The sequence below is a fragment of the Tateyamaria sp. Alg231-49 genome, from assembly GCF_900143535.1.
Taxonomy (GTDB): Bacteria; Pseudomonadota; Alphaproteobacteria; order Rhodobacterales; family Rhodobacteraceae; genus Tateyamaria.
Window position 1 is genome coordinate 55,136 of record NZ_FRFA01000008.1, and the last position, 111,587, is coordinate 166,722.

The 111,587-nt window shown below is 56.8% G+C and carries 117 protein-coding genes and 2 tRNA genes (2 of these 119 running past the window's edge); 51 read left to right on the forward strand and 68 right to left on the reverse strand.

Annotated features, from left to right (window positions below; genetic code table 11):
* The 6 genes from DHN60_RS13675 to DHN60_RS13700 form a co-directional block, all read left to right on the forward strand.
* On the forward strand, nt 1-323 hold the 3' portion of the coding sequence (locus DHN60_RS13675) for a TrgA family protein (protein WP_108837884.1). Its footprint begins 124 nt before the window's first position; only the last 323 of its 447 coding nucleotides appear in the window; the start codon falls outside the window, past its left edge; the stop codon is at nt 321-323.
* Between the two features lie 4 nt (nt 324-327).
* Nucleotides 328-1,443: an NUDIX domain-containing protein gene (locus DHN60_RS13680; protein ID WP_108837885.1), complete on the forward strand. Its 1,116-nt coding sequence runs from the start codon at nt 328-330 to the stop codon at nt 1,441-1,443.
* Between the two features lie 59 nt (nt 1,444-1,502).
* Nucleotides 1,503-2,537 (forward strand): cysteine synthase A, encoded by a 1,035-nt coding sequence (locus DHN60_RS13685; protein WP_108837886.1) that lies wholly within the window; start codon nt 1,503-1,505, stop codon nt 2,535-2,537.
* Nucleotides 2,534-4,954 carry a DUF3772 domain-containing protein gene (locus DHN60_RS13690; protein ID WP_234423640.1) on the forward strand — a complete coding sequence of 807 codons (2,421 nt, stop codon included), beginning with the start codon at nt 2,534-2,536 and terminating at the stop codon, nt 4,952-4,954. Before DHN60_RS13685 ends, DHN60_RS13690 begins: the two co-directional genes overlap by 4 nt.
* Complete coding sequence (locus tag DHN60_RS13695; RefSeq protein WP_108837887.1) at nt 4,951-5,670, forward strand: alanyl-tRNA editing protein; 720 nt, start codon at nt 4,951-4,953, stop codon at nt 5,668-5,670. Before DHN60_RS13690 ends, DHN60_RS13695 begins: the two co-directional genes overlap by 4 nt.
* 227 nt (nt 5,671-5,897) lie before the next feature.
* A tRNA-Ser gene (locus tag DHN60_RS13700) sits at nt 5,898-5,987 on the forward strand.
* 16 nt (nt 5,988-6,003) lie between these two features.
* Here the strand turns inward: DHN60_RS13700 and DHN60_RS13705 are convergent.
* Nucleotides 6,004-7,017, reverse strand: a complete 1,014-nt coding sequence (locus DHN60_RS13705; RefSeq protein WP_108837888.1) for a succinylglutamate desuccinylase/aspartoacylase family protein — start codon at nt 7,015-7,017, stop codon at nt 6,004-6,006.
* Between the two features lie 447 nt (nt 7,018-7,464).
* Here DHN60_RS13705 and DHN60_RS13710 point away from each other — a divergent pair, with 447 nt between their 5' ends.
* On the forward strand, nt 7,465-9,774 hold the full coding sequence (locus DHN60_RS13710; protein ID WP_108837889.1) for a DUF3604 domain-containing protein: 2,310 nt from the start codon (nt 7,465-7,467) through the stop codon (nt 9,772-9,774).
* Between the two features lie 103 nt (nt 9,775-9,877).
* A complete protein-coding gene (locus DHN60_RS13715; RefSeq protein ID WP_234423646.1) occupies nt 9,878-11,596 on the forward strand; it encodes an AMP-binding protein in 1,719 nt (572 codons plus the stop codon).
* A 647-nt stretch (nt 11,597-12,243) separates the two neighbouring features.
* Here the strand turns inward: DHN60_RS13715 and DHN60_RS13720 are convergent.
* The 5 genes from DHN60_RS13720 to DHN60_RS13740 all read right to left on the reverse strand — a co-directional run bounded on the left by DHN60_RS13720 (nt 12,244) and on the right by DHN60_RS13740 (nt 15,482).
* A complete protein-coding gene (locus tag DHN60_RS13720) occupies nt 12,244-12,609 on the reverse strand; it encodes a response regulator (protein WP_108837890.1) in 366 nt (121 codons plus the stop codon).
* Nucleotides 12,606-12,884 (reverse strand): STAS domain-containing protein, encoded by a 279-nt coding sequence (locus DHN60_RS13725; RefSeq protein ID WP_108837891.1) that lies wholly within the window; start codon nt 12,882-12,884, stop codon nt 12,606-12,608. The genes DHN60_RS13720 and DHN60_RS13725 overlap by 4 nt, the downstream gene beginning before the upstream one ends.
* Nucleotides 12,885-13,085: 201 nt before the next feature.
* On the reverse strand, nt 13,086-14,165 hold the full coding sequence (locus tag DHN60_RS13730; protein WP_108837892.1) for a methyltetrahydrofolate cobalamin methyltransferase: 1,080 nt from the start codon (nt 14,163-14,165) through the stop codon (nt 13,086-13,088).
* 69 nt (nt 14,166-14,234) lie between these two features.
* The gene (locus tag DHN60_RS13735; protein ID WP_108837893.1) at nt 14,235-15,161 is read right to left on the reverse strand and encodes a 5,10-methylenetetrahydrofolate reductase; all 927 of its coding nucleotides are present in this window, start codon (nt 15,159-15,161) and stop codon (nt 14,235-14,237) included.
* Nucleotides 15,162-15,185: 24 nt separating this feature from the next.
* Nucleotides 15,186-15,482: a virulence factor gene (locus DHN60_RS13740; protein ID WP_108837894.1), complete on the reverse strand. Its 297-nt coding sequence runs from the start codon at nt 15,480-15,482 to the stop codon at nt 15,186-15,188.
* A gap of 259 nt (nt 15,483-15,741) precedes the next feature.
* Between DHN60_RS13740 and DHN60_RS13745 the strand changes: the two genes are divergently transcribed.
* Both DHN60_RS13745 and DHN60_RS13750 read left to right on the forward strand, forming a co-directional pair.
* Nucleotides 15,742-16,866, forward strand: a complete 1,125-nt coding sequence (locus tag DHN60_RS13745) for a Ppx/GppA phosphatase family protein (RefSeq protein WP_108837895.1) — start codon at nt 15,742-15,744, stop codon at nt 16,864-16,866.
* Nucleotides 16,867-16,919: 53 nt separating this feature from the next.
* On the forward strand, nt 16,920-17,648 hold the full coding sequence (locus tag DHN60_RS13750) for an RlmE family RNA methyltransferase (protein ID WP_108837896.1): 729 nt from the start codon (nt 16,920-16,922) through the stop codon (nt 17,646-17,648).
* On the opposite strand, the gene DHN60_RS13755 is transcribed toward DHN60_RS13750, so the two are convergent.
* On the reverse strand, nt 17,626-17,823 hold the full coding sequence (locus DHN60_RS13755; protein WP_108837897.1) for a hypothetical protein: 198 nt from the start codon (nt 17,821-17,823) through the stop codon (nt 17,626-17,628). The genes DHN60_RS13750 and DHN60_RS13755 overlap by 23 nt on opposite strands.
* Before the next feature lie 68 nt (nt 17,824-17,891).
* Nucleotides 17,892-18,896, reverse strand: a complete 1,005-nt coding sequence (locus DHN60_RS13760) for a GlxA family transcriptional regulator (RefSeq protein WP_108837898.1) — start codon at nt 18,894-18,896, stop codon at nt 17,892-17,894.
* A gap of 189 nt (nt 18,897-19,085) precedes the next feature.
* Between DHN60_RS13760 and DHN60_RS13765 the strand changes: the two genes are divergently transcribed.
* A complete protein-coding gene (locus DHN60_RS13765) occupies nt 19,086-20,459 on the forward strand; it encodes a class II 3-deoxy-7-phosphoheptulonate synthase (protein ID WP_108837899.1) in 1,374 nt (457 codons plus the stop codon).
* A 73-nt stretch (nt 20,460-20,532) separates the two neighbouring features.
* Here the strand turns inward: DHN60_RS13765 and DHN60_RS13770 are convergent, their stop codons facing one another.
* Nucleotides 20,533-21,231 (reverse strand): PAS domain-containing protein, encoded by a 699-nt coding sequence (locus DHN60_RS13770; RefSeq protein ID WP_108837900.1) that lies wholly within the window; start codon nt 21,229-21,231, stop codon nt 20,533-20,535.
* Between the two features lie 184 nt (nt 21,232-21,415).
* Between DHN60_RS13770 and DHN60_RS13775 the strand changes: the two genes are divergently transcribed.
* The 12 genes from DHN60_RS13775 (at nt 21,416) to phoB (ending at nt 32,435) form a co-directional block, all read left to right on the forward strand.
* Nucleotides 21,416-22,357, forward strand: a complete 942-nt coding sequence (locus DHN60_RS13775; RefSeq protein ID WP_234423641.1) for a YicC/YloC family endoribonuclease — start codon at nt 21,416-21,418, stop codon at nt 22,355-22,357.
* A 4-nt stretch (nt 22,358-22,361) separates the two neighbouring features.
* Complete coding sequence (gene gmk, locus DHN60_RS13780; protein WP_108837901.1) at nt 22,362-23,015, forward strand: guanylate kinase; 654 nt, start codon at nt 22,362-22,364, stop codon at nt 23,013-23,015.
* Entirely contained in the window at nt 23,012-23,539 is a 528-nt protein-coding gene (locus tag DHN60_RS13785) for a gamma carbonic anhydrase family protein (protein WP_108837902.1), read from the forward strand. The genes gmk and DHN60_RS13785 overlap by 4 nt, the downstream gene beginning before the upstream one ends.
* The gene (locus DHN60_RS13790; protein WP_108837903.1) at nt 23,539-23,862 is read left to right on the forward strand and encodes a hypothetical protein; all 324 of its coding nucleotides are present in this window, start codon (nt 23,539-23,541) and stop codon (nt 23,860-23,862) included. The genes DHN60_RS13785 and DHN60_RS13790 overlap by 1 nt, the downstream gene beginning before the upstream one ends.
* Entirely contained in the window at nt 23,859-25,046 is a 1,188-nt protein-coding gene (locus tag DHN60_RS13795; protein WP_108837904.1) for a PLP-dependent aspartate aminotransferase family protein, read from the forward strand. The genes DHN60_RS13790 and DHN60_RS13795 overlap by 4 nt, the downstream gene beginning before the upstream one ends.
* 12 nt (nt 25,047-25,058) lie before the next feature.
* On the forward strand, nt 25,059-26,117 hold the full coding sequence (locus tag DHN60_RS13800; RefSeq protein WP_108837905.1) for a cell wall metabolism sensor histidine kinase WalK: 1,059 nt from the start codon (nt 25,059-25,061) through the stop codon (nt 26,115-26,117).
* A gap of 135 nt (nt 26,118-26,252) precedes the next feature.
* Complete coding sequence (locus DHN60_RS13805; protein WP_108838055.1) at nt 26,253-27,293, forward strand: substrate-binding domain-containing protein; 1,041 nt, start codon at nt 26,253-26,255, stop codon at nt 27,291-27,293.
* Nucleotides 27,294-27,408: 115 nt separating this feature from the next.
* Entirely contained in the window at nt 27,409-28,881 is a 1,473-nt protein-coding gene (pstC, locus tag DHN60_RS13810) for a phosphate ABC transporter permease subunit PstC (protein WP_108837906.1), read from the forward strand.
* Nucleotides 28,881-30,212: a phosphate ABC transporter permease PstA gene (gene pstA / locus DHN60_RS13815; protein WP_108837907.1), complete on the forward strand. Its 1,332-nt coding sequence runs from the start codon at nt 28,881-28,883 to the stop codon at nt 30,210-30,212. The genes pstC and pstA overlap by 1 nt, the downstream gene beginning before the upstream one ends.
* Before the next feature lie 10 nt (nt 30,213-30,222).
* On the forward strand, nt 30,223-31,020 hold the full coding sequence (gene pstB / locus DHN60_RS13820) for a phosphate ABC transporter ATP-binding protein PstB (RefSeq protein ID WP_108837908.1): 798 nt from the start codon (nt 30,223-30,225) through the stop codon (nt 31,018-31,020).
* 10 nt (nt 31,021-31,030) lie between these two features.
* Nucleotides 31,031-31,732: a phosphate signaling complex protein PhoU gene (gene phoU / locus DHN60_RS13825; protein ID WP_108837909.1), complete on the forward strand. Its 702-nt coding sequence runs from the start codon at nt 31,031-31,033 to the stop codon at nt 31,730-31,732.
* 13 nt (nt 31,733-31,745) lie between these two features.
* Nucleotides 31,746-32,435, forward strand: a complete 690-nt coding sequence (gene phoB / locus DHN60_RS13830; RefSeq protein WP_108837910.1) for a phosphate regulon transcriptional regulator PhoB — start codon at nt 31,746-31,748, stop codon at nt 32,433-32,435.
* Nucleotides 32,436-32,536: 101 nt separating this feature from the next.
* On the opposite strand, the gene DHN60_RS13835 is transcribed toward phoB, so the two are convergent.
* The gene (locus tag DHN60_RS13835; RefSeq protein ID WP_159089213.1) at nt 32,537-32,719 is read right to left on the reverse strand and encodes a hypothetical protein; all 183 of its coding nucleotides are present in this window, start codon (nt 32,717-32,719) and stop codon (nt 32,537-32,539) included.
* 455 nt (nt 32,720-33,174) lie between these two features.
* On the opposite strand from DHN60_RS13835, the gene DHN60_RS13840 reads away from it, so the two are divergent.
* Nucleotides 33,175-33,729 (forward strand): 6-phospho-3-hexuloisomerase, encoded by a 555-nt coding sequence (locus DHN60_RS13840; protein ID WP_108838056.1) that lies wholly within the window; start codon nt 33,175-33,177, stop codon nt 33,727-33,729.
* Between the two features lie 34 nt (nt 33,730-33,763).
* Here the strand turns inward: DHN60_RS13840 and kynU are convergent, their stop codons facing one another.
* Together kynU and DHN60_RS13850 are read right to left on the reverse strand one after the other, a co-directional pair.
* The gene (gene kynU, locus DHN60_RS13845) at nt 33,764-34,957 is read right to left on the reverse strand and encodes a kynureninase (protein ID WP_108837912.1); all 1,194 of its coding nucleotides are present in this window, start codon (nt 34,955-34,957) and stop codon (nt 33,764-33,766) included.
* 2 nt (nt 34,958-34,959) lie between these two features.
* A complete protein-coding gene (locus tag DHN60_RS13850; RefSeq protein WP_108837913.1) occupies nt 34,960-35,799 on the reverse strand; it encodes a tryptophan 2,3-dioxygenase in 840 nt (279 codons plus the stop codon).
* A 128-nt stretch (nt 35,800-35,927) separates the two neighbouring features.
* On the opposite strand from DHN60_RS13850, the gene DHN60_RS13855 reads away from it, so the two are divergent.
* Complete coding sequence (locus DHN60_RS13855) at nt 35,928-36,692, forward strand: SDR family oxidoreductase (protein WP_108837914.1); 765 nt, start codon at nt 35,928-35,930, stop codon at nt 36,690-36,692.
* Nucleotides 36,693-36,768: 76 nt separating this feature from the next.
* Here the strand turns inward: DHN60_RS13855 and DHN60_RS13860 are convergent, their stop codons facing one another.
* The 6 genes from DHN60_RS13860 to DHN60_RS13885 form a co-directional block, all read right to left on the reverse strand.
* Nucleotides 36,769-37,638 (reverse strand): acyl-CoA thioesterase II, encoded by an 870-nt coding sequence (locus DHN60_RS13860; RefSeq protein ID WP_108837915.1) that lies wholly within the window; start codon nt 37,636-37,638, stop codon nt 36,769-36,771.
* Nucleotides 37,639-37,668: 30 nt separating this feature from the next.
* The gene (locus DHN60_RS13865) at nt 37,669-38,886 is read right to left on the reverse strand and encodes a serine hydrolase (RefSeq protein WP_234423642.1); all 1,218 of its coding nucleotides are present in this window, start codon (nt 38,884-38,886) and stop codon (nt 37,669-37,671) included.
* Nucleotides 38,883-39,905 (reverse strand): phosphotransferase family protein, encoded by a 1,023-nt coding sequence (locus DHN60_RS13870; protein WP_108837916.1) that lies wholly within the window; start codon nt 39,903-39,905, stop codon nt 38,883-38,885. Before DHN60_RS13870 ends, DHN60_RS13865 begins: the two co-directional genes overlap by 4 nt.
* Nucleotides 39,898-40,881, reverse strand: coding sequence for a nitronate monooxygenase family protein (locus DHN60_RS13875; protein WP_108837917.1), 984 nt, complete (start codon nt 40,879-40,881; stop codon nt 39,898-39,900). Before DHN60_RS13875 ends, DHN60_RS13870 begins: the two co-directional genes overlap by 8 nt.
* Before the next feature lie 88 nt (nt 40,882-40,969).
* A complete protein-coding gene (locus DHN60_RS13880) occupies nt 40,970-42,166 on the reverse strand; it encodes an acetyl-CoA C-acyltransferase (protein WP_108837918.1) in 1,197 nt (398 codons plus the stop codon).
* 135 nt (nt 42,167-42,301) lie between these two features.
* Complete coding sequence (locus DHN60_RS13885; protein ID WP_108837919.1) at nt 42,302-43,126, reverse strand: SDR family NAD(P)-dependent oxidoreductase; 825 nt, start codon at nt 43,124-43,126, stop codon at nt 42,302-42,304.
* 228 nt (nt 43,127-43,354) lie between these two features.
* Here DHN60_RS13885 and DHN60_RS13890 point away from each other — a divergent pair, with 228 nt between their 5' ends.
* From DHN60_RS13890 to DHN60_RS13905, 4 genes are all read left to right on the forward strand, one after another.
* Complete coding sequence (locus DHN60_RS13890) at nt 43,355-43,822, forward strand: MaoC family dehydratase (RefSeq protein WP_108837920.1); 468 nt, start codon at nt 43,355-43,357, stop codon at nt 43,820-43,822.
* A gap of 68 nt (nt 43,823-43,890) precedes the next feature.
* Nucleotides 43,891-44,334 carry a type II 3-dehydroquinate dehydratase gene (gene aroQ, locus DHN60_RS13895; RefSeq protein ID WP_108837921.1) on the forward strand — a complete coding sequence of 148 codons (444 nt, stop codon included), beginning with the start codon at nt 43,891-43,893 and terminating at the stop codon, nt 44,332-44,334.
* A 17-nt stretch (nt 44,335-44,351) separates the two neighbouring features.
* Complete coding sequence (locus DHN60_RS13900; protein WP_108838058.1) at nt 44,352-45,080, forward strand: LuxR family transcriptional regulator; 729 nt, start codon at nt 44,352-44,354, stop codon at nt 45,078-45,080.
* 3 nt (nt 45,081-45,083) lie between these two features.
* Nucleotides 45,084-45,704 carry a histidine phosphatase family protein gene (locus DHN60_RS13905; protein WP_108837922.1) on the forward strand — a complete coding sequence of 207 codons (621 nt, stop codon included), beginning with the start codon at nt 45,084-45,086 and terminating at the stop codon, nt 45,702-45,704.
* Between the two features lie 406 nt (nt 45,705-46,110).
* Here the strand turns inward: DHN60_RS13905 and pip are convergent, their stop codons facing one another.
* The 4 genes from pip to rpsB all read right to left on the reverse strand — a co-directional run bounded on the left by pip (nt 46,111) and on the right by rpsB (nt 49,817).
* Nucleotides 46,111-47,067 (reverse strand): prolyl aminopeptidase, encoded by a 957-nt coding sequence (pip, locus tag DHN60_RS13910; protein ID WP_108837923.1) that lies wholly within the window; start codon nt 47,065-47,067, stop codon nt 46,111-46,113.
* Entirely contained in the window at nt 47,034-47,915 is an 882-nt protein-coding gene (locus tag DHN60_RS13915; protein WP_159089214.1) for a sulfotransferase domain-containing protein, read from the reverse strand. The genes pip and DHN60_RS13915 overlap by 34 nt, the downstream gene beginning before the upstream one ends.
* Before the next feature lie 108 nt (nt 47,916-48,023).
* Nucleotides 48,024-48,899 (reverse strand): translation elongation factor Ts, encoded by an 876-nt coding sequence (gene tsf, locus DHN60_RS13920; RefSeq protein ID WP_108837925.1) that lies wholly within the window; start codon nt 48,897-48,899, stop codon nt 48,024-48,026.
* A gap of 81 nt (nt 48,900-48,980) precedes the next feature.
* Nucleotides 48,981-49,817 (reverse strand): 30S ribosomal protein S2, encoded by an 837-nt coding sequence (gene rpsB / locus DHN60_RS13925; RefSeq protein ID WP_108838059.1) that lies wholly within the window; start codon nt 49,815-49,817, stop codon nt 48,981-48,983.
* A gap of 421 nt (nt 49,818-50,238) precedes the next feature.
* Between rpsB and DHN60_RS13930 the strand changes: the two genes are divergently transcribed.
* A complete protein-coding gene (locus tag DHN60_RS13930; RefSeq protein ID WP_159089215.1) occupies nt 50,239-50,898 on the forward strand; it encodes a VPLPA-CTERM sorting domain-containing protein in 660 nt (219 codons plus the stop codon).
* Nucleotides 50,899-51,103: 205 nt separating this feature from the next.
* Here the strand turns inward: DHN60_RS13930 and DHN60_RS13935 are convergent, their stop codons facing one another.
* From DHN60_RS13935 to DHN60_RS13945, 3 genes are all read right to left on the reverse strand, one after another.
* The gene (locus DHN60_RS13935; RefSeq protein WP_199913677.1) at nt 51,104-51,886 is read right to left on the reverse strand and encodes a 1-acyl-sn-glycerol-3-phosphate acyltransferase; all 783 of its coding nucleotides are present in this window, start codon (nt 51,884-51,886) and stop codon (nt 51,104-51,106) included.
* A gap of 35 nt (nt 51,887-51,921) precedes the next feature.
* Nucleotides 51,922-52,686, reverse strand: a complete 765-nt coding sequence (locus DHN60_RS13940) for a GNAT family N-acetyltransferase (protein ID WP_108837928.1) — start codon at nt 52,684-52,686, stop codon at nt 51,922-51,924.
* A gap of 93 nt (nt 52,687-52,779) precedes the next feature.
* Nucleotides 52,780-52,962 (reverse strand): DUF3553 domain-containing protein, encoded by a 183-nt coding sequence (locus DHN60_RS13945; protein ID WP_108837929.1) that lies wholly within the window; start codon nt 52,960-52,962, stop codon nt 52,780-52,782.
* Between the two features lie 26 nt (nt 52,963-52,988).
* On the opposite strand from DHN60_RS13945, the gene DHN60_RS13950 reads away from it, so the two are divergent.
* Nucleotides 52,989-53,582: a histidine phosphotransferase family protein gene (locus DHN60_RS13950; RefSeq protein WP_108837930.1), complete on the forward strand. Its 594-nt coding sequence runs from the start codon at nt 52,989-52,991 to the stop codon at nt 53,580-53,582.
* A gap of 66 nt (nt 53,583-53,648) precedes the next feature.
* Here the strand turns inward: DHN60_RS13950 and DHN60_RS13955 are convergent, their stop codons facing one another.
* From DHN60_RS13955 to DHN60_RS14005, 11 genes are all read right to left on the reverse strand, one after another.
* Entirely contained in the window at nt 53,649-54,914 is a 1,266-nt protein-coding gene (locus DHN60_RS13955) for a glutamate-5-semialdehyde dehydrogenase (protein WP_108837931.1), read from the reverse strand.
* A 74-nt stretch (nt 54,915-54,988) separates the two neighbouring features.
* Nucleotides 54,989-56,095, reverse strand: coding sequence for a glutamate 5-kinase (gene proB, locus DHN60_RS13960; protein WP_108837932.1), 1,107 nt, complete (start codon nt 56,093-56,095; stop codon nt 54,989-54,991).
* Nucleotides 56,083-57,117 (reverse strand): GTPase ObgE, encoded by a 1,035-nt coding sequence (gene obgE / locus DHN60_RS13965; protein WP_108837933.1) that lies wholly within the window; start codon nt 57,115-57,117, stop codon nt 56,083-56,085. Before obgE ends, proB begins: the two co-directional genes overlap by 13 nt.
* A 115-nt stretch (nt 57,118-57,232) precedes the next feature.
* Nucleotides 57,233-57,769 carry a GNAT family N-acetyltransferase gene (locus DHN60_RS13970; protein ID WP_108837934.1) on the reverse strand — a complete coding sequence of 179 codons (537 nt, stop codon included), beginning with the start codon at nt 57,767-57,769 and terminating at the stop codon, nt 57,233-57,235.
* Nucleotides 57,770-57,771: 2 nt separating this feature from the next.
* Nucleotides 57,772-58,374, reverse strand: coding sequence for a LysE family translocator (locus DHN60_RS13975; protein WP_108837935.1), 603 nt, complete (start codon nt 58,372-58,374; stop codon nt 57,772-57,774).
* Nucleotides 58,371-58,916 carry a GNAT family N-acetyltransferase gene (locus tag DHN60_RS13980; protein WP_108837936.1) on the reverse strand — a complete coding sequence of 182 codons (546 nt, stop codon included), beginning with the start codon at nt 58,914-58,916 and terminating at the stop codon, nt 58,371-58,373. The genes DHN60_RS13975 and DHN60_RS13980 overlap by 4 nt, the downstream gene beginning before the upstream one ends.
* Entirely contained in the window at nt 58,913-59,413 is a 501-nt protein-coding gene (locus DHN60_RS13985) for a GNAT family N-acetyltransferase (protein ID WP_108837937.1), read from the reverse strand. The genes DHN60_RS13980 and DHN60_RS13985 overlap by 4 nt, the downstream gene beginning before the upstream one ends.
* Before the next feature lie 98 nt (nt 59,414-59,511).
* Entirely contained in the window at nt 59,512-59,781 is a 270-nt protein-coding gene (gene rpmA / locus DHN60_RS13990) for a 50S ribosomal protein L27 (RefSeq protein ID WP_108837938.1), read from the reverse strand.
* Between the two features lie 12 nt (nt 59,782-59,793).
* A complete protein-coding gene (locus DHN60_RS13995) occupies nt 59,794-60,480 on the reverse strand; it encodes a 50S ribosomal protein L21 (protein ID WP_108837939.1) in 687 nt (228 codons plus the stop codon).
* Between the two features lie 193 nt (nt 60,481-60,673).
* The gene (locus DHN60_RS14000) at nt 60,674-61,450 is read right to left on the reverse strand and encodes a DUF2059 domain-containing protein (protein WP_108837940.1); all 777 of its coding nucleotides are present in this window, start codon (nt 61,448-61,450) and stop codon (nt 60,674-60,676) included.
* Nucleotides 61,450-62,277 (reverse strand): DUF2059 domain-containing protein, encoded by an 828-nt coding sequence (locus DHN60_RS14005; protein WP_108837941.1) that lies wholly within the window; start codon nt 62,275-62,277, stop codon nt 61,450-61,452. Before DHN60_RS14005 ends, DHN60_RS14000 begins: the two co-directional genes overlap by 1 nt.
* Nucleotides 62,278-62,449: 172 nt before the next feature.
* Here DHN60_RS14005 and DHN60_RS14010 point away from each other — a divergent pair.
* From DHN60_RS14010 to DHN60_RS14020, 3 genes are all read left to right on the forward strand, one after another.
* Nucleotides 62,450-62,539 (forward strand) — tRNA-Ser (locus DHN60_RS14010).
* 466 nt (nt 62,540-63,005) lie between these two features.
* On the forward strand, nt 63,006-64,013 hold the full coding sequence (locus tag DHN60_RS22670) for an HNH endonuclease (RefSeq protein ID WP_108837942.1): 1,008 nt from the start codon (nt 63,006-63,008) through the stop codon (nt 64,011-64,013).
* Between the two features lie 215 nt (nt 64,014-64,228).
* Entirely contained in the window at nt 64,229-65,275 is a 1,047-nt protein-coding gene (locus DHN60_RS14020; protein WP_108837943.1) for a hypothetical protein, read from the forward strand.
* Between the two features lie 438 nt (nt 65,276-65,713).
* On the opposite strand, the gene DHN60_RS14025 is transcribed toward DHN60_RS14020, so the two are convergent.
* The gene (locus DHN60_RS14025) at nt 65,714-67,639 is read right to left on the reverse strand and encodes a DUF3604 domain-containing protein (protein ID WP_108837944.1); all 1,926 of its coding nucleotides are present in this window, start codon (nt 67,637-67,639) and stop codon (nt 65,714-65,716) included.
* A 124-nt stretch (nt 67,640-67,763) separates the two neighbouring features.
* On the opposite strand from DHN60_RS14025, the gene DHN60_RS14030 reads away from it, so the two are divergent.
* Nucleotides 67,764-68,498, forward strand: coding sequence for a Crp/Fnr family transcriptional regulator (locus tag DHN60_RS14030; protein WP_108837945.1), 735 nt, complete (start codon nt 67,764-67,766; stop codon nt 68,496-68,498).
* 329 nt (nt 68,499-68,827) lie between these two features.
* Here DHN60_RS14030 and DHN60_RS14035 read toward each other — a convergent pair whose 3' ends face one another.
* From DHN60_RS14035 to DHN60_RS14120, 18 genes are all read right to left on the reverse strand, one after another.
* Nucleotides 68,828-69,541 carry a DUF5677 domain-containing protein gene (locus DHN60_RS14035; protein ID WP_108837946.1) on the reverse strand — a complete coding sequence of 238 codons (714 nt, stop codon included), beginning with the start codon at nt 69,539-69,541 and terminating at the stop codon, nt 68,828-68,830.
* Between the two features lie 213 nt (nt 69,542-69,754).
* Nucleotides 69,755-70,075, reverse strand: coding sequence for a hypothetical protein (locus tag DHN60_RS22315; protein WP_159089216.1), 321 nt, complete (start codon nt 70,073-70,075; stop codon nt 69,755-69,757).
* A 499-nt stretch (nt 70,076-70,574) separates the two neighbouring features.
* Nucleotides 70,575-70,925, reverse strand: coding sequence for a hypothetical protein (locus DHN60_RS14045; RefSeq protein ID WP_108837948.1), 351 nt, complete (start codon nt 70,923-70,925; stop codon nt 70,575-70,577).
* 1 nt (nt 70,926) lies between these two features.
* Nucleotides 70,927-71,331, reverse strand: a complete 405-nt coding sequence (locus DHN60_RS14050; protein WP_108837949.1) for a hypothetical protein — start codon at nt 71,329-71,331, stop codon at nt 70,927-70,929.
* The gene (locus DHN60_RS14055; protein ID WP_108837950.1) at nt 71,331-71,525 is read right to left on the reverse strand and encodes a hypothetical protein; all 195 of its coding nucleotides are present in this window, start codon (nt 71,523-71,525) and stop codon (nt 71,331-71,333) included. Before DHN60_RS14055 ends, DHN60_RS14050 begins: the two co-directional genes overlap by 1 nt.
* Entirely contained in the window at nt 71,522-71,767 is a 246-nt protein-coding gene (locus tag DHN60_RS14060; protein ID WP_159089217.1) for a hypothetical protein, read from the reverse strand. Before DHN60_RS14060 ends, DHN60_RS14055 begins: the two co-directional genes overlap by 4 nt.
* Nucleotides 71,768-71,811: 44 nt before the next feature.
* Nucleotides 71,812-71,991: a hypothetical protein gene (locus tag DHN60_RS22675; RefSeq protein WP_108837952.1), complete on the reverse strand. Its 180-nt coding sequence runs from the start codon at nt 71,989-71,991 to the stop codon at nt 71,812-71,814.
* The gene (locus DHN60_RS14070; RefSeq protein ID WP_108837953.1) at nt 71,988-72,626 is read right to left on the reverse strand and encodes a hypothetical protein; all 639 of its coding nucleotides are present in this window, start codon (nt 72,624-72,626) and stop codon (nt 71,988-71,990) included. The genes DHN60_RS22675 and DHN60_RS14070 overlap by 4 nt, the downstream gene beginning before the upstream one ends.
* Nucleotides 72,623-73,312 (reverse strand): hypothetical protein, encoded by a 690-nt coding sequence (locus DHN60_RS14075; RefSeq protein ID WP_159089218.1) that lies wholly within the window; start codon nt 73,310-73,312, stop codon nt 72,623-72,625. Before DHN60_RS14075 ends, DHN60_RS14070 begins: the two co-directional genes overlap by 4 nt.
* 2 nt (nt 73,313-73,314) lie before the next feature.
* Nucleotides 73,315-73,578, reverse strand: coding sequence for a hypothetical protein (locus DHN60_RS14080; RefSeq protein ID WP_159089219.1), 264 nt, complete (start codon nt 73,576-73,578; stop codon nt 73,315-73,317).
* Nucleotides 73,575-74,327 (reverse strand): hypothetical protein, encoded by a 753-nt coding sequence (locus DHN60_RS14085; protein WP_108837956.1) that lies wholly within the window; start codon nt 74,325-74,327, stop codon nt 73,575-73,577. Before DHN60_RS14085 ends, DHN60_RS14080 begins: the two co-directional genes overlap by 4 nt.
* Before the next feature lie 140 nt (nt 74,328-74,467).
* Nucleotides 74,468-74,746 carry a hypothetical protein gene (locus DHN60_RS14090; RefSeq protein WP_159089220.1) on the reverse strand — a complete coding sequence of 93 codons (279 nt, stop codon included), beginning with the start codon at nt 74,744-74,746 and terminating at the stop codon, nt 74,468-74,470.
* Between the two features lie 5 nt (nt 74,747-74,751).
* Nucleotides 74,752-75,267, reverse strand: a complete 516-nt coding sequence (locus DHN60_RS14095) for a hypothetical protein (RefSeq protein WP_159089221.1) — start codon at nt 75,265-75,267, stop codon at nt 74,752-74,754.
* A 265-nt stretch (nt 75,268-75,532) separates the two neighbouring features.
* Nucleotides 75,533-75,718, reverse strand: coding sequence for a hypothetical protein (locus DHN60_RS14100; RefSeq protein ID WP_234423643.1), 186 nt, complete (start codon nt 75,716-75,718; stop codon nt 75,533-75,535).
* A 362-nt stretch (nt 75,719-76,080) separates the two neighbouring features.
* Nucleotides 76,081-77,493: an AAA family ATPase gene (locus DHN60_RS14105; protein ID WP_108837960.1), complete on the reverse strand. Its 1,413-nt coding sequence runs from the start codon at nt 77,491-77,493 to the stop codon at nt 76,081-76,083.
* Nucleotides 77,490-78,095: a hypothetical protein gene (locus tag DHN60_RS14110; RefSeq protein ID WP_108837961.1), complete on the reverse strand. Its 606-nt coding sequence runs from the start codon at nt 78,093-78,095 to the stop codon at nt 77,490-77,492. The genes DHN60_RS14105 and DHN60_RS14110 overlap by 4 nt, the downstream gene beginning before the upstream one ends.
* Nucleotides 78,096-78,218: 123 nt before the next feature.
* Complete coding sequence (locus DHN60_RS14115; RefSeq protein ID WP_159089222.1) at nt 78,219-78,452, reverse strand: AlpA family transcriptional regulator; 234 nt, start codon at nt 78,450-78,452, stop codon at nt 78,219-78,221.
* Between the two features lie 132 nt (nt 78,453-78,584).
* Entirely contained in the window at nt 78,585-79,763 is a 1,179-nt protein-coding gene (locus tag DHN60_RS14120) for a tyrosine-type recombinase/integrase (protein WP_108837963.1), read from the reverse strand.
* 301 nt (nt 79,764-80,064) lie between these two features.
* Between DHN60_RS14120 and DHN60_RS14125 the strand changes: the two genes are divergently transcribed.
* The 3 genes from DHN60_RS14125 to DHN60_RS14135 all read left to right on the forward strand — a co-directional run bounded on the left by DHN60_RS14125 (nt 80,065) and on the right by DHN60_RS14135 (nt 85,079).
* Complete coding sequence (locus DHN60_RS14125; protein ID WP_108837964.1) at nt 80,065-81,333, forward strand: DUF6538 domain-containing protein; 1,269 nt, start codon at nt 80,065-80,067, stop codon at nt 81,331-81,333.
* 740 nt (nt 81,334-82,073) lie between these two features.
* On the forward strand, nt 82,074-84,158 hold the full coding sequence (locus tag DHN60_RS14130; protein WP_108837965.1) for a DUF3363 domain-containing protein: 2,085 nt from the start codon (nt 82,074-82,076) through the stop codon (nt 84,156-84,158).
* A gap of 171 nt (nt 84,159-84,329) precedes the next feature.
* Entirely contained in the window at nt 84,330-85,079 is a 750-nt protein-coding gene (locus DHN60_RS14135) for an META domain-containing protein (protein WP_159089223.1), read from the forward strand.
* 39 nt (nt 85,080-85,118) lie between these two features.
* Here the strand turns inward: DHN60_RS14135 and DHN60_RS14140 are convergent, their stop codons facing one another.
* From DHN60_RS14140 to DHN60_RS14150, 3 genes are read right to left on the reverse strand one after another with little or no spacing between them, the layout of a single operon-like run.
* Nucleotides 85,119-85,697 carry an alpha/beta-hydrolase family protein gene (locus tag DHN60_RS14140; protein ID WP_108837967.1) on the reverse strand — a complete coding sequence of 193 codons (579 nt, stop codon included), beginning with the start codon at nt 85,695-85,697 and terminating at the stop codon, nt 85,119-85,121.
* On the reverse strand, nt 85,694-87,037 hold the full coding sequence (locus DHN60_RS14145; RefSeq protein WP_108837968.1) for a serine hydrolase: 1,344 nt from the start codon (nt 87,035-87,037) through the stop codon (nt 85,694-85,696). Before DHN60_RS14145 ends, DHN60_RS14140 begins: the two co-directional genes overlap by 4 nt.
* Complete coding sequence (locus DHN60_RS14150) at nt 87,018-88,361, reverse strand: alginate export family protein (protein WP_108837969.1); 1,344 nt, start codon at nt 88,359-88,361, stop codon at nt 87,018-87,020. Before DHN60_RS14150 ends, DHN60_RS14145 begins: the two co-directional genes overlap by 20 nt.
* A gap of 273 nt (nt 88,362-88,634) precedes the next feature.
* Between DHN60_RS14150 and DHN60_RS14155 the strand changes: the two genes are divergently transcribed.
* Nucleotides 88,635-89,117 (forward strand): hypothetical protein, encoded by a 483-nt coding sequence (locus DHN60_RS14155; protein ID WP_159089224.1) that lies wholly within the window; start codon nt 88,635-88,637, stop codon nt 89,115-89,117.
* A 408-nt stretch (nt 89,118-89,525) separates the two neighbouring features.
* Here DHN60_RS14155 and DHN60_RS14160 read toward each other — a convergent pair whose 3' ends face one another.
* A complete protein-coding gene (locus tag DHN60_RS14160) occupies nt 89,526-90,449 on the reverse strand; it encodes a LysR family transcriptional regulator (RefSeq protein ID WP_108837971.1) in 924 nt (307 codons plus the stop codon).
* Between the two features lie 102 nt (nt 90,450-90,551).
* On the opposite strand from DHN60_RS14160, the gene DHN60_RS14165 reads away from it, so the two are divergent.
* Nucleotides 90,552-91,538 (forward strand): sterol desaturase family protein, encoded by a 987-nt coding sequence (locus DHN60_RS14165; RefSeq protein WP_108837972.1) that lies wholly within the window; start codon nt 90,552-90,554, stop codon nt 91,536-91,538.
* 461 nt (nt 91,539-91,999) lie between these two features.
* Here the strand turns inward: DHN60_RS14165 and DHN60_RS14170 are convergent, their stop codons facing one another.
* The 5 genes from DHN60_RS14170 to DHN60_RS14190 all read right to left on the reverse strand — a co-directional run bounded on the left by DHN60_RS14170 (nt 92,000) and on the right by DHN60_RS14190 (nt 96,962).
* Nucleotides 92,000-92,683, reverse strand: coding sequence for a DsbA family protein (locus DHN60_RS14170; protein ID WP_108837973.1), 684 nt, complete (start codon nt 92,681-92,683; stop codon nt 92,000-92,002).
* A gap of 122 nt (nt 92,684-92,805) precedes the next feature.
* Nucleotides 92,806-93,183: a rhodanese-like domain-containing protein gene (locus tag DHN60_RS14175; protein WP_108837974.1), complete on the reverse strand. Its 378-nt coding sequence runs from the start codon at nt 93,181-93,183 to the stop codon at nt 92,806-92,808.
* 317 nt (nt 93,184-93,500) lie between these two features.
* On the reverse strand, nt 93,501-94,310 hold the full coding sequence (locus DHN60_RS14180) for a hypothetical protein (protein WP_159089225.1): 810 nt from the start codon (nt 94,308-94,310) through the stop codon (nt 93,501-93,503).
* A 134-nt stretch (nt 94,311-94,444) separates the two neighbouring features.
* Nucleotides 94,445-95,005 carry a hypothetical protein gene (locus DHN60_RS14185; RefSeq protein WP_108837976.1) on the reverse strand — a complete coding sequence of 187 codons (561 nt, stop codon included), beginning with the start codon at nt 95,003-95,005 and terminating at the stop codon, nt 94,445-94,447.
* 313 nt (nt 95,006-95,318) lie between these two features.
* Nucleotides 95,319-96,962, reverse strand: a complete 1,644-nt coding sequence (locus tag DHN60_RS14190) for a sulfatase-like hydrolase/transferase (RefSeq protein WP_108837977.1) — start codon at nt 96,960-96,962, stop codon at nt 95,319-95,321.
* Nucleotides 96,963-97,278: 316 nt separating this feature from the next.
* Between DHN60_RS14190 and DHN60_RS14200 the strand changes: the two genes are divergently transcribed.
* Nucleotides 97,279-98,676, forward strand: a complete 1,398-nt coding sequence (locus DHN60_RS14200) for a tetratricopeptide repeat protein (protein ID WP_159089226.1) — start codon at nt 97,279-97,281, stop codon at nt 98,674-98,676.
* 131 nt (nt 98,677-98,807) lie between these two features.
* Here the strand turns inward: DHN60_RS14200 and DHN60_RS14205 are convergent, their stop codons facing one another.
* The 3 genes from DHN60_RS14205 to DHN60_RS22320 form a co-directional block, all read right to left on the reverse strand.
* Nucleotides 98,808-99,830 carry a D-cysteine desulfhydrase family protein gene (locus tag DHN60_RS14205; protein WP_108837980.1) on the reverse strand — a complete coding sequence of 341 codons (1,023 nt, stop codon included), beginning with the start codon at nt 99,828-99,830 and terminating at the stop codon, nt 98,808-98,810.
* Between the two features lie 382 nt (nt 99,831-100,212).
* A complete protein-coding gene (locus tag DHN60_RS14210; RefSeq protein WP_108837981.1) occupies nt 100,213-100,710 on the reverse strand; it encodes a lactoylglutathione lyase family protein in 498 nt (165 codons plus the stop codon).
* 357 nt (nt 100,711-101,067) lie between these two features.
* Entirely contained in the window at nt 101,068-101,223 is a 156-nt protein-coding gene (locus DHN60_RS22320; protein WP_159089227.1) for a hypothetical protein, read from the reverse strand.
* Nucleotides 101,224-101,700: 477 nt separating this feature from the next.
* On the opposite strand from DHN60_RS22320, the gene DHN60_RS14215 reads away from it, so the two are divergent.
* The 5 genes from DHN60_RS14215 (at nt 101,701) to DHN60_RS14235 (ending at nt 106,759) form a co-directional block, all read left to right on the forward strand.
* Nucleotides 101,701-102,666: an isopenicillin N synthase family oxygenase gene (locus DHN60_RS14215; RefSeq protein ID WP_108837982.1), complete on the forward strand. Its 966-nt coding sequence runs from the start codon at nt 101,701-101,703 to the stop codon at nt 102,664-102,666.
* Between the two features lie 218 nt (nt 102,667-102,884).
* Nucleotides 102,885-103,322, forward strand: coding sequence for an ion channel (locus DHN60_RS14220; protein WP_108837983.1), 438 nt, complete (start codon nt 102,885-102,887; stop codon nt 103,320-103,322).
* 118 nt (nt 103,323-103,440) lie between these two features.
* Entirely contained in the window at nt 103,441-104,091 is a 651-nt protein-coding gene (locus DHN60_RS14225; protein WP_108837984.1) for a hypothetical protein, read from the forward strand.
* Nucleotides 104,092-104,093: 2 nt separating this feature from the next.
* Nucleotides 104,094-105,095 (forward strand): hypothetical protein, encoded by a 1,002-nt coding sequence (locus DHN60_RS14230; protein WP_108837985.1) that lies wholly within the window; start codon nt 104,094-104,096, stop codon nt 105,093-105,095.
* Nucleotides 105,092-106,759, forward strand: a complete 1,668-nt coding sequence (locus DHN60_RS14235) for a peroxidase (protein WP_108837986.1) — start codon at nt 105,092-105,094, stop codon at nt 106,757-106,759. The genes DHN60_RS14230 and DHN60_RS14235 overlap by 4 nt, the downstream gene beginning before the upstream one ends.
* A gap of 32 nt (nt 106,760-106,791) precedes the next feature.
* Here the strand turns inward: DHN60_RS14235 and DHN60_RS14240 are convergent, their stop codons facing one another.
* Nucleotides 106,792-107,880, reverse strand: a complete 1,089-nt coding sequence (locus DHN60_RS14240; protein WP_108837987.1) for a PQQ-dependent sugar dehydrogenase — start codon at nt 107,878-107,880, stop codon at nt 106,792-106,794.
* A 176-nt stretch (nt 107,881-108,056) separates the two neighbouring features.
* Here DHN60_RS14240 and DHN60_RS14245 point away from each other — a divergent pair, with 176 nt between their 5' ends.
* The 5 genes from DHN60_RS14245 to DHN60_RS14265 form a co-directional block, all read left to right on the forward strand.
* Nucleotides 108,057-109,256, forward strand: a complete 1,200-nt coding sequence (locus DHN60_RS14245) for an ABC transporter substrate-binding protein (protein ID WP_108837988.1) — start codon at nt 108,057-108,059, stop codon at nt 109,254-109,256.
* 95 nt (nt 109,257-109,351) lie between these two features.
* On the forward strand, nt 109,352-110,134 hold the full coding sequence (locus DHN60_RS14250) for an ABC transporter ATP-binding protein (RefSeq protein ID WP_108837989.1): 783 nt from the start codon (nt 109,352-109,354) through the stop codon (nt 110,132-110,134).
* A gap of 93 nt (nt 110,135-110,227) precedes the next feature.
* Nucleotides 110,228-110,941 carry an ABC transporter ATP-binding protein gene (locus DHN60_RS14255; protein ID WP_108837990.1) on the forward strand — a complete coding sequence of 238 codons (714 nt, stop codon included), beginning with the start codon at nt 110,228-110,230 and terminating at the stop codon, nt 110,939-110,941.
* 2 nt (nt 110,942-110,943) lie between these two features.
* Nucleotides 110,944-111,219 (forward strand): hypothetical protein, encoded by a 276-nt coding sequence (locus tag DHN60_RS14260; RefSeq protein ID WP_108837991.1) that lies wholly within the window; start codon nt 110,944-110,946, stop codon nt 111,217-111,219.
* A protein-coding gene (locus DHN60_RS14265) for a branched-chain amino acid ABC transporter permease (RefSeq protein WP_108837992.1) crosses the window boundary here: on the forward strand, nt 111,219-111,587 show its beginning. The gene runs 642 nt beyond the window's last position; the window shows 369 of its 1,011 coding nt (coding positions 1-369); it begins with the start codon at nt 111,219-111,221; the stop codon falls past the right edge of the window. Before DHN60_RS14260 ends, DHN60_RS14265 begins: the two co-directional genes overlap by 1 nt.

Below are 111,587 nucleotides of genomic sequence, written 5' to 3' on the forward strand. Positions count from 1 at the left end.
TCAACGTCGCAGTAGGCCTCATCGTGGGTTGGACAGTCCTCGGGAGTCGCGCGGGGCGTGGAACCGTTTCGGCAATCAATGTGGGCCTGACCGCGCCCGTGGTGTTAGTGTTCTGGTGTCTCTTCATCCAGTCATGCAACGAAATGATCCGTATTGCGATGAAGAACCGGTATGACAACGCTTTCGAAGCCCTTGTCGATATTTTCGAAATAGGAGCGGATTGGGCGATTGAGATGACGACAATCCCCATCTGGTCCACGCTTTTGATCGGCGGGATGATCGTCGGGCTGATGACCGAATACGCTTGGCGGACCTGGCGATAGGCCCATGAAAACCCTGTTCTTTTACGGCACGATGCGCCATCTGCCGCTCTTGGAGTGCGTATTAGGACGCGGGTCTGAACATCTGGACTATGCCGAAGGAGTGTTGCCCGACCACACCGTATTGGCAGCGCAAGACGGCCCGTTCCCCGTGCTGATCAAATCGGACGGAGACGGGGTGCACGGCCTCAAAGTCACGGGACTGACAGAGCCGGACATCGCGCGCCTTAATTTTTATGAGGCAGGGTTTGATTACGACATAAAAGACTGCGCGCTGGCCGACGGCAGCCGCGCCGATGTCTATATGCCAACCCCGGATGTGCGTGCCACAGACACCCCTTGGGACTTTGACGCCTGGGCGCAGCAGTGGGCCGCTATGAGTGTCGCCGCGGCCGAGGAAGTCATGGACGGGTTTGGCACCTTGTCCCCGGAGGTGATCGCCGCGCGGTTTCCGCAGATTCGAAAACGAGCGTGGAGCCGTGTTTTGGCCCAGTCCGGGTGCCATGGGGCAGGGGTGCTGAACGGCCGCGTCGATATGATCAAACGGTGGCGTGCCTATACTGGTTTCTTTGGTTTCGACGAATTGAGACTGCAACATGAGACATTTGACGGTGAAATGTCTGACGTGCTTGACCGCTCAGTGTTTATCTCGAGCGACGCGGCACTGGTGTTGCCATACGACCCGGTGCGGGATCGCGTTCTGCTGGTCGAACAGGTGCGCATGGGCCCGATAGGGCGCCATGACCCTGTGGCATGGCAGATGGAACCGGTCGCGGGGCTCATTGATCCCGGTGAAATGCCCCGCGAAACCGCCCGGCGCGAGGCACGCGAAGAGGCCGGGTTGGAGTTGCAGCACCTGGAAGACGTGGGGGGCTATTATGCATCCCCGGGTGCCACGACCGAGTATTTTTACATGTTCGTAGGCTTGTGTGATTTGCCCAGTACAGAGCCTCGGATCGGCGGCGAGGCGGACGAGGGCGAAAACATCCGCGCCCACGTTATGCCGTTTCAGTCGCTGTTGGACATGGCCGAAGATGGGCGTACAGGCAATGTCCCGCTGACCCTGCTTGCCTACTGGCTGGCGCGGCATCGCGACCGCCTGCGTGCGCACGCTGCGGGTTGAGGTCACTGGGCGCGCCCGCTACACAATTAAAGCAACACCACCCGAAAGGATCGCCGCCCATGCGCTTTGCCCCTGATCTGGCCGCCGCCGTTGGAAACACCCCTCTAATCAAACTGCGCAAGGCCAGCGAATTGACCGGCTGCACCATTCTGGGCAAGGCCGAATTCATGAACCCGGGCCAGTCGGTCAAAGACCGTGCTGCGCTGTCGATTATCAAAAATGCTGTCGCAAGCGGAGAGCTGCGCCCCGGAGGGACCATCGTCGAAGGCACGGCGGGCAACACCGGGATTGGCTTGGCCGTGGTCGGGGCCTCAATGGGGTTCAAGACGGTGATCGTTATCCCTGAAACTCAAAGTCAGGAAAAGAAGGATATGTTGCGCCTTGCGGGTGCGGAACTGATCCAGGTGCCAGCAGCACCCTATCGCAACCCGAATAATTTTGTGCGTTATTCCGGACGTTTGGCGGCCGAACTTGCCAAAACAGAACCAAATGGAGCGATCTGGGCAAACCAGTTTGACAATGTGGCCAACAAGCAAGCGCACATCGACAGCACGGCACCCGAAGTATGGGAACAAACAGACGGAAAAGTCGACGGTTTCATCTGTGCCTGCGGGTCGGGTGGTACGCTTGCGGGCGTTGCCGAGGTGCTCCAACCAAAGGGTGTAAAAATCGGACTGGCCGATCCGGACGGTGCGGGCTTGTATAGCTACTACACCACCGGAGAGATCGCGATGCAGGGTGGTTCAATCGCCGAAGGGATTGGGCAGGTGCGCATCACCAAGAACCTTGAAGGGTTCAAACCAGATTTCTGTTACAATGTTTCGGACGCCGAAGCGCTGCCAATCGTGTTTGATCTACTGCAACACGAAGGGTTGGTCATGGGAGCATCAACAGGGGTGAACGTGGCAGGTGCAATGCGTCTTGCACGGGATCTGGGACCCGGACACACCATTGTGACGATCCTGTGTGACTATGGCACACGTTATCAGTCGAAACTGTTCAACCCCGAATTCCTTAAGGAAAAGGGACTGCCCGTGCCGGACTGGCTGGATCGTGCACCTGCCAGCATCCCCGGTGTGTTTGAGGACGTATGATGACACGGAGCGCGGTGCGCGCAGCGGTTGCTGCGTTCGCTTTTCTGATTTGGGTCGGCATCGGCGCTGCACAAGACACGGCGCCAGATTACGCCGCTTGGCAGTCCGTTGCCGAGCGCGCAGAAGAAGCTGTTGAGAACGCCGAAGCTTCAAATCCGGTGTTGGAGACTCTACGCGCTGAAATCGTGGAGTGGCGCCAAGAGTTCCAAGGCCAGCTAAACAGCAATGACAGCCGCATCGCCACTTTGCAGGAACAGGTCGAAGCGTTGGGTCCAGCCCCGGAAGAGGGCGAGACCGAGGCCGAAGAGATCGCGAACCGGCGCGCAGAACTGAACGCCCAAATTGAACGGCTCACCACGCCGCGTCGCATCGCCGAAGAAGCGTTTAGTCGCACCAATGGAATAATTTCTGAAATCGACCAGATTATCCGTGACCGTCAGGCCAACGCCCTGCTGGATGCAGGCCCATGGCCGATCAATCCGGCACACTGGGCAGATGCCATTCGCCAGCTGCGCCACAGCGCACTTGCGGCGGTGGCGGGCGCGCAGCAGTCATGGGGCACCCCATCACGGCGGGAACAAGCCCGCGATAACCTGCCACTCGTGCTCTTTTTGGTAACGCTTGGAGCCATTCTTCTGGCTCGGGCACGTCGTTGGTCGGAATGGCTGGCACAGCGGTTGCTGCGCGATGACAACCGCGCAACCGCGCAAATCGCGGATTTTGTCGTCTCCCTTGGCCAGATCGTTCTGCCGATGTTGGGCTTGTGGGCGATTGTACGTGGTGCAGGTGCGACGGGCTTATTTGCGGCGCGGGGCCAATCGCTACTGGATACATTAGAGGCCGTTGGCTTTGTACTCTTCTTCACGCTTTGGCTGGTGGGCCGGGTGTTTCCGCGTGACGATGTACATCGCAGCGGGCCGGGCGGTCTGACGCCCAGACGGCGCGCCGAGGCAAGGCTTTATGTGCTGGCAATGGGCGGAATGCTCGCGTTTTACGTCCTGCTTTTGGAGCTGTCACAGTTCGATCGCTATAGCCGAGCGACTGATGCCGTCCTGCACTACCCACTGACTTTAGTGGCAAGCCTGCTGTTGATGCGGATGGGCTGGATCATGCGTCAAGCGCGCCGCAACATCGGCGAAGAAGATATCGCCGCAGATCGAGATTTGTACCTGCGGTTTGTCGTGTGGCTTGGACAGGTCCTGATTGTTGTAGGGGTTGTCGCCCCGGCCTTGGCAACTTTTGGATATGGAAACGCGGCCGAGTACCTGATCTATCCCACCATCGTGACATTGTACCTCTTCGGAACAGTCCGCCTGTTGCAGGTTCTTGTCTATGACATTTACAGGGCCGTCACCGGAAAAGATAGCATCGATGACAGCCTGATCCCGACACTCAGCAGCTTTGTCCTTGTGCTTGCCGCCTTGCTTGTTTTGCCGCTGATCTGGGGCGCTCGGGTGACGGACATGTCCGAAATGTGGACGAGGGTGCGTGGCGGACTGACCGTTGGCGGCATAACCATTTCCCCAGCCAGCTTTTTCACTTTGATCATCGTCTTTGGCTTGGGCTACGCGATCACAAGAGCGACGCAAAATGCGCTTAAGGTGGCCGTGCTGCCCAAGACTCGGATTGATCCGGGCGGACAAGTCGCGATTGTCTCGGGGCTGGGATATGTTGGGATATTCCTTGCCGGTCTTGTGGCCATCACTTCTGCTGGTATGGACCTGTCAAACCTCGCGATTGTGGCTGGTGCCCTTTCCGTCGGCATCGGCTTTGGTTTGCAGACCATCGTCAGCAACTTTGTTTCTGGGATCATCCTGCTGATCGAACGCCCTATCTCCGAAGGCGACTGGATCGAAGTGGGGGGACAGATGGGTTATGTCCGCTCGATTTCGGTGCGTTCAACCCGGATTGAAACCTTTGACCGCACCGATGTGATTGTCCCGAATGCTGATCTGATTTCGGGAACAGTGACCAACTTTACGCGCGGCAACACCGTGGGCCGCGTTATCATACCTGTGGGTGTGGCCTACGGCACAGATACCCGCCGTGTCGAAGCCATCTTGCGCGAAATCGCCGAAGCACACCCAATGGCACTGATGAACCCGCCCCCCGCGATTGTCTTTGCAGGGTTCGGGGCGGACAGTCTTGATTTCGAAATCCGTATGATCCTGCGAGACGTGAACTGGATGCTCGTCGTGAAGAGCGAGGTCAATCACCAGATTGCAGCGCGGTTTACCGAAGAAGGGATCGAAATTCCCTTTGCTCAAAGGGACGTATGGCTGCGCAACCCAGAGGCGTTGCAACCGGACACCAAGAGTACGCCCTCTGAGCCTGCCGCTCAGGAACCGCCAGCGGCCACTCCAGTGCCCGAGATTGACCCAGATGTTGACGCTGACGGCGATGGAGAAGGGAGATGACGAAACCCCTTTTTCGTGAAGACGCCTATCTGCGACGTGCCGAGGCCGAGGTGCTGGCGCATACGTCCGAAGGTGGCATCGTGCTGGATCAAAGCATTTTTTACCCAACCGGTGGCGGCCAACCGGGCGACAATGGGGTGCTGCACTGGGATGACGAGAGCATGGCAATAGCCACGGCAATCAAGGGTGAGGGCGAGACCATCATCCTTGTACCCGCCGAACCGCGCGCATTGCCCCAAGTTGGCTCAGTGGTCGAGCAAGCAGTCGACTGGAAGCGTCGTTATGGACACATGCGGATGCACACCGCACTTCATCTGTTGTCGGTTGTGGTCCCGTTCGGGGTCACAGGTGGTTCAATCGGGGCAGAGCGCAGCCGACTGGATTTCGATATGGCAGACGCACCAGAAGACCGCGCCGCCCTTGAGGCGACGCTGAATGCGCATGTTCGCGCCGACATGAACATCAGCGAGGAATGGATCACCTCTGCCGAGCTCGACGCCAATCCCGGTATGGTCAAAACACTGTCGGTGCAGCCCCCACGCGGCGCCGGACAAATCCGGCTGGTACGCATCGGCGACAGCACCGACACCATCGACCTGCAACCGTGCGGCGGCACACACGTCGCCAGCACAGGCGAAATCGGCACGCTGCGCATCGGCAAGATCGAAAAGAAAGGGCGGATGAACCGCCGGATCTATCTGCATCTGGACAGCTAATCGTAAGGGCAGGGTGCCGACCTTGAGATGATCTTGGCATGCCCTGAAGTGCTCAGGAACGCGGAGCTGTGCACGGGATGTCCTATGAAGACAATGAGATCGGGCGCATCTCGCGGGTATGACCTTTTTCAATGCTGCTATCTGCAATGAACAAAAAAGCGCGACGCAAATATTCTTTCACCAACCCGCTTGCGTTCGGGTGGCAGAATTGGGTAGACCGCCCGCACGGACAGGTGGCCGAGTGGTCGAAGGCGCACGCCTGGAAAGTGTGTAGGCGGGAGACCGTCTCCAGGGTTCGAATCCCTGTCTGTCCGCCACCCCCACCAACTGGTGTCAGGCTAACTGGCAATCCGCATCATCCGCGATCTGATAAAGTGCGTCGCCACGGGCCACCTGCGCCATGGCCCGCATTGCCAAGACGATCCCGCCAAAGGGAGAAATGACCCGATCGGGAAGGCGGCCCGGTGTCTCCGGGTAGTGGATCAGCGCGATCGTCTCGCCATTTTTGACAGCATCACCAATGCCCTTGCAAGGTTCAAACACGCCTGCGTCATATGCGTAAACTGAACCCTGAACATGCAGCGCGCGCGTGCCCTGTGGCGCGTCGGGAGAATATCCGGGCAGCATGCCAAGGGTACTTAGAATGCGCCGCAGGCCACGTTGCGTCAGCGCAAGAATTTCCGGAGTCAGTGTATTGCCACCGCCAAGCTCGGCCATAACATTGATGACCCCTTTGCGATTGGCCGCCCCCATCGCAGTTCTTGCCGTGCTCCCTTTGCCACCACCGTCCTTAAAAACCCATGTGTATGGCAGATCAAATGCCTCTGTGAGTGTCTTTAACCCTGCCCATTCCTCTGGCGTGTGGCCCGGCCCCCGCAAAACGGTTGCCGGATATAACAGTGATGATCCGCCAGAGTGCAAATCAACGGCATAATCGGCGAGAGGCAGGATCACATTTTCATGGAAATGCGCAATCATTTCTGAGGGCGTGCCTCTAGGATCACCGGGGTAAAGGCGGTTCATGTTGCCATCATCGATCGGGGACAACCGGCGACCGGCCTGCGCTGCGGGAAAGTTTAGCATTGGAAGCAAGATTAACCGCCCAACGACATCTTGTGCTGATAGATCATTGGCAAGCTGGGAAACAGAAATCTGGCCTTCGTATTCATCGCCGTGCACCCCGGCAGAGATCACCAAGGTGGGGCCGTCCCCATTGCGGATCACCGTTATCGGTACGGGCAGCCACCCATAGGCCGAACGGTCAACGGAGTGTGGCACGCGCAAATAGCCCGACTGTTTGCCTTCGGCCTCAAAATCAACTTCTGATATGATCTGTGTTGTTGTCATGGGTTATCTCGTGGACAGTATGTCCCGATTGATCGCTCCTGACCAGATTGAGCAGCTGTTCTGTACATCAGTTTGGACTTTGTCGAGTTTGGTTATCTGTAAGAGCCCGTTCTCGCGCCCGGTTTGCTCGGTCTGGGTGTCGGCAGTGCTAAAGACATGCAAAGAGCACGATTTGCAAACACGCTCACCTTGGATCCTGATATCGCATTTCAATGCCAATCTGCGTCGACGATTGATGTGTAACTTTACACATACGTCTTGAACCGGTTCGATGATGCCACAGGCACGGTTAATCCTTCGATAGAAATATGACCCATGAACCTTGTGTAACGGATCAGATGTGTCAAAAAATCATGGTAATGCGAACCAGCATATAACTCACTATGCTTGGAACGATCCCGGGGCGCCTTGTGCTGCGCTCCGGACAACTCTTGGAAAGGAACTTCCATGCCAAATCACGAAACACCACGGCCATGGGAGAATACAGATTCAGGCGTTATCTTGCACGCCGTCGCACCCCAAGACCTCGGAACGGCAAAGATTACACCGACAGGACGGTTTGATGCAGGTAGCTATGCCAGTTTTGATTTGGTCTACACTGCGGGTCCTTACGGGATCGATGACTCTGGCAGCCTGCGTGTGTGCTTTCGGTTCGCTTCGGATCAATCCAATCCTCAGTTCGAGGATCCAAAAGGGGCGAACTTCTGCACAGTAGAAGCATCCAACGGCGCAGTTTTGCAACTGCGCTGGGACCCCAAGGGGAACGTCCGGCCATGGGACAAAACGTTGTGGATCAAAGTGGTCAAAGGATACTTGGCAGAAGGCGACACAATCACGATCAGATTTGGTGTGACCGACGACGGCGGTCCGGGCATGCGATTGCAGACGTTTTGCGAAGACACCTTTGAATTCCGCGTGCTTAGCGACCCCATCGCAACCTTTAACTTCCAACCGCTGCCTGAGCAGCCCATGATTGAAATCGGCCCAGGCGTGCCCGAGCGTTTTCTGGCGGTGCTACCGACCAAACGCAGGCCCGGAGAAACCTTTTCACTCAAGGTCAAAGGTGAGGATCGTTGGGGAAACCCCTCTGATCGCTGTGACAATGTACTCAAGGTGATCGCAGAAGGCGACATTGCGGGCCTGCCTGACACGATCACGTTGACTCCGGGCGCACGTGCTTTCGTGTTTGACGGCCTGAGTGTGCCCATGACGGGCCGCGTTTCGATCTCTCTGCAAGATGAGAGTGGGACAACAGTTGCGCGTTCCAACCCCTTGATGATCGAAGACACTGAACTGGTTCAGTTCTGGGGTGACCTTCACGGCCAATCCGAAGAAACAATCGGTACCGGAAGCGCAGAACAATATTTCACTTTTTCCCGTGATCTCGCCTTCGTTGATGCCTGCGGACATCAGGGAAATGATTTTCAGATCACCGATGCCTTTTGGGGCGAACTCAACCGCATTACGGCGACGTTTGATGTGCCCGGCACGTTCCTGGCGCTGCCCGGTTATGAGTGGTCGGGGAATACGGCATTGGGTGGAGATAGAAACGTATATTTTCCGAACGAAAACAGGATTATACGTCGCTCATCTCATGCTTTGATTGAAGGTGGCGACGCCGCAGGGACTGATGCATTGACGGCCGGCAAACTCTTTGAGGATCTGGCGGAAGCCGGTGAGTGGGATGTCGTGACGTATGCCCATTGCGGCGGGCGGTATGCCGACATCGAGGTGGCCCATGATGGCCGCTTTGAACGATCTGTCGAGGTTCATTCGTCTTGGGGGACGTTTGAATGGCTTTTGTATGATGCGTTTCGGTTAGGATACCGTGTTGGCGTTGTCGCCAACTCTGACGGACACAAGGGGCGTCCGGGGGCAAGTTATCCGGGGGCTGGCAAGTTTGGCGCCATTGGTGGACTGACTTGCTTTGAAATGGAAAACCTGACGCGCGAGAACCTGCTGGATTGCATGAGGAGCCGCCGACACTACGGCACGACAGGTGGCGTAAATGGTCGGATGATCATTGATCTGAGTGCAAAATTCGACGCCGCAGCGACCGTGTATTCAGATGATCCAAACCTTTTTGAGAACGCAAAAGGCACCCAAGCCACGACAGCCAAAATGGGCGACATTGTTCATCTGCCCAACGGTGAAATGCACCTGTCCGGATCGGTAGAGACCACGTCTGCGATTGAACGTATCGAGGTGTTCAATGGTGAGCGGCTGATACATACGGTTCGACCGTTTTCGCCATCTGAACTTGGGAGCCGCATTCGAGTTCTTTGGGAAGGCGCAGAGTACCGGGGGCGTTTTCGTCAGGTGATTTGGGATGGCACAGCGCAGATCACGGGCAATCAGGTGCTTGCGGCCCAACCTGTGAATTTTCTCAACCACGACAAGACTTTAGAACGTGACGGCAACACTTTGTCATGGGAGGCGCTGACAACGGGCAATTTCGGCGGCGTTGATATCCAGCTTGCAGATGCTCGCTCGGGCCAGTTGGCCATAAATACTCCGCTGGTCGAGTTTGAAATACCGATTGGCGACATCGGCCAAGACGATCTTTTGTTCGACGAAACTGGGCGGTTGCCACGGTTTATCAGGGTATTCCGATTGCCCGATACCTTGACCTGCACATCACACCGCTTTTCTGTGGCCGTCGACCTGTCCGCAACCGGTGACAATCCGATCTATATTCGACTGACGCAAGAGGACGGAACGCGGGCATGGACAAGTCCGATTTACGTGTATCGCTGATCCGTCGGGCCGGTCCAAACGCAAGACGTGATTGCAAACGTGAAATGGAGAGCATGCCTTGAGTATCGAAAACACATCTTCAGACCGGGTAGGGGCGCAGGCTCTGACAGGAGAACAAGCCCAGCATGGTGCATCGCTGACACCACGTGATGGACGCTCTCACGTTGTAGGACCGACAGCTCCGGGATTGTTGCCAATCACCATCCCACAGATGATGCAAAATACAGTTGCGGAGTACGGTGAAAACCTTGCCGTTGTGTCCTCTCACCAAGGCATCCGGCGCAGCTATAACGAACTGGACCGTGACGTTCTGAAACTGGCCGCAGGCTTTTTGTCTCTTGGTCTGGAAAAAGGGGATCGCGTGAGTATCTGGGCGCCCAATTGCTATGAATGGATTCTGACCCAACTGGCAACGGCGCGCATTGGCGTAATTCTGGTCAACATAAACCCAGCCTACCGGACGGCCGAAGTGCAATACGCGCTCAACAAATCGGGGTGCAAAGCCTTGGTTGCCGCCGAGCACTTCAAGACGTCGCACTACATCGACATGATACGTGCGCTTGCACCAGAGTTGGACAGGTCTGACCCAGCCGCGTTGCAGTCAGAAAAGCTGCCTTACCTGCGACAGGTGATCGCAATCACACCGAACGCCATGAACGGGGTTTTGCGCTTTAGCGATGTACAAAAGGCGGGGACGCCCGATCATGAGCGGCGGGTTGACGACATCGCAAACACATTGTCCTGCGATGATGCGATCAACATTCAATTCACGTCCGGAACCACCGGTGCTCCGAAAGGGGCCACGTTGACGCATTTCAACATCGTTAACAACGCCCGCTTTGTCACCGATCGGATCGCCCTTGGACCGACAGACAAGCTGTGTATTCCTGTGCCACTTTACCATTGTTTTGGGATGGTCATGGGGGTGCTTGGCGCGCTCTCAAAAGGCGCCGCGATACTGCTACCGAATGACGGCTTTGACACCGCCTTGACGCTGGATTGCCTCGAACACGAGAAATGCGCCGCCCTCTACGGGGTGCCGACTATGTTTGTCACAATGCTCGAGTCCCTGAAGGATAGGCCACGCCCCCTTACATCGCTGCGCACCGGCATCATGGCTGGTGCGCCATGCCCGGTCGAAGTCATGCAACGCGTGGGTTCAGAAATGAACATGACCGAGGTGACAATCTGTTACGGCATGACCGAAACGTCGCCTGTGTCCTTTCAAAGTTTTGTAGACGACCCACTTCAACTGCGCTGTGAAACTGTTGGGCGGGTTCATCCGCATCTGGAGGTGAAAATCGTCGACGAGACCGGCGCAATTGTTCCCATAGGGGCGCAGGGCGAGTTGTGTACGCGGGGCTATTCCGTCATGAAAGGGTATTGGGAAGACGAGGTTCAGACCGCTGATTGCATCCAAGATGGGTGGATGCAAACCGGAGACCTTGCGACACTTGACGAGAACGGGTTTTGCCGGATCACGGGACGCGTCAAGGATATGATCATTCGGGGCGGCGAAAACATTTATCCCCGTGAAATCGAAGAGTTTCTGTTCACGCATCCCAAAGTGAGTCAGGCACAGATCTTTGGCATTCCTGACGAAAAGTTTGGTGAAATCGTGTGCGCATGGGTGGTGCAGACGCCAGGGACAGAACTGAGCCCCGAAGACGTTCTGGACTATTGCGAGGGGCAGATTGCGCGGCACAAAGTACCGTCACACGTCAGGGTCGTCTCGGAAATCCCGATGACGGTCACAGGGAAGCCGCAAAAATTTATCATGCGAGACAAGATGTTGGACATGCTCGCGCCCTCCAACTTGTAAGGTCGTTGAATGCCTTTTGACCCACGCAGCGGTTGATCAGCCCGCCGCAATCGCCCTCAGCGATCGCCACCTCTTCTGCTGTCCCTGATCGCAGCTTCACAGTCCTTTTGATCGTTTGGCTCGCAAGAGACGGTCGACGATCCAACACGTATATACATCTTTTCGAATGTCCGATTTCCGCGTTGGATTGTCTTAATTGTCGCGGGCACAGATTTGCCGTTATAGCTGAATGTCGTTTCTTGTTCAGCGATAACTTTCGCCGTGGCCAAAGTCGGCAAACAGATCAGAAGTACAGCAAACACTCTCATTTTTAGGACTCCAGTTTCGCATCTATCGAAGACTTGGGGGACGAATAACTTACTCTGATAGATGTTGCGACAACGCATAAAAATCAAGGCTCTTAGGTGCGGCCCGCGATGTTTCGGTGATAAGATGCACGCTAGCGTAAGCTCCAGTGCGCTATCCGTGGCATCATCCCAGACAGAATGCCAAACCGCGCGAAACACCACGTTGATAATTTCTCCGTCTGCTCAGCCGTCTTCCAGGTGCTGTAGGCCGTCCTGCGCCGCCTCTAGCAGCTCATCGCATTCGACGAAAAACGACACGCGGATGTCTTCCATCGGATCGGGTGTGCTCATCCTGCGGTCCTAGCCAGCAACCATTTGCAACGCTTTAACTAACTTGACCGGGTCAAAGGGTTTGACGATCCAACCGGTGGCACCGGCCTTACGAGCTCTTTGTTTCAACTCTGGTGCTGCTTCGGTTGTCAGCACAAGGATCGGGGTGGACCGATAGGCATCGAAATCACGTACAGCACCGATAAAGTCGAAACCGTCCAAGCGAGGCATGTTGATGTCGGTAATAATGACGTCTGGTTTGATTCCAGAAAGCACCTCGGTCCCGTGCACTCCGTTATCGGCTGTGTGAACCGTAAACCCAGCGGGTTCTAAGGCAAAGCGGATCATGTCTCGCATTGTACTGCTATCATCTACGACGAGGACTTCGAGGCTCATGGCGCACCTTCCGATAGGTGTTCTGGCGCAAGGCCCATCATCGCCAACTGACGACCGGCGCGGTCACTGATCGCTGAAATCTCCAACGTGCCGCCCTGCGCATGTTGTGCCCGGGCAGCCGCGATTATCAGCTGGGCGGCGAGCGCGCCCATATGCGTCACATTGCTGGCATCAAGATGCACTTGCCCCCCGCTACAGGCTCGCGTCAGCCGGGGAGCAAACGCACTGAGTTCTTTTGCATCAAGGCGCGATGGCAACAGAATCTGTTCAGTCATTGCGCACCCAGGCAGATATCAACGGGTTGTCGTGTCATGATGGACCTCGGGGCTGCTCAACTCGAGGTTTGTGTAACGAACGCTCTCTTAAGACGGCGTTACCGGGCACGACATCCGGCGCTAAAAACAACCAAGCTACGCCCAACAAAAAAACCCGCGCCGGGTAAGGGCGCGGGTTTCAATGTCGTCATAGGGCTGGTGTCAGGCCCGGCGACGTCCACCGGTGCGTCCCGCGCGCCCACGGCCCTCTTGTCCGGCCTTGGGTGCAACCCGGTTGAACTTGATCCAGTTGCCACCGCCTTCGTCGTTATTGGTCAGGAAGTTGGCGGCCCGGATCGCCTCCATTTCCTTGCCAGCGCGGGGCAGGGTGGACCCAAGTCCAAACATCTGCACAAACGCTTCATCATCCATGCCTTCGGGCAGCACGATACCTGCGGCGGCGACTTCGGCGCGTTTTTCGGCGATCTTTGTTGGCCCGACGGGCAGGGCGACAGGGTTCATGATCGCAGACGTCATGCCAGCGCCCATGGCCATTGGCAAAAACGCATTGTTAACCCCATGGCGATTGGGCAACCCAAAGGAGATATTGGAGGCCCCGCAGGTCGTATTTACACCCAGTTCTTCGCGCAAACGGCGCACCAGAGTGAACACTTGCAATCCAGCTGTGCCCATAGCGCCGATCGGCATGACCAGCGGGTCCACAACAATATCATGAGCTGGAATACCGAAATCTGCAGCCCGCTCCACAATCTTCTTAGCCACAGCAAAGCGCACGTCGGGATCTTCGGAAATGCCCGTGTCGTCGTTGGAAATGGCAACCACCGGGACGTTGTATTTCTTGACCAGCGGCAGAACGAGCTCGAGGCGTTCTTCCTCACCGGTCACAGAGTTCAAAAGGGGGCGCCCTTCAGCAGCCGCAAGGCCATTTTCGAGCGCACCGGGCACGGAACTATCGATGCAGAGAGGGCAATCCGTCACCGCCTGCACGCACTCCACCAGCTGCCTCATCAGCGTCGGCTCGACAAAGTTGTTGTCGGCATAACGTGGATCTTCGGCCATCTTGTTGGAGAACACAGCACCCGAATTGATATCAAGGATCGTGGCACCAGCGGCCACTTGCGCGCGCGCATCCGCCTCGACACGGGAAAAATCACCGCGTTCCAACTCTTCATTCAGGACTTTGCGGCCTGTGGGGTTGATGCGCTCGCCAATGACGCTGAATGGCTGGTCAAAGCCTATTATGGCTGTCTTGGTCTTGGATTCGACAATGGTGCGTACCATGCGGGTCTTGTGTCCTTTTGTAGGCGTCGACCGGAACGATCGCGTTAATGGTCGACCGGGGCGGTCGAGTTATTGGTTGGCGGGGACAGCCGAGCGGCCCCCGTTTTGAATCGCCCAATTGGCATTGGTCTTGATCCCACCAAGGGGGAAGAAATGCACTTGAGCGATGTTGAAGTCGGGATTTGCAGCCTTGTGGGCGGCCAGCTGCGAGATCACATCAGTGGGCTCGAACGGCATCAGCAGTTTGGTGACGTCCTTGGCGCGGCGTTGCAAGACGCGCAACGAGGGGCCAACACCACAGGCGATTGCGAACTTGATCATGGTTTGCAACTTGGCAGGGCCTGCAATGCCGATATGGACGGGCAGGTCGATGCCTGCGGCTTTAAGGCTGTCTGCCCACGCGATGATGGGGCCTGCTTCAAAGGCGAATTGTGTGGCCAAGGCCATTTGTGCGTCCGTGGTTTCAGAGAATTTCTGTTTCCAATGAAGCGCTTCTTCGACGTTCTTCATGTTACCATCAGGATCGATGTCTTTATTCCCCTCAGGATGACCCGCCACATGCAACCGCTTGAATCCAGCGGCATCAAAAGCCCCGGACTCCAAGAGCTGCATCGAAGAATGGAAATCACCGTATGGTTTGTCGACACCACCGGCGAGCAACAGCGCCTGATCCACATTCGCCTCGCCTTGATAGCGTGCGACCCAATCCTTCAGGGTGGCGGCATCCTTGATGATACGCGCGGGAAAGTGCGGCATGACAGGAAAGCCATCGGCGTTCAGCCGTTTGGCAGTCGCCACCATGTCTTCGATCGGGGTGCCTTCGATATGGGCGATGTAGACGCGGGTGCCTTTGGGCAGAATGGCACGGAAATCTGCGACCTTTTCGGCAGTGCGCGGCATGACCTCGATGGAATAGCCTTGCAGGAACGTCTCCACCTCGGGGCTTAGCGTCCCCGCAACGGGCCCATCGTCTTTTTTGAAGTTCAACAATGCCATTTGTCCGTCTCCTACATGCGGGCCTCAGGCCCAACCCTCATTGTCGATCAGCGCTTTAATGCGAGCGGTGTCGTATTCTGTTTCCAGACGGAAAGCTTCGGCCTCGGCCAATTCGCCGGGATCGCCGTCCATGGGGTAGGGATCAGCCTTGCGCCATTCAGCCAGATAGGCATCGGCATCCTTGGCGTTCACCTTCATTGCAGCGCGATCTATCGCCTGCTCAAAACGTTCGGCCAATTGCCGTTTGGAACCGCGACGCCCCTTGCCGACAATGACTTGCGCCGGGATATCGCGCCAATAGACGATTGTGACATCAGGCATCTGATTCCTCCGTTCCAGTTGACCCGTGATAGGGCACAGCGCGGGCCGGGCGCGGCTCATTTTCGACAAATGCGGCGGCTGTTGCGACTTGGCAGGCCTGCATAGCTCAGCCGCCCCCTGTCTAGGCGTAAATATGCACCCCGGTAAACTTCGGATGTCTCATGTTCTTCATGAAGCAAGTGAGGTCCACCGTAAGCCACTTGCGTGATTGCAATCCGCGACCTATCGTTGGGATAACTCGATTTGAAAGGCGCGAAAGATGGCGCCAAAGCGTCCCGAAGGTGCGGGCGCGATAGACCACCGGCCCTCCGATCAGAGGGCCAAGCCCGTGCCGTGTGCCCCTGGATCGCCTGAGCTTTATGCCGCGCTTGATCTGGGCACGAACAGTTGTCGCATGTTGATTGCCGAGCCGCGAGGCGCGGGCTTTCATGTTGTCGACAGCTTTTCTAAATCCGTACAGCTGGGCTTGGGGCTTGAACGCTCAGGCAAACTGTCGCGTGGATCGATGGCACGCACCGTACAGGCGCTGCGCATTTGCCAGCAAAAGCTGAAGCGTCACAATGTGAACCGCATGCGTCTGGTGGCAACAGAAGCCTGTCGGCGAGCGTTTAATGCGACTGAGTTCATTGATCGTGTGCACCGCGAAACCGGACTGCGTCTGGACATCATCGAGCCCGAGGAAGAGGCACGTCTGGCAGTGGTGTCCTGCGCCCCACTGGTCAGTCCAAAGACCGAAAATCTCTTGGTGGTGGACATCGGAGGCGGATCAACCGAACTGGTCTGGATCGACCTATCCAAAGTGCCAAGGCCGGACCGCCCGCAAGCGATCATGCGCCTTCATTCGGGGTTCAAAAAGGCGATCAGCGACGTGCCCGAAGCCCGCGTGGTTGATTGGATCAGTGTACCACTGGGCGTTGCCACGTTGCGCGAGCAATTCAACGATGTGGATGATGATGCAGCACGTTTCGCGCTGATGAGCTGGTTTTTCGAGGAAAACCTGTCGAGCTTCTCTCCGTACCACGCGACCGAACCGACCGAACGCTTCCAGATCGTTGGCACCTCGGGCACAGTTACGACCGTTGCAGCCTCGCATCTGGGGTTGAAGCGCTATGACCGCGCAAAGGTGGACGGGTTGCGCATGTCCACAGAACAGATCGATACCGTCATCAGGTCCTACCTGCAGATGGGCCCGGGCGGGCGCCGGGCGGACCCGCGTATTGGTTCAGACCGGCACGCGTTGATCATGTCGGGGGCAGCGATATTGCAGGCGCTGATGCGCTGCTGGCCCACGGACCGCCTGTCGGTGGCCGACAGGGGCCTGCGCGAGGGGTTGCTTTATGCGCAAATGAGCGCGGATGGCGTGCTGGACGATCAGTCGGCTTGATGTGGGTGCGGGCGCACTGTATCGGCTGAGGCCAGCAAACAAAGGTGAGTGACGTGGCCAAGACCCCCACAGGAAAAAACACATCCGGGCGCGGGCAGCGTGATCTGAAGGTCAAGGTCAAGTCAGCCCGCGGTCGCAAGCTGTCCTCAACCCGCTGGTTGCAGCGTCAGTTGAACGACCCCTACGTCAAACGGGCGCAGGCCGAAGGCTATCGCGGGCGCGCGGCCTACAAGATTCTCGAACTGGATGACAAATTTCGCTTTCTCGTTCCCGGTGCGCGGATTGTCGATCTGGGCTGTGCTCCGGGTGGGTGGTGTCAGGTTGCTGTGAAACGCTGCAACGTGCTTGGTGAAAAGTCTGGCAAATCCCAAGGCACTATTCTGGGCATCGATTTACAGGAAATGGAACCGATTGCAGGTTGTGAACTCTACCAGCTCGATTTCATGGAAGACGACGCCGACCTCAAGGTCAAAGAGTGGCTTGGTGGTAAGGCGGATGTGGTGCTGTCAGACATGGCGGCCTCGTCCTCTGGACACAAACAAACTGACCATTTGCGTATCATCGCCCTGTGCGAAGCGGCAGCTTACTTTGCTTTTGATGTTCTGGAAGAAGGCGGGACATTTGTGGCCAAGACCCTCGCAGGGGGCGCCGAGGGCAGCCTGCAACAACTGCTCAAGCGCCGGTTCACCAAGGTCGCCAATGTAAAACCACCGGCCTCACGCGCGGACAGTTCAGAAAAATTTGTCGTAGCGACGGGATTTAAGGGCGCGTTGGACGAATAGCCGCGTCAGAAAACGAGCGCAGAGCGATCTGCTGGACGCGCTCAAGCTCATCTGGTTCGAGACGTCTGGTGCGCAACTCTTGGGCGTCGGACGCGCGATCAAGCGCCACATCGCGCTGACGCATCAACTCGAACAGGCGCATGTGGCGCGGATTTTCTGGATCTGACGACAACATGGCCTTTGCCTAACCGCCTATTTGGGCGGGCAAAGGGACTTAATGTGGTGAATTTCGGACGCTTCGCCTTAGATCGACAGACGCGCTGCGTGCGTGCCGCGTTCACGGTATGGCGTGGTGTCATAGTGAGCACGGTAGCACTTGGAGAAATGTGAGGGTGAGGCAAACCCGCAGGCCAGCGCCACATTGATCACGCTCATATCGGTTTGCATCAGCAGGTTACGGGCTTTTTGCAACCGTAGTTCCATGTAGTACCGCTTGGGTGAGCGGTTCAGATATCGCCGGAACAGACGTTCAAGCTGGCGCGTGGACATCCCTACATCATTTGCCAGAATCGAAGGGCTGATCGGTTCCTCGATGTTTTGCTCCATGATCTGGATGACTTGGCTCAGCTTAGGATGACGCACACCGATGCGGGTGGGTACAGACAAACGCTGCGTGTCCTGATCCGTGCGGATCGACGAATAGATCAGTTGATCGGCAACTGCATTGGCCAGTTGTTCGTCATTGTCATCCGCGATCAGCTTCAACATCAGATCAATAGAAGACGTCCCGCCAGCGGTCGTTAACCGTTTGTCATCAACCACAAAGACAGATTTGGTCAACTCAACCTCTGGGAATTCCTCGGTGAAACTATCCTGGTTTTCCCAGTGAATCGTCGCGCGCTTGCCATCAAGCAAACCCGCCTTGGCCAGCGAATAGGCGGCGGTGCAAAGCCCGGCCACAGCGGGCCCTTTGCGCGCTTCACGGCGCAACCACCCCAATAGACGTTTGGTTGTCGCCGCTTGGACGTCAATGCCGCCGCAGATCATGATCGTGTCATCCCGGCCAACCTCGTCCAGATCCCCGTCCAGCTTGAAACCGGTGCCCGCCGAGCAATAGGCCACATCACCGCCTTCGCCGACGATACGCCAAGTATACCGTTCTTTTTCCGCCATTCGGTTGGCAATACGCAGACTTTCCAGCGCAGCAGAGAAACACAGCAAGGTGAAGTTGTTCAGCAGCACGAACACAAACCGCTTGGGCTGATCCCCTTGGGGATGGGTCCGGGTGGCGTGGCGCGTGATCGACATCGCGGCGGCTTCCTAAGCTGGCGGGGGTATCAGGTCGACCGGGCCCGCTCGTTATTGGTGACGCGCACCTTGAGCATGGGCCAAACCCTAGGTCAAGTGGTCGCAATTATGATATGGTCACGTGCGCGCACCTTTTGTATAGGGGGGATCGCTGGCGTTAACGCCAACATTTTTTTGCGGAGAGAGACGATGAGCAATTGGACAAAATCTGACTGGCGCACACTGCCCCGGATACAGATGCCCGATTATACCGACGCTGCGGCCCTGAACGCGGTTGAGGCGCAGCTTTCCAAGTATCCACCGCTTGTTTTTGCAGGCGAAGCACGCAGGCTGACCAAACACCTGGCTGATGCCGGGCGCGGGGATGCGTTCCTGCTCCAAGGGGGCGATTGCGCAGAAGCCTTTGATCAGTTCAGCGCAGACGGCATCCGCGACACGTTCAAGGTGATGCTGCAAATGTCGATGGTGCTGACCTATGGCGCCAAGGTGCCGGTGATCAAACTGGGCCGCATGGCCGGTCAATTTGCCAAGCCACGCTCGGCCCCGACCGAAACAATCGATGGCGTGGAACTGCCCAGCTACCGCGGTGACATCATCAACGGTCTGGACTTCACCCCCGAGGCACGCATTCCTGATCCAAAGAAGATGTTGCAGGCCTACACACAGGCAGCGGCCACGCTGAATTTGCTGCGGGCCTTCTCGACTGGTGGCTATGCAGACATGAACATGGTGCATTCGTGGACCCTTGGGTTTGCGGAAGGCGCTGAGGCCGAAAAGTACCGTGAGATTGCCACGCGCATTCAGGATACCATCGATTTCATGGCGGCCGCTGGAATCGACGCGGACACCACGCACGAATTTTCATCGGTGGAATTCTACACCAGCCACGAGTCGCTGTTGTTAGAATACGAAGAGGCGCTGACCCGCGTTGACTCAACCTCTGGCAAGTGGCTGGCCGGGTCCGGGCACATGATCTGGATCGGGGACCGTACCCGTCAACCTGACGGAGCACATGTGCATTTCGCAAGCGGCGTCCAGAACCCGATTGGCCTCAAATGCGGCCCAACGATGACGTCCGAAGACCTCAAGGCGCTGATGGCAAAACTGAACCCGAACAATGAAGAGGGACGTTTGACCCTGATCGCACGCTTTGGGGCAGGAGCCGTCGGTGAAAACCTGCCGCGCCTGATCAATACAGTGCGGGAAGAAGGCGCAAACGTCACTTGGGTCTGCGATCCGATGCACGGCAACACGATCAAGTCCTCGACAGGGTACAAGACGCGGCCCTTCGAGTCGGTCTTGCGCGAAGTGCGCGAATTCTTTGGGGTGCACGCATCCGAAGGGACGATCCCAGGCGGTGTTCATTTTGAGATGACAGGGCAGGACGTGACCGAATGCACGGGCGGTGTGCGTGCAGTGACGGATGAGGACCTGTCTGATCGTTATCACACAGCCTGCGATCCGCGCCTGAACGCCTCGCAATCACTGGAACTGGCGTTCTTGGTCGCCGAAGAACTCTCGAACCTGCGCCGTGCGCGGGGCGGGGCACGCGCAGCCAGCTAAACCTCAATCAAAGATGAAAAAAGCGCGAGAGGTCATCACCTCTCGCGCTTTTTTTTCTTGCTCAGTCTGCTGGTCAGTTGTCTGATTTTACCACACGCAGATACGGCACGTCCGCTCGGGGCGTATGAGACTTGAAGGCACGCGCAGGCTCAGCGAACCCATCAGCGGGCTGAGGTGCTTCGGTCACGTTGGGCGCAGGCGCTTGTGCTACCGGTAATGTGGAGGGTGCGGTAATCGACCGAATCTTGGCCCCAACCACATCAAAGCGGCGCGGGGTGTGCCCGATTTCGCCCTGCGCTACGAGGCAGCCCAGAATGCGGCTGACATCGCCCAGATCGCTTTTGAGTGGCAGCAACAGTAAACGGCCTTCCAACTGAGGTTTGGTCACGCTGGTCTCTGCGTTCAGGCGCATCTCGCACACCGCTGGGCGCTGACATACGTCTTCAAGCAAATCGTTGATCTGACGTCGGCAGGGCGGCGTGATCAGCGAAGTAAGCGGCATCCCGCGCACTTCCATTCCCATCAGGTCGCTTAAGTGGCTACCTGCGATACGGATACGGGCCATTCCGGGCGCAATGCGCTCCAAAACGAACGTATACTCCAGTGCGGATTCGATACCCCGAGGATCAATCTCGGACCGTTTCGGCATAAGGCGTGCACCACGCAAACCTTCCCAATAGGCCTCAACCTGGGAAATAGCGGAATATCCAACTTCTGCGCGAAATTCTGTCATAACGGCGATATTGTGCGGGCTGTAATCTGATTTGTCCATCTTCTGAGTGTCGCAGTCTAATTCAAGGGTGAAGCATGCTGTGTTCATGTCCGTGTTGATACCAATATGTATCAAATTCGCGTCGAACGTAGGTCAAAACATAACAACTGGTTAATCTGCCCCGCGCCACAAAGCAGCAGGCTTTGGCTTGCCCCCTCTGGACACAGACCCTAAACGCTTGGGTATGACCAAGGTATCGCCCGGCGCCGATGGGGGCGCAAAAACACAAAAACATGTCATCCGTTCCATGACCGGATTTGCTGCAGCAAACGGCGCACTTGAACCGTTCCGCTGGTCTTGGGATGTCCGATCTGTAAACGGCAAGGGGTTGGACGTGCGCCTGCGGGTCCCCGACTGGATCGACGGGCTTGAAGCGGCGTTGCGCCCCTTGGTTCTGGCCCGTGCGGCACGGGGTAACGTGACATTGTCCTTGCGCCTGTCGCGTGATGATGCGGTCGCATCCGTGACCCTGAACACCACCCAAATGAAAGCCACCGTGCAATCCCTGCTTGATATCGAGGCCGAGGCGATGGAGCAGGGGCTGTCCCTTGCTCCGTCACGCGCCAGCGATATTGCGGTGATGCGCGGTGTTTTGGAGCAAAGCGTGGGCCAGGACGATCCGGCCCCATTGCGCGCCGCGCTTGTGGCCGAGTTGCCCGAGATTTTGGAGGCATTCGATGCCATGCGCCAAAGCGAAGGGAGTGCTTTGCGCGCTGTATTGGTCGCTCAATTAGACGAGGTGGCGACGCTGACGAAAGAGGCCGCAACATTGGCCGAGGCACGCAAGGACGAGGTCGCGACCACATTGAAAGAGAACCTCGCCCGCGTTCTGGACAATACCGACGGGGCCGATCCGGACCGCGTCGCTCAGGAATTGGCACTGCTTGCCGTCAAGGCCGATGTCACCGAAGAGATCGATCGTCTCTACACCCATGTAGGCGCGGCCCGTGTCTTGCTGGATGAGGGTGGCAGCGTGGGCCGCAAACTCGACTTTCTGATGCAAGAGTTCAATCGCGAGGCCAACACCTTGTGTTCCAAGGCGCAAAACGCAGACCTCACACGCGTCGGATTGGCGCTTAAGGCGCTGATCGACCAGATGCGCGAGCAAGTACAGAACGTGGAATAGCCCTATGACGACCGACCAGACGAAACGCCGTGGGCTGCTGATCATCCTGTCTTCGCCATCGGGAGCCGGGAAAAGCACCTTGGCGCACCGCTTGCGCGCCTGGGACAATGACATTGTTTTCTCGGTGTCCTCCACCACTCGGGACGCGCGCCCGGGTGAAGAGGATGGGGAGCATTACCATTTTGTGTCGGTCGATGATTTTAAAGCATCGGTAAAGCGATCCGAGATGCTCGAACACGCTCACGTATTCGGCAATTTTTATGGCTCCCCCAAAGGCCCGGTGTCCGAGGCGATTGAGCAAGGGCGCGACGTGCTCTTTGACATCGATTGGCAGGGTGCACAGCAAATCCGCAACTCAGACCTTGGCATGCACACGCTGTCGATCTTTTTGCTGCCCCCCTCCATCACCGAATTGCACCGCCGTCTGGTGGCACGCAATCAAGACAGCGAAGACGTCATCGAAAAGCGCATGCGCAAAAGCTGGGATGAAATCAGCCGGTGGGATTCCTATGATTTCGTGCTGGTCAACGACACCCTCGATCACACCGAAGCGCAGCTGAAAACGATCATTCAGGCGACGCGCCTTCGCCGATTGCAGCAACCTGACCTGACGGATCACGTGCGCGACCTGCAAACCCAGTTTGAGGAGCTAAAATGACCCTTTATGCCCTTGGTACAGACAGTCCCGAAATCCATGAGGATACGTGGGTCGCGCCTGATGCGAACGTCATTGGAAAAGTGGTTTTAGAACGCGCTGCAAGCATCTGGTTTGGCTGCACAATTCGCGCCGATCACGAAGAGATTCGGATTGGTGAAGGCTCTAACGTTCAGGAAAACTGTGTCATGCATATCGACGCAGGCTTTCCGCTTACAATCGGTGCGGGTTGCACAATCGGGCACAAGGTCATGCTGCACGGCTGTACGATCGGAGATAACACGCTGATCGGAATGGGTGCGACCGTTTTGAACGGCGCGCGCATCGGCAAGAACTGCCTGATCGGGGCAGGGGCGCTGATCACCGAAGGCAAGGAAATTCCTGATGGCTCTTTGGTTATGGGGATGCCGGGCAAGGTCGTCCGGGAACTCGACGAAGCGGCCATTCAAGGCCTGCGCGCCTCGGCGTTACATTATCAGGACAACATGCGCCGCTTTCGCGACACCATGACAGAGGTTACGGGCTAATGCCGCATTGCGAATTGCACTACTCCGATGATCTGGACATCGACGTGCCCGCAATTCTGGCAAAGGTCGAGGCAATCATTCTGGCCCATGACTCCGAAGCGGGCGATACCAAGGGGCGGGCCTATCCCGCAGCCCAGTTCCACCACACAAACTTCAAGGCCACGCTGTCGCTGCTGTCAAAACCGCACCGCGACGCGCAGTTCGTGGCCGCCCTGCAGCGCGATGTGGTCGCCGCCATTTCCAAATTTCTGCCACGCCCCTGCTGGATGAGCATCGACATCACCTTTAGCACGCCAAACTACCACACGGAGTTTCTGGAATGACCAAGAACGACCGCGGGTCTCTTATTCGTCCCGTACCGCTGCCAGAAAGTGCGTCACGCCCTGTGGCCACGCCACTGTCGCCCTCTGTGGTTTATGCTTCGGACACGCCGGACATGTTGGATGCACAGTACGAAGGGGATCTGCACGGTTACACATATAGTCGCGAGGGCCATCCAAACGCAGATGTGGTCGCGCGCACCATCGATGCGATGGAAGGGGCACCGCATATGGGCGTCGTCGTGTCCTCCGGGATGGCGGCTGTCTCTGCGGTTCTTTTGGGGCTGACCAAAGCCGAAGATCACGTGATCGGGGGCAATCAGCTTTATGGCCGGTCTTTGCGGATGATGGCCGAGGATTTGCCGCGCCTCGGGATTGCCACCTCAATGGTCGATCCCGGTGACGTCGAAGCGGTGCGCGCTGCCATCCGTCCCGAAACAAAGATGATCCTCGTTGAGGTTGTGTCGAACCCAACGTTGCGTGTGGCCGACATCCTCGGCTTGTCGGCGCTGGCCAAGGAAACCGGCATTCTGCTCGTGGTGGACAATACCTTTACAACGCCGCGCAGTTTTAAGGCATACGACCACGGTGCCGACATCGTCATCCATTCCGTGACCAAGCTGTTGGCGGGACATTCGGACGTTATGCTTGGCTATGTCTCAGCCAGGGACAAGGCGCTCAATGACCGATTGCGGGTGTTCGCCGTGACCGCGGGCATGTCGCCCAGCCCCTTTGATTGCTGGCTAGCAGAGCGGGGCATGCTGTCTTTTGAATTGCGCTTTGATCGGGCACAGTCCACAGCCGCAAAACTGGCCAAACACCTTGGCACCCTCGAAGGCGTCAAGCGCGTGATTTACCCTGCACGGCGGGACCACCCCGATCACTTACGGGCCGAGGCACTGCTTAAGGGTCAGTACTGCAACATGGTCAGCTTTGAGATCGAAGGCACGCGGGCGGCAGCCAATGCGCTGGCACGTGGCGCTGAGGGCCTTAGCTTTGCCCCCACGCTTGGGGATGTGGGCACCACGCTGTCGCACCCCGCGTCTTCCTCGCACCGCGCACTGACAGCGGAAAAACGGGCAGAACTCGGCATGTCCGAAGGGTTCTTTCGCGTTTCTGTTGGTCTTGAAGACCCGGACGCCCTGTGTGACGTGTTTACAAGCGCCGTACAGGCCGCAACGACGTAGACGAGGTGCGAGATGGGCGATGACATCCTTGACGCCCTGTTGGCCGCGTTTCCGCTGCCCAGCCTTGCGATCGACAGCACCGAACGGATCATTGCAGCCAACACCGAGGCCCTGACCCTAATTGGTCAACAGGCCAAGGGGCGCAACTACGTCACCATCCTGCGCCAGCCCGCGCTGCTCGACGCCATCGAGGCAACGTTGACGGATCGCACGCCACGCACGACCAGATACCTCAGCAACGATGGTGCACAGGACACCACCCTTCGGGTCAGTTGCAGGCCCGTGCGCGATGTTGGGCAGGACGGGGCAGGGGCCGTGCTGCTCTCGTTTGAAGACGTCAGCCATGTCGAGCAAGCCGGCCAGATGCGGCGCGACTTTGTGGCGAATGTCAGCCACGAACTGCGTACGCCGCTGACAGCGCTCATGGGGTTTATCGAAACCTTGCGCGGCCCCGCGCGCGATGATGCAGCGGCATCGACACGGTTTCTGAACATTATGCAGGATGAGGCAGAGCGGATGAACCGGCTGGTCGGCGACCTGATGTCTCTTAACAGGGTGGAAGGCGACGAACGGGTGCGGCCAACGCAAAGCGTGGTCCTCAATGATGTGCTTGAATCGACCCTGCGCACCTTACGTCCGCTGGCAAGCGAGGCGGGCGTGACCTTTGACATCCAAATGCCAGACACGCCCGTGCACATGATTGGGGACAGTGATCAACTGAAACAGGTTTTCACCAACCTGACCGAAAACGCGATCAAGTATGGCGGATCCGGGGGGCGGATCACCGTTAAGATGACCACAAGCCCACGTGAAGCTGCCCTGCGCGCGCCCGGAGCGCGGGTGCAGGTCATCGACTATGGCCCGGGGATCGATCCTGTGCACCTTCCGCGCCTGACTGAACGGTTCTATCGCGCAGACGATCACCGCAGCCGCGCCCTTGGTGGAACGGGTCTGGGGCTTGCCATCGTCAAGCATATCATCAACCGCCACCGCGGCAGATTACGCGTCGAAAGCGAACTTGGTGAGGGGGCGACCTTTACCGTCATCTTGCCGGTTCAGGAAAATGTTTGAGTGACGTCAGGGTAATTTTGGCTCTGTCATAAAACTGTTACGCAAGTGTCACAAAAGCATTGCGCGGGGTCCATAGACGGGCCGCAAGATTCCCATGGGGGGGATCACCAACAAATGTTCAAACAGGAGACATTCATGTCCTTTGTGAAACTTGCAGCTTCCGCGCTGACACTCTCGGCGATGGCCGCAACAACGGCTACGGCACGTGATCAGGTTCAGGTTGCCGGATCTTCCACGGTCCTGCCTTACGCGTCGATCGTCGCCGAAGCTTTTGGCGAAAACTTCGACTTCCCAACTCCAGTTGTTGAATCCGGCGGCTCAAGCTCAGGCCTCAAGCGGTTCTGCGAAGGTGTTGGCGAAAACACGATCGACATCGCGAATGCATCCCGCAAAATCCGCGAAAAAGAAATCAAAGCCTGCGCAGAAGCCGGTGTGACCGACATCATCGAAGTGCGCATTGGCTATGACGGCATCGTGTTCGCGAGCCAAATCAACGGCCCGGCCTACACCGCTTTCCAACCTGCTGACATTTTCAATGCTCTTGGTGCCAAGGTTCTTGTGGACGGTGCCATCGTCGACAACCCTCATCAACAGTGGGCCGACTTTAACAGCGACCTGCCAGCGTCAGACATCGTCGCCTTCATCCCCGGCACCAAGCACGGCACGCGCGAAGTGTTCGAAGACAAAGTGCTGCTGGAAGGCTGTGAAGCCACTGGCGCAATGGAAGCGATGATCACATCCGGCATGTCCGAAGATGACGCAGAAGATGCCTGCATCGACGTCCGTCAGGACGGTGGTTCAGTCGACATCGACGGTGACTACACAGAAACACTGGCCCGCATCGACGCCAACCCTAACGGCATCGGCGTGTTCGGTCTGGCATTCTACGAAAACAACACAGACAAGCTGAAAGTGGCGACAATGGGCGGTGTTGCACCTTCCACTGAAACCATCTCTACCGGTGAATATCCTGTGTCGCGCCCACTGTTCTTCTACGTAAAGAAAGCGCACATCGGCGTGATCCCCGGTCTCAAAGAGTTCGCTTCATTCTTCGTTGCCGACGAGCTTGCCGGACCTGACGGCCCACTGGCGGCCTACGGTCTTGTTGCTGACCCAGAGCTGTCGGCGACCCAAGCGACAGTTGCTGCCGAAACACCAATGGGCGGCGGCAGCTAAGCCAACCTGACCGTAACAGAAACGGGGGCGGCGTTTTGCGCCGCCCCCTATCACAACAAACACCCCGCCCATCTGCCGGGCACTCTGCCACCTGACTACGACGATTGGAGCCGACATGCCGTTTACATGGCTCGTCTTGATCATTCTCGCCATTGCTGCCGTTGGCTTTGTCACAGGGCGCAGCCGCGCACTACAAAGCGCAGGCGGTGACAGCCGTGATCTCCATTCCCTGCCAATCTACTACGGATCTCACGTTGCGATGTGGGCCGTCGTGCCAGCGGCGGCCGTTCTGATCGTCTGGCTTTTGGCGCAGCCATTTTTTGTCAATTCCCGGGTTCTGGCGACATTGCCCGACGGTGTCGTAACTGAGGGCAGTTCCATCGGCCTTGTGATGAGCGATGTGCGCCGCGTGGCGGGCGGTCTGGACGTCGCTGTGGCCCAAGGGGCAATGACACGTGACGAGGCCGCAGCGATCAGCAGTAAAACAACTGATGTGCGTGAAAGCCTTGGCCAAGTCGGCGTCGCCCTTGGATCAGACGTCAGCGCCGAGGTGTTGGGCGGCGCGCAGCTTTACCGTACTCTGAACGCGACCGGGTCTTTGATTATGACGGTCGTTGTGCTGGTTATCGCCCTGGGTGGCGCAGGATGGGCCGTATCCCGTTCCGACGCGAATTTCAGGGCACGCAACACAGTGGAACGCGGAATTTTGGCGTTGTTGATTTGCGCCGCTTCAATCGCGGTCCTGACAACCATCGGCATCCTGTTTGCTTTGCTGTTTAATACGATCGAGTTCTTCCGACTGTATCCGGCTGCCGACTTTTTCTTTGGCACGAAATGGGCGCCCAGTTTTTCTGGAAGGGGCGGGGCGTCTGACCTTGGGGTGCTGCCGCTTTTGTGGGGCACGTTCTATATCTCCATCATTGCGCTGCTGGTGGCCGTGCCCATCGGCCTGTTCTCAGCCATTTATCTCTCTGAATATGCAAGCCCGCGCGTGCGTGGCATCGCCAAGCCACTGATCGAAATCCTCGCCGGCATCCCGACAATTGTTTACGGGCTGTTTGCTCTGCTCACTGTTGGTCCACTTTTGGTGTCGATGTTCGGCAAGGACACTGTCGGCTGGATGCAGGGCGGCACGGCGGTGATGACGGCGGGCCTTGTGATGGGGATTATGCTGATCCCTTTTGTGTCTTCGCTGTCTGACGACATCATCAACGCGGTGCCCCAAGCCATGCGCGATGGGTCTTATGGGCTCGGTGCCACACAATCCGAGACGATCCGTCAGGTGATCTTACCCGCGGCCCTGCCGGGCATCGTGGGTGCGATCCTGCTGGCGGCCAGCCGCGCCATTGGCGAGACGATGATCGTTGTGCTGGGGGCAGGGGCCGCGGCCCGCCTGTCGCTGAACCCGTTTGAAGCGATGACAACCATCACCGCCAAGATCGTGAGCCAGCTGACTGGCGACGCCGACTTTGCCTCTCCAGAGGCGCTGGTGGCCTTCGCGCTTGGCATGACCCTCTTTGTCCTGACGCTCGGGCTCAACGTCTTTGCCCTTTATATCGTGCGCAAATACCGGGAGCAGTACGACTGATGACTGACGCAAGTATGACACCCGCCCCAGCCAAGCCCAAGAGATCGAGCCTGTCCGTTCTGGATGCACGCACCCGCAAGCGCAACGCTGCCGAAACGCGGTTTCGGATGTACGGTGTTGCGGCCATTGCCGTGGGCCTGCTGTTTCTGGTGTTCTTGTTCGCCTCGATCCTGCGCTCGGGCATTCCCGCCTTTACACAGACGGTGATGGATATCGAATTCGTGCTCACCCAAGAGCAGTTCGAAGAAGCCGAGAGCAAGATGCTCAAGACGGGCGAGTATCAAAAGATTTTTGTGAATGCGCTGCAAAGCCAACTTGAAGAAAGCGGGCTTGAAGTCGCCTTTGACAACAAGGCCATCGAACGGATCGTGGGCAAGCCGGGTGGTACAATCCGCAGCTATTTCCTTGAAAACCCGGATCGAGTCGGCACGCCGGTTTCCTTCGAACTGGCCGCATCGTCTCGCGTGGACGGCTATTTCAACGGCCGCGTGACGCGGGAAAATATCGTGGACAGCCGGTTTCTGATGGCCTCTGACCTTGATCTGGTGGATGCGCTGGAAGAAGCCGGGATCATCCACGGCGCCTTCAACTGGAACTTTATCACTGGCACGGATTCTGGCGTGGACAACCCCGGCGGTGCCGGCCTTGGCGCGTCAGTGATCGGGTCCTTCTTTATGATGCTGGTGGTGCTGTTCCTGTCGCTGCCCATTGGGGTTGCGGCATCGATATACCTTGAGGAATTTGCACCCAAGAACCGCTGGACTGACCTTATAGAGGTGAACATTTCCAACCTCGCGGCGGTGCCTTCTATCGTGTTTGGTATCCTTGGTCTGGCCGTCTTTATCCAGTTCGCGGGCTTGCCTCAGTCCGCACCACTGGTCGGTGGCCTTGTGCTGACACTAATGACGCTGCCCACAATCATCATCTCAACACGCGCCTCGCTGGCCGCTGTGCCGCCATCGATCCGCGATGCGGCTTTGGGGGTAGGGGCCTCCAAGATGCAATCGGTGTTCCACCATGTGCTGCCCTTGGCGATGCCGGGTATCCTGACCGGGACAATCATCGGACTTGCACAGGCGCTCGGTGAAACGGCCCCGCTGCTGCTGATTGGCATGGTCGGCTTTGTGGCGCGCGAATACCCCGAAGGGTTCCTGTCGGGCTTTACCGACGCCAACTCGGCCATGCCCGCCCAAATTTACACTTGGGCGAGCCGCGCGGATCCCGGATTTTACGAGAAAGCATGGGGCGGTATCATCATCCTCCTGCTATTCCTGATTACGATGAATGCAATTGCCGTGATCTTGCGACGCCGTTTTGAACGCCGCTGGTAGGGGCAAAGACATGAACGACATGAGAATTGTGGAGAGAGACGTGGACACAAACGAGGTCAAAATCGCGGCCAGGGACGTACAGGTCTTTTACGGCGACAACCACGCGATCAAGGATGTCAGCGTCGACATCGACGACAAGACTGTCACGGCCTTCATTGGTCCGTCTGGTTGCGGAAAATCAACTTTTCTGCGTTGTATCAATCGGATGAACGACACAATTGATGTGTGTCGAGTCAAGGGCGACATTCGGATCGACTCCGAAGACATCTATGATCCCAAGGTCGACCCGGTACAGTTGCGCGCCAAAGTGGGCATGGTGTTTCAAAAGCCGAACCCGTTCCCCAAATCCATCTACGACAACGTCGCCTATGGCCCTCGCATTCACGGCCTTGCCAGGTCCAAGGCTGATCTGGACGACATCGTTGAAAAGTCGCTGCGTCGCGGAGCAATCTGGGATGAGGTCAAAGACCGCCTGCATGCCCCCGGCACAGGTTTGTCTGGCGGGCAACAGCAACGCCTGTGCATCGCGCGGGCTGTCGCCACAGAACCCGAAGTTCTGCTGATGGACGAACCTTGCTCGGCTCTTGACCCAATCGCCACTGCGCAAGTCGAGGAATTGATTGACGAATTGCGCAAGAACTACTCGGTCGTCATCGTCACGCACTCGATGCAGCAGGCCGCGCGGGTCAGCCAAAAGACAGCGTTCTTCCATCTCGGCCATCTGGTCGAATACGGCGAGACCGGTACCATTTTTACCAATCCCGTCGATCCACGCACTGAAAGCTACATCACTGGCCGCATCGGCTAAGGAGTTCCAAATGAACGATCAACATATCGCATCGGCCTTTGACCGCGATCTTGAAGCGATTCAGGCCCAGATCATGAAAATGGGCGGGCTTGTCGAAAACGCTATTCTGGAGGCTGCGATCAGCCTTGAAACCCGCGACGAAGAGCGCGCAGAGGCCGTGCGCCGGGCCGACAAGGCTATCGACGCCCTCGAGGAAGGTATTAATGAAGAAGCAGCTCGCGTGATCGCACTGCGCGCGCCCACTGCGATTGATTTGCGTCTTGTGCTGTCAGTCATCAAGGTGAGCGCCAACCTTGAACGCATTGGGGATTATGCAAAAAACCTCGCCAAGCGCACCAGCGTCTTGTCGCAACTCGCACCGGTTGACGACAGCGCAAGCGCCTTGCGTCGCATGGCCAAAGAGGTTGAGCGGATGCTCAAGGACGCACTGGACGCCTATGTGTCCCGCGACGCTGAATTGGCGCAAGACGTGATCGACCGCGACATCGACGTGGACCAGATGTATAACGCGCTATTCCGCGAATTCCTCACCTTCATGATGGAAGACCCGCGCAACATCACCGCATGCATGCACCTGCATTTCATTGCGAAGAATATCGAACGCATGGGCGATCACGTGACCTCGATCGCCGAACAGGTTGTCTACCTCGTTACCGGAGCGATCCCTGACGAAGCGCGCAGCAAGGGCGACAAGACGTCCTTGCGGGCCTAAGGAGACTTAGCACATGTCCGCTGCTCAACCCCGTGTCCTGATCGTAGAGGATGAACCGGCACAGCGCGAAGTGCTGGCCTATAACCTAGAGGCCGAAGGCTTTGCCGTAAGCCAAGCACAAAACGGGGAAGAGGCGCTGTTGCTGATCGACGAGGACGCACCAGACATCATTGTTTTGGACTGGATGATGCCAAACCTGTCCGGCATCGAAATCTGCCGCCGCATCAAAATCAAGCCTGAGACGCGCTCTATACCCGTCATCATGCTCTCGGCACGTGCAGAAGAGGTGGACAGGGTACGGGGGCTGGAAACAGGCGCAGATGACTATGTGGTCAAACCCTATTCAGTCCTCGAGTTGATGGCTCGTGTGCGCAGCCAGCTGCGCCGAGTCCGCCCGTCTACTATGGGCCAAAGACTTGAATTTGATGACATAATTTTGGATGCAGAAACCCACAAGGTCACGCGCGGGCCGGATGAGTTAAAGCTTGGCCCAACCGAATTCCGCTTGCTCAGCACGTTCATGGAAAAACCGGGCCGGGTCTGGAGCCGCGAACAATTGCTGGACCGGGTATGGGGCCGCGACATTTACGTCGACACGAGGACAGTCGATGTGCATATCGGCCGACTGCGAAAAGCGTTGACACAACATGGTGGCGGCAATCCCGTGCGGACGGTGCGTGGTGCCGGGTATGCATTGGGGTAGGGCGCGCCACAGACACATTCACCTTGCCACATAATACACTGTTATAATTACATTTTGCCTTCATGATATCCATCATCAAGGTGGTGACAGCCTATTCCGCCTTACCTAAGGTTCATAACAAACGCCGCCTGTCCAGGTGCCATCACTGTCGCTTGAGCAATGAGTAAGGCGCAGCATGCTGTTTGTTCGTCGCGCATGTTGAAAACCGCCAAGCGCTGCGTTGATGCAGGTTCGATGAGAAAACCCGACACGGTAACCGAACTGGGAACCATAGAGTCAGCCATGGCAAACATCAGTTAAGAATTGGCAACGATATCAAAAGGTACCGCAGGACATGTAATCCACGGATGCTTCCGTGGCATAAGCCTGTGCAGCACCCAAGCAAAACGCAGCGATGTTTGAAGAAGCCAATACGGCATGCTCAAACTTGTCCCAAGGGGCAGAGATGTTGTGTGCGCTTTCGCTTAAGCTCTGTGCCAGCACCCGCTAATTGACTGTCCGCTATGGTGCGCGACCCATTTCAAAAACTCACATAATGTGGATTATAAGTTTTAAGGATACACTCTGGCAGGGCGTCAGGACACCAAAGCGTCTCTCTGCGCGTCAACGCGCATTGAACGCCCTATCGCTATCCACAACAGCGTTCACAGCGGCGCATCCTCAAGCAAAGGTTTGCGTGCAAAATCTGCTAAGACACGGTTGAGTGTTTCAGCAAGCACCACAACAACAGGAAACCAAAATGAATGAGCGACTGTCCTTCGCCCTGAAGAATGTTGAAACCGTGCTTGGCTCTGTGGACCGGGCTTCCGTGGACGCAGCATGTCGCATGATTGCAGCCGCCAGTACGATTGGCGTCTATGGGTGCGGTCGCGAAGGATATCAGATGCGCGGGCTTGCCATGCGTCTGTTTCACCTCGGTCTCAACGTTGGCTATGTTGGCGAAACAACGATGCCTGCTCTTACGCACGGCGGACTTTTGATTGTCTCGTCTGGTCCGGGTGGTTTGGCGACGGTGAATGCCCACATCAAGACAGCCAAATCAGCAGGCGCATCCGTTGTTCTGCTCACCGCACAAAGCGACACGTCAGGTGCGCATGAAGTTGACCTTGTTCTCACGTTGCAAGCGCAAACCATGGCAAATGACGGCCAAACAGCAGAAGATGACATTCTGCCCATGGGGTCAGCTTACGAGGGCGCGTTGTTCTTTTTGTGTGAATGGATCGTTGCAGACACAAAATCGATCCTGGGCACTTCAGCCGAAGCGACCAGAGCGCGCCACACGAATATGGAATAGTGTGCCGCGCCCTGCCCGCCAGTTTGTATTGTTCTCACGTGACGCGCGACTTCACCTGATACTTTGGCTCGCGCCAGACTTCGGTGTTGATCACCTCTTCGACAATCTCCGCGGCCCGGATGATCTCGGCCTCTTCCAGATAAAGCGGCGTAAAGCCAAATCGCATGATGTTGGGCGCGCGAAAATCTCCGATCACGCCACGTTCAATCAACGCCTGCATCGCGGGATAGCCGTGCTCAAAGGCGAAGGACACCTGAGAGCCGCGAATGTTTGCATCGCGCGGTGAGGCAAGGCTCAGCGTCGGGCAGCGCGCCTCGACCTCTGCAATGAACGTTTCTGACAGTGCGACGGTTGCGGCGCGCAAGTCGGCCATATCAACCCCCTCCCACACTTTCAGCGCCTCTTGCAGAATCGACAGTTGCACCACCGACGGTGTGCCCACCCGCAGCCGTTCGGTTGACATAGCAGGTCGATAGGCCTGCTCCATCGCAAATGGCGCGGCATGGCCCAACCAGCCGGAAAGAGCCGGCTCGAGGCCAAGCGTGATGTCAGGACGCGCATAGATGAACGCAGGCGCGCCCGGCCCGCCATTGAGGTATTTGTAGGTACAGCCGACAGCGAATTCCGCGTTGCAGCCAGCAACATCCACCGGCACCGCACCTGCACTATGCGCCAGATCCCAAATCATCACGGCTCCAGCGGCATGCGCGGCAGCGGTGATCGCGTCCATGTCGTGCATGCGACCCGTCCGGTAGTCGACTTGCGTCAACATCACCACGGCCACCTCGTCCGAGATTGCCTCCAACACGTCCTCGGGCGCAGGTGTTTGGAGCTCATAACCCTTGTCGATGGTTTTGATCAGCCCTTCGGCCATGTAAAGATCGCTGGGAAAGTTGCCGCTGTCAGACAGGATTACACGCCGGTCAGGGCGCATTTTGAGAGCGGCGGCAAGCGCCTGATAGACTTTGATCGAAAGTGTATCACCTGTGGCAACCGACCCCTCCGGCGCGCCGATCAGCCCGGCAATCGTGTCTCCAACTTCGCTTGGCAACGCCATCCAACCTGCGGTGTTCCACGCCTTGATCAACTGGCCGCCCCACTCGTCTCTTATGACCGAACTGGCCCGTTCAACGGCCCCTTTGGGCAGAACCCCCAATGAGTTTCCGTCAAGGTAGATGACCCCCTCAGGGATATCGAACATCTCTTTTCTTGGCAGCGATACGCCCATTTTCACAACTCTCCTCTTAAGTGCCACAGTTCGGGGAACAGTTCGACTTCGAGCATACGGCGCAAGTAGGACACACCCGATGTGCCCCCTGTCCCGCGCTTGAACCCGATGATCCGTTCCACTGTGGTCACGTGGTTGAACCGCCAGCGGCGGAAGTAATCCTCAAGATCCACCAGCTTTTCCCCCAATTCATACAAGGTCCAATACGTGTCCACGTTTTCATAGACCAGCTTCCATTTGGCCTGAATGTCTGGGTTCGCTGTGTGCGGCGTGTCGAGCTGTATGGGCGGCCCCCCTGCCCCCGGACCGTCAATTGTCACGAACAGATGCCGCACAACCTCGTCATAAAGGCTGGGCCGCGCCAGTTCCGCCGCCAGAAGGTCATGATAGGCAGGCACATGGGCATGCGGTTTGAGCATGTTGGGGTTACGATTGCCAAGGATATATTCGATCATCCGGTACTGATGCGACTGAAAGCCTGAAGACGGTCCCAAAGCTTCGCGAAAGGTTGTGTAATCCGCCGGCGTCATTGTGCGCAGCACATCCCATGCGCTGTTGAGTTGTTCAAAGATGCGCGACACCCGTGCCAGCATTTTGAACATGTGGCTCATGTCACCAGAAATCAGAGCGTCCCGCGCTGCGCCCATTTCGTGAATGGCCAGTTTCATCCACAACTCTGATGTCTGGTGCTGGATGATGAACAGTAGTTCATCATGAGCGGTGCTGATCGGGTGTTGTTTTTCTAGCAATCCGTCAAGTTGCAGGTAATCCCCATAGGACATCGCGTCTTTGAAGTGCATTTTGGCACCATCGCGTTCAGGATCGTAAGCTTGATCAGTCATGATTGTCCTCTTGTTTACGGGCATACCGGGACACGGCACGAGGGTACTGAAAGGTTTGAATGACCACATACCCGTTGCCCGCACCTTTTGCGACGATAGACTGCGCCTGCACAATTCGGGGAACGGGCATGGAGTTGAGAGACAAGACAATCGTGGTGACGGGTGCTGCCAACGGCATAGGACGCGCCTTGTGCACCACCTTTGCCGCGCAAGGCGCCAAGGCCATCGTGTGTGTCGACAGGGATGCAAGTGCATTGGCCTCAGTAACAAATGAAATCAATGGCTTTTCATTCACAGTCGATGTTTCGCATGAAGATGAAATTGCCAGTATGATCGAAGACGTCGAAGACCGGATTGGCCCCATTGATCTGTTTTGCTCAAATGCAGGCGTGTATGCACCCGGCGGGGCCGAGGCTGCGGATGACGACTGGCAGCGGTTGTGGGACGTCAATGTGATGGCCCATGTCTGGGCCGCGCGGCATGTGGTGCCCCGTATGGTGGCGCGAGGTGGTGGGTATTTGTTGAACACGGCCTCTGCAGCCGGCTTGCTGAACCAGATTGGGGCGGCGCCTTATGGGGTCACCAAACACGCCGCCGTCGGTCTGGCCGAATGGTTGGCCATGACCCACGGGGATGACGGGATTAAGGTGTCGGTACTGTGCCCTCAGGCGGTGCGTACAGCAATGATCGAAGGGTTCGAGGATGGCGTCGCTGCAATTGACGGGCTGTTGGAACCAAACCAGATCGCTGACGCCTGCGTCGAGGCCATCCGCGCCGAGACATTTCTGGTGCTGCCCCACCCCGGCGTGTTGGATTACATGCGCCACAAGGCAGCGGACTATGACCGATGGATCGGCGGGATGCGCAAGCTGAACCGCGTTTATTCGAACTAGGAGTTGGCTGGGGCTCTGCCCCAGACCCCGGGATTTTTTTAATCAGAGAAGATGGGGTGCGGTTGAAAAGGCGCGCTTAACTTTTGGCTTTGATGGGGCGGATCAGCCCCTCTTGGGCAACGGATGCGATCAGCGTTCCATCTCGGTTGTAGATCATGCCCCGATTAAAGCCACGCCCGCCTCCAGACCATGGACTTTCCATGGTGTAGAGGTGCCAGTCAGAAAACTGCGCTGGCCCATGAAACCAGATCGCGTGATCAAGGCTTGCCGACATCACCTGCCCGGTGAACCAAGTCTGCCCATGCGGTCGCAGGGATGAACCAAGCAAGTTCATGTCCGAAGCATAGGCCAGAAGGCAGTGCTGCAATGCAGGGCTGATCCCTTTTGCAGCGGCCATCCGGAACCACAGGTGGTTCACGTCATCTGCAGGTTCGGGTGTGAAAAAGTCGCGCGGTGCCACTTCGCGGATATCGATGGGGCGCGGGCGTAGGAACTCGGCGTGGTACTTTTCCGGTATACGATCCGCAACAGTGGCCCGCAGGGTTTCGCGGTCCGCCAGTTCTTCGGGTCCTTCGACCTGCGGCATGGCGTGCTGATGGCTCCATCCTTCTTCGCCGACCTGGAACGAGGCGGACATGTTCAGGATCTGCCGCCCCTTCTGGATCGCAACGACACGGCGGGTGGTGAAACTGCCCCCGTCCCGTGCGCGGTCGACTTGATAGATCACGGGGGTCTTGGGATCGCCCGGTCGAATGAAATAGGCGTGGAGCGAATGGCACAGCCGTTCTTCGACCGTTTGATAGGCCGCAGCCAGTGCCTGCCCGATCACCTGACCGCCAAAGATGCGCGTGGGCGTCTCGCCCCCCTGCCCGGTGCCGCGAAACAGATCAACCTCAAGCGGTTCAACTTGCAGCAGGTTTAGCAGTGTCTCGTGGGCTTCGCTCATCTAGATTTCTCCATCACTGGGCCCTGCCTGTCACATCAGCGCTCCATGCACCAGCGCCTTCAACTCGGCCCGCGCAGGCGTGGCCGAGGACGGGCTGAGCTGGGTAAACAGCACTGTCGTGAGGGCATGCACCGGATCGATCCAGAAAAAAGTTGAGGCCATGCCGCCCCAACTGAAATCACCCACCGAACCGGGCACTCCACTGCGTGCCGCATCCAGCACCACGGCACCGCCGATACCAAATCCAACACCCCGCATAAGCTGCTCAGCAAAACTGGACGGCCCAAAGCTCGCGATGTCGCCCGGCAGGTGGTTCTGCATCATGAATGCGGCCGTTGCACGCGACACAATCCCCTGCCCGCCCTTCCGCATCGCTTCGGCAAAGCGGGCATAGTCATCGATGGTGCCAACGAGCCCGCCGCCGCCGCTCAGGCAGGTCGGGTTCAAAAATGGTGAGTTATCTGCATCATCCACAAGGCGCAAACTCTCATCCCCCGTCACAGCGGAATTCAGGTCCATCGCGTCACCTGCCAGCGGAGTGTAAAGCGATGCAAACCGGTCTTGCTGACTTTTCGCGACGGCAAAACCAGTCTCGGCCATGCCCAGCGGGTCAAATATCCGGGTTTGAAAAACCTCGGCCAGCGACTGACCGGTGACCACTTCAATCACGCGCCCAATCACATCGATCCCGACCGAGTATTCCCAACGCGCGCCCGGCGCGAAGGCCAACGGCAACTGAGCCAGCTGCTCACAGGTCTGTGCAAGCGTGCCTGCGCGCGGTGCAAAGGTCAGGTCGCGCGCTGCCATCTGCTGCGGCACAAGGCCCGGATTGAACGCATAGCTGAGGCCTGACCGGTGGGTCAGAATCTGGTGCAATGTTGGTGTCGGGCATGGTTCTGTTTGACCAAGATCAGACGCATGCGGGATCAGCGCGTGCGGGTCGGAAAACTCTGGCAAAAACCGCGACACTGGCGCGTCCAGATGCAACCGCCCTTCCTCAACCAAGGTCATAAGGGCGAGCGACGTTATGGGTTTGGTCATCGAATAGATGCGTGCGACCGTATCGCGGGCAAAAGGCAACCCGTCCTCAACATCGCGCACTCCACGGGCATCAAAGAACACCTCCTGCCCCTCTTGCAGGATCAACACCGACATGCCGGCAAAACGGCGCGCCGCGATGTAGGTGTCCGCCCAATCGCGAATGCGCTCGAGCCGTACAGCATCCAAAGTCATCCGCGTTTCGCTCATTTCAGCGCCTTTAATCCGTTTTCGGCAAAGACCGGGACCAGCGCGCCCAGCTGACGCCCCTTGGCTGGGTTGGAGGCATTGCCATCCAGCGCGCGGCGCAACACGCCTTGAATGATCGACGCCATGCGGAAAAAGCAAAAGCCAAGGTAGTACCCAAAATCGTCTATCGGCGGCAGGTTGCGCCGCTCGCAATAGGCCGCCACGAATTCCGCATCCGTCGGCAGACCCAAAGCGGCGCGATCCACGCCCATCAGGCCCCTTCCTTGCAGACCGGGCGGCAGTTGCCATTGCATGATGACAGACGCGAGGTCTGCAAAGGGATGCCCGATCGTGCTCAATTCCCAGTCCAGCACCGCCAGACAGCGCGTACCATCCGCCTCAAATATCATGTTGTCGATGCGGTAATCGCCATGCACCAGCGTGCGCTGACCATCATCAGCAGGCATTTCGGCCGCAAGACGCGCCATCAACCTGTCCATGTCCGGCAGTTCTTGCGTTTGCGTCGCCACATATTGCTTGGACCAGCGCGCCACCTGCCTCTCAAGATAGTTTCCGGGAGGCCCGTAATCCGACAGACCCACAGCGTCGATATCCACGTCGTGCAGCGCCGCAAGCACCCGGTTCATGTCGTCGATCACGGCTCCACGCTCAGCCTCAGTGGCGCCGTCCATCAAAGGCTCGTCAAAGTTCCGCCCGGCCACGTGATCCATCACGTAAAAATCTGATCCAATGACGCTGGCGTCTTCACACAGCACATGCACATCGGCCACAGGTACCGCGCTGCCCTTCAGCGCACGTTGTACGCGAAATTCGCGGTCCACCGCATGGGCTGATTTCAGCAGTTGTCCGGGCGGCTTTCGCCGCAGCACATAATTGCCCGCGTGAGTTTTCAACAGAAAGGTCGGATTGGACTGACCGCTTTCGAACTTGATCGCTTCAATCGGCGCGTCAAAACCGGGCAAGTGATCGCGCAGATAGGTGCTGACAGCATTTGTATCGAGTGTCTGCGTATCAGCCATTTGTTCCCCCCGCCAACCGTGCCTGTGCCGCCGCGTATTCTGCCGCCATCCGGTCCACAATTGCACCAGCCGGGCCGACAGACTTGATTGCACCGATCCCCTGACCCGAGCCCCAGATCGTCTTCCACGCCTTGGGTTTGGACGATCCATCTGCGAAATTCATCGCGCTCGCATCCGCCTCTGGCAGGTTATCCGGGTCCATGCCCGCATTCTTAACAGATCCGCGCAAGTAGTTGCCCCAAACCCCTGTAAACAGGGAGGAATAGACTATGTCTTCTGCCCCACTCTCCACGATCATTCGCTTGTAATCACTCTGTGCGTTGGCCTCATCCGTGGCGATAAAGGGAGATCCGACATAGCCAAAATCGGCCCCCATGGCGCGCGCGGCCAAAAGCGCGTCCCCTGTTGCAATGGCACCTGACAGGGCCAGGGGACCGTCAAACCACGTCCGAATTTCTGAGATCAAGGCGAAGGGCGATTGTTGACCCGCATGCCCCCCCGCACCAGCCGCCACAGCGACCAACCCGTCGGCGCCCTTGGCGATGGCCTTGCGCGCAAAGGTGTTGTTGATCACATCGTGCAACACGACGCCTCCGCAGGAATGTGCAGCTTCGTTCACCTCGACACGCGCGCCCAGCGAGGTGATCCAAATCGGCACCTTGTGGCGCGCGCAAATCTCCAGATCACGCTCAAGGCGTGTATTTGACCGATGCACAATCTGATTGACGGCAAAAGGTGCCGCGGGGCGATTCGGATTGTCCTGATTGTGTCGGTCCAGCGCCTCGCTGATCTGGGTTAACCATGCCTCGAGCAATGGCGGCTCACCCTTACCCTCGCGCGCATTTAGCGCTGGGAACGATCCGACAATTCCGGCCTTGCACTGGGCAATCACCAGTTCTGGGACGGAAATGATAAACAAGGGCGCCGCAATCATTGGAATGCGAAGCCCCTGCAATGCGGCAGGCAATGTGCTCATGACCTTCCTCCCCGACGGAACCATCCCGATTTCTCTGTTTCCAAGAAATCCCGACCGGCGTCTCCGGACTTTGCAAACCCGACCATGCTCACAGCACCTCGAACAGGCCAGCCGCGCCCATGCCCCCGCCGACGCACATGGTGCAGACGACATATCGCACACCGCGCCGTTTGCCTTCGATCAGGGCATGCCCGACCATCCGGGCACCAGACATGCCGTATGGGTGACCAATGGAGATCGCGCCACCATTGACGTTAAGCAACTCGTCCGGGATGCCAAGGCGATCACGGCTGTAGATCACCTGTACCGCAAAGGCCTCGTTCAGCTCCCACAAACCGATATCGTCCATCCCCAGCCCATGGGCCGCCAATAGCGGTGGAACGGCAAAGACCGGACCAATGCCCATCTCATCCGGCTCGCATCCTGCGGCCCACGCGCCGACGCAGCGGCCCAAAGGTTCAAGGCCCTTCTTTTCGGCCAGCGACGCCTCCATCACCACTGCAGCGGATGCTCCATCGCTGAGCTGCGAGGCATTCCCTGCGGTGATAAAACCGCCTTCCTTGATGTGAATCCCATCCTTGAACACAGGTTTGAGGCCAGCGACCGTCTCATAGGCCGTACCGGGCCGGTTGCCTTCGTCCTTGTCCAGCGTCACCTCATGTTCGGATATGGCGCCTGTCTCACGATCCTGAAATTTCATAGTGGTGGTCAGCGGGACAATCTCGTCGTCGAACTTGCGGGCGTCCTGCGCCGCTGCCGTTCGGGCCTGAGATTGCACAGCATACCGATCCTGTGCTTCGCGGCTGACGCCATAGCGTGCAGCGACGGTTTCAGCAGTTTCCAACATGCTCATGTAAAGTTCTGGCTTGTGCGCCTTAAGCCATGGATCCGCATGTGCGCGCATCTCTGGTGTTTGCACCATCGACACGGATTCGACGCCGCCGCCCACCACAATGTCCATACCGTCGTGGACGACCTGCTTGCTGGCCGCGGCAATTGCCATCATCCCGCTGGCGCACTGCCGATCGACGCTCATGCCCGCGACGCTGACCGGCAGGCCCGCGCGGATGGCTGCCTGCCGTGCGATGTTGCTGGCCTGATGACCCTGTTGCAGTGCGGACCCCAGAACAACGTCCTGTACTTCGGCCCCTTCAATGCCAGCGCGAGAGACAGCCGATTGAATGGCATGACCCGCCAGCGTTTGCGGCGGTGTGGCGTTAAACGCGCCACGATAGGCTTTGCCAATCGGCGTACGGGCGGTTGAAACGATGACGGCGTCGCGCATTTGTGTAACGTCCTTTGTGTTTTGTGAGACAGGACCGGGGCGCTGCCCCGGACCCCGTGGTACTTCTGGTCAAAAGAAGTGTGCGGTCACATCGAGCACGCGTCCAGCCCTCTCTTTTTTCGTGTTGGGGTCGGCCTACCCCCCAAGGGCGGCGCGAAACAGGTTCGGCCCGCTCATCACCTGAATGCCACCCGAAACAGGCAACACTGCACCTGTCAGATAGGCGCCTCCCATCCCGCACAGGAACTGCATGCAACCTGCAATGTCTTCGTCCCGGCCCACACGGCCCAAGGGCACATCATCACCCACCTTGGCGCGCGTTCCTTCGTCAGCGGTCGCAAAGGCCGTCATTTTGCTGACGAATGGGCCCGGGGCCAGCGCATTGACCGTGATGTGATGCGGTGCCAACTCCTTGGCCATGATCTTGGTCATGTGAAGCACGGCCGCTTTGGACGCTGCATAGGAATATGCCCCGTCACCAAGCGCAGCTTCGCCCATAACAGAACCGACATTGACCACGCGCGCGGGATCTTCGGCGGTGGCGGATTTGATCAGGATGGGCAGCAGCGATTGCGTGAGGTGAAACAGCCCCGCCACATTCACATTCATAACCTTTTCCCATGCGGCATGCGGGAACTGACCCATTGGCGCGCCCCATGTCACACCTGAGTTGTTCATCAGGATGTTGAGCGTATCCGAGCGCGCCTCTACCTCTTTGACAAGGGCTGCGATGCCCTCCTCGGAGCCGACATCGCCTGCAAACCCCTCGACACTGCCCGGCGCATCCATAGCATTCAGCTCTTCGGCGACGGCGACACAGGCGTCCCCTTTGCGGCTGGCGATCATAACGCGCGCGCCTGCCATCATCAGGCCAGTGGCCGCCATCCGCCCAATGCCAGAGGCGCCACCGGTTACAAGGGCAACCTTACCCTCTAATGAAAACAATGTATTGGGGTCCATTCCTCACCTCCTTTTATCGACTTGCGCCCACAGCTTCTTGCAAGCCTGCCTGTAAAGGCACGTGGAGTGCACCCTTGCCGTTACGTCATATTGTGCGCGCCTTTGGGCTGGCGCAACCGGCGATCAGGGGTATTCTGGCCAGACTTTTGATCGGAGTGAAACTTTGAAACCCCACAATGCGCCCACCCTTTCGGCCTCGCGCCCTCGCAAAAGTTTGCGCAGCGTCCAATGAGCATTGCTGCCGCGCACGAGTATCTGTCCGCTCAATTGGGTCACGAGGTTGGCCTGTCCAACTGGATCACTGTGGATCAGGCTATGATCGACCAATTTGCCGCCACCACCCATGACGACCAGTGGATCCATCTCGATTCAGACCGTGCAGCGCGCGAGACACCCTTTGGCGGCACCATCGCACATGGTTTTCTGACGCTCAGCCTTGCGAGCCGCTTTGCCTATGACTGTTTCGAGGATCTGCCAGGACAGGTCATGGGTATCAATTATGGTTTTGACAAGCTGAGGTTCCTGTCGCCCGTGCGTCCCGGCAACCGTTTGCGGGGACGATTTACCCTGACAGACGTCAAAATTCGCAAGTCGAAAGAGTTGCTGCGCACGTCAACGCTGCACATCGAAATCGACGGGCAAGACACGCCCGCGCTTGTTGCAGAATGGCTTGGCTTGCTGATCTTTGACCATTGAGGCAAAGGCGACACTAGACAGAACCCCAACATTGCCGCTAACACCATGGCACTACAAAGGTATTTTCCATGTCTGCCATACTTGTTCTCAATGGTCCCAACCTCAACCTGTTGGGGCTGCGCCAGCCCGAGATTTACGGGCACACCACGCTCGCCGATGTTGAGGCGATGTGCGTGGCACATGGCGAGGCCCATGGGCATCACGTTACCTGCCGCCAATCCAACCACGAAGGTGCGTTGGTGGACGCAATCCATGCGGCCCGCGGCACTTTTGAAGGCGTGTTGCTGAATGCGGGCGCCTATACACACACCTCTATCGCGTTGCACGACGCCATCGCAGGCACCCAGATGCCCGTGGTTGAGTTGCACCTGTCCAACATCCACGCCCGCGAACCTTTTCGGCACAAGAGCATGATCGCGCCTGTGGTAATCGGTATGATTTGCGGCTTTGGCGCGCCGGGGTATACTCTGGCCCTGGACGCATTGTTTGGCCATCTGGGGGTGACGACGTGAAATCATTTCTGCACCGCATGTCAAACTGCCAGACCATTGAAGAACTGTGGGAATTGCACACCCGCAAAATGGCCGAGTATGGGTTTGATCGGCTGATCTACGGCTTTACACGCTACCGGTCAGGGAATTCGCTGGGCGACCCCGAAGACTTTATCATCCTCACCAACCACGACCGGTCCTATGCGGACGTGTTTATGGGCGAACAGCACTATGTCCATGCGCCAATGGTAAATTGGGCTCTGGCAAATGAAGGCGCGTGCAGCTGGGGAATCCTCGCCCAGATGCTGGAGAGCCATACCCTCACCCCGGCTGAGCAGCGCGTTCTGGAATTCAACTATTCCATGGGCGTGACCGCCGGTTACACCATCAGCTTTAAATCGGTCTCGGCCCGTTCAAAAGGCGCGATTGCGCTGACAGCGCGCCAGGGGATCAGCCAGGCGGAAATCGATGCAGTCTGGAAAGAACACGGCGCGGACATTCATCTTCTGAACAATGTAGCCCACCTAAAGATTCTTACTTTGCCCTACACGGCCCCCAATCGCTCGCTTACCAAACGCCAGCGCGAAGCGCTTGAATGGGTCGGGGATGGCAAAACTATGCAAGATATTGCCATTATCATGGGGCTGACCTCGGCCACGGTCGAAAAACATTTGCGCCTCGCGCGCGAAGCCTTGGCTGTTGAGACGACGGCCCAAGCCGTGCTCAAGGCTGCCTTTGCAAACCAGATGTTCATTCTCGAAGCCTGAACAGTGTCGCGTAGATCCGTTCTGCGCTATCTGAGCCATCCGCAAGTCTTGATCGACCCGGACGTTCCGGTGCCTGACTGGGGGCTTAACGACGAGGGCAGTGCACGGGTCGCTACCCTTTGCGTGACGGTGGGCAACGGCGCATTGGCGGGCACCAAATCCGTTTTTTCCAGCCCCGAACGCAAGGCGCTTGAAACCGCGCGTCCCTTGGCGGACGCGCTGGGGTGTCCGCTCAGCTTGGCACCAGATAGCTACGAAAACGATCGCAGTGCGACAGGCTACCTGCCCGGCCCCGAATTTGAGGCGCTGGCCGATGCGTTCTTTGCGAATCCGGAAACATCCGTCAAAGGGTGGGAACGCGCACTGGATGCTCAAACCCGGATCACGACCTCAATTGCCGACATGACAGCCACAGCCCCCAAAGGCGACATACTGATTGTCGGGCACGGCGCCGTTGGCACTCTATTGTATTGCGCCCGTGCGGGTTTCCCCATCAGCCGGGCGCATGATCAGGGCCTAGGCGGCGGGGGCAATTATATAACCTTTGACCGCGTAACGGGCGTACCTTTCGGCGGATGGCGACCAATAGAATCACTCGTTAGCGATTCTGTTACAGGCCAGTGAAAATCGTTATTTGCGCAAACAGCTTCACGAAATCCTCCCTCAAAGGTAGAATTTTAGGCCCAATCAACACGCATTGAGGTATTAAAGTCATGAAATTTCGTTCACCGCGACGTCAAAAGTAATTTTTGACCCTTAGGTAAGGAATCCCAGACTTTGTGAATCGTTCGTTAAAGAGCATTCTACAGAAGTTCCGTGAGTGGTGGCTTTAGCCAGGGAGCAACGGGAAGGATCCTCTGGGATTTCAGAGGCCCTCATTTCCGACCGGTCTAACCGGACCCGGCTCACCTGCGTATTGATCCGCAGGTGGGTCGGATTATCAAGCGCCTGATGTCTCATCCCCGTGGCTCTCAGGTCCGCAGATAAGGGCGGGGTGTCGTCCCAAAGTGAGACCCCGCCCACCTTCTCTTCACACAATCAAAGCATCGGTGGCCGCGCGAATGCGCGTGCGCATCTCTTCGTCCAGTGCTGAATGGGTTGTGCCACCCAGTATCTCCAAATGCGCCTGTGGCCAGACCTGGGCCAATTCCCATGGCCCCCTAAGCGGACAGGACGGATCAAACCTGCTGTGGATCATCTGGCAGGAAATTTGCGCCATGCGGTCCACCCGGCGCAGTATCGCATCATCCTCCAACCAGCCCCCATGCGTAAAATAGTGCGTAACGATCCGCGCGAACCCAAGCCGAAAGGCAGGGTCGGCCATACGCGACCCCGGATCATGGATCGTTCCGCCAAAAATTCCGGTTTCCCACGCGCACCACGCATCTGCCGCCGCTTGCGCACGGCTCGGGTCGCGCAGGGCTGCGTGATATGCTGCCACCCGTTCGGCAGTGTGGCGTGCATCGGGATCAATCTCAGGCAAATGCGCACAGAAGTCCGCATAGGCCTCCGGGAACATCGCGCCGACATCCCCATAAAGCCACTGAAGATCGCGCGCCGCTGTGGTCGCAACGCCGGCCAGCACCATGGCCTTCACCTTCTCGGGGTGCGCTTGCGCGTAAGCCATCGCAAGGGTTGACCCCCACGAGCCACCAAACAGCACCCATGCTTCAACCCCATAGTGGATGCGCACAGCCTCGATGTCCGCAATTAGATCGGAGGTGGTGTTGTGATCAAGTGCCACGAGCGTTTCCGATGCCAAAGGCCTGCTGCGCCCGCATCCGCGCTGGTCCATCAGCGTGACGCGGTAGCGGTCAAGATCGAAAAGTTCATAATGCCCAGGGCGACATCCTGATCCCGGTCCGCCATGCAGCACAAGGGCGTCCACCCCCTGCCCCGCCTGTTCGATGTGCAGGCGGTGACCGCCGCTGACATCCAGCATGTGATGCGCCCCTATGGCTGTCTTGCTGATCCGTACTCGAGCCATGCCCGGTCTTCTGCACTCAGATGTGCGTCCATCGCCGCGTCATAGGCCGCCAGATGCGCATCGCTCAACACTCCGACCCATTTGTTGCTGGTTCCGCTGTGAAAGAATTCGCTGTCCGATTTCATAAACCCTTTGCCTCCCGACGGGGCATAGCGTTCGGCCTGTGCTTTCATATTGTCAAAAGTGGCCGCCGCGATCAGGTCGTCCATAACCGCGTCTGAATGGGAAATGTCGAGCAACGACGCAACACGGGCGAACGTGCCCGGCAGATCACGGCTCATGTCCGCATAGTGGAACAGGGTGACGTTCGGGCGCTTTGCCAGATCACGGGCCGTCTTGTAGTGGTGCAAGATCGTGGCCAGCGGCATCGCATCCAAATCCCACCCCTCTGCCCCGCCATCCAGAAAACGGCGGATTGTCGTGCCATCGCTGTCATCCTCGGGATACCAGTGATCAAACCAGTTCATCGGAATGTTGCGGGCATGCTTGCGGAAGGAAAAATGCGCATCCAGCGGGTGTCGCAACACGCACAGGTACTGCGCCTGATCATGCAACGGTAACCCATCCATGGGCGTGTGGCTTTTCATCGACCGGCGCTGCGTCTGCGCCTCGAGTCGCTCGGCGACTTCTTCCATCTCGCGAATGCGGATATCAACCCACGGCATTTTGACGGACAGTTCGGTTTCCATCTCGGGATCGCCAGAGAGCAGCAAGGCAACGATGGTCTGCATCCATGTGGTGCCGCATTTTGGGGGCGTGACGACAAACACGTCGTCGGGGCGGATGTTGACCTTGTCCCAGCGGCGGTTGTCAGTGAGCGCGCCCAGATAAAGCTTGCGGTCGGTCATAATTGGCATCCTTCAAATAAGGATAACTAGACCCCTACCCCGCGGCCTGCGCAACAAAAAAGGGGCGCATCGCTGCGCCCCTCAATTCTCAATGACTTGTTGTCAGTTTTACGACTGGCCAACTTTCGCAACTTCTGCGGCAAAGTCTTCTTTTTCCACTTCGATGCCTTCGCCGACTTCGAGACGGGCAAAACCAGTGATGGTTGCGCCTGCTTCTTCGGCGGCTTTGGCCACGGTCAGATCAGGGTTCACCACAAAGGACTGGTTCAGCAATGTCACTTCGGACATGTACTTCTTCATCCGGCCGATGATCATCTTTTCGATGACCGCTTCGGGCTTGCCGCTTTCGCGGGCGATGTCCATCTGGACCTGCTTTTCTTTCTCGACGACAGCCGCATCCAGATCCGCTTCGGACAGGGATGCAGGGTTCACAGCCGCGATGTGCATCGCAACCTGCTTGCCAAACGCCTCATCGCCACCGGTCATTGCAACCAGAACGCCGATTTTGCCCATGCCATGCGTGGCGGCATTGTGGACGTAAGACACAACTTTTTCGCCCTCAAGCGACGCCATGCGACGCAGGGCCATGTTTTCGCCAATAGTCGCGATCTTATCGGTGATCAGGGCCTCGACTGTCTTGCCGCCGATATCTGCGGCACGCAGACCATCGACATCGCCCACACCCATTGCGGCATAAGCGATCTTGCCGACCATTTCCTGAAACTCAGCGTTTTTGCCGACAAAGTCGGTTTCCGAGTTCACTTCGATGGCGATACCTTTGCCACCTTCAACGTGTACGGCAACCAGACCCTCAGCGGCGGTGCGCCCGGATTTCTTGGCCGCCTTGGCCAAACCTTTGGTGCGCAGCCAATCAACGGCTTCGTCCATGTTGCCTTCGGTTTCAGTCAACGCCTTCTTGGCGTCCATCATGCCTGCGCCCGTCGAATCGCGCAGTTCTTTGACCATTGCTGCTGTGATTGCCATCTCTTGGCTCTCCTCAAAATAGGAATGTCAGTGCGGCGGTGCCTACACCGCCGCATATGTCAGGTTCGTGACGCGCGGGCCTTAGCTGGCAGCAGGCGTTTCCTCGGCAGGAGCTTCTGCAGCCGCTTCAGCGGGTGCTTCTGCAACAACCTCTTCGGCAGGTGCCTCGGCGACAGCCTCTTCCACGGGTGCTTCTTCCATCGCGCCCAGATCAACGCCAGCGGCGCCCATCTGTGCGGTCATGCCGTCAAGTGCGGCGCGTGATGCCAGATCGCAGTACAGCGAGATGGCGCGTGCTGCGTCATCGTTGCCAGGGATGATATAGTCTACACCATCGGGCGAGCAGTTGGTGTCAACCACAGCCACAACTGGGATGCCCAGCTTGTTGGCTTCGGCCACGGCCAGCGCTTCTTTTTTCACGTCGATGACAAAGATCAGGTCAGGACGACCGCCCATTTCGCGGATACCGCCAAGCGAAGCCTGAAGCTTGCCCTGGTCACGTTCCATGCCCAGACGTTCTTTCTTGGTCAGGCCTTCAAAACCAATCTCAGCCTGCTCGTCGATGGACTTCAGGCGCTGGATGGATTTGGAAACGGTCTGCCAATTGGTGAGCGTGCCACCGAGCCAGCGGTGGTTCATATAATACTGTGCGCATTTCTCTGCGGCTTCGGCGATCGGCTGTGCCGCCTGACGCTTGGTGCCCACGAACAGAACGCGACCGCCCTTGGCGACGGTGTCGCGGATGGCTTGCAAAGCCTGATCCAGCATTGGAACAGTCTGCGTCAGGTCCATGATGTGGATGCCGTTGCGTGCGCCGTAGATGAACGGGCCCATGCGGGGGTTCCAGCGCTGTGTCTGGTGACCAAAGTGTACGCCTGCCTCAAGCAGCTGGCGCATGGTGAACTCGGGAAGAGCCATGTGCATTTCCTTTTCCGGTTTTCGCCTTGGCGGGGTATCAGTGCATGTGCACCAACCGGTGGACTTTTGAGGATGTCTCCCCCATCGGCCCGAGCCCCGCCTGCGGATTGAATGCGCGTCGCATAGGGGAATGTGCGCACGATAGCAAGGGCTTTTGCGCGAGGATCATGGAGATGAACCGAATATCGCATGAGCGACTATAGTAGCAGAGATTCATTGTTCTGATTGCGTCACTGTTCGGCAACCCGGTGAAAACCGCGCCTGATTCAAGGCAGCATTGGGGCACTGTGTGAAATAGTATTGGCCTTCCAATGCAAGAATTTCTATTAAATTATTGATTTTAATAGGTTAATTTTAGACATTCGCCTTTACTGGAAAATTGCAACTAAGACATCTTAGATCAAATTCTCGCCAAACTTGTATGAGAAGACTCACCTCAACGCTGCTTATGGCGGCCACAAGGCTGCTGATCGTGAGGTATAAAGTGCTTATTGAACGACTGACAAAACAGACAACCGCTGCTGTTCTTAGTGTCGGCTTAATGGCGAGCGCTGCAAGTGCGGCGACGACCCTGAATCTGACTGGTTCGCGCGCGAACCTTGGAGCAACAGAAACCTATTCTGTAGATGATATTACCGTCGAAGTGACCAGTGTCGGCGGGAACATCCACCGCAATGGCAACGGACTTGGTGTGACTGGCAACCCGGACCGCAACCGGCTTGGCTCAAATGGCACGGCATTCGAAACCCTGACGTTCTCGTTCTCGAAAAGTGTTACACTGCTCAGCAGCCTTATATTTGAGCACCGTCGTGGCATTGAGACTTTCTCAATATCTGTCGATGGTTCCGACGATCTTTCGTATTTCCGGACGATGGCTCCTGAAAGAAGCAATACAATAGTGTCGTTTTCCGACATGAATCTCGAGGGTAGTACTTTTACCTTCACCCACCTCGATGGCAGCGGCATCCGGATCAATGAGTTGACGGTATTGGTGCCCGTTCCTCTGCCTGCGGCCATGCCAATGGCGCTGCTGGCATTTGGTGGATTGTTTGTGTTGGGCCGTCGCCGAAAGAAGGTGTGAGCCGCCCAACCAAAGCGCCTAACTTTTAGGTCAATGAAATCACACAACCTGTGCACCAGCGGTGCGCAGGTTTTCCACCTTCTGTGCTGTGCGTCGCCAGAACTGAGTAACCGCCCCACACGCAACGTATTTCGTTAATATATCCGGCTCATGATAAACTTTGATAAACTCATGACCCTGCGATAATCCCGCCAATTCTCAGGATTCAGACCAGTTCGTGCCCACCACGCACGGCTGCTTCACAGGCTGCCGCCAGCGCCTTTCGATCCACAGTTTCGGCCACGCGGATCGGATCGTGATAGACCACAACAACACGCCCTTGTCGCGGCAGTGCCAGCGTATGGAGCAAGTGCGGCCCAAACTCCATCTCTCCCCACCACCCATAGGTGCGCGGCTCGCCCCCGTCGGGCGCGTGATAGGTCACGGACACAGGTTGCACCGACAATACGTCACGTAGACCATCCGCAAAAAACGCCTCGAACAGGGTCGACTTGAAAGGCAACACGCGCCAGCCATCCGTGCTGGTCCCTTCGGGAAAGAACAACAGCCTTTGGCCGGCCATCAACCGGGTTTTGAACAGCTCCGTTTGTGCACGTGCCTCTTTGCGGTCGCGGGCAATGAACACGGTGCCGGTCGCACGGGCCAGAAAACCAATGCCCGGCCAGCCTGCCACTTCAGATTTTGACACAAAATACACGCGGTCGCCCGCGTTAAGCGTGAAGATATCCAGCCAGCTGGAATGGTTGGCGACAATGGCACCTGCACCATGTATCGGGGTCCCGCGCCGTTCGTATCCCAGACCCATCCAGACCAATGACAATCGGCAGACAATCCGCGTGATATACGGCGTCCAGGGGCGAAACATGCCGTGGATCGGGCGTTCGATCAAACGCAAAGGAAGAAGGATGGCGAGCCCTAGGATGACGGTCCCAAGGATGGCCAGACCGCGCAGAATAACACGCACCCAGCCCAAAATACTAATGGACATGGGCCCCGGAGGTTCATCGCCCTCCCATGTCACGCTCACGTCGTTACCCCGTAGATGCGACGCTGACGCTCTGACATCGCGCTTGTGTCCATGATCAGGCACACATCGGTGGTGTTGAAACTGTGGTCGATATAGGCCCCCTCACCCACCACGCCGCCCAACCGTAAATACGCCTTGATCAACGCAGGCATCTGTACCATCGCCGAACGCCGATCAATCTGCTCCGGTGCAATGAGGCTCATGTTGGCAGCATGTGGCGCACGCGCCGTCACCCGCATGGTTTCGGGCGCAAGGTGGCGGTGATGGAGCAAAGACAAAGGGGCGGCCAAGGCATCGACATCAGTGCCATGAAAAGAAGCCACGCCAAACAGAATGTCGATGTCGTGGTCAGCGACATATTCGGCAAGGCCGTTCCAAAGGTGAAACATCGCCCGACCACCGCGGTAATCGACATGCACACAGGATCGTCCCAGTTCCAGCAATCGCCGTCCTGTCGCCTTCAACGGCGCAAGATCGTATTCGTCCTCTGAGTAAAACGCGCCGGCCTCTTTGGCCTTCTCGCAGGGCAACATGCGGTATACCCCGGCAACGCGCGCCCCTGCGGCATCGTCATACAGGATCAAATGGTCAAAGAACGGATCGAAACGGTCCCTCTCAAGGCGCTGGACGTGATCGACCAAGGGTCCCCCCCCGCCAAGTTCCTCAACAAACACGTCATAGCGCAGTCTTTGCGCAGCACGCAAATCTTCGTCGGTACGAGCCAGCGCGACGCGAAATTCAGGGTCATGGGTCAATGTCATTGCGCGTTCTCTAGCTGCGCGCGTGCATAAAGGCAAAGTCCATCACCAGTTGCGACCCCAGATTGTATTCTGTTAACCTTTCAGAAAGGATGCTCAGGCATCATGCACAAGCTCCAGTGCAACATGAGCACCATCGATCACCACTTTTCCGGCGTCTGGAAAGTTCACAGTGATCCGGCCCGCAATATTGCTTTGGACCTGACCAACGCCCCATTCCGCACAGTCGGGGTGGCGCACCAACATGCCGGGAGCCAGAATGGCATTTAAATTTTCCATTGCCTGCCTTTCACGCGGGGCCTTCGATGGGTCAGAGTAACGTCAACCTTGCAGCATTGATTGGCAGCCGCATCTGCCATGACTTGATATCGCCCATTGGCGCAATCAACAACGGTCTGGAATTGCTTGGCATGTCCGACGACCGCGAAAGCCCTGAAATCGATCTGATAACGGAAAGTGTCGAAAACGCCAGCGCACGCATCCGGTTTTTTCGCATTGCTTTTGGTGCTCCCTCTAACACACTGATGGGTCGGTCCGAAGTCATCACCATTCTTCGGGATGTGACGAGCGGCGGGCGAATGACGGTGGCCTACGGGCCGATGGATGACCAACCCCGCTGGGCGGTGCGCTTGGTGTTCCTTGCGGTCCTGTGCCTTGAAACCAGCATGCCATACGGCGGCCGGATTGAGGCAAGCTGTGCATCTGGCAAGTGGACGATCACGGGCCACGCCCCCAAGACCAACGCAGATCCTGCCCTTTGGGCGGTCTTATCTGGCGCAGAGCCTGATGGACTGGCCCCGGCCCATGTTCAGTTCGCACTGCTTCCTGCTGTGGCAGATGACGCCAAACGCCCGGTCACCTGTGACGCATCAGAAAACACGCTGACCATCCGTTTTTGATCGAATTCGCAGTCGCGTAAATCCATGAAGACCTTATCGCAACAGATTGGTAAGATATGATTTAATTCAGGCGCGCACGGTTCCATCACCCCGAACGAGGTACTTGAAACTCGTCAGTTGCGCCGCCCCGACAGGACCGCGTGCGTGCATCTTGCCCGTGGCGATCCCGATCTCGGCTCCCATCCCGAACTCACCGCCATCTGCAAACTGGGTTGAGGCATTGTGCATCAGAATTGCGCTGTCCAACTCATTCAGGAACCGGCCTGCCGCGTCCGCGTTTTCGGTCAGAATGCAGTCAGTGTGATTGGAGCCATGGGTGCGGATGTGGTCAAGGGCCGCGTCCAGATCTGGCACCACACGGGCGGCTATATCCATGTCAAGGTATTCGCGCCCCCAATCCTCATCCGTTGCGGCCATCACATCCTTGATGGACTGCAAAGCGGTGTCCGCGTGCACACGCACACCCGCATGGATCAAAGCACTGATCACACCGCGCCCGATGCTGTTGGCAACATCAGCATGGATCAGCAAGCATTCTGCGGCGCCACAAATGCCTGTGCGCCGTGTCTTGGCGTTCAGCACCACTTTCAGCACCTTTTCGGCATCCGCATCCTTGTCCACGTAGATGTGTACGATCCCTTCGAGATGGGCAAAAACCGGCACGCGGGCTTCGCGTTGCACCAGCCCAACCAGCCCCTTGCCACCGCGCGGGACAATCACATCGAACGTATCGGTCATCACCAGCATCTCACTGACCGCAGCCCGGTCCCGGGTGGGGACAAGCTGGATAGCGTCCTCGGGCAGGTTTGCATCGCGCAAACCCTGCTGCAGGCATGCATGAATAGCGGATGACGAATGAAAGCCTTCCGACCCGCCTCGTAGAATAACCGCGTTACCAGCCTTCAGGCACAGCGCACCCGCATCCGCCGTCACATTGGGCCGACTTTCGTAAATCACACCAATCACGCCAAGTGGCGTGCGGACCCGCTGGATATTGAGCCCTGTAGGTTGCGTCCAATCGGCGATCACCTCGCCCACCGGATCGGCCTGCTCGGCCACAGCGCGAAGACCATCGACGATGCCCTGAATGCGGTCCTCGTCCAGACGCAAACGATCCATCATCGCGTCTGACAATCCTTTTTCGCGACCGTATTCCATGTCCTTGGCATTGGCGGCAACGATGTCTGCCCGATTGGCCCAAACGTTGTCCGCCGCACTTATCAGGGCCGCATGTTTGCGTTCAGCACTGGCGGAGGCAAGCACAGTGGCCGCCTGTTTTGCCCGCGCTCCGATGTCGGCCATGAGGCTGGGAATGTCAGCAAAGTCTTTCATAGCGGCTTTCCTTGGAAACGGATTTGCAGGTGTTTTTAAGCTTTCGGAGGCAGCATTTACAGCCAAAAGGCGCGTTAAAGGGCCATATCATCCCGGTGGATCAGTGCAGCCCGCCCCGGATAGCCGAGCAATATTTCGATCTCGTGGCTTTGATGGCCCTTGATGATTTGCGTTTCCTCAGCCGTGTAGCGCGTAAGCCCAAGGCCAAGCTGATGGCCGTCCGGGCCAGAAATGGCCACCGGATCACCACGCCCAAATGCCCCGGACGCCGCTTTAACTCCGGCGGGTAACAAACTGTTTCCCTTTGAGAGTGCCCGTGCAGCACCAGCATCCAAAGTGACGGTGCCAAGCGGCTTCATCGCGGCAATCCAACGTTTGCGCGCGGCTTGTGGATCAAGTGTAGCTGTGAACCAAGTCGCGTTTGCACCGTGTTCCAGCGCGCTCAGCGGACGCAAGTCGGCCCCATGGCAGATGACCATCGCGCATCCCGCTGCCGTCGCCGTCTTGGCTGCCATTAGCTTGGTCTTCATGCCACCTTTGGACAGGCCAGAGCCTGCATCACCCGCCTGCGCCTCGATCTCAGGCGTGATTGTGTCGATCACATCATACCGTTTGGCTGACGCATCTTCAGCCGGATTGGCTGAATAGAACCCGTCTACATCTGACAAAAGAACGAGTTGGTCTGCCCCAATCGTTGCCGCGATTTGGGCTGCCAAACGGTCATTGTCGCCAAAACGGATTTCGTCCGTAGCAACCGTGTCGTTTTCATTCACGATGGGCAGCGCACCAAGTGACATCAGCTGTTCCAGCGTCGCGCGCGAATTGAGGTAACGACGTCTGTCCCGGCTGTCTTCCAGCGTCACCAGCACTTGCGCCGTGGTGATACCGTGGGGTGCCAATGCCTCTTCGTAAGCGCGAGCGAGGCGGATTTGTCCGACCGCGGCAGCGGCCTGCGATTGCTCAAGTGCGAGATCCGTACCCGGAAGGCCCAAGGCACCACGCCCCAACGCAATCGACCCTGAGGAGACAAGCACCACCTGCGTTCCGGCCGATTTGAGCCATGCAACGTCTTGCGCAAGGCCCTGCAACCAGTCCTTGCGCAATGCGCCTGTAGCCCGGTCTACCAACAGAGCCGAGCCGATTTTGATCACCAGCCGCTTGGCGTTGCTTAGGGATGCCATGGCTCGGCCTCGGGCGCGGGGCGGTGGCGGATGCGGTCATCATCAATTTGGGCACGCAGATTGCGCAGTACGTCAGTCACGCCCTCCCGGGCGACGCTCGACATCAGGCTCACGCTTCCGCGTGATGCTTTTTCCAATTCTTTCAGTGTACTTGCGCGCTCTTCCTCATCCAAAGCATCGACCTTGTTCAGGACGGTGATGCGCGGCTTGTCCGCCAAATCTCCTCCGTAGGCCTCGAGTTCCGTGATGATGGTTTGGTAGTCCTCGGCAATGGTGTCAGATGTACCGTCGATCAAGTGCAACAGCACGGCGCAGCGTTCGACATGCCCAAGGAACAGATCACCAAGGCCACGCCCTTCGGACGCGCCTTCGATCAGGCCAGGAATATCGGCAACCACAAATTCGACATTATCTACGCCCACGACGCCCAAATTTGGGTGCAGCGTGGTGAAAGGGTAATCCGCGATTTTGGGACGCGCATTCGATGTGGTCGCCAGAAAGGTAGACTTGCCCGCATTTGGCAGGCCCAGAAGGCCGACATCGGCGATAAGTTTCAAGCGCAGCCACAGTGTTCGCTCGACCCCGTCTTGCCCGGGATTGGCGCGGCGTGGCGCCTGATTGGTGGCGGATTTGAAGTGCAGGTTGCCCCAGCCCCCGTTGCCACCTCTGGCCAGTTCTACACGCTGGCCCAGTTCGGTCATGTCTGCGATCACCGTTTCCTGATCCTCATCAAGGATCTCGGTGCCCACCGGCACGCGCAACACAATGTCATCGCCGTCTTTGCCGGTGCGTTGACGGCCCATGCCGCCCTGCCCGTTCTTGGCAAAAAAGTGCTGCTGGTAACGGAAATCGATAAGCGTGTTCAGTCCGTCAACCGCTTCGGCCCAGACTGAACCACCGCCGCCACCGTCGCCGCCATCCGGGCCACCATATTCGATGTACTTTTCCCGCCGGAACGAGATGCATCCGTTGCCGCCCGCCCCGGAGCGGATGTAAACCTTGCAGAGATCGAGGAACTTCATGTGGCGGTCCTAGTACAGGTGGGCGGTGAAAGGAATAGGCGTTGCGCGCACCCTCTAGCTTGTCGGCCTCCTCCAAAGGATTTCAAAAAGACAAAGCGCGCGCCCGCCGGTTGGGTCAGAATTTATGACTGTATGTCCATGTCGGCACCGTTTTGTCGCGTGCCACGCAAAAGCTTTCGGCATCTCCGAGATACTTGAACCCGCAATGGGTCAACACCCGGGCCGAGGCCGGATTGTCCTGAAAAACGCTCGCAAACATCGCAGCATTCTGCATTGGGTTTTCGTTTACCAATGCTTGCACCGCATCAGAGGCTAGCCCGGTGTTCCAGAACGGTGGTGCCACCCAGTAGGCCACTTCCGATTGCTCGCGATCCATCCGGGCAAGAGAAATCAGCCCCATCACTTCGGAGCCACCGGATTTGTGTCCATCCATCGCCCAGATGTCTTCATCTCGTTGATCGGCCATAGCACGCGTCACAAAGGCCTCGGTCATGCCGGGGGGAACAGGATGTGGGATCGATGTGGTCATATGAGCGACGCGTGCGTCAGACCAATACATCTCGATCAGACCCATGTCGGACTTGCGCAATGGACGCAGCACAAAACGCTCTGTCTCAATTGGGGCCAAAGTCACAATTTTCTCCATCTCCATCGTCAAGTTCCTCCTCCGAACAAAACAAACAGGACCGACGCAACGGTCAGACCTGCGAGGGTGTACATTAGATAGGGTTCCGCGCGCGTGCCCGAAAGGCTGCGTGCGATGCGGTCACCGGCAAGTGTCCACATGGGATGCAACACCACTTGCGTGCCCAGCAGGATCGCCGCAATTGTCGCCGTGGCGATCAAAGGATCGGTGCCGGGGGTCACAAACCCGGTAAAGCCTGCGACGATCATTGCCCATGCCTTGGGGTTCAGCGGATGAACGATCAGCCCGGCCGCAAAACCGGGCGCTGTCGCACTCGGATCACCCGTCCCAAGGCGCAGGTTCGCCACTTTCCATGCCAGCCAGATGATATACGCGGCAGAGACCCATTTGAGCGTTTCAAACACCCAAGGGGCCCGATCCGCCAGTTGCATCAATCCAAAACCGACGGGCCAGATCACAAGCTGTTTGCCAAGCGCGACACCGGCCACAAACGGCAATGCTGCGCGAAAGCCATAGCGTGCGCCAGTGGCCAGCAACGCCATGTTCGCCGGGCCAGGCGTTCCAACCTGAGAGGCCGCAAACACTGCAAAAGAGGTGGCTGCGACACTCATCTTTTTAGGTCCTGCGCCAACAGGCCAAGGATCAGGTCATCGTGCCATTTTCCAGCAATTAGCGCTGCTTCGCGTTCGCGCCCTTCGACCACAAAACCGACCTTTTCGTAAGCCGCGATCGCGCGCTCATTGAAATCGAGCACCCGACAGCCCAGCCGGTGCAGCCCCATAGTGTCAAAGGCATGCGCTGCCAACAACTGCATCGCCTCAGTGCCGATGCCTTTGCCAAGCGCATCCGGGTCCACAATCCCGATCGCAATTTGTGCGCGCTTGTCGGAATAGTTGATGGTGTGAAGACGCACGCCACCGGCCAGCGCGCCGCCCGCCTCGATGATCCATGCGTACGCGTCGTCGATATGGGATTGGACCCAAGCCTCGGCGGCCTCTGGGGTGATATCGCGTACTGCGGCGGGGTCGGCCCCAAACATCGCCTGAATCTCGGGCGTGTTGCCAAGTGCAAAGCGTGCGGTGACATCCAAAGGGGTGGCTTCACGCAAGACGACGCGGTCACCATGCAGTGTGATTTTATTGGCCAAGTTCATGCGTCACCTTCCCACATTTTGCGCGACAAGATCACACGGTTGATGGTCACGTTCGCCTTACGCGACAAACACGGCGTTTCTTTGAATCCGTTGGAAACAAAACCGATCTTTTTCAGTACATTTCGAGACGCTTCGTTCCCGGCGATGTATCCTGAATCGATTGGTGCATCGCTGTGCGCAAAGTGCGCATTTACAACCGCACGGGCCGCCTCGGTAGCGTATCCCCGCCCCCAATGCTTGGCCCCATACCAATACCCAAGATCGCCCATGATCGACACACAGCCAACCAGCTCATCCGCGCGGCACACCGCATAGACCATAGCCTCACTCGCAACCTTGTCGAAAAACGCCAACGCATCGGCTTCTCCGTAAGGGTGCGGTACACGGGTCAGCCATTGGCTAACGGCAAATTCGCCGATCTGTTCCGCCACAGTCACCGCATCCGATGCGCGATACGGGCGCAGCAGCAGACGTTCGGTTTCAAGTGTTCTGGTCATTAGACCATCCTCGCTGTTGGCAGGAGGGGCGGAAACGTAAAAGGGACCGGCGTTTCCGCCGATCCCTTCGAATTTTGTCAAAACCCGTGAGGTGCGGCTTATTCAGCGGCCTCCGCGACCGGGAGAACCGAAATGAACGTGCGGTTTTTAAGGCCTTTGTGGAAGGTCACAGACCCGTCCACGGTTGCAAAGATCGTGTGATCTTTGCCCATGCCGACGCCATCGGCTGGCCAAAACTTGGTGCCGCGCTGACGCACAATGATGTTGCCAGGAATTACAGCTTCGCCGCCGTATTTCTTTACGCCAAGACGACGACCTGCGGAGTCGCGACCGTTACGGGATGAGCCGCCTGCTTTTTTATGTGCCATTGGTGTCTCTCCTTAGCCTTTCGCCATTTCAGCAGCCTGTGCGATCCAGCCTTCACGCTCGATCCGGCCTTTGAACGACAGTTTCTCGTCCATAGCAGCAACGTCCTCGGGGGTCCATGCTGCGATCTGCGCGAAGGTGGTCACACCAGCTGCGTGCAGTTTTTTCTCAAGTGCGGGGCCAACGCCGGACAGTTGCTTGAGGTCGTCACCACCGCTGGCGGCTGCCTTGGCAGGTGCTGCCTTCTTGGCTGCAGCCTTAGGTGCGGCTTCGGCCTTTGGCGCTGCTTTGGGCGCTTTGGCTTTCTTGGCAGGCTTGACCTCTTCGGCGGCGGCTTTAACAAAACCGGCGCCATTTTCGGCAGCCATGATACCGGAAGCCGCAGCGCCCGATGCCAGAATGTCTGTCACACGCACCAGCGTCAGTTGCTGGCGGTGGCCCTTGGTACGCTTGGAAGAGTGCTTCCGGCGACGCTTGACGAAGTTGATCGTCTTTGGGCCTTTGATCTGCTCGATGACTTCGGCTTGTACGCCTGCATCGGCTACAACGGGCGAACCAACCTGTGGTTTGTCACCACCGATCATCAGCACTTCGTTGAATTGGACTTTGTCACCTGCGTTTGCGGCCAGTTTTTCAACGCGGAGCGTGTCGCCCGATTGAACTTTGTACTGTTTGCCGCCGGTTTTGAGAACCGCGAACATGGTCGTCTTCCTTTGTCTGCCGCGTCCTGTGGCCCCGGTTGCCCGGTGTTTGTGCACCCCTGGTTGGGGTCCGCCTCGAACAGCGCGCCCGTGTGGGGCGTCATGTAAATAAAAAGCAGCCCGCGTTATGCAGGCTGGTGGGCGGGCTTATGTGCCCATCAGCCCATCAAGTCAAGAGGGGTTTCTTGGCCCTTCAAAGATCGTTCTGAGGCAAAAGGCGCCCTGCCGCCTGCCCAAGGCCAAACGACAGGGTGGCATAGCTGTTTGCGAATGCTTCAAACAGCACGTCATCAAGAGCCATGGCGACTTCGGTGTTCCAAAATGCGGTATAGATAGCAACGTCATCCTCGCTCAGCGGGGATTGGGCAAGCGCATAATACCCTCGCAACCAGCGTTCCGTTTCGGCCTGCATCAAGGCGCGCTGTTCCTCTGTTTCTGGGGGCGGCACGATTTGGGGGGATGTTTCCGCAATCCCGGCAAAGAATGCTGTCTGAGCTTTCATGGCGGCATCTGTGTTGCGCTCGACCAGATCTCGGACCTCCAGAAACTCGGTGATCGCAGCATTGCCTGCCGATGGCGCGGCCGTGGCTGCGGCCTCAAGCTCAGGGTTGAGCATGGCCTGACGGGCCTGCACCTCCAGATCGATGATCCGCGCGCCGACATCGCTTTCAAAGAACAGCAGGGCCTGCGCGGCCACTTGCTCTTCCAGATTTTCAGCAAAGGCTCCACGTATTTCTTCTTCCAAACGCGCAGGGTCATAGAGGCGGCGCACTGTCTCAGCCCAGACATTGCCGCCCTGCCCGTTCAGGATGCCTTTATCGACGGCCGTGCCGTTTTCGATCCCGTCAGCGGAAAAGGCCGCGATCAGCGCCGGGATGCCCATCGCATCCACAAGCTGGTCTGTTTGCGGACTGGCCAGTGCAGCACTGGCGCTAAAAGCCAGCGCAGATAAGGCGGCGCGCAGGGTCATCACAGTTCCTGACTGGGCTGTAGTCGCTGCATGGCAACTGCCAGTGCCTCGAACCGGTTTGCCATAACCTCGTATTGCACAGCGTTCATCAGATCATAGACCTTGCGCATTTTGGGGTTCTCCAGCGCTTCGGTGTATTCCAGCACCTCAGCATCGGAAAAGGCCTGATAGGTATAGGCCGACCCGATCAAGGCGTTTGCCTCAATCTCGGCTTTCATCGCGTCCTCATCTGTCTCAAGCAGTGCGCGCAGATCCGGCTCCTCGAGCTGTAACTCGATCACACCCGCACCAGCCGCAGCCATCAGAAAACGCACTTGCACCTCTTGAATAGCACGCACCGCCGTGCCTGCACTGTCCGATGCGGCGTTCATACGCTCCAGATAATCCAGCCGAGGACTGTCGATCCGGGCAAGCCCTGCAATGATGGCCTCGCCACTTTCGTCCTTCAACTCCCCCTCCTCACTCATATGCGACGAATTCTCGGCCACAACCAACCGCTGGCCCAGATCGGTGGCGTAAAAGTCTGCCGCATGGGTCAGCAGATCATCCTCCAGCGTCTTTTCCAGCAGGTCGAGGGCGAGATCATGCATAACATCGGTTGCAAAGACTTCTGTGGTCAGGCGGGTCCATTCAGAGCCGAACGCCTCGGCCTCAAGACCCAGCATATCGGGCGCGGAACTTGCCGACAGACGAATGCTCTCAAGTGCAACATCAAAGCCGGTGACTTCCAGAAACTCCTCCAATTTGGCCCGGTCAGCGGCCAGCGCCAACCCCGGCATCATGACCAAAACACTCAGCGTGAATGCGAAATAGCGAACTGCGCGCATCTCTTTCCTTCCTCTAACTGGGCGGACCATGCCGGTCCTGCCTTTATTATTGCGTGTAAGGGTATGCCTTTTAGCTTCTGCGTCCACCAAATTTAGCGTGTGGTCATTTGCGCGTGAAAAGTACCTTGCTCTTGGGGCACTGAGCATCTAATTGGGCGCACCAGACCCCCGCGGAGAGGTGCCGGAGTGGTCGAACGGGGCGGTCTCGAAAACCGTTGTGGGTGCAAGCCCACCCAGGGTTCGAATCCCTGTCTCTCCGCCAGCATCACTTGTAAATAATTGAATTTGTTTACAAAAAGCGCGACCGTGTTTTTCGTTGCCACATCTTACCTGCCATCAGCGGAGTGATACGTCGAATTGCACGTTGAAACACGTAGCCACTCATTCCGCCCCAAGGCTCGTCAAGTTGGATCTGTCCCAGAAACACATTTTTAACCAATACCTGAAACGTTTCTATCATGCAGGTTTTCAAAATCGTCGTTCGCCCTGATCCGGATAGGCCTGATTTGCGCCAAGGCTGGGTGAGCGCGCAGTCAGAGGGGGCCGCGCTAAGGCTACTCAATCTTCCAAATGCGATCGTTTCACCTAGGCACGCCCTATGGCCGGGGCCTCCACAAGCAAAGGTATACTGGTCGAATTGAGCTTCCAACTCTGTTAAACAGCGTGGAGCGAAACGCTTGGACTTCTTTCCTCTATGAGCAATCAACTACTGCTTGTATGCTGACAGGATGTCTAAGCAGTTCCTATCCCATGAAGATTTCGCGCCCAGAGACTTGGAGCATCATGAAGTTGCACGAATATTGGGCAATTTCTCTACCGCCGAGTTCGCAGCGAAGTATGCTCAAATGTATCCTGAACGGGCGCCCGGCTCGGTTTTGCCCGGCGACTATGCCTACAACAACAGGCAGCAGGCTCGGAACAACTATCCTTCCTTCTTGGAGGTAATAGGAAGGGCGAGTTACCGCTTCGTTGGTCTATCAGCTGGACAGGCACAAAAGCATGGTAAAAATCCCGATTGGACCCGCGACGAGCTTATCCTCGCGACTGAGTTCTACAAGACGCACGCTCCCAAGATACCGGGGAAAACCGATGCTCGGTTGATCGCTTTGGCAGACGACATTAGGGCCGTTGCTCATGGTCGCGGTCTCTACGGCGATGAAACGTTCAGAAACCCGAACGGCTGCTACATGAAGTTGATGGAGCTGAGGAAGTACGACCCAGCTTACGCAGGTAAGGGGCTCGGAAGGAAATTGCGACCTCTGGAGCAAGGTGTTTGGGATCTACCTGAAGACAGTCTTTTGGCCGCTGCTAAACATATACGAGAGGCTCTTAAATTTCTGGAGGAAAGCAGAGATTTAGGCGGACTGATGGTGGAGTACGACGAGCCGGAAGTAGCAGATGCAGTCGAGGGAGCCATCGTTACCCGGATACATCGAACGCGGGAACGCGATCCTAAGATCGTCCGTGACAAGAAAAAACAGTTCTTGGCCCAGCATGGCAGCCTCTACTGTCAAGCCTGCGGTTTTGACTTTGCAAAACGATACGGCCCGCGCGGCGAGGGGTTTATCGAGTGCCACCACACAGTGCCGGTGTCCGAAATGGGAATCGGCGCGAAGACCAAGCTTGCCGACCTGATGCTAGTTTGTTCAAACTGTCATAGGATGATACACGCTAAGCGCCCATGGCTTTCGCCCGACGCAATCAAAGGCCTGCTAACTGGCAACCAGTATTCCTAAGAGCTTTTGACCAGCGTCGTAAGAAGACTTATCGCGTGTCGATATTCGCGGTAGTAACTCGCGAGAGCCGCCAACTATGTTCCTGCAGGGTCGCTTGACCGGAGCCAGCCCGAAGCGGACTTTGATAAATACTTTTTCTTGCTCCGTTTTCGCCTTCAGCTCACTCGTCTATGTTGTTTCATTCAGATTGGCTACAAACGAAAGCCCTCACTTAAATGCATCCCGACATTCAGAGATATTATTCAGACGTAAGACGAGTTGCTTTCTCGAAACCGATTCCGCATGTGAGCGCACAATGCCCTGATACAATTTCTTTCTATTTGGCGACCAAGGATTTGGTTCTAGAAAGCGGCTGGCACTGGCTTGGATATCTATACAACTTGCCATGGGCCGACGCTAACATTTGGAGGTTCGCAAACCTGTGCGTTCGGGCCGAGCGACGTTTGCCGGGTTTGGGCATCCGCTACATTAATGAACTCGCGCACTTAGGTGGACCTGAACGCGACGAACCCCGTTATGAGCAGATGTTACAGTTATTTGCCGAAGTGTTCGCGATCGATAGGGTTTTGGTGATGCCTTGGGGTGACGAAGCACAGTTTTACTTCGAGCCACGAGGCGAAAATGGACTTCGTCCCGAGTTCAGGGTTGTCGACAAAGACGACGCTTACAATTTTGAAGTTAAGTCGCCAAGCCTACTGGCCCACCAGCGGCTAAGGGCAGCAGCTAGCGTTCAACTACCTGTGCGTATCACAAAGGAGTTCACTACTTCCGTGCAAATGAAAAACCCGGGCGCTCTGTTGCCACGAGACAATCCTATAAAGGATTTTTTGGTCAGTGCAGATGCAAAGTTTTCCGGATTTCCCAGAAACTCGGGCGCAAATATTCTGGTCATTGTATGGGATGATTTTATTTACGAACCTATCGGCAGTCTGTTGTCAGACTTTGCTGGCCTACTGACGAACAATTCATTTCATAGATTAGGCGGGGAAGCAGTTATTTTTGAGAATGTTGATGCTGTCATTTGTGTGCGTCACATGAATGTTTTTCAGGAGGCGTTAGCCGAGCGTCCGTTGCCAGATGATAGGACTGACATGTTCGATCTAAGCCACAACCCTTTCACTCCTAACGTTTTCATTCCAACGCCTTGGGGCAATGCATGCCCCCAATTTATACTCGAAAGCTTTGGTGCGCTCATGCATAATGACAAGCGCCTCCAAACCATTGCTGAATATAGGATCCCTGAGTACATTTTTTACGTGTAGTCTTTGCCCCAAGTTCATCAAATCCGCTTGTCTGCTCTGGGCCAATCACGCAACTTTGCAAAGGTCACTATCTGCGCATGGCCGCCGCTCATTCGACACCTCCAGACGCAATCTGCGCCTATTCTAGGTGTCCACCAAATCAGAGCAAAACCAGTCAGCCCAAAGCGGTCATAGCGCGAAACGGCGGAGTTGGTCAGAGCGGACCTTCGCGATGCTTCTGTTGAGTGACCGATGTGCGGGACAAAGCCGCCTTATGCGGGTGCAGCGGATTTCACTTCAATACATCAGACCTGAAGGAGGAGTTCATGCTTTCAAAGGGAGACCCAAGTAGATAGTTTTTGAGAACTGAGTGCGAAACGCCGTATGATTGAGCTATTGGGACAACCCCGATAGCAGCAGCAATAAGGCGGAGGCTAATAGTTCTCTACTGGAACCCACTCACTCCGCAGTGTACCAGATCGGCGAAGTATATGCCCGATCCTGAATTTCTGGCGGCACGCTGTCTGGCAACGGAATATCATAGAAAGCTGCATCGTATGTCGTCCAACGCGGTTTTGGGATTTCTATAACACGCACATAGTAAAATGCATTTTGGGACGGATCGAACTCGGGGTCCTGCCAGTAGGCTTCCAGCCCGGCTGCGCCAATCGAATTGTTAAATGTCGCGTTTTCGATATCGACAGTCGATCCGACGGGCTGTCGCGCACGGCCATCTTCGCCAATCTCGCGACCATCGGAAACAGCCACATCATAGATACGTTCAAAAGTTTTCCCGGTGTCGTCGATCCATCCCTTGATGATCTGAACGCGATCCAGATTGGCCCCGTCCGGATCGCGCAGAGCATGGATCAGGAAGCGGGGTGCGGCTCCTTCAGGCGCGTTGATCAGATCACTGCCCATCGGAACACCGTTCTGGTATCCGTTGGAAACAAAGTCAGGTGCGCGTAAATCAGTCTCTTTGAATTGCCAGCCGCCAAACACCCGAACTCTTATCCGGCTACCGGTCGTTGCATAGGCTTCTTTGCGGGAAATGGCGCCGTACACTTCGTCGCGCGTGTTTTCCCTTGCCCAGACCGCGGTCAGACCTGACGCGGATTCCTGCGCTGTCAATATCCGAAGCGCGGGGTTTTCGGCTGGGATTACTTCCCTGTTGTGCCGGGTCGCGGAGGGTTCCGTGTGTTGGTACTTCCCAAAGTAATTGTCTTCACGCGTTGTCGGAAGTGCCGTATGCGAGTCCGTCGTGCCATAAAGCCCAAATTTGTAGGGGTTTACGCCGATATCACGCTCGATCTCCAGCCCGACCTTCATCGCGGAACGCGTGTATTCGTATTTCAACATCTCGGGCGTCTTTGCGGATGTCCCCCCAAGGTTGGACACATCCCAGCGCTCAAAGCCAGCAAACTCGTCATCCGGCGACAACATCGGATGAGTTTCCTCGTCCCCTTTGATCTGGGTTACTTCATGCATTGGCTCCCAACGAATGCGCTTGGCCGCATATTCGGCATCCATAGGCGACCCATCGAACTTGTTCTTGTTGAACATCAAGCCGTTCGACATATTCCCGTTGTGAGGTACAGCAATGGCATTTCCGCCGATGGTCGTTTCATAGTCTGCAAGATAATCCCACAGCATTTCGGGGTCCGGGGCTTCGAAGAAGGATAAAGGTCTGGTCTGACTGGTTTTGTCCGCGCCATCCCCGAAGATGATAACCCGATGCAGGTTGTCGCCTTTGGGGGTGAAGGTCCATTCAAACCCGCTCAACGCGGTAAAAGTGCCGGGATCGTTGTACTGATCCACAGTTTCCACAATATCGAGCCAGATGTCGCCATCCAACCCCAGCCCTCCGGTCGGGTCGATGCCCCGTACCGTCGCCATTTCAATAATTTCCGCAAAGGCGGCCATCCGGGCTTCCTGCCCTTCGGTAAATCCGTCGTGAATGCGGCGGCCCCAATCATCTGCTAACAGGTTTGGATGCGACGTGCGAATTGCAGTTGCCAGCCCGAGCATCTCTGCATGTTCCGTGATGGCAAGGAAATCTAACGGGCGAATGAGTTGAACCGGTTGCCCTGTATTTGAAGTTATTCTTTCGCCACGGGCCACCCGAAAAGCATCATGGATGTTCAGGGAGGTGCCAATCAGACCGGCATCAAAAGATATTTCTGTGTGAAAATGCAAGTCGCCAAAAAGCACCTGATCCGGATAAGACCGCCCGACAAATGGAGAGTAGTTCGGCTCAGTTTCGACAGTCTCGGTTGAAACTACGCCCTCGAAAGCTGCGGCATCCAACGCCAAAGACGACATCAAAGCAGCGCTCAGACATAACGTAACGAGCGATGTCCGATCCAGAAACCACGAGTATTTCATAACATCCCCTCCAAAACGCGGACACAACTTGATCCACCTCAAAGTCTGTCACAATCCAATCTGAAAGAAATGATCCTCAGATCATATCCCATGCATTTCTCAAATAATTCGGTTATTTTACGGTATGAATGAAGCTCAAAGAACTGACGCTGCTTCAGCCAGCACGCGAAAACTGACATCAAAACAAAAGAAAATGATGTGTCGCTCCGGCTGGTTGTCGACGTGCCCTAAAGCATTTCAAGACGCACTTTTGAACTTAGGCACGGTGAACCTGTTGCAACCCGGCGATGTCCTATATCACCGCGGTAAAGTTCCAACACATGTGCACGGATTGATCGGTGGACAGATAGACATGCGTCTGTTGTCACAGCAAAATGAAGAACTCGTGTATCCCGCTACCGGTTCTGACAAATGGTACAGTTTCGCGGACGTGATTGCCCAGGAAAAAGCCGTGGGTGAGGCAGTCGCGCATAGGCCGACGCTGATGCTGAGCATTCCTCGTTCAGAGATCATGGCCTTTCTTGATGCAGAGCCGGACAGATATCACCGGATCATCTCTCATGATAACGCATTACGTAGGCACCTTCAGGAAATCATGACAGATCTGGTTACATTCGACGGTGCCGAACTAGTTGCGCGGCGTTTGCTGTGGATGCTGAACTCCGGTCGTATTGATCCGCGATACCCTTTTATTTTGTCACAGCATGATTTGGCCTCATCTATGGGCGTGTCTGTTCCAACGGTCCAGCGTGCCTTTCGACAACTAAAATCCGAAGAAATTGTGACTACAGAATACGGAAAGTTTTTTGTGAAAGATCGCGACAGGCTTAAGGCATTTCTGGACAATACCCCCAAATAAACCTGTCATAGGGCGACGTGTATTACGGCAAAATCACTGGAAAAGACGTATTGACTGGACGCCTCTGCATTGCTGTCACCTGCGCAGAATTTCGTTCCGGATATGTTGAGGACAACATGCTGCGGTTGCAAAATCGGAATTTTTCCATGTCTCCTTCGGGCTCTCAACCGACCTTCGCTGCACTCAGTTTGAAGGTCCGCTGTCGGGAAACTGCCCAAACTTTGCAAAGCTCGCTTTCTGCGCATAACTGCCGCTCAAACGGCTCGGCTAAGTCAAAGTTCTTGACGAAAACTGTCAGATGGCGGTCGCTCAACAGATGCATCGCGAGCCTAGTCAGATTTATCCCGAACAAAATGATCCGAAAGTCCCGTTTCAAAGATTTCATGGATAGTTTCAGACGCATGGTGGATTGCTACAGCACACGTGTCTATCAAGGTTGGAAAACTATCTTCTGCGTCCCTTTGAAAGCTGACCATTTTGAAGTCGTCATCGCCATCAAAATGAAAATGGCGATTTCTAAGCGTTTGAAGATTGTTGTGACCGCTATTGCAAAGCTGCGCATACACCGTTCGATACTCTTTCTCCCATCCTAACGCCTTGTGTTTTTGGAACATGTTCTTGCTGACGGCACCTTGGTTTTTCAATTGATCAACCTCAGTTTGCTTAGCCATCCGAACTCCATCAAAATCTTCAATTTCACTAAGACCTTTTACAAAGGGGTTTCCTTCACTGCTCTGATTAAAGAGCTTTAACCAATATTGATGATGCTCAAGTTCTATAGCTCTGATGTGCTGACGGTCCTTTTTTAAGAGCGCGAGATCGACCCAAGCCTCGTACATAGTACGAAGCAATGGATATGCCATTTGTCCTCTGCCAGCTTTTACCAGCATCAAGACTGTATCGCCGACTTCCAAAACTGTCAGGTAAAGCGCAACCGTAGTTGTTTGGTACATGTCTCTTGAATTCAGTTTTAAGTGCTGAGTTTCTGGAAGGCATTTTTCGTGGATTAAGGCCACCAATTCATCAGCCGTTTCAAGTTTCATCCTAAACCCTCTCGCATAAGGTTAAGTGCTACAGGCAATGCCAATCCGGTTTCGTCGCAGCATCTGTTTATTTTTTTTGCTGTCGTGATGCACGCTTTCGGTATGCATCGCCGCAGTATTTAGGCGTCGTGTTGTATACATTGATCTTTTCGCCGCACATCTGACAACGCAACGGCACAGCAACTAGCCGAGTAATTGACGCCAACGACCGTATCACAGGCCCAACAGCTTCGCCCGGCTCCGTCTATACGTCTTCGATCCGGCCAGTTTGACGAAACGACGCTTGCGCGGACGATCAATCAAACGCAGTCGATCGCCATACTTTGCGCGCAGCTGCTCATATCGATCTGGCTGGCCGCGAAACTCGCCCAAAATGGAGAACGAATGCCGGGTCTGCCTGCGTATTCGATATTCGCGTCTTCGCGCTGACCAACCCAACGGAATAAAAGACGCAGCGTGATAGATGCCGCCCCGGTGGCCTTGCCGGGGATCTGCAAACGTCACGCATGTGAAATCGCCAACGATCGAACGCATCAGTTTCAGCGATCTTGAGATCAAACGCGTCGCGTCGTTTGGTCGATTGCTTCGAAGGACGAGGCGGTTCAATTCCCAGACTTCGCCAGCGTGATCTGGGCCGAGTACTGCGTCACGGGCTGATTGCGTTGCAGGGCGCCCGTAGGTGACAACGCCTTCGAGTGTCTCACCCACAAAAAGGCCGAATATGAAACTGACGGGTGGCCAACGACGCGCATAATGGATGCGCGTGATCAGATGGTCGGCGGCTGATCTGTCGATCTGCCTGATTGTCGTCCCACCCGTCGGCGCGGGGCAATTATCTGTGACGTTCTGTCGTTTGTTCGATCGAACGCGCTTTGCACGTTGCCTACATGTCGCGCCACAGAACGTAGCGTCGACGCGTTTTCGAATGAAGGTGTTACCGCACAGGGCGCACTGCGTTTTGACAGGCTGTTTGGGGCGGTAAGTTCGGACCATTCGTCACGAATAATTGCCCCGCTCGGCGGCGTCAACGGCGTCACGCAACGCCTATGAACTCAGGTCGAACACGCGAAATTTTGACCGCCCTGCGCAGATGTCGCGGCGCGGTCACGCCAGGCAATTTTGCCTTGACCAAAGCGGCGTTCATCAAATCAGACGTACGGACGTCGCTGTGTGCGATTTTCGCAGGACACGAACAACGCCAGAATTCCAAATCGGCGCTGTCGAAACGATGAACGATAATGCCAAAAAGCCACGTTTTGCCGCTCTGATCGACGTCGAACTGCATAGCGCCAAATGCAGATTTGTTAGATCCACAGATCTTTATTTCTTCGCCCGTCAGTTCGGAAACTTGGTCGGCAAAATCTATTTCGTTCGCGAACCGCATATCACGCTGCCTTGTCAGACAGCCTTCGCACGTCGGCCAACACAGCGTCCGCGTTGTCGTCCAAAAGAAGTTGAAGCCAAAAATGGGTTGAATGGAAGACGCCAGCACGCGCCTGATTTCTGATTGACGCACCTACAAGAACGAAAAATCGATCGGTGGGCGTGTCTGTCGTGGCAATGCGCGCAGACATGCAGCCAATCAGATCCTCTAAAACGAAGTCGGGGAGGCTCCGAATGTCTGATCTGCGAAAACGGATGTCGTCGAGGATGCTGTCGACCGTTTCATAATCTTGGTAGGCAGCTTTTCCACGCGATCTGGCATCGCCTACGCCATCGTTTTCAGCCATGCGTCTGTCGCGTTCGGCGCGCAGGGTCGACAACCACGTCTTTTCCGTAACCCCCGTCATCAATTTAAAGGAACATCGGAAAGAGCGACTTCGCCAATCGCTTCGGCAACATCAATGTAGCGGTCCGCACGGTCCAGCCACGTCTCTGCATCTTCCTCTGTCAACGCCGCCGACGCCCGTTTCAGCGACGCCAGCGCGCATTCGAGTTGATCGCAAGCAAGATTCAACTTTTCGATGCGTTTTGAATTCTTCATCTGACCACCGTCAGCAGTTCCGATAGAGCAAAATCGAGCATCTGCACGCCTTTGATCTGGACAAATACAAAGTTGATTTCCGTCCCGGTCTTGGCGCGAATGGATACACTTTCCACTTCGCCCAGATACCAAGCATCGTGGAAGGTCGCGTGGGTGATCACATCGCCAACGATCAGCGCATCAGCGCGCACCACCACCTCGGTCACGGTCGATGTCGGCGGGTCTCTGTCAGGCGATCCCATTGTTTTTCTCCATCTGGTGATCAAATTGCGAAGGAAACCCAGCATCAATCATCCCGCGCCTCGCGTCGTTCAATTTCTAGCTGCAACTTCCGCGCAACTGACCAAAAACGAGCATCCGCGGCTTCCGATTTTCGGCGCTTCAATTCCTCAAGGCTAACACTGGTTTCGAAGGTCGCAGCCATACGCGATTGCGCGTCCCTGACGTGAATTGCATCATCCGTCATTGCATCACCTCAAGGGATGCGTTGTCAGCCGCTTGCTGCTTGTAAGCAGCGCCAATGCTCATCGCTGGCCAGTCAACAGGCGGAACTCCAATCATCTCCACACCGCACAGAACGTCAGGCAGCGGCAAGGTGTCAAAGATCAACTTCATCTGGTCATCAGGCACTCGCCCAGCCACAGCCGCCACAGCCTTTGCACCGTCTGCAACAGCATCCCAGATTTCGCCCGCATCAACCTGCGCAATGAACCGTCGATAGTTGTCTGGCAACGCGCCGATCTTGCCGCGCACGCCGTGGTGCGACAGCCACTTGGCCAGACACATTGCGGTTGCCACCCGGCGCGCTTCGTCCTGATCGGTTTGGGCTTTGGTCAGGACACGGAACATCGCCGTTTTGTCTTCCTCGGACACACACGTGCCTTCCGTTGAGCCACCGTTTGCAGCCTGTTCGATCATGACAACCATCAGGATGCTGGCGTCCAAGGAATGGAAAAACACCTCGCCTTCGTTAGCACCCGCGCAAACGGCGAATTGCAGGTGTTCCGTCTCGCCCTGTTCACCACCAAGGGCGGCGTGCAGAGCCAGCGACGAGATGATGTGCAGGCACTCATGAATTTGCAGGTCTTGAATATCGCTCATTTCTTCTTCCTTTTCGTCTTGAACGAAGCCCTCTCGGCTGCGTGGGCGGCGTCAATCTCACGCTGCTTTTTGGCCTGCTTCGCATCGTGTTCAGCTTGAAGCCGTGCGGCGTTTTCGGCTGCGGTTTCACCTGCCGGGGCTGGGTTCATAATCCCAGCCAGCGTGGCCTTCGCTTTGCGTGCGGCAGACGCGGCGACCGCTTGCGGCACGATGTCTTCCAACGGCCAGCCGCGATCAGGAACCAGCGATTGGTTCGACGCGTCACGCAACGCCTTCGCCAGCTTGCGGAAGCGGCTCACGCCCAGCTTTTGTTCAAGGTGATAAACGCCCAGCACCACCGCGCATGGCAGCGTGTCCGATTTGGTGTATTCAGCAAAAAGCTGCATATCTTTACCGCTCAAGTCGCCAGCCTTCTGAATTTCTCGGTCGGTGCCCTTTTGCATGACCTTCACGATTTCATGCTGGTCGGCCAACTTGGCAAGAGGGCCAACCGCAACCAAAGACGCGATCTGCTTCGCGTAGTCGTCCACGTGGTCGCCAAACACGATGGCAGCTTCACCACCCTTTGCATCCATCGCAAACAGAACACGCGCATCCGAATAGCGCGCCGGGTCGGTCCGACAGATGGCGATAGCACCTGCCTTGATGTGCCGAAGTTCTTCCCAACTGATTTGGGGCGCTGTCATGTTCATTGGAACACCGCCTTCACCATCGCAGGCAGATCGCCCTTCAAATGCTTGGAGCGGCGCAGAACCACGTTTTCGGCGTGGGTTCGAAGGGCGGCAAGGTTGCTGTCGGCCACCGCCATCGCAGCGCCTTTTACCAAATTGTTTCCGTCCAACGTATCAATGCGCTCGGCCACCGCCCCGATCTGTTTGTCCGTGCTGGCCCGCTCTTCCTTCAAAATCTGGCCAAGGGCGTCGAGGATGCTTTTTGTTTCTGCGTCCATCATGCTGCGGCACTCCAAATGTCTGCGATGTGATCAACAGCCGCGCGGCGCTTGGCCTCTTTGTTGGATGACTTCAAACGCGCACCCGCTTCGCGCTCCTCGTTGAAATACCGCTTTGCTTCGGCGGTGACGTCCCGCGCCCAGATGGTCGCTGGGGTTTCACCAAGTCCGCCAGCGGCCCACTGTTTTGCGCTGATGCGCTCTGGCAAGGCAAAGTCGTCTGGCAACTCGTATTGCGCCAGATCGTGGGCGGTCACGTGGTCCAACGTAAGGCAACGCAGGGTAAGGCGGCGCAATGCTGTGTCGTGCTTCACCGCGCGAGATTTTAAAACGCTGTGATCGGCAAACAGGGCGGCGCTGGCATCACGCAACGCTTTTGCGCAGTCGCCCAACTGGTCTAGGTCCAGATCGGCGTCAATCAGGTGCAGCGTTTCGAAGCTGGCCACCGTGGTCAGGGCCAAGTCAATCAGCGATCCGGTTTGGTCCGTCTCGGCACCAGAAAGCAGGTCAGCAGCGCCTTTGAACTGTTCCGCCTGTGCTTCGATCTGCTTGGCAATGTCGGCCAGCATGTCGGCGTCACAGTGCGCTTCCTCGACCAGCGCCACGGCATCGTCAGCGCCGGGCAGATCTTTCTCAAGTGCCTTGCAACGATTGATGGCTTCCGCAGCGATCTGCGAACCGATCTTTTTCGATGTGGTGAGGTTTGATTTGCCTGCTTTAATGCTTGCAGGCGGAAGCTTTCGTTTCAGCATCTATTTTCCTTCGGTCAGCCACTCTGGCGCTGCGATGGAAGGAAAGTATCAGATCACCGTCAGATTTGAAGTCTTTTCTGTTTAATTACAATACGTTGTGCAAGGTTGTTAAGTGCTATAATGAACGAAATATAGCGGTTTCAGGCCCGTTCGCGCTCGGCCAACACGGTCAGATCAGCAACAGACAGGCCACGCGACATGTATTGCGACAAAACATTCGACGCGTCCCAGATGTCTGCAGGGACGTTGCCAGCCAACAAGAACACCTCGCCCCACGCGTCTTCGCCCAGCCTTTCGCGAACAACACCAGAAATGTGCGCAGCCAACAACGCCCGGCAAGCTGGTTTGTCGTCCAACAGATCGAAGCGCGGCGTGCCGCCGAGCAGTGCGTGGATGTCATCGTCAGTGAGGCGCGTCATTTTTGTCATTGGATCAACCCCGCCAATGGCCCATTCGCATTCGGCAGTTGCTGTTCAGGTGCGTCTGCGTCGATCGTAACAGCGCGACCCAATCGATCACGATACGATTGCGCCACGTTTGCAGCCGTTCGCAAATCTTCTCGGTGGATTAGGTTAAGAGAAAGCCTGCGCGCCAATCTGGCAACCGCCGCCTCATGGTACTCTAGTGCGAGATACAGAGGATTGCGCTTATGACCACCACGCGATGTGCTGACCAACGGACCAGTGCGCATCAACGCTCGCTGCAATTTTTGAGATTGCGTGAAATGGACAGCATAGGTCGCCGCTTCTTGAACATCTGTCCTCGACCACTGATCTGGCGCGCGGCTGCTGATTACCGCCTCAAACGCGCCGTCCGCCCGATCCTGATCTGTTGGATCAGGGAACCTTTCAACTTCATTCGGCCATCGCAGAGTCGGAAGCCGGGTCAGTCGCTCAGCGTGAATTTCGCCGCTCACAGTCGTCGCTTTAGGTCGTTTCATTAGTCCTCCGGTGTTTTTTGCGATCATGGGTGTTATGCGCCGGGTCGGTCAAAAAGAAAAAAATCTGCACTTGCATTGAAAGAGATGTCCCCCTGCACGGTCGCGCTTCCCCATCTGTTTCTTTCAGCCGCCGCCCCCTCCCTGTATATCGCCGCCCCGTGTGGCCACGTCAAACGTCCGCACGCGTGGCGCGCGCAACGGTGTGTTGACGTAGGTTGGGTGCCTATCAATGCTAGAGGCTCTGAGAGGCGCGCATATGCGGTCATCATGTCGGCCTTTCGATTGTCTTGTTGTCATCGACGATCGCGCGCAAAGAAGACACCATTGCCCCAGTTATGTCAGCCAATACGTTCAGCTTCGAACTCACATCGAACCCGGCGGCGTCCAAATCTTCGAAGATGTTTCCTTTCGCGTCTTCAAGCGCAGCGATCGCGTCTATCAGTTGACGCATGCGGCGCTCTGAGACGTGGCCGCTGCGGTATGCGTCACGCAACGATTGCAGATACCGTTGGTTAGTCATCATGTCGTCCTTTCGATTAGGGTTGTCACCGTTTGTCGCCACGCGCGCGTGAGGTTGTCACCGTTTGTCGGCACGCGCGCATACGCGGTCATCTTGTCGTCCTTTCGATTTGGTTTGTTTTGCGACACTGCGCCACTTTGTGCGACACTTGAAAAACAAGGTGGCGCAGAGGTGTGTGCTGCACCTTCAACATGTCGCGAGACACAATGTTGATGGTGTGGGTGTCGCGTGCGACACCACCACCTCTATAGGGGGTGTGGGGGTGGCGCGCGCATAAAAACAAAGGGAGTGTGTTAATCATTCGGATGCACTGGTCCCACAGCATATGTCGGTCGATCTTTCCGTTGGTTTTCGTCTCGGATCTGCGCCACTTGTAACCACCTTTGCGACACCCATTGATCTAAGATCGATTTGACTTTGGCTTTTGCAGCTTTTCGTTCCCGGCGTTGGCTTTCTGGTGGCATGTCGATGTTGCAGATCCTTGCTACGACATACCCAAACCAGTCGGTTGCTTGCGAACTGGCGCGTGCTGCCCCTTCTTGCATTGCATTCAATTCGCGAACGGTGTCGACGGCCATTTGCAATGTGATGCCTTCGAAGGCGTCGGGCCATTCCCATTTTGACAATGCGCCGACGCTTTGGCCGTTTGGCAGAATGACGCCTGATTTTCTGAACCATTGGTTCCGTTCGCTGCTGGGCGGGGCAAGGTTGCTCTCGACATCGCCCACACGAAAGAAGAAGCGCGGATCATCTTCGCCTGCGTCTGTGGCTTGCCCTTCTGTCATTCCAACAAGGATGCGATTGAAGCGTGACGTTCCTCGGAGTGAGCTTCCGCCTCTTGCGTCATCGATCGTCGGTATCATGCCCGCTGTGACTTTTCGGGTGTGGTGTACGATGTGAACAGCAATGTTGCTTTCAGACGCCATTCGCCTGATGCGTTGCCCCAGCAATCGAAAGGCGTCGTTGCTTTCATCGGCGTGACTGAGGTCTTGCAGTGGATCGAAGACCACCACGTCGATATTTAGGCTTTCGATTTGTTCGATGATATTTTCGAACACGACTTCATTGATCATGATGTCGCGATCTTTTTGCCCTACCAGAAAGAGGTCGGGCCATTTGACGCCAGATTGCAAAAACAGTCTATTTTCGAACTGTGATTGATCGATTTCGTTTCTGATACAATTTGCAGCGTAACGACCGTGCAGAACGTTTTGATCGTCTTCTGCGTTGAGATACAGAACCCGGCGAGGTTCGACATTTACCCCAAACACTTTTCCGCCGCTTGCCATGTCTTGCGCTTCTGCGAGTGCCAGCATTGATTTGCCGACTTTTGGTGCGGCGATTGTCAGGCTTGTGTATCCGCGCGCATAGAAGTCGCGGTAGAGAAAGTCGGTCGCCGGGATTTCTTCGAAGTTGAATTCCCCAACGGGTTGGAACACTGGCAGCGTTGGCATGCCCTTAGCTTCGATGTTGATCGACAGGTCGCCTTTCGTCACGCGCCAATGCCCGTTGAACCTTTCGACACTCGCGCCCAGATCGGCCAATTCGGCGGTGATCTTTTTTTGTGATCCTTTCGCGCCTTTGATGATTTTCGACGCCTGCCGTTTCAGGGTTCCAATTAATTCCTGTTCGCCCGGTTCTTGTATGTAATCGAAGGGAACCATACCGAGGTTTGGGACGCCTTCTGGCATTCTTCTTTGGCTCATTGCTTGCCCTTCCTGTATTCGGCGAGGTCGATGATCGTCGCGGAGCGGGGTGACGTTCTTGCCACTCCGCTTCGCTTCGGCCCAGTTTTTCGTTTGTGTTTTTTCGTCTGTCGCGCCCAGTTCGACAGTTGGTATGTGCCGTGTTTTTGCGTCGCCAGATCCAGCGGTTCGATCAGCAGCAAGCAAGTGTGCGGTGGCCACCACCACGACAGGTGGTCAAGGCGTCGCCACGTCGCAAATTCGTTGTGTCCGTCAATTGGCAATGCGCCTGTGTTGTATGGCTGCAAGACGACACCAGCGGTGCGTCTGTTCTTTGCAAAGAACGCCGGGTGATCCCACGCGTCGGCCACACCCGGCACGCTATTCACGAATTGTGTGAGGATGCGGCAGTCGTGTTGAAAGAATTCGACATGCGAGGAATGTTGCGCCCAATTTCGTCTGGTCGGTTTCGCGCCATTCAGCATGGCAAGACAGAATGTTTGCTGGACGATTTCTTCTTGGTCGTTGCGCCAATTCAGATCCTTCGATCGCCATTCGTCGCGCAGATCGATAGCTTGCTTGAGCAGGGCTTCGGTTGTCAGTTCGATGTGATCTGTGCGCACGCTGCGTGTCCTTGTCGTGACCGTCGCGGCGCTATATAAACCTGATCATCTGCTGATCTTGTCTGCACCCAGCGACTAGATTTTGAAACCGCTGCGCCGCTATGCGCGGCGGTTTCTTCTTTTTCAGGCGGATTGTTTTTCTTCGATCATCGACTGTTCCCACGCTTCCAGTTCTGCGACAGACCAGCGGGTCGTGTTTTCGAACATCTTGACGGGTTTAGGGAGCAATCCTGATCTGACTTTCCGCCAGATTGTGACGCGTGAAATGCTGTATCGCTGGCCGACTTCTTTGTCGGTGAGCCAGACTTTTTGAGGCGTATTCGGTTCTGCCATCGTGCTTTCTCCAGTTTTCTTCATGACGCCGAAAGAAACGGACCGCGCCTGATTGGTCAACTAGAAAAAGCGTTATAAAACAATGATGTACAACGTTATATTGATGTCAATTAAGAGGAACTTAAGATTGTACAAATTTTTGAGCGTTGAAATCGTTCAACTTTCGTTCGCGAGGAAGTCAGAATATTTTTGCATCATGTCACGGCGTCTTTCGAGCATGTCGGAGCGCATGTACGCACGTTCAACCGCAGACCCGACGTTGTGCGCCAAGGCGATTTCCGCCATGTCGCGATCTTGCCCGGTTTCTGCCGCCCAATCTCTGAACGCAGACCGCAGACCGTGAGGCACGATCGGGCGACCTGAACGCGCATCGACGATCCCCGTTGCCTTCATTGGTTTTGCACAGGCGACGTCTGACAGCATATTGCCCGTCACGGTAAAGATCAGATCGCCAAGACGCGGCATGTTCTCCAATACGGCCATTGCTTCGTCCGACAGCGGCACCCGATGTTCCTTGCGCGTCTTGATGCGCGCTGCCGGGATCGTCCAGATACGGTTGTCGAAATCAATTTCATCCCAGCGCGCCCCGCGCACCTCTGCCGATCGTGCGGCGGTCAGTGTCATGAATTCGATCGCGCGTGCGCTGACAGTATCCTTCGCGCGGATCTGCGCCACGAAGGCGGGCAACAGAGCGACCGGAACGGCGGCGTGGTGACGCACAGACGACACCTTCGAAGGTTTGGGCAGTGTAGCGTCGAGATTGCCTTTCCACCGGGCTGGGTTGTCGCCTGACCGATGCCCATGAACGGTTGCCCACGCAAGCACTGCTTCGATGCGTCCGCGCAAGCGCGACGCTGTTTCCGTCTTCGTCGTCCAAATCGCGCTGAGAACGCGCAGGACGTCCTGCACATCGATGTCCGCTACCGGGCGATCGCCGATCACAGGTGTTGCGTAGTTGTCGAGCGTTGCACGCCACTGCGCGCGGTGCTTGTCGTTGTGGAATTCAGCCAGCTTCACTTTCAAGAAACCTTCTGCCGCTTCTTCGAAGGTCATAGCGATCTGTGGCGCGCGTGGATCGCGGCCATGCCAGACTTCTTCGCGGTAGTGGCGCGCGCGTTCGCGCGCTTGCGACAATGAGACGGTTGGGAATGATCCGAGGCCGAGCGATGTGCGTTGACCATTGATGACGATGCGCAGCAACCACGATCGCCCGCCCGTGGGTGTCATTTGCAGATAAAGCCCATCGACGCCGCCTACTGGCACAACGATCTTTTTGTCGGGTGTTTTGAGGTGCCTGATGTCGGCTGAATTCAGTTCTTTCGCGCGTTTGGGCATATTGTCTACCTACCATTCTACCTGCCAACGCAGTTAATGCAGCATGATACACGGAACAACCGCTTGTAACGCATCCGCCATGTTTTATTGGACAACACGCATGTTTGACACGCCACGACACAAGGTAAAACACCGGGCTGTGCGTCTGTCTCTCCGCCATTTTTCTCAAGATCGCTATCTCATAACCGCCTGATAGTGGGATAGAATTCGGCGTTTTCGCGCTGAAGGCGGTGTTTGGTCCGCTTGATTTGCTGCACATTTTGCTACACAATTTGCTGCACAAACGGGGGATTTCTCCGCCATGAGCATCGCGAAACGAGGCCGTCTCTACCACCTCCGCCGCCGCGTCCCGCGCCGGTATCGGAGGATCGAGCCGCGTGAAACCGTCTGGATCAGCCTTCACACCGACTCGGAGACCGTCGCCCGCAGCAAGGCGGATCAAGCGTGGAGCCAGATGGTCGAGGCCTGGGAGGCCCGGCTGGCCGGGAACAGTGAAGATGCAGAGGCCCGCTACGAAGCCGCGCGCGACCTCGCCCGGGCGCGCGGTTTTCGGTATCTGGATGCGGGGGCGGTGGCCAAGTTGCCGGTTGAGGAAGTCGTCGAGCGCGTCGAGGCAATCCCAGCCCCGGCGAAGCAACCCGATGCCATCGAGGCCGTGGCCCTTCTCGGCACCGTCCCGGAACCCCGGATGTCGGTCACCAAGGCACTGGAGCTCTACTGGGGCCTCGCCAAGGAAAAGACTCTCGGCAAGAGCGAGGACCAGCTGCGCCGTTGGGAAGCGCCGCGCAAGAAGGCGGTGAAGAACTTCGTCGCGGTCGTCGGCGACAAGCAGATCGCCAACATCACACGCGACGACATGCTGGACTTCCGCCAGCACTGGCTCGACCGGATCGAGGCGGGCGAAGTCACGGCGAACTCGGCCAACAAGGATCTGATCCACCTTGGCGACGTTCTGAAGACTGTGAACACAATGAAGCGGTTGGGTCTGACGCTTCCGCTCGGCGAGCTGTCCTTTAAGGAGGGAGAGAAGCTGACGCGCCCACCATTCAGAGAGGATTGGATCAGGACACGGCTCCTCGCGACGGGAGCGCTGGACGGGTTGAACGGTCAGGCCCGCGCTCTGCTGCTCGGGATGATCAACACGGGCTACCGGCCCTCCGAAGGCGCAGCGCTCACGGCGGACACGATCCGGCTAGACTGCGACGTTCCCCATATCTCCATCGAACCGGAGGGACGGCAGTTGAAGAGCCACTACGCCCGCCGGGTGATCCCGCTGACCGGTGTCTCGCTGGAAGCCCTCAAGCAGTACCCCGAGGGCTTTCCCCGCTACCGGAACCGCGCCACCCTGAGTGCGGTTGTGAACAAGTTCCTCCGCGCCAACGGCCTGCTCGAGACCCCGCGCCACTCGATGTACTCCCTGCGACATGCCTTTGAAGACCGCATGCTTGCCGCCGGGATCGACGACCGCATCCGCCGCGACCTCTTCGGTCATCGGCTCGACCGGGAACGGTACGGCAAGGGCGCGTCGCTGGAACACGTCGCAGAACTCGTCGCCCGTCTCGCCTTTTGAGCCAGCAAGGTACGCGCCCGGCGCTGAGCTTCCGAGAGCCGCCTCTCCTTCTGCACGGCCGCGGCCAGTTCCGCCTCCAGCCGCTCGAACACTGGCGCGAAGGCCGGGTCATCCGCAACCAGTGCGGCGACCTTCATCAGCGCCGCCTCGATCCGCGCGGCATCGACCGGTTGGGCCGGGCGGTTGCGTTGTGGTGAAGGGCGAGGCCGTGTCATGCCGAGCAGCATGGGGCCGTGCCTTCGGCTTGTGCAGGGCAAGCAAACGCGCTGCGCAAATCGGCCTGTCACAGCGTTCAAATCGGACGGGATGCTCGCACGACCTCGGGCCGATCTTGGTCGTCGATGCCGCAAGTTTGACGGTCTTGGCCGGATCACGACTCATGCGTCGGAGATCAGTATTTGGGATGGGTCTTGAGGCGTTCTGGAAGTGCCTTGACCGGTTGCTTGGGAAGGCCTCGAAAGGACAACAGGAGGGATGGCAAGATAAAGCGAGCTCCTCGCTGGCCGGGCCCCTGGCCCTAAGTTGTTGTCTGCACATTGATTTTTGGGCTCTGTCGCGGTCGGTGCGCGGATAGTGTGCGGCACAGCCCGACACTTTCCCCAGTGAATTCAATGCTCTTTCCTGCCACGCCGCGCCGCAATCGGGACGCACCCTACGCCACGGCCTGTCGTTGCACGCCAGGCTACGATGACCCTCGGACAGCCCTTGATCCGTCCCCAAGCACCCTTAATCGTCTCTTCATGACCCGCGACGAGACCGAGTTCCGCATCCGCCCCGGCAAGCCCCGGGACCACCAGCCGCGCCCCCCGCGCGTGCGCCGCAAGCCGCAGGGATTCCTTGCCCAAGTGCACCAGGCCGTGCGCCGCGAGGGTGGCGATCCGAACAAGTTGGCCGGGAAGGGAAAGGCAAGCGGACGGTACAACGCGCGCGGCCGGGGTGCGAAGGTGGCCGCCGAACTGAAAGGCCGGAACCCGTGGTCGCGCGGTCCGGACGGGACCCGGACGCGTGCCCGGCGCGTGACGGTGAAGGCGCGGATCGTGAAGCTGAACCCGCAGCGGAGCGCGGCCCGGGGACGGTCCTTCGTCAGCACCAAGGCGGTCGACGCGCATCTGCGCTACCTCGAACGCGATGGCGTCACGCGCGAAGGTGAACGGGGCCAGGTCTATTCCGCGAGGGAGGATGCGGCCGATGGCCGAGACTTCCTCGACCGTGGCCGTGACGATCGGCACCAGTTCCGCTTCATCGTCTCCGCCGAGGAGGGTGTCGATCTCTCCGACCTGCGTCAGACCACCCGCGATCTGATGGCGCAAATGGAGGCCGATTTGCAGACGCGGCTCGATTGGATAGCGGTCGATCACTACAACACCGGGCACCCGCACACGCATATTTTGGTCCGCGGCGTGACCGACCAGGGGAAGATCCTGAACATCGCGGGCGACTACATCGCGCATGGCATCCGCGAACGGGCGAGCGAGATCGTGACGCTTGAACTGGGCCGCCAGACCGAGCTGGAGGTCACCGACCAGCTGCGGCGCGAGGTCGAAGCCGACCGCCTCACCCGTCTCGACCGGATGCTGATTGCCGAGCAGGAAGCCGCCAACGAGTTCGCGGACTTACGACCCGATCACGACACGCTGGAGACCATGAAACGCAACCGCGCGCTGCTGATCGCCCGTGCTCGGCGGCTCGAGAAGATGGGCCTAGCCACGGAAGTACGACCGGGCGAATGGCATATCTCCGACCGTGCCGAAGGCACGTTGCGTGCCCTGGGTGAGCGCGAGGACATCATCAAGTCAATGCACCGGGCGCTCGAGGGCAACGACCTCAAAGACGCGCGCGGCATCGCCCAACTGGCCGTCCATCGCGACACGCTGCGCGAACGGATCACCGGTCAGGTGCTGGCGCGCGACCTTGCGGGCGACGGCAATGGCGACCGGGTGCAGCTTGTGATCGACGGCACGGACGGGCGTGTGCACCAGATCGAGCTGCGTGCGGACCGCTGCGACGGCATCGGCCGCGGGATGATCGTGGCCGCCGCGCCGCCGCCGACCGAACCCCGCGCCGCCGACCGGAACATCCTCGCCGCAACCGGAAGTGACGGCACCTATCACCCCTCCCGGCACATCGAGATCGCCCGGGCAGAGAAGATCACGCCTGATCCGGAGCGCTTCGTCGCCGCGCATGTGCGCCGCCTCGAGGCCCTGCGCCGCGCCGGGATCGTGGAACGCTGGAGCGAAGATCACTGGAAGGTCCCGCAGGACCTCCCCGCGCGCGGGCTGGCCCATGACCGGAAAGGACACGGCCCCGGCGCGCGGATGGAGATGCTCTCCCCCATCGGGCTGGACAGGCAGGTCACCCATGATGGCGCGACCTGGCTCGACAAGGAGTTGATGCGACAGGGCAGTACCGATCTGCGAGAGACAGGCTTCGGGCTGGAGATGAAACGCGCCATGGGACGCCGCAAGCAGGTCCTCGTCCAACGCGGCGATGTGCAAGACCTCGGCCAGGGCCGCATCCGCGCCCCGCGCGACCTCGTCCAGAGACTGGAAGCCCGCGAGATCGCCCGCGTCGGCCGCGCCATGGCAGCGGACCGCGGCCGCGACTGGACCCCCATCAAACCCGGCAGCCGCTTCGGCGGAGAACTCGTCGGCAGCACCCAACTCCCCAGCGGCCGCTTCGCCATGATCGACAACGGCCTAGGCTTCAGCCTCGTCCCATGGAACGACGCTCTGGAACGACGGATCGGCCAGCAGATCGGGGGCATCGGGTTACCCGGCGGAGGCGTAGACTGGGCGCTTGGCAGGAAGCGGGGCTTGGGGCTGTAACCGATCCACAATTGGGCGCTCTTGTCCCGTTGGCCTGATCCTATTTGATTTCGTACTAGCCCCAAATAAGGCCACTGAGTAAGATTGTGTTGGACCATGCACTTTCCGGTTGGTTTTCAAAACCAATTGCACCTGTGCCCATTTATCAGGAGAACACCCTTGCAAGCCGTAATGCGTTCCCTTGTTTTGATCATTCTGTTCAGCACCACCGCCTCTAGCCTGAAAGCGGAAACACGCATGTTCGACATCACCGTTACCTACCGGGAACGTATTGCTCTCCCACCAGACGCCGAACTTGACGTCCAGTTGTTTGCCATATCCCGGGAGGGTAGCGCCAACAAACGTATCGCATCGCAACGGTTTGTCATGGACAAGGTGCCGATGAAAGTCGGGTTGAACTATGATCCACAGTTGATTGAGGATGCGAAGACCTACAAGGTCACGGCAACGATCTGGTCAAGCAACCAGCGGCTCTTTCACTCCGACCCGCCGCTGGCCGTGTTCGGAGATACGGACCCGGATGCGGTGAATATCGTGCTAATGATGATCGCGGAAAACCCGGCAGCCGAAGCGGTTCCGCGAACGGTCACGGGCGTCGAATGGGCCGTAACTGAGGTTTTCGGCACGCCCTGGCCCAATGACGATCCGGCGACGCTAGTGATTGACGCTGAGGCGAACGTATCGGCCTTTGGCGGATGCAACCGCTTTCGTGGGCAAGCCATGCTGTCTGATGGCGCCATTACCTTTCCGGCGAATTTCGCCGGGACAATGATGGCCTGTCCGGACTCCTTTGAACAACAGGAGCGACGCTTTCTGGACGCACTAGCCCAAGTCGTCGGCTATGTTCGGTACGGGGCCGGGCTGGTCATGGCAGATGCGCAGGGCAACGCGGTTTTGCATTTCGTGGAACGGCCGGAATAACCGCCATCCCGCCCCGTGCTGCGTCCTTGCCCTGCGGCATCAGCGCTGCCGGTTTGCGCAGCCCATCTGATAGCCAACGTTACAATGGGCTTTCAGGCGTTCCGTGTCTTCCGAAGACCAGCCCTCGGGCGCGGTGACCTGCACCCACGGCGCGATATAGTCCTGCGAGTAGTACGCATGTCCGTATCCCGGGGGCGTGCCGAAAGACAGCGCCAGGTCGAGCGCCAGCTGGAATTGCGTCACCACAGGCATAAAGATCAAATGCTTTGAGGTGTCCGCGGCGGGTGGATCGTTCAGCAGGGCGATCTGACGCTCGGAGATCCCAGCGGTCTTGGATTTGACGATCCCCAACCAAGCCTGCGCGACCGGATCGAGTTCGTCTTTGGTCAGAGGGATCAGTCTATGGGCGAGCTCGGCAGTCGAGATGCCGGGATCGACAAGCTCTGTCGGGGGTGCGAAGTCAGCCGATTCTGGCTCGGCTTCCTGAGGGAACGCCGGGCCGGAGAGAAGGACAACCCCGATAAGGATGAAGGCGAGAAATCCCGCCAGAGCCACAATGACGTGTGCCGCGGCTTGCCGCGGCACGCAAGCGTAGATCATCGGCCGGTCGTTCATCATTCTCGCGACATCAGGAACTCAGCTACTGCCTGATAGGCTGGCAGCGATGTTGGGTCGATAAACCCGTTCTGGGCCTGCGGGAAAGAGGCCAGTCGCACCAGCACCATCTCGGCGGTTGGATCAACATAGATCGTCTGGCCGTGCACTCCGCGCGCTGCAAAGGCGCCATGGTCGTTGTGGAACACCCACCACTGGCTGGTGTAGCTCCCGGCCCCGAAGGTCGGGAACCCATCGCCGAACTTGGACCGGTCGCCACCTGCGCGGATCTTGTCCACGACTTCGGCCGGGAACAGCCTCTGGCCATTGATCTCGCCTTCGTTCAGCATCAGCTGACCCAGCCGTCCCAGATCGCGCAGACCGGCGGTGATGCCGCCCCCCGCGAAGGGCACGCCCTTGCCGTCGACCGTCTGGTAGGCGTCTTGCTCCACCCCCATCCGGCGCCAGAGCCGCTCGGAGGCAAGCTCGGTCACCGACTTGCCCGACACGCGGCTGATGATCCAGCCCAGCATGTCAGAGTTGATGGTCTTGTAGTGGAACTCGTCGCCGTGGTTGCCCTCCGGCGGCACCTGCTGCAGGTATTCCCAATAGCCGTTCGGCCCCTCGTAACCCTCAGGCTTGGGTAGTGGGCTTGCCGCCGCAGAATAGAGCCAGATATCGGCATTGGGATCGGAGTAATCCTCGGAGTATTGCACGCCCGTGGTCATATCCATGACCTGCCGGACGGTGGCCGTCGCAAAAGCGCTGTCGCCGATTTCGGGAATGACGTCGCGCACCAGAGCCGTATCGTCGAGCGCGCCTTCGACAACCATGATCTCGGCCAGAAGACCGGTGAAGGATTTGGTCATCGACATGATCGCGTGTTTGCCGTCTTCTTCGAGGCACCCGAAGTAGCGCTCATACACCACCTCGCCCTTGTGCAGGATCAACATGCCATCGGTGTAGTTGGCATAGAGCGACTCCTCCCAGGTCATCTCTACATCGCTGTTGTCCGGCGTGAAGGTCACTGCATCGATTTGCGCCCGAAGCTCGGCAAAGTCAGGCGGTGACGGGTAGGTCAGCGGCACCGGTGCGCCGATACCACGGCTGATTTCTTCGGTGGGCAGGAACTCCCGCAGGTGACAGACCGACCAGCGCAGCCGCGGGAAACTGAAGTAGACGCTGTCGGGTTGCGTAATCATCTTGTCCTCAGGGGGCGGGAAGCCCTGCATCCAACCCATGACCCTGGGGTCAGAGTCCTGCGCTGAAAGCGGTGCGGATTGCGCATTTGCGGCTGTTGATGTGCCGATTGCCATCGCGACCCCCGTGGCCAATGCAATGAGATTAAAAGTTGAAGACGACATTGACGAATCCTCCTGTCCAAGGGTCTGCTTTCCTACCAATGATATTGTCGTTTCCGGCCCCCGGGAAAGAGATCGAGAAACCAGCTGTCAGGAACGTATTTCGGTTGATGATGCGGCTGTATTCGAGAAAGAGGTCGTCGGCGAGATGTGCGTCGTCAACGCCGGTGATCACGTTGCCATCAATGTTAACACGGGTCGTCTGTCCAAACTGGACGGGGCTGTTCAATTCGTTGGCGCGGATATGCGCATAGCGCAGCGTCCAGGTATCCTGCTGCGTCGGCTTCACTTGTACGGCCAGCGTCAAAGCGTTCACGTTCGAATTGATGTAAGTCGAGGCGGATTTCGAGCCCGTCGCCCAAGCGCTCGGGCTGCCCTGGTAGTAAAGCGGATCGAACCGTTCGAGTGCGCTCGTGTCCGGATCGTCACCGGAAAAAGTCTGATATCCCAAGGTTACGTTGGGCGTCCACGGCGCATTCGCGAAGGTGTAACTGGCCGTCACCCGACCGGCCCAGGCCTCTAGGTCGATCCGGTCGTTCCTTTGAAGGGCGACCTCACCGGTGAAGGCCCAGTTTTCCAGAGCGCCCTCGAACGGGTTTGTCTTGCCGTAGATCCCAAGGGTCTGGGTTCCCTCCCGCGCGCCCGGAGTCACCGTCGGGGCGCCGACACCGCCCGGGGCGGCCTGTGGATAGGGCGAGTCGGAATTGAGCACATCGACATACGTTATCCCGAGATAGCCGCCTCTGGGATCGTCGTAGCGCAGATCGAGCCCCGCCAGTTCGTTGTTGCCGTCCGTCGAAGGCAGTTCGTTCGGATCGAGGTAGAATGCCGTCCCGGTGATGTTGCCGTAGGAGAGCCGCCCGATCGCGGCGCGCTCCCATGCCTTGCGAGGGCCGAATTTCAGAGCACCGCGCTCGAACCCGCTGGTCGCCCCATTCGCGATCAGCATACCTGTGCCCAGCGTCAGTTCACGAGGTCCCAGCGACAGGTCATAGGACAAACCGGTGCCCAGATCGCCGCGGATGGCGAGATACGCCTCTTCTAACGTCGTGGCGCCATTGTCGCCCGTATCGAAGGCGTCGGTTCCCCATGTATAAGATGAAACTGCGGAGAGCTTTCCATAGAATACCGCGCCGGTGTCGAGTTGGTATTCGAAGCTGAGACCAGGCTTGATATAGCCTTCGAGCCAGCTGGTGTCGGGGTCGAACCCGCTCCCAGGGGCGGTCGTCGCAGCGAGGTCCCAGAACAGATTACTTTCGCTAACAGCGTTCAAGCCGAACTGGAGATGACCACGCACCGTTAACCCGTCCGCGTCATGAAACAGCATGGGATCGCGCTCTTGCGCATCGGTTGCGACTGAGCTTGCAGACAGGACAACAACTGCGCCTAAAAAACTTTTGTGTGCTTGGATCCACGTAGTGATGAGGTGGCGGCACCGAGGGATGAAGGCAGTTCGCGGACCTGCATTCAACTCGCTATGGCATGGTCTCATGTGGTGTCGGCCCCCCCACTTGAACTACTGTCGGAAATTAGCCTGCGGTGGTTGTCATTCAATGCGATTTGTACCCAAAATGGGCGCGACTTTGGGAAGGCGACGCACATGCAAACTAAGAACTCGGACTGGGGCGGTTTTATCAACACGAACTTCCGGTCGATCTGGCCCGTTCATCTCGCCGGTTTCACCCGCCTGCTCGTGCAACTGCGCGCCCGGTTCGATGGCGATCTCGATCTGATGCTCGTGCTGGCCGTGATCGGGGACCGGACGCGGCCGGAGGAATGGACGCCCGAGCTTCTCACGTATCGACAGATGACCCACGGCGGCGGTGACGAACATCGTCAATATCCGATCAATATCCAGTCGGTTTCCGAGTATTCCGGAATCCCGCGCGAGACAGTGCGCCGAAAGGTTGCCGTATTGCAGAGCAAGGGTTGGGTGACCCGGGGCACGGACGGGTGCCTTGCCATATCCCGAACGGCTGCCGAGGACCTTGAAGACGCGAGCAACGATTCAGTCGCGTATCTCGAAGCGTTGCTGAAAGTGTTCGACGCGACAAGGGATCGGAGCACCAAGACTACGACCTGAAACCCTGAGCGCCTAGGTGTTTGCCAACTTCACCAAGTATTCTTGCCTAGGGGCCAATCAGTATCTTTGTTACGCGATCTGCTGCACACTTTGCTGCACAATCCGCAACACGCGGAAGCCCTGATCCAAACAAAATCAACAGCTTAAGGCATTGATAGAAAACAGCTTTCGGACTGTCTCTCCGCCACACAATCTCACAAATATTTGTTTATGTTTCCTTTTTTAAAAGGAAGAGGTCTTACCGGCCCATCTACCCACCACTCAGGAAAGCGCGAGGATTCGCCTTTCTGATCCGCCGGTCAATGGGGTGACCTACCCCGTCCAGTTTGGTCGGCGCGAAGAGGCACAAGCCTCCGAACACGTTGTTGCCGTTAATGTTGTATTTGCCAACGCCATCTCATCTGGACTCTAACCAGAAATGATACATTGCGTTGGCCCGGATTTGCCAAAGTGGTCGCGGCAGGCTTGCGCGAAATCCTGAACAATCCGTCTGGGACGCGTGCTGTCGTAGCCAAGGGCAAGCGTCAGTGGAGGCAGGGTATCTGAGATCGGCCGCGCGACGACGGACGCGCCGCCGTATGTTTCATTGGTCAGAGGGAGCATATTGAGGATCGCGCATCCCCTTTCAGCGGCGACAAGACTGCGCACCATTTCAGTTGAGTTCGCATAGGCCACAACGGGCGCCTGCCGCGTGCCGGATTGAAATAGCCCTTCGTAATAGGAGGCCGCCACTGGCCGGTTCAGAACAACCAAGGGTTCTTTTGCAATCTGAGCCATAGTGACCACGTCAAACCGCGCCAACGGGTGGGCCTTGGGCAACAAGCAGTACGGCGGCGCCGTGATCAACGTGTCAAATTCGATCGACGGGCGAACACCCTCCGCAACAAACAGGATGGCGTCGTATGTTCCGTTAAGCAGCCCGTCTTGGGCGTCATCGTTGTTACATTCTTCCAGCTCAAGTGTGGCATCTGCGGTGTTGGACAAGAACGCATCAAACACTTGCGGCAAGAACGCGGGAGCGATGGGGGCATAGTACCCGATCTTGAGGGTCCCGCTTTGCGATTGCTTCAGCGCTGTGCCTTCAAGCAGAAGCGATTGGTAGTCTTCCAACAAATGTTCGCATTTTCGCGCCACATCCCGCCCTGCCGCATTCGCTTTTATCCCCCGCGCGCGCTGGCGGATCACAAGGGTCAGATCAAACTCCGCTTCGACCTGATCAATCGCACTGGATACCGCCGAGGCTGCGATATTCAGCTCTGCCGCTGCTTTTGCGATACTGCCATGACGCAGGGCAGTCGTGAAGTATTCCATCGCTTTAAGGGTCAGTGCCATCCGGTATCTCTGAATTTGTGATGATGTTGGTCTTTTAATACTATTTTTCCGTCTAAATAAATCATGCCAAACTAAGCGCGCAATTTGTCGAGGAGACGATTGATGTCTGACGCTCAACTGAAAGGCTGGAACCACACGCCGAACGTGCCGCTGCAAGTGTCGCCATTCTTCAGCTGGCCGCCGCGCCCTATGGCCATGATCAAGTGGTTCTGGAACTCGTGGTTCTTCATCACAGAACGATTGATCGTGGTCGCGATCGCCTGCATCTCGTTCTACTGGTTTCAACCACCGTTAGAGGAAACACGCACACTGGCCTTCGGGTGGATTGCACAGATGTTCATCCGCAACGTCGCATTGATGACGCTGGTTGCGGGCGGGCTGCATCTTTACTTCTACACCTTCACCAAGCAGGGGCAGGACCTAAAATACGACCCGCGCCCACTGATGAAAAACGGGCGGCAGTTCACGCTGGGCGGTCAAATCCGTGACAACATGTTCTGGACCATCGCAAGCGGCGTCACGGTTTGGACCTGTTACGAGGTGCTGATGTTCTGGTCGATGGCCAATGGCTATGCGCCGATGCTGACATGGGCCGCGCATCCGATCTGGTTCATCGCGCTCTTTCTGCTGATCCCCGTTTGGGAAAGCTTCTATTTCTACTGGATTCACCGGTTCCTGCACATTCCGTTCTTTTATAAACATGTCCACGCGCTGCATCACCGTAACATCAACGTGGGTCCGTGGTCGGGCATGGCGATGCATCCGGTTGAGCATTTGATCTTCCTTGGGTCCGTGCTGATCCACTTTGTCGTAGCAGCCCACCCCGTGCATATTCTGTTCCATCTGCAGTACTATGCGCTGACAGCAGCGACGACCCACACTGGGTTCGAAGGGATGGTGGTCAAAGACAAGAACCGCCTGAAGTTGGGGACATTCCACCACCAGATGCACCACCGCTATTTCGAATGTAACTACGGATCGCTTGAACTGCCGTGGGACAAGTGGTTTGGCTCGTTCCATGACGGAACTGTGGAATCCGACGCGAAGATCCGCGAACGTCGCAAGAAATTTACGAACGGGGCCAAGTGACATGGGAGGGATGACAGTCAAGGATCTGATGGGCGCACAAGGGAAACGTACAATCGCCTGCGTCCAGGTTGCCCGCGAAAAAGAGGCGATTGCCGCGTCCAAGCCTGGCTGGACATGATCGGCACGGCCTGAGTACCAGAGCGTTCACATTTCGCCAAAGCCGCCCCTGACACGCATTTCCAGTTTGGCCTGCCTTGGGCAAACACACAGACGCGACCGAGGCATTGCACGATGTAATGGGTGCGATGATGGCGGGCGCAGCCGGTCTGTTGTGGCGACCCGCACAGTACCTCAACCTGCTGTAACTTAGTGATAATCTCTTCTGGCTTGTGTCGTTTGATTCCCATGTTTGATCCTCCGAATCCTAACTATGGGGGCGGACCATTTCAGTGGGAGAAGATCAGGTCGCTGCACGTTGCCTGAGCGACCGCCTTACGAACGAAGCCGCCTTTCGCTCGTTCTCAGCAAGGACTGGCTTTCAGTTGATTTTGTTCCTTGAGAACCTCGGCAACATTCGCCTCAAGAATGGCGTAACTTATGTTCCCGAATAATATCTGCCGACCATTGTTGATCACGTAAGTTGGGCTGCCTTTTACCCCTGTCGATTGGGCGAGCTCATAATCACTGATCAGCTGTGCCATAGCTTCACCCGTTTCGATCCTTTTGCAGACATCAGAAAACTCTAGTCCGATGCCTTCGCTAACGTCTTTTTGAACGGACCAGTCAGAGATGTCTTGTGCGTCCTCAAAGAATGCAGAACGAAGTGCTCTTGCGGCTCTCACAGACAGACGCGATTGATAATCTGGTGCGCATTCATCTTGAGCCACCAGTTCCACAGCTTTCAGAAAAAGATGCGGGCTGGCCGAGGAGAGAGGTCGGGTTTCGGACCAGACTTTCTGATGTACCTTTATGGCGTCAAAGCCACGCGCCACGTCCTGCACGTGGTGGGCATACCCGTCAAAGCCACCTTTGTTTCCCCACAGTTTGGAAATCTTTGCTTTGGTATCTGGAAATACCGAAGTGTAGTGCACTTCGATATCTACTTGGTCGCCAAACCGCTCAGCGAGCCGATAGAGAGGCGACTGTCCGATAAAGGCCCAGATGCATAGGATGTCGGAGAAGTGAACCAATTTCAGCGGGCTCATAGAATTTGGTCCTTAGTTGCGGAAATGATGATGGCGGGCCGGCCTTGTTGACCGGCCCTGCCCTTGCGATCGAACTCTCGGCGATCGATTGCTTGCCCTATTCGATATCAACCTCGAGCGTGTCAGACTTGCTCCATCGGACCACCTGCGTCCTTCCAAGCTGAGATACCGCCAACATTCGACACATTTTTAAACCCCATTTCCACAAGGGTTTTACCGCTAAGCGCGGCCTGGCCACCGGCGCCGCAGACCAAAACGATGTCCGCATCTTTTTTTAGGGCCGGATTGTGGAGTTGGTGAGTGTCATCCGCCTTAAACTCGAGCATGCCACGTGCAACCAAAACAGCACCTGCAATGGTGCCAGTCTTCGCGACATCGGCGCTATCTCGGACATCAACAAAAACAGATTGTCCATCTGTGTGCTTCTTGATGCCATCTTCCGTTGAAATTCTGGGCACAGCGGCATTTGCTTCTTCTAGATAGTCGTTGGCTAATTTCATCTTCGTTTCTCCTGCGAAAGCCCGTCACACCGAGTTTCTAACTCGCTTGCGGAAATAGCAAGCACGCGATTTATCTGGTTCAATTCTATGCAAATATGGAGCCCGTTTTTGGCTCGGAGCAGCCGTTCGCTGCTCTTGTGCTGCTGGCGGCTTTCGCCACTCGAACCGTAGAGCCAGAGCGGCCATCAAGACAATCTAGATGACTCTTGTTGCAGCTTGGGCGGCAACTGTGTCTCCAAACACAGGATACATTGTGTTGTCGGAAAAGACCGCAATTGCGCTATCCTCTCTGCGACATGCTCTTGAGGTGTCCAGCGTTACTGGAATACGTATTTCACCCCAATGTAGGGTCCGTGTTGTTCAACATCATATCCAAAAGGGCCGCTTGCCAGTGTCGTGCTGTAATCGATGCTGAAGTATCTGTATCCAAACAGGATCGAGGTGTTGTCCCAAGGCTGATAATCAAATCCGACGTTTAGACCGACTTGTAAATCATTACCGCCAGCGCCAAATCCACCAAACTCGACTGAGGCCACTGTCGCCCATTCTTCATTCAATTCCCATTTGCCGCGCGCGCCAATGACTGGTTCCCACCAACTATCATCTCCACCCAGAGTGGTTGTCGGACCAGGCGTTGCTATGTCCACTTCCTGTCGCAGTGAATTGTAGCGGGCGCCCGCCTGAACATCGACCGTGTATCGTTTCCCGCTGGCTCCATATGTTCCGTTCGCAACCCGATATGCTGCAAGTAGACCCAGCCACTTCTGGCGTACATTTACATCAACTGATCCGGCACCTGGACCTGGCAAGGACCCACCGGCGCTGATGGAATAGTAATTGGCATCAAAGATAAGCCCCCAGTTCCCCTTCCAGGCCTTAAAACGTCCAGACGCTGCAAAATCAAGGTTCTCCAGAACCTCTCCAAGGTCCAAATCGACGGGGGCTGACACGCCGGAAACTGTTGTCGTACCGCGAGTTCGAAGTGGTGTGAAAGCGTAGAATGCACCTGTGTAACGCCATTCCGCATCACTTTGGTCCGGCCGTGTCATCGGATCCGCAGAAGACATGCCCGTCGAAAGGCACGTTGACGAAAATACAATGGCGGCTACCGCGGGAAGATTCTTCATTTTGGAGTTTCCTTCAGATTGGTAGAGTAGCTGCGCGAACAAAGACAAAGTTCGCTGAAAGACTGGGCAGAATTTGTGATCTTCGGCTCTACGGCCGACATGTCTGTTTTCTCTGCCGCCAGACATGACATTCCTTAATAATTGAACCGCAAACCAAACCCGATCCCTTGGTCGTAGGTGCGATCACTTCCGATCCCGAGTAAGAGGTCTGCGTAGACAGCGATGCCCTCATTCACATTGTAACCGACTTGCAATTCGGCGGACGCGGGCCAGCTGTCGTTCTCCCAATCAAAGGGAACTTTCAGGTCACCCTTTACCCACCAACTCTCGGCAAACGGTTGAATCGCGATGAGCCTGAGCGCTGTTTGACTGACATCTGTGGGACCATTGTAGCTCTCAAAGTGCTGAATTAGCGGCAGCAAGGTTAACCCGGTCGTTTTGTTGGAGAAGGCGGCCCCCACCAACGGAGCAAGTTGATCTGACTCCGTGCCGATACCTTTCGATGTGTCGCCCAGATCGATGATCCATTCCAGGCCCACAGCCGTTTTGACAGCCCACGTTTCGTTGAGATCGCGTGCCGATGGGAAGTAGATCAGCTTGGCATTGACCTTTTCCAATCCTTTTTCGCGCGCGCCAGTCACATCAGTTGAGTTGTAGTGGAGTTCGTATTTGAGCTTTAGATTGGGCCGCAGCATGTAAGAGCCATCAATGAAAGCGTCCTGTTTATCCGCGTCTCCAAGATCAAAATACTGATACCGCAAATCGGTACTATTAACGGCCGCGAGAGGGTTTGATGCGTTTTCTTCCGAGTAAGCAGTCGTCGATGCAAAGCAAACGCAGCAGAAAGCGCCAAGGCCGCATAATTCTCTTGCTCCGGAAAAACTGGGATTCAGGTTCACGTTCTCGGCCTTCTGGCTATGAGTTGACTTGATTGGGAAGGGCAACGCCCACAGTCACTGTCATTCTGGTAGGTCCCGCCCCGAATGATCGGGGCGGGACTTGTGAGGATTACTGCCAGCTTGCGAAGACTTCGCGTGCCAGTTCGCTTTCAGGACGCAGGTTTTCGATGCCTTCGTAAGGTACGCCCTTGCCCAAAGGCAGGTGTGGATACTTGCCGATGGTTTTCGCGTGCCGTTTGATCATGTCCTGGAAGGATGCGCCCGCCCAGAGTGCTATTCCGATCTGCGAGCTTTCCTCGCGGGGGTCACGCAACACGTTGAAGGTTTCCGCTGCAGCGCCCGGCAGTCCCGGAGGTGGCAGGTGCATTTTGAACTCCTGCTTTACGACAGAGCGCAAAACCGGGCCTTCATACACATAGACATAATCACGGCGCGAGTTGCCTTCGCCTTCCAGCAACAGCGCTGTCTGGTCGACGCCATCGATAACCCGGTCACGCGGGATGAAATCGGTGGCGTTGCCGAGGCGTGCGAATGTCGTAAACAAATCGGACACGTGCACGATGTCGCCTGCAGCGCTTCCTGCTTCGATGACACCGGGCCAGCGGACGAATGCGTCAGTTCTTACGCCACCTTCAAGGTGTTGTGTTTTGCCGCCACGGTAGATCAACTCCATGAACCCCGATTGGGCCGGAGAGTAGTAGTTGAAGATACCGTTGTCCGCCATCAGCATGACGATGGTGTTGTCCTCGATGCCCAGCTTTTCGACCTCGTCGAACAAGTCACCCAGCCAGACGTCGAGAAGCTCCAGCTTTTCAGCCATGTAGCCACCGTTGCGCGATGTTTGCTGTTCTTGATCGTACACAAAGTTCAACGGGTAAAGCGGCCAGTACTGCAGGAAGAAAGGTTCTTCTTCTCCGGCCAGTTTGTTCAACTGTTCAATCGCCTGACTCTGGTACCGCTCATTCATGTCGCGGTATTTGGCTTGTGTCCAAACTTCGCCCGGCTCCATATCCACTTCACGGGCCAAACCGCCCGCTTCAGCTTCCAGACCTGTGACGAGACCGTAGGGTTTGAAACGTTGGTCAATCGCGAATGGGTTGGTCTGCCCAGAGGGGTCGAGGCCGACCATATTGTTGGCTTCCATCGCCTCGCGGGTCATCAAAGACAGTTGGACCTGCTGATGCGTCGGGAAAGCCGCCCAGTCAAAACCTTGGTTGTGGGGATAGGATTGCTCGATATCACCCTGATGCCATTTCCCCACGTGCGCCGTGTTGTAACCTGCCTGCTTGAGAACCTCGGCAATTGTCACCTCTTCGGCAGACAAACCCTCGCCAACCAACGCAACCTTTACTTCTTCCACTCCCGCACGCACGGGGTGGCGCCCTGTCAACATGGCGGTCCGGGTGGGTGTGCAGGATGGCTCGGTGTACATCCGCATCAGTGACATACCTTCAGCGGCAAGATCATTGATGTTGGGCGTGTCAATCCCGGTGACATAGTTCATCGACCGATTGCCGAGCATCCCAAAGCTCACATCGTCAATCAGAACATAGAGGATGTTTGGCGCACCGCCCTTTTCTTCTCGGATTTCGGCGAGACGGGCGTCAATCTCAACGTCTTGTGCGTCCCATTGTTCGCCAAACTGAGCGCGAAGAAAATTGAACTCTCCGTCGTGTATGATCGGGGCGTCCTGTGCAAGCGCCGACCCGACGCTCAATAGAAGAGCCGGCAGCGTATACTTGAGTGGTTTCATTGGTGGTCTCTCTCTTTGCTTCAGTTACTATTTTCGGCGCGCTCTAAGGCGGATTTGATCTCTTGTTTTAGATCGGTGAGGCTTTCGACTATTTCCGCCATGTCCCTCGAACCTTCTGACGCTGACGCAATGCGAGTAAGCTCAACGAAATCTGAGCAAATCTCGTCAAATTCACTATCTGAGTGGCGCAAAGCTCGCATTGGAGCTTGCTGACCAGGGAACGCGGCTGTCAGAATCGTGACTTCATTTGATCGTTCCAATTGGGGGCCTCTTGCTTCCAAGCACTCATCCGTATGGTGGCCTGACATGTGAGGAATTGAAACGTTTGACGGCGTATGCTACGGTAGCACAGTCATTATTACATAATAATAACAGCAACTTATTCGAGGTCGAGACATTGGAGGCTGATAGTGGAATTCATGGCCTTGCCGAGCAAGACATTCGTACAGCGCTGGCTCGAATAAGCTCTTGGGACGGGTTGGCCCGCTCAGAACGCCTCCGTAGCTTTCTGGAATATCTTGTCGAAGAAACGCTTGCTGGGCGCGGCTCCGACATCAAAGCAAAGACCATTGGAATGGATGCCTACGGCTACACTGTCGACGAGCTGGAGAGCCGGGAAGGCATTGTACGTGTTGATGCTGGACGCCTGCGCCGCAAGCTTGAAGACTACTATGGCGACGTTGGGAAAGAAGACGCGGTCCGGCTTTCCCTTCCTAAAGGTGGATACACGCCAACGTTTGAACGGATCGCCCAAACTGTCGCCAGAACACCTGATGAAGTCGGGCAACCAAGACGTTCAAATTTCAAGCTGTGGTTCGCGGGAGCAGTAGTTGTCGCTGCCATCATTGTTGGGTCTGGAATTCTTCTGGTGCAAAACAATAGCCAGAGTGTTGGAACCCGTCTGGACGAACGTACAGCAATATTTGACGTTGCACCCACTCGTTTGCGTTCGATCAACCTTGCGGAAATCGGGCGTGATCTCATTTTCCCCGCATTGGGGCCTGGCCAGCTCGAAACAGCAGCGGTTACCTTTGCAGAAGCAATAAAAACCGATGACACGTTTTTTGGGGGTTACGCGGGAACAGCACAGGTACAGGCAACAGTATCATTGCTCGAACCCAACCAAGAACTCGCGTTTCAGGCGCTTGAGCGTGCAGACACAAACGCTGCGAAAGCCTTAGAACTCGCTCCCGAAGACGCTTGGAGCCAGTCGGCCATGGCTTGGGTCGATTTTGCGAAAGGGAATGTGGAAGACGCGACACGGAAATCAGCACTCGCCGTTCGGTTGAAGCCTGATGATCCCCATATTGCAGAGTTTGATTCTTTGATTTCGCTCTATGCAGGGGATTTTGAGCGCGTAATCGAAGTAAGTGAACGGATCGAACCGTCAACAACCGGGGAAACGGGTTTTGTTTTTCGAAATGCGATTGGGTCCGCCCGCTATCACCTTGGCGACTACTCCGGCACAATCGCTGCATTTGAGCAAGCAATCGCATCTGGCGCTCCAATCGGCCCCCCAACTTTGGCATATTTGATGGCAGCAAACGAAAAACTGGGGCGGCATGATCGCGCGCAGAAACTTGCTGCTCAGTACACTGATGCATGGCCAAATGCGCGAATTGACTTGGTTTTGCGCCGGTTGTTTGTGGACACCACGCATGCCGAGGACTTAGTAAGCGCAATGCTCAGGGCAGGTTGGACTCCGAATATCTAGGTCATGCCGAACCTGAACACTTTTTGCGCCAATCGGGATCCGCTGAACTTACAGCTTTGCGGGTACTTTGGAACAGATATTCAAATCAAAATGCCTAGACGACAGTTTTTACAGTGTCAGAGCAAATCCCGTCAAAACTGGTCAGAGTAGCCAAACAGCGCCGGCTGCCCACCAGTGTGCCAAAACAAAACACGCCGTCCACAGAGCGCATCGGCCTCCGCCAGCTTGATCAATCCCGCCATCACCTTGCCAGTATATACGGGATCCAAAAACAGGCCTTCTGTGCGCGCCGTCCGTTCAATAGCCGCGCGCGTGTCGACCGTCATCTGCCCATATCCGGGCCCAAGTGCGGCATCCGTGACGGACACGTCTTGGGGCGCTACAACCTGACCATCTAGGCCCAAAAGGGCTGCTGTATCTGCAATGCGTTGAGTGACACGCAAGGTCTGCAGTGTCGCATTGCGACGGACGCAGACACCGCGAACAGGAGTTGTATCTCCAGCCAAGCGAAGACCCAGCAACAGGCCAGCATGGGTCAGCGCACTTCCCGACGCGACAACGATTTCATCTACGCCGCCAATCGCCTCTATTTGTGGCAAGACTTCCAATGCTGCTCGAACATATCCAAGGGCCCCGAGCGGTTCGCTGTCCGCACCTAGCGGAATGACATAAGGTCTTTGCCCTGCGTCGCGCAAGCTATCGGCGATACGCCGGATTGCGGCGTCAGCCCCGGTTTCGTCTTCGCCGTCGGGGTACGAATGGAGCGTCGCGCCAAGCAACCTGTCCAGCAATACGTTTCCGTTCGTGCGATGCAGGTCGGAGATTTCAGGGACACGTTCTTCCAGCTGTATGTGGCAACGTATCCCAAGTTTGCATCCCATCGCAGCTGCGGTGCGCACGAAATTGGACTGCACAGCTCCGGTAATGAGAAGGACATCAGACTGGACGTCTTGAGCAGCGCCCAAATAGTACTCCAATTGACGCACCTTGTTGCCGCCAAAGCCTATGCCTGTGCAATCATCACGCTTGACGAAAAGTGACAGACCTAACTCTTGCCCGAGGTTTGGCATGGCCTCGACCCGGGTGGGCAGATGCCCGATTGCAGCCCGTGAAAATCGTTCAAGAGCCGTCAAATATTGGCCGCGATCTTTCATTTCTAACTTGTGCTCAAAGGGCGATCTTGTCGGGCAACCTATCATAGAGTCCCAACAAGGACAGTAGTCGCTTGGGCAGGCTCATCTTTGGCAACTGCTTTTGCAAAGCGGTACGGGAAATAATTGCAGGGTTCGCTTTTTTGGCCTCAAAGCGATCGTTCACTGCGCGCTGCCCCAATGATAGTCTTGCGACCAAACCTGCCGGACACCACACGCAGCCAGCCGACGGTTAACAGCGAAAAGTTGACAGTCATCCAGCTTGGGGTTTTCAAGTTCGACATTGGTTCAGTTGTCGTGAACCGCCCAGCCGCCGCAGTCCGGAAATTGACGCCATGGACGGCGACAGAGAGTCCGAAGCCAATTCCGGCTCGCGGTCAAAGCACTAGGTGTACGCCCCTGAAGAATAGGTCAACTCATAGGAGTGGCTGTATAGCTCGAACACTATTCCAAAAGGATCCTCAACATACACCATGCGATATGGTTTTTCGTTTGGGTAGTAGTATCGGATCGGCATTCTCTGCTTTCCGCCAGCGCTTACAATTTTCTCGACGAGCCCCTCGACATCTGGGTCTTGAATACAGAAGTGGAACGTCCCGTTTCGGCGGAAATCAATGTTGTCCTCTGGCGCGTAATTCCCATCGAATTCAAAGATTTCAATGCCAACTCTGTCAGCCGTTGCAAGGTGAGCGATGCGAATTTTCTTCCAGTCGGGGCCAAAAACATCCGAACACATCATGCCGATGTCACTATCATCCTCAACAACATCAGTGGGCGGCATAATGACATAAAAACCAAGCACCTCAGAGTAGAATTTCACGGCTGCATCGACGTCTGGCACGGAAAGACCGATATGCGAAAACGTTCTGGGGTATTGTTGCATGGAGGCTCCATTTGGTGGTGGTTCAGCGATGCTACTCTGAGCCTTCAAGGCACGTCAAATTCTCCCCGAAGAAATGGCCGTGGATTGATCCGTGGCGAACATCCGGTTCTCTTCGACCTTTCTGAATGCTGGATGAGCAGTGGTGGCGAATTTTGCTCTTGCAGCGAAATTCCGGAAACTTGGCAAAGCGCCAGTTCGTACCAACCGCAGCGAATGACGGTCACGAGCCCATCTTCCCGATGCTGCGACTGTCGCGAACTGACAGTTTGTTGTTAGAGCGGACCTGAGCGGCGATTTCACCTAAGTTCAGAAAACAATGCTGTGCCTTAGGAACTGGAGACAACCTTTGGGATGTCGCTAGGCCGCCCGGCGATGTATTTCTCTCAATAACTCTTCTGACGTTTTGTAGGTCGGCGCTAGCGATCCATCAGAAACTGATGTTCCAACCGGAAACGCCGCTTGGAGCTCGTAGATTTCAAGTATTTGTTTGGAGGTTTTGTATTCTGGTTTCATATCAGGGCTCCTCAGCTTGATTGGCAGTCGAGGCGCGGGCAGCAAACGTCTGGGGGAGTTGCTATCGCCGCGCCTCGTGACCAGACGGACCCCCCACCCAAAAAAGAAACCATTAAACCAGTCCGTCCGATCACTTCAGATATGAGGGCGATTTGCCTGGTAAACTTTTGAAGGTCAGCCAAGTTCTTTGGACATCCCGCCAACTATTGTTGCGCAGCATGCAATTGCCCATTCAGCATCCCGCAGTCGGCACGACCGTTGTCCGCATAAGTGTCATTGGCGCGCCCTGCGCCAAGGTCGGCTCAGAACCGTTTGTGACAGTTGATCCAAACCAAGCTCTGTCATACGGTGTTGTCCATGTCAGAGTTTCCGCATCATGTCGTCTTAGAACGTCACGGCGCCCATCGTCGAAAGCGTTTTGCCGGATAGCCAGCGTCGCAACCACGCCACCCTGCACACGACGTTTGGAGACTTTAGATGACTGAATTCACAGAAGTACCGGTGCTTGATCTTGCGCCATTGATCAATGGCGAGGACACCCGCCAACTGGCCGCAAATTTCGCTGACGCCTATGGAAACATCGGTTTTGCTTATATCGTTAACCATGGCGTACCCCCGACGTTGCGCAAAGCCGTGTTTGCTTACTCAAAGCGGTTTCACGACTTGCCGGACGCGGCAAAACAGGCAATCGCGCTCAATGAGACCCATCGCGGCTATATTGCCATCAACACCTCAACAGACGTGAATTCCGATCTGGCCGAGGTGACAAAACCCAACCAATCCGCGTCGTTTATGATGATGCGAGAAGACACAAAGACCGATCCCGATTTGTATTTGTCCGGTCCAAACCAATGGCCAGATTTGAATGGGTTTCGGGACGCGTGTGAGGCGTATGTGCAAGCAATGACCGAGTTGGGTCGCAAACTGATGGGATTGGCGCTGGATGCGATCGGCACGACTGACACGTCCATTCTCAACGCGTTCGAAACACCAACGCTTTGGTTGCGCCTGCTTCACTATCCCCCGCTTCCGCCACAAGCGCCGCAAGATCTCTATGGATCCGCTCCGCACAAGGACTTTGGGTGTTTGACGTTGCTGGCACAGGATGATGTCGGCGGTCTGCAGGTTCAGACGCCAGAGGGTCAGTGGGTGGATGCACCGCCGCAAGACGACGCTTTCATCGTGAACGTCGGCGACATGTTGCACCGCATGTCGAACGGAAAACTGTTGTCTACACCGCACAGGGTAATCAATGCTTCGGGGCGGGAGCGGTACTCGGTTCCATTCTTCTTTGACCCCAATGTGTTGGCGACCATCGAACCTCTCGCGGGAACGGGTTCAGCAAAGTTTGAACCCTTGATTTTCGGCGACTTTTTAAAGGGCGAATTGGAAGCCAGCTATGACGCACATCAGGCTGACCCATCAGATCAAAAATCAAAATAGGGACAGTCCGCCCGTTTCCTGACGTTGTGATCAATGGATTGTCGGCTTTGACGATGCAGTAAAGCGGCTCCGCATCGTCGGCTGCGGGTGAGAGGCCAGAAAGGTACAATTCTGGCCCACGGATGGGCGTTTGGAGTATGTTCATTAGGGGGCGTCCTGTCCTATGGTCCCGCAGCTTTGATGCTCGTGTTTGACGAGTGAACAGATAGGGCCAGACTATGACGACGACACTGCAAATTCTGTTTGGCAGCGCCCTGTTGACGTTTTGTGCCCTTGTTCATGTGGGCATCGTGGCAGGCGCAATTCCGATTCTCAAAAAGGTTGGGCTGCGTGTCGTGCACAATGAGAATTCGTTCGGACGCGCGATCGTTCTGGGCACCAGCGTATTAATCATTCTTCTGGCGCATACGGTGCAGGTCTGGACATGGGCGATTGCGTTGATGGTCAGCGCGGCGATCACTGACTTCGCCACCAGCTTTTACTTTTCCATGGTGACTTACACGACGCTGGGCTACGGCGATCTTGTGCTGGGCGAAAGCTTGCGCATCTTTGGCACATTCGCTGCAGTCACCGGCATGCTGACTTTTGGCATAAGCACCGCGTTCCTGATCAGCATGCTCAGCGCCCTCTATCCAGAGATATACAACCGCCGCTAAACGCGCGGAAATTCAGATTGGGACGTTGCCCCCAATCCGGATGCAAAAACCGTTAACACATTCAACCATCCGTGGTACTTCCAAGTCATTGATTTAGAATTTTGCGCTGAGGTCACGGATGACAAATATTGCAGGCAAGGCCTACGCCATGAATGTGGTGACCCCAAGCAACCCGCGGGTCACATGGATCAACCGGCTTTTGTTCATGGCCGCACGGGGGATGCCGGAACGGCTCATGGGTCTGCTGGGCCTGTCTTTGATCCACTTTGCCCGCTGGGTGATCATCAAACCCCAAGACTGGCCTGATCTGGGTCAGGGCCGCCAAAAGATCGACAATGACTACATGCTGTTTTGCTCCAACTTCAACGGCACGTGGGATCAATACATTGACGCCTTTTCAGACGGCATTCCCAACGGCCTGAACCTGTTTTGGTTTTCAGCCACCAAATACCCACTGTCGATCCCGGTGACCCCATTCAAGACTTACATCACCCACAATCAGATCCACACTGATTACTATTACAATGCCACACCGGGGGCAGCACAGCGCGATATTAAAACATCACTGGCCATGTACGACGCTCTGCTAGACCTTGAAAAGGCTCACAAAAGCCAAACCCCCGAAGAGTTCGCCAAAACCTACAAGGCCGCTGTGGCCCGTGTACAGGCTGGGTTTGGTGACACGGGGTTCGGCCCGGTTGCCAGCCTCAGCACAGAAAGCGCCGACCTCAATCGCGGCGACTACATCGCCAGCGCAAGTGAGGGTTGATCATGCCTGATCTCGACAGCGGACATATCTTTCTGACAACCTTTGCCCCCATTCGCGACACCGCCGCAAATCCGGACAAACACACTTCTTTCACGCAGGATGTGCGGATCGCACTGGCCAGCATGCCCACGGCACTTCAATCCCCGGCAACCGAGAAAATTGGGGTGAACAGTCCGTTCGCACGTAACACCCGCACCCATCTTGCGCGGATGTTTGTGCTGAACGACGTGGTCTACAATGGACGGTTGGGTAAAAACGCGCTGGCGGCCTCTATATCAGGTGACGATCCAGCCACGATCCAAAAGGTCGACCGGCTCAACACCTCTTACCTTGTGTTCTGCGCTGACATTGACGCGGTCGAAGTTGACGGTGCTCCCCTGCCCCGCGACCTCGGCCCCGAAGACCAAAAACGTGTTCGTGCCTCTTATGCGGCCAAGCTTTGGGAGACGATGGAGGACGAATTGCGCGCCGTCTATTCAAACTGCGTCGGCTTTGACAGCGTAGACAGTGCCGAGGACTTCGCAACCTATCTGGACCGCTGCCACGTGGAAACGACCATGCCGTTCCACGACTACTACCTCAAAATGCCCACGTTCAATCGGCTGCCCCTCAAGCTTTTGTTGGCCGCTGTTGGGGTGCCCCTTTTCTATGCACTTCTCGGTCTGATTTTGCGGATATTTGGGGTGATGGAGATGCCTGTCTTTGGCACCAACACGCTGCTCGCTCTGATCTTTGGCGGGATTGCCACCATAGTCATCGGGTTCGCGGCCGTACTTTATGCCATCCACAACGGAGAAAAGCCGCTGCCCCCGGGGGAATATGATGATCTGCCCTCTGTGCTGAAATCTCTCTATTTGCAACGTGCATTTTCGGACTTTTATGTGGAATCCCAAGGGGTAGACGATGCCGATCTACACGCACGCTTTGGCGCCTTTCTCAAGCAACACAAACCCAGCGACCGCTCCTGTCCGACACAGGCCCCCGGCGTGATAGGTGCTCCATGACCAAAGCCCTGAACTTGCACGACATACAAGGCAACGTGGTGCGCGCCTACGGGCGGTTTTCCTTTCCCTTTGCGCGCTATTTCTTCTTTCATATCGCTGACCGAAAAGCCGGGCGAAAATTCGTGGATGATGTGCGTGGCCAAGTGACCACAGCCGCACGCTGGCCCGATCAGACAAAAAAGCCGGACTGCACTGTGAACATCGGCCTCACGTTCTTTGGACTTTGGCAGTTGGGCGTACCTGCGCGCACGCTCAAAGGCATGCCAGACGAATTCGTAGACGGCATGAAGGCGCGCGCCTTTGTCCTTGGGGATCGCGACACAACCAAAGTGGCCGAGAATGACCCCGAATGGGATGCCCATTGGGATTTAATCTGGCAGCGCAACCGCATGCCAGGCACGTCTGGTCGCGATGACGTGCACATCTGGGTGTCACTCAATGCGCAACTCAAGACACCCGGCACTGCTGAGCCTGTGGACGCGCTGGAGGATCAGACGCAGTGGTTGCGCGACTTGTGTGACGCCACGGATGGCGGCGTACGTTTGTTGAGTGGGCATGGCAAGGACGGCAAGGCGGACTATCAGTCCGCCAACGCAGTCTTTGATAAGTACGGTGAAACAGAACTGCCCACCCCAAAAGAGCATTTCGGCTTTGCTGACGGCATTGGAGACCCGGTCTTTGACGGGCAATATGATCCAGAGAAAACCAAGACGGCAGTAATCGGACGGGGCAAGCAGGTGGATGGCAAGTGGGTGCCAATCCAGACCGGTGAATTCATCCTTGGTCATCCAGACGAAAGCCAGGAACTCCCGCCCGCCGCCATGCCGCCTGAATTTTCGCAAAACGGCACCTTCATGGCCTTCCGCAAACTGCATGAATATGTGGGTCGGTTCGATGAGGTTCTGGCAGAAGAAGCCAAATCATTTGCCGCGGTTATGGACGTCTCTGCCGAAGAGGCGGCACAAACGCTGCGGGCAAAAATGTGCGGACGCTGGTCAGATGGGGTGCCACTGGCCACCGTGCCAACTTACGCAAAATGGCAAGCCTTCCGGTCAGAACATGGGTTTGACGACCCGGACCCTGTCAAAGCTCTGGAAAATCAGGCCAAATACCTGCGGTCTCCGGCTGCATCTGACTTTCATTACGCCGACGACATGCCCGGTTTCAACGTGCCCGGTGGGGCGCATATCCGCCGGATGAACACGCGCGACTACCTTGATCCTTTGAACAAACCCGGCGTTGATGATACAGGCTGTCCCTTCTCAAACGAAAACGCCACCCACGCGCTCAACAAGCGCCGTCGTGTGTTGCGGCGGGGGTTGCCATACGGGGCGTCGGACCCGAGCAAAAACACGGACGACACCGAACAGGGCGTGGCCATGATGATCATCGGAACCAGCTTGTTTCGTCAGTTTGAATTCGTGCAGCAACAGTGGGTTCAGTACGGGCTCGACTTCCATCAAGGCAACAACACCTGCCCGATGCTGGGAGAACACCGCACGCACACACGGTTTACGATTCCGTCAGACCCGAAGTCAGGCAAGCCGCCCTACATCATGAGCAAGCTCAAGACCTTTGTGGAATGTCGTGGAGGGGAATACTTCTTTATCCCATCGATGACATGCCTGCGCCTGATCGCGATGGGGATCGTTGACCCGACCTGAGCACATGCACACGCACACGGAAATCCCGCGCGTTAGCGGCTCATGCGATAGACTGTCCCGTTGCCCACAGAAACAAACAGGATGCTGCCATCGGCATCCTCGACGATATCGCGCACGCGCAAGGTCTCGTCACTTTCGAGCTGTTCGACTTCGCGCACGCGTTTGCCGGATACATCCAGCCTCGAGATATAGCTGAACTTGAGTGAACCGACGAACATGTCGCCCTTCCATTCAGGGAACATACTACCCTGATAGACTATCAATCCCGAAGGAGCGATGGACGGGTCCCAGTAGTGCGCCGGCTGCTCCATGCCCGGTGCCGACGTGCCCTGCCCGATCTTGGCACCCGAATAATGCACCCCATAGGAAATCACAGGCCACCCAAAGTTCGCGCCCTTTTGTATCCGGTTCACTTCGTCCCCACCTTGTGCGCCGTGTTCCGCTGTCCAAAGCGTGCCGCGCGCATCCAGACCTGCGCCCTGAGGATTGCGGTGTCCGTAAGACCAGATTTCAGGCCTTGCCCCCTCCACATCCACAAAGGGGTTGTCGCCCGGCACCGTCCCATCCCGGTTCACTCGAACGATAGAACCGTTGTGCACGGAACGATCCTGCGCAGATGGGCGATCCCCCCGGTCTCCAATGGTGACAAAGAGCGTGCCATCGCGCGCTTCGACCACGCGGCTGCCAAAGTGCCTCCCCCCGGAGCTGCCAGGGGCGCTTTCAAACAGGTCGCGCAAGTTGACGAGACGACGGCCATCCGCGCTCAACTCTGCCGCAGCTAGGGCTGTGCCCGCCCCGCTGCCCTGCCGCTTGGAATAGGTCAGAAACAAGGTGCGGGTACGGGCAAAATCGCGCGCCAGTGTGATGTCGAGAAGACCACCCTGCCCCCGTGCCACGACACGCGGCGTACCCGCCACCTTGTTTTTCCGCCCGTCCCGGATCAGTTGCAGCGCACCATCGCGCTCAGTAACCAGCAGACCACCATCCGGCATTGGCGCCACAGCCCAAGGTTCATCAAGCCCGGTTGCAACGGCTGTCACAGCGACAGCCCCCCGCTCAGCATCAAGCGCAAGTGCGGGCGCGGCCAAAAGGGTCAGGGCAAGGGCAAGGGCGTTTTTCATATCAGATTCCCGTCTGTCAAACGATGGATAGGGCTTCTTTGCAGTCCATATGTGCCGTTTTTGGCGGAATTACAGGAAAATTGCCCGCTGCATCGTAAAGTAATCCACTTTTCTTTTTCAAAAGCCGCACGTAACGTCCTTCACCAGAACAACAGTTCCAATAAGGGAGAAACAAAATGAAAAAATTCATGATGGCCACAGCGGCCACGGCACTGATGGCAGGTTCTGCCTTTGCCGACGGTCACCAAGCGGATGTCAAAATCGGCATCATTCTGGGTTTCACCGGCCCCATTGAATCGCTGACGCCTTCCATGGCCGATGGCGCTGAGCTGGCGATGAAGGAAGTTACGGATTCCGGTTTGCTGCTCGACAGTGCAACCGTCACGCCTGTACGCGCAGATTCGACATGCATTGACGCAGGCGCGGCATCGGCTGCCGCCGAACGTCTTGTGACAGCCGACAAGGTAGATGGCATCATGGGCGCTGATTGCTCCGGCGTCACAGGCGCGATCCTGAACAACGTGGCCGTGGCCAACGGTGTTGTGATGGTCTCGCCTTCCGCCACAAGCCCCGGCCTGTCGCACAACGACAACGAAGACAACGGCCTGTTCTTCCGTACGTCACCTTCTGACGCGCGCCAAGGCGTTGTGATCACCGAACTGCTTATGGATCAGGGCATCAAAGAAGTCGCCGTGACCTACACCAACAACGACTATGGCAAGGGTCTGGCTGACAGCTTCCAGGCCGCGTTTGAGGCCGCAGGCGGTACTGTGACGATCAACGCAGCACACGAAGATGGGAAAGCCGACTATTCCGCGGAAGTTGGCGCGCTGGCATCAGCAGGCGGTGAACGTCTTGTCGTCGCAGGCTACGTTGACCAAGGCGGGTCGGGCATCGTGCGCGCAGCACTTGATTCCGGTGCCTTTGACACATTCCACTTCCCAGACGGTATGGTCTCTGCGGCACTGCTGGAAAACTTTGGCACTGAAATCAACGGCTCCTCGGGTGCACACCCCAGCCCGTCTGAAGAGCTTTCTACAGCATTTGCCGATCACGTTGGCGGTGCCTTTGACAGTTCTTCGCCCTTCACACCAGAAAGCTATGATGCAGCAGCGCTGATCATGTTGGCGATGCAGGCGGCTGGCTCCAAAGACAGCAATGACTACAAAGAGCACGTTATGAACGTCGCCAATGCGCCGGGTGAAGAGATTGGCGTGGGCGAGTTGGCCAAAGCGCTGCAAATCCTCAAGGATGGCGGCGACATCGACTATGTTGGTGCCACAGGCGTCGAACTGGTCGGACCGGGTGAGGCCGCGGGCAACTACCGCGAAATCAACTATGACGGCGGTGTGGACAACACGGTCGGCTTCCGCTGATCCGTTCTGCATGTACAAACAAGACAGCCCGAGGCGCAATCCTCGGGCTGTTTCAGCATCTTAAAGGCCGCTCTTAACGTGATACGGGGACTGATATGATCGTCGTTGACGACCTGCACAAACACTTCGGCGGATTTCACGCCGTGGACGGTGCGTCGCTGAAAATCGAACCGGGATCAATCACCGGATTGATTGGCCCAAACGGTGCAGGAAAAACAACTCTTTTCAATGTGATCGCGGGCGTTCTTCCACCAACGTCAGGTCGCGTGACCATGGACGGTGAGGACATCACCGGCCTGCCGCCGCATACCCTGTTTCACAAGGGCCTGCTGCGCACCTTCCAGATCGCGCAAGAGTTTTCGTCCATGACCTGCCGTGAAAACCTGATGATGGTGCCCGCTGCACAATCGGGTGAGACACTGTGGAACACGTGGTTCGGGCGCAAGCGCATCGCAAACGAGGAACGCGCACTGGCCGCCAAGGCCGACGAAGTGCTGGAGTTTCTGACAGTCGAACATTTGGCCGATCACAAAGCCGGACAAGTTTCGGGCGGGCAGAAAAAGCTGCTGGAGCTGGGGCGCACCATGATGGTGGACGCCAAGATCGTGTTTCTGGACGAGGTCGGCGCGGGCGTAAACCGCACCCTGCTCAACACCATTGGCGATGCGATCCTGCGGCTGAACCAAGAGCGAAATTATACTTTTGTCGTGATTGAACACGATATGGATTTCATCGGCAAGATTTGTGACCCCGTCATATGTATGGCTGAGGGCCGTGTGCTGGCCGAAGGAACGCTGGCCGAGATCAAGGCCAATGAGCAGGTGATCGAGGCCTATCTTGGCACCGGTCTCAAGAACAAAGACAAGGTGGGCGCATGATCTTGTTTCGAATTGGCAAAGCCAATCCGACGCGTGGGGGCCAACCCCCACACCCCCGTGGTATTTCTGGTCAAGAGAAACAGGGAGGGCGCAATGTCTGAGCCCTTTTTGATCGGTGACACGATGACCGGCGGCTATGGTGCGGGGCCGGACATTCTACATGACTGCACGGTGGCTGTGGAACCCGGCGAAATTGCGGTGATTGTCGGCCCCAACGGGGCGGGTAAATCGACGGCGATGAAGGCAGTGTTTGGGATGCTGGACGTACGCCAAGGCTCGGTGCGCCTTGATGGCGAGGACATCACGGACCTGTCCCCGCAAGATCGTGTGGCCAAGGGCATGGGCTTTGTGCCTCAGACCTCCAACATCTTCACCTCGATGACAGTCGAGGAGAACCTTGAGATGGGTGCCTTTATCCGGCTCGATGATTTTTCCGGCACCATGGCGCAGGTCTATGATCTGTTCCCGATCCTGAAAGAGAAACGCTATCAGGCGGCGGGTGAATTGTCGGGCGGTCAGCGACAGCAGGTGGCCGTGGGCCGTGCACTGATGACCCAGCCCAAGGTGCTGATGTTGGATGAGCCGACGGCGGGTGTGTCGCCCATCGTCATGGACGAATTGTTTGACCGTATCATTGAAGTGGCGCGCACCGGCATTCCGATCCTGATGGTAGAACAGAACGCCCGCCAAGCGCTTGAGATTGCAGACAAAGGCTATGTTTTGGTGCAGGGGCGCAATGCGTATACGGGGACGGGCAAGGAATTGCTGGCAGATCCTGAAGTGCGCAAGAGTTTCTTGGGGGGATGAGGATGATTTATACGCTAGTTGCTGCCGTCGTTGCCATTTTGCTGGTACTTTCAGGAGTGTTAAGGATCGTCATGGGCTTTGTTGTTGATGCGCAATTTGGTCAAAACCCCAAGTCAATCGCGCGATCCTTGGGAAACTACAAAAACACGGGTGAAGTCATTGACCGAGGCTTAACACACTTTGCGCTTGGCGTGACGCTTGGCGGCCTCACATATATGAGCAAGTCACTGGCATTGATCACGCAAGCCTCAACTGACACCTTCGAAGAGGGCTATTAATGGACCTCCTCAACGCCTTTGTCGCCCTCTCCAACTTCGTTCTGATCCCGGCCATCGCCTATGGCTCGCAACTCGCCCTTGGCGCGCTGGGGGTCACCCTAATCTACGGCATCTTGCGCTTTTCCAACTTCGCCCATGGCGACACGATGGCGTTCGGCACGATGGCCACGATCCTCATCACATGGGGGTTTCAGGCCATAGGCATTAGCGCTGGCCCCCTGCCGACCGCCCTGCTCGCCCTGCCCTTTGGCATTGCGATCTGTGCGGGCCTTTTGCTGTTAACCGACCGAACAGTGTACAAATTCTACCGCCAGCAAAAGGCCAAGCCGGTGATCTTCGTAATCGTCTCTCTTGGCGTCATGTTCATC

Coding starts and splice junctions, on each gene's coding strand:
- DHN60_RS13680 (WP_108837885.1), top strand. CDS start 328: ATGAAAACCCTGTTCTTTTACGGCACGATGCGCCATCTGCCGCTCTTG.
- DHN60_RS13685 (WP_108837886.1), top strand. CDS start 1,503: ATGCGCTTTGCCCCTGATCTGGCCGCCGCCGTTGGAAACACCCCTCTA.
- DHN60_RS13690 (WP_234423640.1), top strand. CDS start 2,534: ATGATGACACGGAGCGCGGTGCGCGCAGCGGTTGCTGCGTTCGCTTTT.
- DHN60_RS13695 (WP_108837887.1), top strand. CDS start 4,951: ATGACGAAACCCCTTTTTCGTGAAGACGCCTATCTGCGACGTGCCGAG.
- DHN60_RS13705 (WP_108837888.1), bottom strand. CDS start 7,017: ATGACAACAACACAGATCATATCAGAAGTTGATTTTGAGGCCGAAGGC.
- DHN60_RS13710 (WP_108837889.1), top strand. CDS start 7,465: ATGCCAAATCACGAAACACCACGGCCATGGGAGAATACAGATTCAGGC.
- DHN60_RS13720 (WP_108837890.1), bottom strand. CDS start 12,609: ATGAGCCTCGAAGTCCTCGTCGTAGATGATAGCAGTACAATGCGAGAC.
- DHN60_RS13725 (WP_108837891.1), bottom strand. CDS start 12,884: ATGACTGAACAGATTCTGTTGCCATCGCGCCTTGATGCAAAAGAACTC.
- DHN60_RS13730 (WP_108837892.1), bottom strand. CDS start 14,165: ATGGTACGCACCATTGTCGAATCCAAGACCAAGACAGCCATAATAGGC.
- DHN60_RS13735 (WP_108837893.1), bottom strand. CDS start 15,161: ATGGCATTGTTGAACTTCAAAAAAGACGATGGGCCCGTTGCGGGGACG.
- DHN60_RS13740 (WP_108837894.1), bottom strand. CDS start 15,482: ATGCCTGATGTCACAATCGTCTATTGGCGCGATATCCCGGCGCAAGTC.
- DHN60_RS13745 (WP_108837895.1), top strand. CDS start 15,742: ATGGCGCCAAAGCGTCCCGAAGGTGCGGGCGCGATAGACCACCGGCCC.
- DHN60_RS13755 (WP_108837897.1), bottom strand. CDS start 17,823: ATGTTGTCGTCAGATCCAGAAAATCCGCGCCACATGCGCCTGTTCGAG.
- DHN60_RS13760 (WP_108837898.1), bottom strand. CDS start 18,896: ATGTCGATCACGCGCCACGCCACCCGGACCCATCCCCAAGGGGATCAG.
- DHN60_RS13765 (WP_108837899.1), top strand. CDS start 19,086: ATGAGCAATTGGACAAAATCTGACTGGCGCACACTGCCCCGGATACAG.
- DHN60_RS13770 (WP_108837900.1), bottom strand. CDS start 21,231: ATGGACAAATCAGATTACAGCCCGCACAATATCGCCGTTATGACAGAA.
- DHN60_RS13775 (WP_234423641.1), top strand. CDS start 21,416: ATGACCAAGGTATCGCCCGGCGCCGATGGGGGCGCAAAAACACAAAAA.
- gmk (WP_108837901.1), top strand. CDS start 22,362: ATGACGACCGACCAGACGAAACGCCGTGGGCTGCTGATCATCCTGTCT.
- DHN60_RS13785 (WP_108837902.1), top strand. CDS start 23,012: ATGACCCTTTATGCCCTTGGTACAGACAGTCCCGAAATCCATGAGGAT.
- DHN60_RS13790 (WP_108837903.1), top strand. CDS start 23,539: ATGCCGCATTGCGAATTGCACTACTCCGATGATCTGGACATCGACGTG.
- DHN60_RS13795 (WP_108837904.1), top strand. CDS start 23,859: ATGACCAAGAACGACCGCGGGTCTCTTATTCGTCCCGTACCGCTGCCA.
- DHN60_RS13800 (WP_108837905.1), top strand. CDS start 25,059: ATGGGCGATGACATCCTTGACGCCCTGTTGGCCGCGTTTCCGCTGCCC.
- DHN60_RS13805 (WP_108838055.1), top strand. CDS start 26,253: ATGTCCTTTGTGAAACTTGCAGCTTCCGCGCTGACACTCTCGGCGATG.
- pstC (WP_108837906.1), top strand. CDS start 27,409: ATGCCGTTTACATGGCTCGTCTTGATCATTCTCGCCATTGCTGCCGTT.
- pstA (WP_108837907.1), top strand. CDS start 28,881: ATGACTGACGCAAGTATGACACCCGCCCCAGCCAAGCCCAAGAGATCG.
- pstB (WP_108837908.1), top strand. CDS start 30,223: ATGAACGACATGAGAATTGTGGAGAGAGACGTGGACACAAACGAGGTC.
- phoU (WP_108837909.1), top strand. CDS start 31,031: ATGAACGATCAACATATCGCATCGGCCTTTGACCGCGATCTTGAAGCG.
- phoB (WP_108837910.1), top strand. CDS start 31,746: ATGTCCGCTGCTCAACCCCGTGTCCTGATCGTAGAGGATGAACCGGCA.
- DHN60_RS13835 (WP_159089213.1), bottom strand. CDS start 32,719: ATGGCTGACTCTATGGTTCCCAGTTCGGTTACCGTGTCGGGTTTTCTC.
- DHN60_RS13840 (WP_108838056.1), top strand. CDS start 33,175: ATGAATGAGCGACTGTCCTTCGCCCTGAAGAATGTTGAAACCGTGCTT.
- kynU (WP_108837912.1), bottom strand. CDS start 34,957: ATGGGCGTATCGCTGCCAAGAAAAGAGATGTTCGATATCCCTGAGGGG.
- DHN60_RS13850 (WP_108837913.1), bottom strand. CDS start 35,799: ATGACTGATCAAGCTTACGATCCTGAACGCGATGGTGCCAAAATGCAC.
- DHN60_RS13855 (WP_108837914.1), top strand. CDS start 35,928: ATGGAGTTGAGAGACAAGACAATCGTGGTGACGGGTGCTGCCAACGGC.
- DHN60_RS13860 (WP_108837915.1), bottom strand. CDS start 37,638: ATGAGCGAAGCCCACGAGACACTGCTAAACCTGCTGCAAGTTGAACCG.
- DHN60_RS13865 (WP_234423642.1), bottom strand. CDS start 38,886: ATGAGCGAAACGCGGATGACTTTGGATGCTGTACGGCTCGAGCGCATT.
- DHN60_RS13870 (WP_108837916.1), bottom strand. CDS start 39,905: ATGGCTGATACGCAGACACTCGATACAAATGCTGTCAGCACCTATCTG.
- DHN60_RS13875 (WP_108837917.1), bottom strand. CDS start 40,881: ATGAGCACATTGCCTGCCGCATTGCAGGGGCTTCGCATTCCAATGATT.
- DHN60_RS13880 (WP_108837918.1), bottom strand. CDS start 42,166: ATGCGCGACGCCGTCATCGTTTCAACCGCCCGTACGCCGATTGGCAAA.
- DHN60_RS13885 (WP_108837919.1), bottom strand. CDS start 43,126: ATGGACCCCAATACATTGTTTTCATTAGAGGGTAAGGTTGCCCTTGTA.
- DHN60_RS13890 (WP_108837920.1), top strand. CDS start 43,355: ATGAGCATTGCTGCCGCGCACGAGTATCTGTCCGCTCAATTGGGTCAC.
- aroQ (WP_108837921.1), top strand. CDS start 43,891: ATGTCTGCCATACTTGTTCTCAATGGTCCCAACCTCAACCTGTTGGGG.
- DHN60_RS13900 (WP_108838058.1), top strand. CDS start 44,352: ATGTCAAACTGCCAGACCATTGAAGAACTGTGGGAATTGCACACCCGC.
- pip (WP_108837923.1), bottom strand. CDS start 47,067: ATGGCTCGAGTACGGATCAGCAAGACAGCCATAGGGGCGCATCACATG.
- DHN60_RS13915 (WP_159089214.1), bottom strand. CDS start 47,915: ATGACCGACCGCAAGCTTTATCTGGGCGCGCTCACTGACAACCGCCGC.
- tsf (WP_108837925.1), bottom strand. CDS start 48,899: ATGGCAATCACAGCAGCAATGGTCAAAGAACTGCGCGATTCGACGGGC.
- rpsB (WP_108838059.1), bottom strand. CDS start 49,817: ATGGCTCTTCCCGAGTTCACCATGCGCCAGCTGCTTGAGGCAGGCGTA.
- DHN60_RS13930 (WP_159089215.1), top strand. CDS start 50,239: ATGAGAAGACTCACCTCAACGCTGCTTATGGCGGCCACAAGGCTGCTG.
- DHN60_RS13935 (WP_199913677.1), bottom strand. CDS start 51,886: ATGTCCATTAGTATTTTGGGCTGGGTGCGTGTTATTCTGCGCGGTCTG.
- DHN60_RS13940 (WP_108837928.1), bottom strand. CDS start 52,686: ATGACATTGACCCATGACCCTGAATTTCGCGTCGCGCTGGCTCGTACC.
- DHN60_RS13945 (WP_108837929.1), bottom strand. CDS start 52,962: ATGGAAAATTTAAATGCCATTCTGGCTCCCGGCATGTTGGTGCGCCAC.
- DHN60_RS13950 (WP_108837930.1), top strand. CDS start 52,989: ATGGGTCAGAGTAACGTCAACCTTGCAGCATTGATTGGCAGCCGCATC.
- DHN60_RS13955 (WP_108837931.1), bottom strand. CDS start 54,914: ATGAAAGACTTTGCTGACATTCCCAGCCTCATGGCCGACATCGGAGCG.
- proB (WP_108837932.1), bottom strand. CDS start 56,095: ATGGCATCCCTAAGCAACGCCAAGCGGCTGGTGATCAAAATCGGCTCG.
- obgE (WP_108837933.1), bottom strand. CDS start 57,117: ATGAAGTTCCTCGATCTCTGCAAGGTTTACATCCGCTCCGGGGCGGGC.
- DHN60_RS13970 (WP_108837934.1), bottom strand. CDS start 57,769: ATGGAGATGGAGAAAATTGTGACTTTGGCCCCAATTGAGACAGAGCGT.
- DHN60_RS13975 (WP_108837935.1), bottom strand. CDS start 58,374: ATGAGTGTCGCAGCCACCTCTTTTGCAGTGTTTGCGGCCTCTCAGGTT.
- DHN60_RS13980 (WP_108837936.1), bottom strand. CDS start 58,916: ATGAACTTGGCCAATAAAATCACACTGCATGGTGACCGCGTCGTCTTG.
- DHN60_RS13985 (WP_108837937.1), bottom strand. CDS start 59,413: ATGACCAGAACACTTGAAACCGAACGTCTGCTGCTGCGCCCGTATCGC.
- rpmA (WP_108837938.1), bottom strand. CDS start 59,781: ATGGCACATAAAAAAGCAGGCGGCTCATCCCGTAACGGTCGCGACTCC.
- DHN60_RS13995 (WP_108837939.1), bottom strand. CDS start 60,480: ATGTTCGCGGTTCTCAAAACCGGCGGCAAACAGTACAAAGTTCAATCG.
- DHN60_RS14000 (WP_108837940.1), bottom strand. CDS start 61,450: ATGACCCTGCGCGCCGCCTTATCTGCGCTGGCTTTTAGCGCCAGTGCT.
- DHN60_RS14005 (WP_108837941.1), bottom strand. CDS start 62,277: ATGCGCGCAGTTCGCTATTTCGCATTCACGCTGAGTGTTTTGGTCATG.
- DHN60_RS22670 (WP_108837942.1), top strand. CDS start 63,006: ATGTCTAAGCAGTTCCTATCCCATGAAGATTTCGCGCCCAGAGACTTG.
- DHN60_RS14020 (WP_108837943.1), top strand. CDS start 64,229: ATGCATCCCGACATTCAGAGATATTATTCAGACGTAAGACGAGTTGCT.
- DHN60_RS14025 (WP_108837944.1), bottom strand. CDS start 67,639: ATGAAATACTCGTGGTTTCTGGATCGGACATCGCTCGTTACGTTATGT.
- DHN60_RS14030 (WP_108837945.1), top strand. CDS start 67,764: ATGAATGAAGCTCAAAGAACTGACGCTGCTTCAGCCAGCACGCGAAAA.
- DHN60_RS14035 (WP_108837946.1), bottom strand. CDS start 69,541: ATGAAACTTGAAACGGCTGATGAATTGGTGGCCTTAATCCACGAAAAA.
- DHN60_RS22315 (WP_159089216.1), bottom strand. CDS start 70,075: ATGCGTTCGATCGTTGGCGATTTCACATGCGTGACGTTTGCAGATCCC.
- DHN60_RS14045 (WP_108837948.1), bottom strand. CDS start 70,925: ATGCGGTTCGCGAACGAAATAGATTTTGCCGACCAAGTTTCCGAACTG.
- DHN60_RS14050 (WP_108837949.1), bottom strand. CDS start 71,331: ATGACGGGGGTTACGGAAAAGACGTGGTTGTCGACCCTGCGCGCCGAA.
- DHN60_RS14055 (WP_108837950.1), bottom strand. CDS start 71,525: ATGAAGAATTCAAAACGCATCGAAAAGTTGAATCTTGCTTGCGATCAA.
- DHN60_RS14060 (WP_159089217.1), bottom strand. CDS start 71,767: ATGGGATCGCCTGACAGAGACCCGCCGACATCGACCGTGACCGAGGTG.
- DHN60_RS22675 (WP_108837952.1), bottom strand. CDS start 71,991: ATGACGGATGATGCAATTCACGTCAGGGACGCGCAATCGCGTATGGCT.
- DHN60_RS14070 (WP_108837953.1), bottom strand. CDS start 72,626: ATGAGCGATATTCAAGACCTGCAAATTCATGAGTGCCTGCACATCATC.
- DHN60_RS14075 (WP_159089218.1), bottom strand. CDS start 73,312: ATGACAGCGCCCCAAATCAGTTGGGAAGAACTTCGGCACATCAAGGCA.
- DHN60_RS14080 (WP_159089219.1), bottom strand. CDS start 73,578: ATGATGGACGCAGAAACAAAAAGCATCCTCGACGCCCTTGGCCAGATT.
- DHN60_RS14085 (WP_108837956.1), bottom strand. CDS start 74,327: ATGCTGAAACGAAAGCTTCCGCCTGCAAGCATTAAAGCAGGCAAATCA.
- DHN60_RS14090 (WP_159089220.1), bottom strand. CDS start 74,746: ATGACGCGCCTCACTGACGATGACATCCACGCACTGCTCGGCGGCACG.
- DHN60_RS14095 (WP_159089221.1), bottom strand. CDS start 75,267: ATGAAACGACCTAAAGCGACGACTGTGAGCGGCGAAATTCACGCTGAG.
- DHN60_RS14100 (WP_234423643.1), bottom strand. CDS start 75,718: ATGCGTCAACTGATAGACGCGATCGCTGCGCTTGAAGACGCGAAAGGA.
- DHN60_RS14105 (WP_108837960.1), bottom strand. CDS start 77,493: ATGAGCCAAAGAAGAATGCCAGAAGGCGTCCCAAACCTCGGTATGGTT.
- DHN60_RS14115 (WP_159089222.1), bottom strand. CDS start 78,452: ATGAAGAAAACTGGAGAAAGCACGATGGCAGAACCGAATACGCCTCAA.
- DHN60_RS14120 (WP_108837963.1), bottom strand. CDS start 79,763: ATGCCCAAACGCGCGAAAGAACTGAATTCAGCCGACATCAGGCACCTC.
- DHN60_RS14125 (WP_108837964.1), top strand. CDS start 80,065: ATGAGCATCGCGAAACGAGGCCGTCTCTACCACCTCCGCCGCCGCGTC.
- DHN60_RS14130 (WP_108837965.1), top strand. CDS start 82,074: ATGACCCGCGACGAGACCGAGTTCCGCATCCGCCCCGGCAAGCCCCGG.
- DHN60_RS14135 (WP_159089223.1), top strand. CDS start 84,330: ATGCGTTCCCTTGTTTTGATCATTCTGTTCAGCACCACCGCCTCTAGC.
- DHN60_RS14140 (WP_108837967.1), bottom strand. CDS start 85,697: ATGATGAACGACCGGCCGATGATCTACGCTTGCGTGCCGCGGCAAGCC.
- DHN60_RS14145 (WP_108837968.1), bottom strand. CDS start 87,037: ATGTCGTCTTCAACTTTTAATCTCATTGCATTGGCCACGGGGGTCGCG.
- DHN60_RS14150 (WP_108837969.1), bottom strand. CDS start 88,361: ATGCTGTTTCATGACGCGGACGGGTTAACGGTGCGTGGTCATCTCCAG.
- DHN60_RS14155 (WP_159089224.1), top strand. CDS start 88,635: ATGCAAACTAAGAACTCGGACTGGGGCGGTTTTATCAACACGAACTTC.
- DHN60_RS14160 (WP_108837971.1), bottom strand. CDS start 90,449: ATGGCACTGACCCTTAAAGCGATGGAATACTTCACGACTGCCCTGCGT.
- DHN60_RS14165 (WP_108837972.1), top strand. CDS start 90,552: ATGTCTGACGCTCAACTGAAAGGCTGGAACCACACGCCGAACGTGCCG.
- DHN60_RS14170 (WP_108837973.1), bottom strand. CDS start 92,683: ATGAGCCCGCTGAAATTGGTTCACTTCTCCGACATCCTATGCATCTGG.
- DHN60_RS14175 (WP_108837974.1), bottom strand. CDS start 93,183: ATGAAATTAGCCAACGACTATCTAGAAGAAGCAAATGCCGCTGTGCCC.
- DHN60_RS14180 (WP_159089225.1), bottom strand. CDS start 94,310: ATGAAGAATCTTCCCGCGGTAGCCGCCATTGTATTTTCGTCAACGTGC.
- DHN60_RS14185 (WP_108837976.1), bottom strand. CDS start 95,005: ATGCTGCGGCCCAATCTAAAGCTCAAATACGAACTCCACTACAACTCA.
- DHN60_RS14190 (WP_108837977.1), bottom strand. CDS start 96,962: ATGAAACCACTCAAGTATACGCTGCCGGCTCTTCTATTGAGCGTCGGG.
- DHN60_RS14205 (WP_108837980.1), bottom strand. CDS start 99,830: ATGAAAGATCGCGGCCAATATTTGACGGCTCTTGAACGATTTTCACGG.
- DHN60_RS14210 (WP_108837981.1), bottom strand. CDS start 100,710: ATGCAACAATACCCCAGAACGTTTTCGCATATCGGTCTTTCCGTGCCA.
- DHN60_RS22320 (WP_159089227.1), bottom strand. CDS start 101,223: ATGAAACCAGAATACAAAACCTCCAAACAAATACTTGAAATCTACGAG.
- DHN60_RS14215 (WP_108837982.1), top strand. CDS start 101,701: ATGACTGAATTCACAGAAGTACCGGTGCTTGATCTTGCGCCATTGATC.
- DHN60_RS14220 (WP_108837983.1), top strand. CDS start 102,885: ATGACGACGACACTGCAAATTCTGTTTGGCAGCGCCCTGTTGACGTTT.
- DHN60_RS14225 (WP_108837984.1), top strand. CDS start 103,441: ATGACAAATATTGCAGGCAAGGCCTACGCCATGAATGTGGTGACCCCA.
- DHN60_RS14230 (WP_108837985.1), top strand. CDS start 104,094: ATGCCTGATCTCGACAGCGGACATATCTTTCTGACAACCTTTGCCCCC.
- DHN60_RS14235 (WP_108837986.1), top strand. CDS start 105,092: ATGACCAAAGCCCTGAACTTGCACGACATACAAGGCAACGTGGTGCGC.
- DHN60_RS14240 (WP_108837987.1), bottom strand. CDS start 107,880: ATGAAAAACGCCCTTGCCCTTGCCCTGACCCTTTTGGCCGCGCCCGCA.
- DHN60_RS14245 (WP_108837988.1), top strand. CDS start 108,057: ATGAAAAAATTCATGATGGCCACAGCGGCCACGGCACTGATGGCAGGT.
- DHN60_RS14250 (WP_108837989.1), top strand. CDS start 109,352: ATGATCGTCGTTGACGACCTGCACAAACACTTCGGCGGATTTCACGCC.
- DHN60_RS14255 (WP_108837990.1), top strand. CDS start 110,228: ATGTCTGAGCCCTTTTTGATCGGTGACACGATGACCGGCGGCTATGGT.
- DHN60_RS14260 (WP_108837991.1), top strand. CDS start 110,944: ATGATTTATACGCTAGTTGCTGCCGTCGTTGCCATTTTGCTGGTACTT.